The organism is Synechococcus sp. BSA11S (genome assembly GCF_014224355.1).
Lineage (GTDB): Bacteria > Cyanobacteriota > Cyanobacteriia > PCC-6307 > Cyanobiaceae > Regnicoccus_A.
The window spans coordinates 1-111,253 of the sequence record NZ_VNWP01000004.1 but is presented as its reverse complement, the minus strand read 5'-3'; the positions used below and the strand labels follow the sequence as shown (position 1 = coordinate 111,253).

Genomic DNA, 111,253 nt, shown 5'->3' with positions numbered 1-111,253 from the left:
CGGTGGTGCTGCCCCAGGCCCTGCGGGTGATCGTGCCGGGCCTGAACAGCCAGTACATCTCCCTGGCCAAGAATTCCTCCCTGGCGGTGGCGGTGGGCTATGTGGATCTGTATTCCGTTTCGGAAACCACCCTCAACCAGACCGGCCGGGCGCTTGAAGTGTTCCTGCTGCTGCTCGGCTCCTACCTGATCATTGATCTGCTGATCTCCGCCGTCATGAATGGAGTGAACCAGCTGGTACAGATCCGGGAGCGCTGAGCCGATGTCCTCCACCCAGCCTGGCGCCCCTTCCCCCATCCCACCGTTGCGCCCCGCCAGAGCGGCCCCCGGCTCAATCCAGAGGAGCTGGGCCCATGCCCTGCGCCAGGAACTGTTCGGTAGCCCGGCCGACAGCCTGATCTCGGTGCTGCTGATCAGCACGATCATCGCGGCCGCGTTCTCTCTGGTGCGCTGGGCCCTGGGCCAGGCCCAGTGGGCCGTGATCCAGGCCAACACCACCCTCTTCGCCGTCGGCCGCTATCCCGTTCAGCAGCAGTGGCGCCTCTGGCTGCTGCTGGTGCTGGTCGCGGCTCTCAGCGGCCTGAGCTGGGGTCTCCTGAGGGCCTATCCCCGGGCTGATCGCAGCGGTCAGCTCTGGCCCTTCAACGACCGGCTGGCGGTGGGGCTGCTGGGCTTCCTCGCCGCCTGGCTGCCGGCGGCCCTCGCCCTGGGCTTCCCCCTGCAATGGCGCTGGTGCGGCATCACCGCCCTGCTGGTGGCCATGCGCTGGCTGGCGGGCCACTGGGGGCGCAGCTGGCCCCCGGGGCTGGTGAAACTGATCCCGGTGATCTGGCCGCTGCTCTATCTGTTCGGCATGGTCCTGATTGCCGGTGGCCTGGGCCTCCCCCGGGTGTCGCCCTCTGAATGGGGCGGTCTGCTGCTCACCCTGCTGATGGCCAGCTTTGCGATCCTGCTCAGCTTCCCGATCGGAGTGGTGGTGGCCCTGGGGCGCCGCAGCCAACTGCCACTGCTGCGCTGGAGTTCGGTGCTCTACATCGAATTCATCCGCGGGGCTCCGCTGATCACCCTGCTCTTCCTGGGTCAGAACATCCTGGGCTACATGCTTCCAGGCGGCTGGGCGCCCGATCGGGTCTGGCGGGCCGCCTGGGTTCTCACCTTCTTCTGCGGCGCCTACCTGGCCGAGGCGGTGCGCGCCGGCCTTTCGGCCGTACCCCCCGGTCAGCTGGAGGCAGCCCGCTCCCTGGGTCTCACCATGCCCCAGGCCCTGCAACGGGTGGTGTTGCCCCAGGCCCTGCGCATCGCCCTGCCGGCCGCCGTGGGGCAGTTCATCTCCCTGCTGCAGGACACCACCCTGCTGTCGCTGATCGGCCTGCTCGACCTGCTCGGTACCGCCCGTACCGTGATGGCCAATCCCGAGTTCCTGGGCAAGAACGCCGAGGTGTACCTCACGCTGGCGGTGCTGTTCTGGTGCTGCTGCGCTGCCCTCGGGCTGGGCAGCCGCGCCCTGGAGCGTCGCCTTGATCCCACCCATTCCCCCGCCTGATCCATGACCGCCACCAGCCAGCTGATGATCGAGGCCCGCGGGGTGCAGAAGTGGTACCCCAATGGCTTTCACGCCCTGCGCGGCGTCGATCTGTGTGTGTCCAAGGGCGAGGTGGTGGTGATCATGGGGCCATCGGGCTCCGGCAAGAGCACCTTCATCCGCACCTTCAACGCTCTCGAGGAGTTCCAGGAGGGTTCGATCAGCGTGGATGGAATCGCCCTCTCCAACGACCTGCGCAACATCGACGCGATCCGCTGTGACACCGGCATGGTGTTTCAGCAGTTCAACCTCTTCCCCCACCTCACGGTGCTGGAAAACCTCACCCTGGCGCCGGTGGTGGTGCGAAAGCGCCGCAGGGGCGATGTGGAAGCCCAGGCCATGGCCCTGCTCGAGCGGGTGGGCATCGCAGAGCAGGCCCGCAAGTATCCCGGCCAGCTCTCGGGCGGCCAGCAGCAGCGGGTGGCGATCGCCCGCTCGCTCTGCATGGAGCCGCGCATCCTGCTCTTCGATGAGCCCACAAGTGCCCTTGATCCCGAAATGGTGGGGGAGGTGCTGGAGGTGATGCGTGATCTGGCCGCCGATGGCATGACCATGGTCGTGGTGACCCACGAGATGGGCTTCGCCCGCGAGGTGGCCCATCGGGTGGTGCTGATGTCAGAGGGGCAGATCGTGGAGGAGGCTCCCCCCACCGTCTTCTTCACCAATCCCCGGCACGAGCGCAGCCGCCAGTTTCTGGCCCAGATTCTTTGAGCGCCCGGAGTTTTCAAGGCACAGCAAGGCGTACAGGACGGGGATCGGGGTCCAACTCATCGAGAAAACGGCGCACCACCTGCTCGACAGGCTCGCCGTTCTGGTCCACCTCGGCATTCAACCGCTGCATTGTTTCAGCGTTCAGACCGCCTTCGAGGCCTGCGATCGCCTCACCCATCTCGGGATGGCGCCTGAGGCTGGCGCCGTTGACGATCGGCACAGCCTGGTAAGGAGGGAAATACTGCTTGTCGTCCTCCAGAGCCTGCAGCCTCAGGCTGGGAATCAATCCATTGGTGGAGTCTCCGGCGATGAGATCCACCTGACCATCGGCCAGGGCGCGATACAGCAGGCCCAGGTCCATCGAGACGGGCCGAGCGGCGAAGCGCAGGCCGTAGGTGCGTGCCAGCCCCCTGTAGCCATCGGCCCTGGTCAGAAATTCATAGCCGAAACCGGCCCGCCAGCCGAGGCTGTGGGGAGCCGCCTCCGAGATCGTGGCCAAGCCCAGGCGACGGGCGGTGTCCTGGCGCACGAGCATCGCGAAGGTGTTCTCGAAGCCCAGCGATGGGAACACCTGCAGGTCGAACCGTTCCCGGTAAAGCCGTCGAGTCCGCTCCAGCACAGTCTGAGCATCCTTCAGAGGAGGCTGCTGGAGGATGGTCATCCAGGCCGTGCCGGTGTATTCCACGTAGGCGGCGATACGGCCGCTGCGCACAGCGTCCTGGCAGATGGCCGTTCCCCCCAGGCTGAACTGGCGCTCCACCCTCAGATCACTGTGGCGCTCGATCTGCTGCGCGAGCAGCTCACCCAGCAGGATCTGCTCGGTGAAACTCTTGGAGCCGATCGTGATCCGCTCGGTTCTGGCGTCTCCGGCAACAAAGGTCCCGAGCCCAAGCCCCCGGCCCACGGCCAGCCCCAGCAGCAGAATCCCCAGTCCTGCGACCAGCAGAGCTCGGCGACGTCCTCCACTCCAAGGCCTCAAGGGCCAGCGCCTGGGGGTGCGTCCCTGCAGCCTGGCGATGGCGGCATCGGCCATCAGGGCCAACGCGGCGGCCGGGATGGCCCCCGCCAGGATCACACGGTTGTTCACCGTGGCCAGGCCGCGGAAAATGAACACTCCCAGCCCACCGCCGCCAATGGCCGCCGCGATCGTGGCTACCCCCACGCTGATCACCGTGGCCACCCGGATTCCGGCCACGATCACCGGCAGGGCCAGGGGAAGCTCCACATGGCGAAGCACCTGTCCTTCCCGCAAGCCAAGGGCCAGGCCCGCTTCGCGCAGCCCGGGAGGGACGCCGGCCAGACCGGTCACGGTGGCTCGCAGCAGGGGCAACAGGGCGTAGAGCACCAGGGCCACCACCGCCGGCACCGGACCGATGCCCCCGAGCACAGGCACCGTGATCAGCAGGCCGAAGATCGCCAGGCTGGGGATGGTCTGGATCATGCCCGCCATGGCCAGCGACGGGCGCGACCAGCGGGGATGGGAGTGAATCCAGAGCCCCACCGGCAGGCTGATCGCCAGGGCCAGGGCCATGGCCAGGCCCACCAGCATCAGGTGTTCGCCAGTGCGTTGCAGGATCTCGGCGATCAGGTCCCTGCCGGGGGCGATCATGGGCCAGGGCTCAGGAGGCTGGCAGCCACAGTTTCGCAGGAGCACCTGGGATGGCCTTCGCTTCCTCGGCTGCGGACCAGAGCGAATTCAGGCCAAACCGGTCCGAGCGGCGCATTGTGTCTCGACAGCTACAGAGCTGAGCGCCTCTGACCCGCATTCTTCGCTTGAATGCCCGCGTGGCCTGGGCAACCCTCTGGCCGCGCTTTCATCACATCCCCGTTGTTTTCTCACCGTCTCCCGTCATGAAAAAGGTTGAAGCCATCATCCGCCCGACCAAGCTCGACGATGTGAAAACCGCTCTGGTCGATGCGGGCATCATCGGCATGACCATCACGGATTGCCGGGGCTTCGGTCGTCAGAAGGGTCAGGTTGAGCGTTATCGCGGTGCCGAATTCACTGTGGAGTTCATCAACAAAGTGAAAGTCGAGGTGGTGGTCGACGACGACAAGGTGGATGCGGCGATTGAAGCCATTGCTGGTCCATCCCGCACCGGCGAGATCGGAGACGGCAAGATCTTCGTCACCGCCGTGGAGAAGGCCGTGCGCATCCGGACCTCAGAATCCGGTGTCATCGCCCTCTGAAGTCTCGCTTCATAGCAATCCAGGGATGAGCCAAGCCAGGACGGATTCCACCGTTTCTGACAGCGCCTCTGAGCGGGGATGGCACCCCCAACTCTTACCCAAGGCTGGATTCGTCCCTGCCAACCATCTTGATGTGACGCCGGCTGGAGCGATGGCTCTGACCGGTGTCATTGGCTATGGGCCGGATTCAACAAGAATGGGAGGGTGCATCGACAACTTCATTCGTCTGGTGCGGAGCAACGACTGCCTCCTTGCTGGAAGTGATCAAATCGACCCGGACCAGCCATTCCATGCTGAAGCCTTCCGAAATGCAGGGCCATGGCTGAAGCGGCTGATCGGGCTGGTCACGATCGCCGAGAGATCCCCGGGGGATGGCGACAGGCGTTCCATAGGGGCTTCGCTTCCTCGACGGCTTCCACCCTCAGAGCAGTCTTGATACGACTCGGAGCTGCCACTGAGATGGCAGTGAGACCAAGGGTTGTGCGCCGTCAGAGCATGCCTGGAGTGCAGCAGATGCAGACCCAAGATGTTGACAACTTTGAAAGGCGTGGTAATGTTGTTCTATCGGATGCGTTACGCATCGGCCAGTCACTGAGTGAGCGCTTGCCGTCGGGTTTGTCGATAACCCTGCAGGCGATTGACCTCGTGCAGATCTGAAATCCCAGAGCTCTGGCGCAGGCCCAGGATTCTCTCGATCTGGTACAGCCAGATCGCTTTGCGATTCGCGGTTCTCAGAACTTCGTTTGACGCCATACAACTGAACGCATCCGTCATTCACACACAGGAGATGAACATCATGTTGAACACAATCAATCAGCCACCCACCAGGGATGACGCTGACCAAAGCCAGGTCAACGAACAGCTCCGGAAGGCCATCCTTGACAAGAAGCAGGCCCAGGTTGAGGCCTGGTCAAAGGAAATCGAGAAGCTGCAGGCAAGCCTTCAGGATGTGGCCGATAATGTGCGCAACGAAAGCGCAAAACGATTAGCGGATCTCACCGAGGCACGTGACAAGGCCAGGGAACAGCTGGATCGTCTTCAACAGTCGACCCAGGAGACCTGGGGCTCCATCCTCCAGCAAAGCGATGAGGTATTTCATGATCTGGCAGAGCATTTCCATGCCATGGCGCAGAACCAGCGCTGATTCCTGAATCAGTCTCTCTCCGTATGAGTGTGTTCTTAATGAATGGATTCATCCGGAGATAGTCCGGAGAGAGATTATTGCCACTGAGCTCAGAAATGTTGGCGTCCTGATAACTTCAACACGGCTTCACGCAACCACTCTCAGATTTATATTGTTCATTTGAAGACAGAATTGTGATGACAAACAACAAGAAATGTCAAGCTCAGGATTCAAGCAGCATCCTGGATTTCGCTGAAGCCCTGAGCGTTGCATCGGCTCACGAATCACCTGCCGGGCTGACAGAAGCACTCCTTCCAGTCGTCACCGAATCGTTCTGGTTGCTGGTGTCCAGCAATGCACTCCTTGAAGCCACTCAGACACAGGTTCTGAGGATGATCCTCCGGCGGGCGCTTCCCAGTGGTGTCTCCATCGCCCTGGATGTGGACTGGAAGCCGGAGCGCTGGGGACTGCCACCTGACGCAGCACCGACGTCTGAGGTCCTCCGACGTTTCCGCCCCCTGGCCCAAGCCGCCCAGCTGATTCGCTGCGGAGTCGATGAGGCAGACGTCTTCTTTTCCAGCACTGATCCGGTCTTGATTCAGGAACGTCTGCCAAATCGTCCGGCGGTGCTGGTCATGGATCAAGCAGGTGGCCTGCAGTGGAGCATCGGTGGCCGCAAAGGCAGGATGGGCCCCTCGCTGGTGGAGGATCACGACACCTTTCTGGCCAGACTGCTCGACAACCTGTGCTCCCATCCACGGTTGCTCGGTAATGCCGGGCCGGGGATCGATGCGATTGCTGATCCCGATGCTCTCGCCGAACAGCTGCTCGCAGCGGCCGTACCGTCAGACCACCTCGGCTCCATTCCACCAACGCTCAAGGTTTCAGAGCAGTCCGTGTCCAGGACGTGAGCCTGAGGCCTAGTGTGAGATGAGACTGTCGTGTTGACAGTCTGAACGGATGGACAGGAACGATGGCCAAGGTGCTCGCGTGGATGCCCAACGGTCTTGTTGCTCTGGCCATTCTTCTGGTGGCGTGGCTTTTTTGGCGCCTGGTGCGCCAAGCCATGCGAATGACGGTGGAGAGAACAGAACTGGATCCGACCGCCAGTAATTTTTTACTTACGATCCTTAAATACATTATTCTCTCGGTTGGTGTGATCACCGCCTTGGGGCGCATTGGTATCAACACCACCTCGATTCTCGCCAGTCTTGGTGTGGTGGGGCTCAGCTTTGGCTTTGCTGCCAAGGATGCACTATCAAATATGATCTCTGGTCTTTTTATTTTCTGGGACCGTCCTTTTGTACTGGGAGACCTTATCGAGGTTGGTGGTCACTATGGTCGCGTCGATCAGATCACAATGCGCTCAACCCGTGTGGTAACCCCCGACGGCAGAATGCTTGCCGTACCAAACACGATGGTGGTCAACTCCATTGTCGCATCTTACACGAACTTTCCTAATCTTAGGCTAGATATTCCTTTCACTGTAGGTCTCGAAGAGAATCTGGCCAGAGTTCGCACGATCGCGCTCTCGTCGTTTCCCCGCAGTGGACTGCTAGTTGAAGATCCACCCGCAAGAGTGGTGGTCACGGCCTTGAATGACTACAACATCGGCATGGAACTGCAGGTATGGCTTGACGATGAGAAGCAGCACATCGCCGTGCGCCATCATCTACGTGAGCGCCTGTTCGAGGCCCTGCGAAAGGCGGGGGTCGACATGCCGCTACAGACGCTGGCCCTCCGCACAGTTGAGGGCCATGCCACGACTGAGCTTCCCGACCCAAACCCTCGGCCATTGCCCTCATCCATCTCCTGAAGAAATTCGGGTAGCTTTTGAAAACGTTCTAATTCTCCACCCTGCAGGCTCCGATACCATGAAAAGCATCGGGTTGGCGCTGGGAAGTGGTGGAGCCAGGGGCTGGGCTCACATTGGAGTTCTGCGCGCTCTTCAGGAGGCAGAGATCACGGTCAATTATATCTCTGGTGCCAGCATCGGGGCCCTTGTTGGAGCCATTTACTGCGCAGGTGAACTTGATGAGCTGGAAGACTTCATCAGAGATCTGAGCTGGAGAGATATGCTCGCTTACTTCGACATGGTCTTCCCGACCAGTGGCCTTCTCGATGGCAGCAAGGTGTATGAGCTTCTTTCTGAGCACATTCAAGGGATGAAGATCGAGGAATCCGAGATCCCCTTTTGTTGCGTGGCCACTGATCTCATCAAGGGTGAGGAGGTGCACCTCACGACAGGGTCCATGGTGGATGCCGTGCGGGCCAGCATTTCGGTGCCTGGAATCTTCACGCCTTTCTGCCATGGGGATCGTTACCTCGTGGATGGCGGCATCGTCAACCCCGTTCCTGTGGACGTGGTTCGAAAGATGGGAGCAGAGATCGTGATTGCAGTGAATCTCAATCGCAATGACATCACCAGTGGTCTGGGAAAGTCTTCCTCCCCGGCCGATCCAACGCATGGCCTAACGGTGTCAGGCAAGCCGGAGGAGGAGGACGCCGATGACAAGGCCATCACCCCCCCGCCCTCCAGCAGCGAAGCGTCGAAACGTCGCAAGGAATCGTTCCTGAAAAACCTCAGCAATCGCTACCTGAGCCTGCAAGAGACCCTGAGCGGTAAAGTGGATCAGTGGTTACCCGATGAGGATCAAGGTCTAAATATTTTCGATGTGATCGGCACCTCGCTCAATGTGATGGAGCAGCAGGTTACCCGGAGCAGGCTTGAGACTTATCTTCCCGATCTTCTTGTGGAGCCTCCTCTGAACGACTTTCCCATCTTTGATTTTCACAAAGCCGACAGGATTATCCGCATGGGGTATACCGCAATGAAACAACAGTTGCCAGCCGTGAAGGATTTGCTCTGATGGGGATCACTAGTCTCGATAACCTATTAACTGGCCTTGATGCCTGGTATGAGCGGAAGAAGTCGCGTCTGGACGATGACTCCGAGGTACTCCTTCCTCGCGAGCGGAGCATCGCGCTGCGGCAGCAGGTTGCCGCTCGCGATGTTCCAGCACCTCTGCTGAGCTTTGTGCGCGATGAGCTTAAAGAGGCCATAGCGACTTGGCTTTCCGATCCAGACGCCGCCAACGTGATGGTTGTGCTCAGCCGACCCGTGGAGCCTATCGCTCCGGTGATCGAGGCGACCCTTTCTGGGGGAAACGGCCTATTTGACAGCTACCACACCCTGTTGCCCTGCCAGCATCGTCCTACCGATCCGAGCGCCATTCCGCTGATGCTCACCTCGGCGCTGGACGAGGCCCTACCGCCGGTCGCTGATGATGGAGAGGTGGTGATTCAGAGCCTGCCGAATCTGGATCAATGCTTTCTGCGCTGCATCGACGGCTGGAGCGGTATCGAGCGTCTGCGGGAGGTGATGCTTGAGCATCGGAACCGCTTCTGGCTCGTGGGCTGCAACAGCTGGGCCTGGAGATTTCTCGACCATGTCAGCCAGATCAGTTCCTATTTTCCTGAAGCCAGAACTCTGCCGGCACTGAATGGTGCCGAACTCAGGGAATGGCTGGCACCAGTGGCCAACGATCTGGGCTTGAATCAGACCGACGCGTCCCCTCCCGATCACCACGAGTCCAGTGGCGAAGGAGCCAACGACACAGAACCGGACCAATGGATCCAGCTGTTCGAATTATCCTGTGGCAGTTACCGGATTGCATCTGAGCTCTGGTTGGGAGGGTTACGGTTGGACCCGGATGACGAGGGCGGCAAAGTCAGGCAGAGCAGACCCGCGCTTCCCGACCTCCCCAGCCTGAAGGATGAGGACCGCTACCTCCTGCACAGCCTGTTGATCCACGGAACCATGCGCAGGAGCCATCTCGCCTTCGGACTCGGGTTACCCAGCCACCGCCTTGAGCCGCGCATCCACAGGTTGCTCGCAGAGGGCGTACTCCAGGACTCTGCCGGGGAGCTGTCGGTGATGCCTGCCCACTACCCTTGCCTCGTCAAGGAGCTGGTAAACAGCAATCACTTCACCGGGGAGTCTTGACGCCATGGGAAGGGAACTTCTCAACGTCCATCGAGTGCTTCGCCCAGCATTAATTACGGCTGCTGTTGTCATCCTGCCGGCCGTGGGCAGGGCCGAGACCACCAGGCAGCGCATTTTGGCCGAAGTCACACTCTTGAAGACGATTAGCGCGGTCGTAGCCATTCTCCTGGCCATCGCGGGTATCTTCCTGATCGAACGGCTCACCTCTTGGTTGTCTGAGAAGGTGGCAAGGCGTCATCGACTGCTGATCAAGCAATCTTTACCGTTTCTCAAGGGACTGATCCTGATCGTGACGGTCTCCTACCTTCTCGAGCAGTTTCTCAATCTCAATCAGAACAATCTTCTGGCTCTCTCCGGCACGCTGGCTGTGGCGCTGGGCTTCGCATTCAAAGACTATGTCAGTTCAATCATTGCGGGTGTAGTTTCGCTGTTTGAAGCCTCTTATCGCGTTGGCGATCGTGTCAGAGTTGGTGAGCAGTATGGGGAGGTCGTCGGTTATGGATTGCGCAGTTTTCAACTTCTCACACCAGACGACAATACAGTGACCATTCCCCATAATGTTCTATGGACCGACCCTGTCTCCAATGCCAACAGCGGCCATCTGGAGGCCCAGGTGACCACAGATGTTTATTTCGATCATGATGTCGATGTGGATCTGGTGATGAACATTCTCTATCAGGCAGCCTATAGCAGTCAGTACACCCAGTTGAGACTGCCAGTCATTGTCGTGATGCAAGAGCATCTATGGGGAACCCAGTTCAAGTTGCGCTCCTATCCCATTGATGCCCGTGATGAGTTCGTTTATCGCACCGATCTGCTGATGCGAGCGAAACGAGCTTTCGCCCATCGCGGCCTCCCATACCCTCGCCCCCAACTTTCCTCGCTCCACCACTCCGAGCCACAGAACCGCCAGGCAGAACAAAGCGGATCGCCAAGCTCTTAGGACAGTCTCGAAGCGAAAATCATTCAATTGAAAGTTCTTCAGACCTTCAACCGGGTAGCATGACCCGGTTGATCACATGCACGACGCCGTTGTCGCAGACCACATCGGCCACATTAACACTGGCATTTTTGACTTCAAAAGGATCGGCCCGGCGAATCGGCAAAGGCGCTCCTTCCAGGGTGGTCCACTCGTCCCGCGAGAGCAGATCCTCCTGCGTGAACTGCCCTGAGAGCACGTGGTACTTGAGGATGCGTGCCAGCTGCGGTGGATTCTGCACCAGGGTCTGAACGGTGCCCGGCGGCAGAGCTGCAAAGGCATCGTCCACCGGTGCGAACACGGTGAATGGACCCGGGCTGGCGAGGGCTTCGAGCAGGCCTCCGGCTTCGACAGCAGCCAGCAAAGTCTGAAAGCAACCTGCCGCACGGGCGGTATCAAGAATGTCGGCCACGCTGATGGGGGAGGAGGGAATGGTGGAGCAGCTCAGCGGTACTCCTGGGACTGCACGTCGCGCAGGCGTGCCTCGGGTCTGAGGAAACGATCCATCTGGCTTTCAAAGAAGCGCCGGTTGGCGAGCAGGTGCTCGGGGTCAGGATCATCCAGTGGATAGAACAACGCGGCCCGAAGGGCCTGAATCACAGCTGAGGTCACGTTGTACATCGATCTCTGGAAGGTGATGCCCAACTGGATCAGCTGGTCTTCTTCACCGCGGCGATGACTCAGGTAGATCTCCCGGAGATAAGGGGGCAGAAAATGGACCATGTCCTGCATCAGCAGGGTGGGAGGGATACCGGCGGATCCCACAGGGAAGACATCAGCATAAAGAATACCGTAGTGGAAATCCGCTTGGTCAGCCGGCACCTGCCCCGCCTGAGCATTATACGACTTGGTTCCTCGGAATGGGGCAGTGCGGTAGAACACGGCTTCCACGTACGGCAGAGCCGCTTCATACAGCCAGGTGAATCCTTCAGACTTGGGAATGATCTCCAGGCACTCTCCATTGATGTAAACGTGGTGATAGATCGGCCGGCCTGCCACAGCAAAGATGCCATTCACCAGAAAATTCATGGCATCTGGCACTCCTGCAAAGCCCCCTTCGTCGTAGATGTCACTCATCTCGAAAAAGACCGGTGCCATCACCTCCCAGAACAGACCGAGGTTGGCGTAGTAACTGAGCTTGCGCACCTGCTCCAGGAACATCTCCGGAAACAGCTTGTGCAATCCAAGCATCAGGGGATTGCCCTTGAAATAGGCCTTGATGGCCCGATCGGCATTGGCCTTGTAGGTGTCGCTCTCCAGATAGTCGTAGAAGCGTCCGCCCATGCCTTGGTGCCAGAACATGGCATCCATGCAGGCCTCGGCGAACTCCATGTTGATGCGGTCGTGCCAGAGGTGATGGAGCAGCTTGGGCATCCGCCCTGACTCTCCTTTGTCCATGAACTCCAGCAGTTCGGGGTGGGCCCCGGCCTCCCCACGCCAGATGCGCAGGTCGGCGCTCTCTCCGGCATAGGAATTGGGAAGATCGAGGTACTCCTGGCTGGGGAAATACTTGAAGGCCGGCAGGGGATTGAGGAACACACGCTCGGCGATGTAGAGCAGATCACGCCAGTAGAAGTCCATCGGTACGGCGTAGGCCTTGTAGATGCCGATGATCTGCTTGAGGTTCTCCGGCGTGTCCGGAAGCATGGAACCACCCGCCTCCAGCCGCTGCACCACCTCAGCGAAGGGGTGGGTGGAGGGGGGCAGGGCCGTGGGCTTCGGGGTCAGCACCGTCATGAGTGGAGCTCCTGAAGGATTGAAGAGGCGGCGGGAAGAGACGCGATCAGGGGTTGGTGACGAGCCAGGGGTGTGGTGACGGATTCACTCCAGCCCAGGGTGAGCGGTGGCCAGAGGCCACCCACCAGCACCAGGGCCGAGAGCACCAGGGCCGGCAATCGCTCGGGCCACGTGGTGGCGGGATAGGAGGCTTTGGCGTTATCGAGCTTGCCGAAGCCCACCCGATTGAACAACCGAATCGCATACACCGCCGTCAGACCGGAAGCGAACAGGCAGCCGAGGGTGGGCAAGGGGAACACGCTCCAGCTGCCCTGGAACACCACCAGCTCTGCCACGAAACCCACCATCCCCGGCAGACCAGCGGCGGCCATCAGAGCCAGCAGGAACATGCCCAGGGTGAAGGGCAGACCGCGCAGGGGATTGAGCAGGCCGGAGAGTTCGGCGATCTCGGTGGTGCCCGTCTTGGCTTCGATCAGGCCCACCACACAGAACAGCAGCGAGGAGATCACCCCGTGGGCGAGCACCTGGGCGACGGCCCCCTGAAGGCTCAAGGGGGTGGCGGCCGCCAGAGCCAGCACCAGCAGACCCATGTGCCCCAGGGAGCTGTAGGCCACCAGCCGGCGCATGTCGGTCTGGGCGATGGCGTTGAGCGCTCCATAGACCGCACCGGCGGTGCCCGCCAAGGCGATCAGGGGCGCCCAGGCTTCCCAGGTCTCACCCATGAAGCCCACACCGAAACGCAAAAGGCCATAGGCCCCGAGCTTGGAGACGGCACCGGCCAGCAGCATCGCCACCGGTGACGACGACTCGCTGTAGGCGAGGGGCTGCCAGCCATGCAGGGGAACCGCCGGTAATTTCAGACCGAAAGCCAGCACGAGCAACCCCAGGATCCAGACCCTGGAGCCCTGAGGGAGCGCCGCAGTGGCCATGTCGTCGTAGGCGAGGCTGAAGCCGTTGGCATTGAGCAGGCCGAGGGCCAGCACCGCCGACAGCAGGGCCACCCCCGACACGGCGCCATACAGCAGATAGCGAATGGCGGCCTGACGGCTGCGCTCGTGCCCATAGATGGCGATGAGCATGGTGGTGGGGATCAGGATCAGCTCGAAGGCGATCACGAACAGCAGGCCATTGCGGGCCAGAAAGGCCCACTGAAGGCCCAGGTTGGTGGCCAGCACCAGGCCAAAGAACAGCCTCTGCCTGGGCATCTCCCTGCTGGTGGCCGCGATGGTCATCAATGTGAGCAGGGCCGTGAGGCCCACCAGCGGCAGCGAGAGGCCGTCCTGACCGAGGTGAAAATCGAGTCCGAGCTGGGGCAGCCACTCCAACCGCAGGTCGGCGGCAGGCTGAACAGCCATCCGGACCATCAGCAGCAACTGCAGGCCGGGGATAACAAGGGCCAGGCGGCGGGGCCAGGGGCCGGCTGGAGCGACGATCATCGCCAGCACGGCCGCCAGCGGAAGCAACAGGAATAGAAGCAGCATGGAAGTTGACGGCTGGGGAGACGACGGGCGTCAGAAACGAAGCAGGGACGGCTGGCGCACAAGGATCCAGGCCCCCATCAGCAGCACGCCGATCAGCACCGTGAGCGCATAGCCCTGCACCCGGCCTGAGGTGCTGTAGCTGAGCCGACGGGCCCCCTCCATGGTCAGACCGCCGCTGCGTTCGCTGAAGCCATCCACCAGGCGACGATCCACCCAGTGGCTGGCCGCTGCCAACACCACCACCAGTCCCACGACCGTACGGCGGTAGAAGGTTTCGGTGTGCAGGTCGGCCGCCAGCCAATGCTGCAGGCCATCCAGGGGATGAGGGAGCTGCTGCCAGGTGAGCGCTCCCCCCAGCAGAGTGGAGGCCACGAGGGGCAGGGTGAGGGGGCCCCAGCTGATGGCACCGAACGGCGTGGGGGCCAGCAGCACCGGCACGTGCAGCACCAGGCCCGCTCCCACCATCGTGGGCAGCACCATCAGCCAGAGCACCTCAGCCGAGCGGGCCGTGAAGACCGAGGGGGTTCCTCCCCAGATCCGCCGGAAGATACGCACCAATCCAGCGCTGATCAAGGCATTGGTGAGCAGCAGCACCGCCAGCAGAGCCGATGGAGCGGGGCCATCAAGCAAAGAACCGGCCAGTTCATTCAGGGCGCCGAAACCAGCCAGAGGAGGCACAGCCACCAGGCCGGCGGCACCCACCAGAAAGGCCATCCCCGTGAGTGGCCGCCTCGACCACAGTCCCCCCAGCTGGGTGAGGTCCTGGGTGACATTGCTGCTGATCACCGTGCCCACGGACATCAGCAGCAAAGCCATCGGCAGGGGATAGATCAACAGCATGTGCCAGGCCGCGTCCACAGATCCGCAACCCACGGCCATGAACAGCAGGCCGAACCAGCTGCTCACCAGAAACGAAAGGGCCCGCTTGATATCCACCTGGGCCAGGGCGATCAAGGCCCCCACCAGGGCCGTGGTGCCGCCCACCACCACCAGGAAGGCCTGGGCGGTGGGGCTGATGGCCAGCAGAGGATGCAGACGCAGCAGCACCCAGGCACCACCCGCCACCACCACCGAACTGCGCAGGATCGTGGAGGGCAGTGGACCTTCCATCGCTTCATCCAGCCAGAGGTGAAGGGGGATCTGGGCGCACTTGCCCATCGGGCCGGCCACCAGGGCCAGCAGGATCAAGGTGAGGGCCGGTGACGGTTGGGCCTGAGCGGCCCAGAGGGCCAGGTCGTTGAAGTTCCAGCTGCCCGCCATCGGCAGCAGGGCGATCACCCCGGCCAGCAGCACCAGGTCACCCACCCGTTTGGTGAGAAAGGCATCCCGGGCCCCTTTCACCACCAGCGACTGGTTGTACCAGGTGCCGACGATCAAGTAGGTACCCAGGGTGAGCAGCTCCAGCACCACATAGGAGAAGAAGAGCGAATCGGTGACCACCAGGGCGCAGAGACCGGCTTCGAAGAGATTCAAGGATCCGAAGAAGCGGGGCCAGCCCCAATCCATCTCCAGATAGCCGATCGCATAAACCTGGGCCAGGAGATGGACACCACAGATCATCGTGATGGCGATCAACACGCTGCGATCAATCGTGGCGTCGAAATTGATGGTGAGCCCGGCGGTGGAGAGCCAGGTCCAGGTGAAGCTGAGGCTGCGGCCGGAGCAACCGATCCAGGCCAGCAGGCCATGGCTGAACGCAAGAAAGTTCATCACCAGGTTGAGATACCCGGCTGGCCGAGGTCCACTCTGGCTGATCAGACCAGGGGACCAGAGGAAGGAGAACAAACCGCTGATTAAGGGGTAGAGCGGAATCAACCAGGCCGTCTCGAAGAAGGGGACGGTCATCGCGTTGTGCGGTTTGAGGGAGAGTCGAAAACCCTAGGGGTTTCTCCTGCTCAAGTGGTGGCCTAATGAAGTTGCGTTGCCTATGACTCCGTTAAGCGTGGTTGATCAGCTCCAGTCCCGATCACAGCCCTGACTCAGCCCGTTCCTGGTGTCGAGGACGATCCAGGCTGGGCTCAGGCACGGGGCTCCACCGGCAGCATGTCGCTGCCGGCCGGCTTGGTGGTGGGATCCAGCCGCTGTCCCGCCAGGGCCACAGGGATCATCGGCAGCATCGGCAGAGCGCAGATCAGCCACTGCTTCAGGCTCAGGGCCTGGGTTCCGAACAGCTGGTTCATCCAGCCCAGCTGGCTGAAGGCCCACTGCAGCATCAGGGCCAGGGCCAGACCCAGCAGCAGCACCGGAGCCTGGGTCAGCTGGCCCCAGCCCCGCTCAGCAGCGCGGTGAAGCCCCTTGCTCACCTGGCTGATGCTGAGCAGATACACCATCTGGGCCAGCACCAGCCCCTGCACCGCCATGGTGCGGGCGCCTGCCAGATCCAGTCCGTTGTGGCGGCCCCAGGCGAAGAGGCTGAAGATCAGGGCCCAGTTGAAGGCCGACACCAGCAGAATCCGGCGGATCAGGCCGCCCGTGAGCAGCGGTTGCTGCGGAGGCCGTGGCGGCTGGAGCATCAGGCCTTCGCACCTGGGCTCGAAGGCCAGCGGCACCGACATCGTGAGCGAGCTCACCATGTTCAGCCAGAGCACCTGCAGTGCCGTGACCGGCAATTCAAGACCGAGCAGCGCCGCCAGCAGGATCGTCATCGAGGCGGCCCCGTTCACCGGCAGCACGAAGGCCAGCGATTTGCGCAGGTTCAGGTAAACGGCACGTCCCTCCTCCACGGCGGCCTCGATCGTGGCGAAGTTGTCGTCGGTGAGCAGCATGTCGGCGGCCTCACGGGCCACTTCAGTGCCGCCTCGACCCATGGCGATGCCGATGTCAGCCTGCTTCAGGGCCGGTGCGTCATTGACCCCATCGCCGGTCATGGCCACGATTTCGCCGTTGGCCTGCAGCGCTCGTACCAGCTCGAGTTTCTGGGCCGGGGCCACGCGGGCGAAGACATCCAGCCGCTCCACGCTGCTGGCCAGCTGATCGGGGGCAAGGCGGGAAAGGGCCGGCCCATCGAGCCCTTCCAGGGGGCCGACACCGCGGCCAAGGCCGATCTGGCTGGCGATCGCCAGGGCCGTTTCGAGGTGGTCGCCGGTGATCATTTTCACCCTGATTCCAGCCGCGCGGCAGGCCGCCACCGCGGCCACCGCCTCAGGCCGGGGCGGATCGAGCATGCCCTGCAGACCCACGAACTGCAGACCACGGGCCACATGGTGTTCCTCGAGGCTGGGTTGCTCCGGCTGGGCGCAGCCCACCGCAAAGGCCAGCACCCGCTGCCCGCGGCTGGCCATGGCGGCCACGGCTTGCTGGATGGCGTCGCAATCGAGGGGCTCCTCCGCGCCGCTGGCGCCAAGCTGGCTGAGGCAACGGGGCAGCACGGCTTCCAGGGAGCCCTTCACCAGGATGCGGGCACTGCCGTGCAGGGTGGCCATGTACTGCCGTTCGGACTCGAACGGAATCGCATCACGCCGGGGGTGCTCATGCAGGCTGCGCTCATGATCCAGGCCCGCCGAGCGGGCCGCCACCAGCAGGGCCGTTTCCGTGGGGTCCCCCACCAGCCCGTCCTCCTCGCTGTGGCGGGCGTCATTGCAGAGCAACCCCGCCAGCAGGGTTTCACCCATGGCCCGGTTCTTCCCCAGGGGATCCTCCCCCCAGAGGCTCTCGAGACTGCGAAGGTCTCCTCCGGCGTAGATCTCCTGCACCAGCATCCTGTTCTGGGTGAGGGTGCCGGTCTTGTCGGAGCAGATCACGGTGGTGCTGCCAAGGGCTTCCACCGCCGGCAGCTTGCGGATGATCGCGTTGCGCAGGGCCATGCGCTTGACTCCGATCGCCAGGGTGACGGTCACGATCGCCGGCAGCTCCTCGGGGATCGCCCCCACAGCCAGGGCCACAGCGCCGTCGAACATCTCGGCGGAACCCCGTTGCCGGATCAGACCGACGGCGAAGGTGAAGGCCGCCAGCACCAGGATCACCTTCAGCAGGGTCTGGCTGAAACGCTGAAATTTGCGGGTGAGCGGAGTGCTCAGGCTCTGGCGCTGGCGCAGCACCGTGGAGATCTGTCCCACTTCGGTGGCGCCGGCGCAGGCCACCACCAGCCCCGTGGCCTGGCCGGCGGTGACGAAGCTGCCGGCATGGGCCATGCCTCGGCGATCCCCCACGGCGGCATCCACCGGAACCGCCTGGCACGATTTCGTCACCGGCAGTGATTCGCCAGTGAGCGCCGATTCGTCGAGCCGCAGTTCACGCACCTGGAGCAGGCGCAGGTCTGCGGGCACCCTGGCGCCAGGGCTCAGCCTCACCAGATCGCCGATCACCAGCTGCTCGGAGGGCAGACGCAGCTCCCTTCCGCCTCGCACCACATCCACCTCCGTACGCACCGACCGGGCCAGTGCCGCGATCGAGGACTCGGCCCGATCTTCCTGCACGAAGCCGATCACCGCATTGATCAGCGTCACGCTCCAGATCACCAGCGCTTCACCGAGGGAATCGATCCAGAGCTTGATCAGGCCCGTGATCAGGAGCGTGTAGAGCAGGGGATTGTGGAACTGATCGAGGAAGCGGAGCCAGCCCGGCCGCCCCGGCAGCTCCGTGAGCTGGTTGGGACCCAGGCGGGAGAGGCGACGGGCCGCTTCCTCGTCGCTCAGACCACGCTCGGGGTCGCTGCCAAGCCGGGTCACCAGCGCAGCGCATTCGAGGGCGTGATACGGCGGGTCCAGGGGGTTCTCGTCCCACGGTCGGGACGTCGGGCCTGACATGGAGCAGCGCGACGGGAGGTGACGCTATCGACCCCGCCACCCGGCCGACTCCAACCTGCTGGTTTTTCAGCCGGCGGCTGCCAGTTCGGTCTCGATCGCGGCGATCGCCAGCCGGGTGGCGATCAGCGCATCGGGATTGAGGCTGATCGAATCGATGCCTTCCTTCACGAGAAAGCGGGCGAATTCGGGGTAGTCGCTGGGGGCCTGGCCGCAGAGGCCGATCGGCCGGCCGCAGCGGTGGGCGGTGCCGATGGCGAGGTGAATCATCTCTTTGACGATCGGATGACGTTCATCGAACAGGTCCGCCACCAGGGAGGAGTCGCGGTCGATGCCGAGGGTGAGCTGGGTGAGGTCGTTGGAGCCGATCGAGAATCCATCGAAATACCGCGAAAAGGCTTCAGCCCCGATCACGTTGCTGGGCAGCTCGCACATCACATACACCTTGAGATCTTCCTCACCACGCACCAGTCCGTGGCGGGCCATCTCCTCGAGCACCCTTGCCCCTTCCTCAGGGGTGCGACAGAACGGCACCATCGGGATGGTGTTGCGCAGGCCCATCTGGCAGCGAACCCTGAGCAGGGCACGACATTCCAGCCCGAAGGCCGCACGGAACCCCGGAGAGGTGTAGCGGGCCGCTCCCCTCCAGCCGATCATCGGATTGGCCTCCTCGGGCTCGAAGGCCTGGCCACCGAGCAGGCGGGCGTACTCGTTGCTCTTGAAATCGGAGAAGCGCAACACCACGGGTTTGGGATGGAACGCCGCTGCGATCCGCGCCATGCCCTGGGCGAGCCGGTCCACGTAGTACTCGGCGGGGTCGTCGTAGCCGGCGGTGAGGCTGGCGATGGCCTCGCGCTCGGCGGGGTCGCTCACCCGCTCCGGCTGAAGCAGGGCCATGGGATGCACCCGGATGTGGTTGGCGATGATGAATTCCAGCCGGGCCAGACCGACGCCGTCGCAAGGGATGGCCGCGAAGCGGAAGGCCTTCTCCGGATTGCCCACGTTGATCAGGATGCGGGTGCGGGTGCTGGGCAGGTGCTCCAGCTTCTGCTCCTCCATCTCGTAGCGGAGCAGACCCCGATAGACCATGCCGTCCTCCCCCTCCGCGCAGCTGATCGTGATCGGCTCGCCGTCGTGGATGAGCTCGGTGGCATTGCCACATCCCACCACCGCGGTGATGCCCATTTCCCTGGCGATGATCGCGGCGTGGCAGGTGCGTCCGCCCTGGTTGGTGATCACCCCCCTGGCCTTCTTCAGGATCGGTTCCCAGTCGGGATCAGTGCGCTCGGTCACCAGCAGATCGCCCACTTCGAAGCGGTCGATGCCACTGGGGTTGAGGATCACCCGGGCGCGGCCCGTGCTGATCGAGGCTCCGATGGCGCGTCCGTGGGTGATCAGCTCCGCCTGATGGGGCTTGAGATGCCAGCGGCAGAGCACGGAGCCGGACCGCCTGGATTCGACAGTTTCAGGACGGGCCTGCAGGATGAACAGTTCTCCGCTCTCCCCATCCCGGGCCCACTCGATGTCCATCGGTGTGGACGTCCCCTGGCGGGCGCTGTAGTGGTCCTCGATCAGACAGGCCCAGCGTGCCAGGGTGAGGGCCTCCTCATCGCTGATGGCGTAACGACCACGCTCCGGCTCCTGCACAGGCTCGTTGCGCACCGTTCCCCCCTTGTCGTACACCATGCGTATGGCCTTGCTGCCCAGGCGTTTGCTGACGATCGCCGCATAGCCCTGACGGAGGGTGGGCTTGAACAGGAGGATCTCGTCGGGGTTGACGGAGCCCTGAACCACGTTCTCGCCCAGGCCGTAGGCCGCGTTGAGCAGCACGGCGTTGCGGAAGCCGGTTTCGGTGTCGAGCGTGAACATCACGCCGGCGGAGCCCAGGTCGGAGCGCACCATCCGCTGCACCCCGATCGAGAGAGCCACCTCCAGGTGATCGAAGCCGTTGATCTGGCGGTAGGAAATGGCCCGATCGGTGAACAGGGAGGCGTAGCAGCGCCGGCAGGCGGCCAGCAGATCCTCCTCTCCCCGCACGTTCAGGTAGGTCTCCTGCTGGCCGGCGAAACTGGCATCAGGCAGATCCTCCGCGGTGGCACTGGAGCGAACCGCCACAGGTCCTGCTCCCAGCTCGACATAGGCCGCCGCCACGGCATCGGCGAGCTCCGACGGCAGGGAGGCCCCCAGGATCAGATCCCGGGCATCCTGGCCGGCCTTCTGGAGAGCCGTGATGTCGCCGCTGTCGAGTTCGGCGAGGATGGAGCGCAGGGGATCCTCCAGGCCGTTGTACTGGAGAAACAGGCGGTAGGCGGCCGCGGTGGTGGCAAAGCCGCCTGGCACCCTCACCCCCTGGCTGGTGAGCTCGCGAATCATTTCCCCCAGGGAGGCGTTCTTGCCTCCCACCTCAGCGATCGCACCGATGCCCACCTGCTCGAAGGGGCGCAGCAGCGGTGGTCTCGACACGGTGGACACCGCCGGGAATGGATCGGAGCCCATGGCGATCGAGTTGCGCAGTGACCCAGGCTAGGTACGGCTGGCGCCTGGGTCCGCCTTCAGCGGTGTCAGTCGCAATTCCCCGGCGGGGGGGGTTCCCGGCGTGAGGTCAAGGCGGCTGGCTGCTCCCCTCAGGGCAACCGGCTTACCCGCACGACGGGCTTTGAGGGCGTCGCAGAGATCGAGCGGCTTGGCCTTTGGATCCAGCCAGTCAAGTGACCAGGAGCGGGTCTTCTCCCCCGCAAGGGAGGAGACAGCCACCAGTTGACCGGTATCAAACCCGGCGGCTTCCACCAGGCCGGGGGGGTAGCCATACCGTTGCTCGAACACCAGCTCGAAGCGATCCCAGCCCGGACCGCGGCTGAGGGAGTCCACACCCAGCTGGGCCAACGGCAGCGGCTCGCGAACTGGAAACGGCCAGACCAGGGTCAGGTTCTCCGGCAGGTCAAGGTCGGCCACGGCCTGGGCCAGGGGACTGTCCGGTGTCGTCATCACCACCAGGGAGGCGGGGGTGTACCAGCCCACGTCATCGCGCAGCTGGTCCATCAGCTCGGGCTCCGGATTGATGATCGCCTCGGGTTCGTTGGTGGGACCCACAGTCCAGCCGCCTCCACCTTCGATCGTCTCCACGAACCGATCAGCCAGGGCGGCCTGCTCAGCACCACCGTCATGGATCACCATCACCTTTCCCTTGCTGTCTTCCAGCAGGCCCCTGGCCAGCCGGTCGGCCTCAAGGCTGCGGGACGGCAGAACCGGCCAGAGCCTGTCAGCGCCCACCTGGCTGGGCAGTCGTTGCAGCGAGTAGCCCCGTTGCAGCGGCAGCAGCACGTTCACCCCCCGGCTCTGGGCCAGGCGACCGAAGGGCAACAGGTTGACGGCTGGCGGTGCGATCAACAACTCAGGCATCGGAATGCCAGCCAGGAGAGCTTCGGGATCCTGTTCCGGTGGAAGCCAGCCCAGGCCAAGACTGGGTGGCTGCACCCCGCAGGCGCGGGTCTCCTCCATCGCCAGCCCGTACCCCCGCCGCAAACCATCTCCAACGCCCGCCAGCAACCCTTCGCTGGGGAGCAGCATCAGCACCTGCTGCGGAAGGGGGGTGGTGGCCGCCAGGCTCTGCACCCCCACCAGCACAGCGGCAAGACCGAAGCCGACACTCCAGAGGGGAGTTCGAGCCCCGCGTGGTGGGGAAGGTTGGGGCCCGCTTTCCAGCCCGCCAGTGGTCATGGCCTGTACCGTCCAGCCCAGCGAGGTTACGTGCAGCTTCGTTCCTAGGTTTGAGTTCCAAAATGAGGGACGCATGAAGAGCCTCTCCGCTCCAGGGCGAACTCCACAGCCGAGGCCTTCGCGCCGGGGCCGCCTGATCGGCCTGCTGGCAAGCTGCGCTTTCGGGTGGATCACCCTCCCAGGTCTGCTGCCAATGCCGGCTCTGGCCATTCCCCAGCAGGAGGCCATGAAGAAGCTGGCGGTGATCCCTGTCTTCCTGCTCACCGATGCCAAGGGAATCCCGCTGCCCCTGGAGCGGGACAAGGCCTTGGTGCTGCCCCTGTATCTGGATCGAACCAAGGCGAATCAGGAACTGGCGGCGTTTGTGAAGGCCAACCCCACGGTCAAGGCCGGTGTGTTGCCGATGCCGATGAATGTGGCCCTGGAACTCGTCCAGAAGCTCAACAAGTCGTCGAAGGATCGCAAGCTGCTCTCTCCGGTGATCCCCACTTCATCCAACCTCAGCCAGGCCCGCAGCCTGCTGGGCAAGCAGGGCCTCGATCAGAAGTCGATCCAGGAGGGGCTCTCGGTGCCGGTGTTCTTCACCAAGCCTCTGATCACCGTCAAGATGGAGCAGGGCGAGCGGGGACTCTTTTTCTTTGATTACGCCTCGCTGCAGAAAGCGATGGCGGGGATTCCCGATCGCAGCAAACTCACGGTTCAGGCCGCTGATCTCACTGCAGTGATGGATCAGATCGTCAAGCAGAAGAACGACATCTACGCCTTCTACCCGACGCCGGAGTACTTCCGTTTGGTGCAACAGCAATCCCGTGGACAGGGGGCATCATCGGCTGCGGGCTCTCAGTGAGAGCTCGACGTTGACTCTCTGTTGTCCTGCCCGGGTGTTTCAGACGACGGTCGCTCAGGCTCGGAATCCGGCAGCAGCTGAGTGAGCAACCCACCGGCCAGCAGCACCGCACCGATGCCGAGGGCAAGGGGACGGCTGGACCCAGGGGACTCCCCCTGCCAGATGGCGGCGCTGAGAAACGCCCCCCCCAGCAACAGGCTGGGCACCAGCACGATCCCCTTGGCGGTGCGATTCAGGCTCATGGCGACTGGGGCTGGGGCTTGGGGTCAACGGATGGGCAGCCGCTGGGAAGAATCAACGCGGGCAGCGGCTCGGCCAGGCCGGCATCGATCAGTCCTGAGCCCAGATCAAGCCCCTCTCGCAGCACCTGAACGCGGGCAAGCAGCACCCCATCGGCGGAGTCCAGTGGGCGGAGATTCACACGGGTGCGGCGGGGCAGCTCCTGGCGGAGCCAGGCTTCGGCGGCGTCTGCGTGCTCCGGGGTCACGCTGATGCAGCCGAGCTGCACCGGGTAGCTGCGGTTCTGATCGCCCACCTGCAACAGCACACCACTGCGCACCTGCAACACTTCGGCTGCAGCCGCCGGTGGGCAGGCCCAAGGACTGAGCAGCAGGCCGACGGCGAGGGTGAGGCTGAGCAGGAGGGAGAGAGGGCTCAGAGCTTCGCGCCGCAGCTGGGACAGAACAGATGGGCGCTTTCGGTACTGAAGCCGCAGGAGCCGCACTGACGGGTGGTGTCGATCGCCAGCTCCGGATGGGTGGGAAGACCCACCATCTGGGCGTTACTGGCTCCGGGGGGCACCATCGGATAACAGTTCTCATCGCGGCGCACCCGCACATCGATCAGGACGGGGCCCGGATGGGCCAGGGCCTCATTCAGCTGATCGCGGAAACCGGCACGCTCGCTGATCCCCACCCCCCTGACGCCGAAGGCTTCGGCCAGCCGCGGGAAATCGGGCATGCCGCGGGTCATCTCCGAGGCGGAATAGCGCTCGCCGTAGAAACTCTCCTGCCACTGCCTCACCATCCCCTGCCAACCGTTGTTGAGGATCACCACCTTCACGGGCAGGTCGTACTGGGAGAGGGTGCCCAGTTCCTGAATGTTCATCAGGATGCTGGCATCGCCGGCCACGCAGATCACCTGGTCGTCGGGGAAGGCCACCTGCACACCCATGGCCGCCGGCATGCCGAAACCCATGGTGCCGAGGCCGCTGCTGCTGATCCAGTGCCGCGGTGGGTTGTTCAGATACTGGGCGGCCCACATCTGATGCTGACCCACGTCAGTGGTGATGAAGGCATCGGGAGCCAGATCCCGGAGGGCGAGCACCACCTCCTGGGGGGCGATGGCGCCCTCCGGGGAGGGAATCACCAAGGGGTAGTGGCGCTTCCAGCGGGCGATGCGCTCCAGCCAGGGACCGGTGCGTCCATTGCCGCTCTCGCCCTCTGAGGCGCTCAGCAGGGCCTCGAGGGCCAGGCGGACATCCGAGACGATCGGCACCTCCGGCAAGCGGTTCTTGCCCACCTCAGCCGCATCGATATCGATGTGGATCACCTGGGCGCGGGGGGCGAAGCTGTCGAGGCGTCCGGTGACCCGATCGTCGAAGCGGGCTCCGGCCGCGATCAGCAGATCACACTCGGTGACGGCGAAGTTGGCGTAGGCCGTGCCATGCATCCCCAGCATTCCCACCGCCAGGGGATGGCGTTCATCGAAGGCCCCCTTGCCCATCAAGGTGGTGGTGACCGGCAGCTGGAAGCGCTCGGCCAGGGCGATCAGGGAGGCGTGGGCTCCGGAACTGATGGCGCCTCCACCCACATAGAGAAGCGGACGTCGTGACTGACGGATCAGTTCGATCGCCCGGGCGATCGATTCAGGGGCGGGACCCTCCGGCAGCCGATATCCGGCAGGGATGGCCGTGCCCGGCTCCACGGGGGTGTAGTCGAATTCTTCGAGCCCCACGTCTTTGGGCACATCGATCAGCACCGGACCGGGACGCCCCGTGGAGGCGATCAGAAAGGCCTCGGCCACGATCCGGCCGATGTCGGCGGGGTCGCGCACCACCCAGGAATGCTTCACGATCGGCAGGGTGATGCCGAAGATGTCGGTTTCCTGGAAGGCGTCGGTGCCGATGGCGGCCCGGGGCACCTGCCCAGTGATCACAACCATCGGCACCGAATCCATCTGGGCCGTGGCGATGCCGGTGACCAGATTCGTGGCGCCGGGACCGGAGGTGCCGAAGCACACCCCCACCCGGCCGGTGGCGCGGGCGTAGGCGTCGGCAGCGTGGCTGCCACCCTGCTCATGACGCACCAGCACATGCTTCAGCCAGCCCCGGCTCTCGGCCTTGTGCAGGGCGTCGTAGATCGGCAGGATCGCCCCCCCCGGGTAACCGAAAACATCGGTGACCCCATGGCGATGGAGGGCGTCCATCAGGGCATCGGCCCCAGACAGACGTCCGGGAACCTGCTGGGCTGATGCCTCGGCCTGGATCAGGGGGCTGTCCGCACCGGTGGCCGGGCTGGCTGCTGGACTGGCTGCGGTGGATGTCACGGGGGTCACGGTGGCGGGCAACACACGCAACGGAAGACCGTCAGCGTAGGAGCTCACTTCCGGTGATGGGAGAACTGTTGCGAGGACCGTGGCTGCAGCCGTCGGCCACGCACCATGGCCCTCAGGATCAGCCCTGGATCGAGCCAGGTCCCCCGGTAGCGGATCCCCCAGTGAAGGTGGGGGCCCGTGGTGCGTCCGCTCAGGCCCACGTGGCCGATCAGCTGGCCTGCTCTCACCGCCTGACCAGGCCGCAGCAGCACCGGTCCACTGGCGTAGGCGCCAGCTCGCACCTCTCCCGCCAGGTGGCAATACACATGCTCATAGGGGCCTGAGCGGATCTCCACCCCCACCCCGCAACCGCCGTCGCGGAAGACATCGGACACCACACCGGTCCACCAGTTGCGGATCGGGGAACCCAGGGGTGCGGCGATGTCGAGGCCGGAGTGCAGTTCCGCACCACCGCCCGGGCCCGTGCGGCGGCCGAAATGGCTGGTGAAGCCGGCAAAGTGCACGATCGGGAACACACCTCGGGCCCAGCGAAGCTCCGAGCGGGCAGGAGGGAGCTGCGCCAGGCTCAGCTGCAGCCCCAGAAGTCCAGCGGCGACGCCGCATCGTCTAGAGCAGGCCGAGGGCATGGAGCGGTCCGCGTCCACTCAACAGCTCCAGGAGGAAGGCCGAGAAGCCGAGCATGGCCAACCGACCGTTCCAGACTTCGGAACTGTTGTTCCAGCCCCAGGCCCATTTGTCCTGGGGATAGAGCTTGACCTGGGTGGGCAGGGCGGCGGCCTGGTCGAGATTCACCTCGGGTCCGGCCTGGGCCTGCTGCACCAGGTCGGCCAGTCCCTTGATGAAGGTGGGGTAGGTGTCAAGCGCGGGGACGCGCACGAAGTTGCTGATTCCAGCTTCCGTGGCGATCTCCCGGTACTCGATGTCGATTTCCTCGAGGGTTTCGATGTGCTCACTCACGAAACTGATCGGCACCACGACCAACTCCTTCACACCCTCCTCCCCGAGCCGCACCAAGGCTTCGTCGGTGTAGGGCTTGAGCCATTCCACCGGGCCTACCCGGCTCTGGTACGCCAGGGTGTAGGGGTTGTCATGGCCGAGCAGGTCTTCCAACTTGCCCATCACCAGCCTGGAGCAGGCTTCGATCTCCTGCTGATAGGGATCACCGGCTTCCTCCACATAGCTCTTCGGCACCCCATGGGCGCTGAAGAAGACATGGGCGGAGCCGGGATCCTCGCAGCTGCGCACGCCAGCGGCGATCAGCTCCGCCATGGCCAGCACATAACCCGGATGGTCATACCAGCTGCGGATGCAGCGGATGGGCAACCTGCTGAAGGAAGGATCGGCCTGGCGCAGGCGTTGCAGCTCCCGGAAACTCGAACCGCTGGTGCTGATCGAGAAATGGGGATAAAGCGGCAGCACCACCACCTCATCGACGCCATCCGCCTTGATGTCACCCACGGCTGATTCCGTGAAGGGATGCCAGTAGCGCATCGCCACGTAGGTGGTGGCCTGGACCCCCCGCTGGCGCAGTTCACTCTGCAGCTCGCGAGCCTGCTGCTCGGTGATGCGGCGCAGGGGTGAGCCGCCGCCGATGGCGCGGTACGCCTCCTTGGACTTGCTGCTGCGCAGGGTGCTGATCAACCAGGCCAGAGGCTTCTGCAGCAACGGGGTCGGCAGCCGGATGATCTCCGGATCAGCGAACAGGTTGTAGAGAAAAGGCCCAACATCTTCGATGCGCTCAGGCCCGCCGAGGTTCAGCAACAAAACGCCGACCCTGGCCATACCCGAAGTGTTCCGCCGATTGGCTCAGAGCGTAACCCTGCTGCTGCCCCCTGGCGGCAGCAGGCGGCGATCGATAAGGTCGGCCGACTCTTCGCTGCGGCGGAGGCCAAGCCAACGTTGCCACCCCGCCCCAGTCCGGAACCGCTCTGACTCCCACCATCGCCGCGATCGACACCGAGCTGCGCCAGGAGAACGACCGCCTGGCGGCCAGTGGCCTCGCCCTGCGGCTGGAGCGGCGGGGTGGGCGCCTGGCCCTGCGCGGACCCCTTCCCTGCCCACGGGGCGGTCCCCAGCGGGTGCAGCGCCTGAGCCTGGGCCTTGAGGCCACCTCCAGCGGGCTTATCCAGGCCCGCCGTGAGTTGAAACGGGTGAGCCAGGCCCTGCGCCAAAAGCGTTTTGACTGGAGCGACTGGGGTCGCTCCCAAGCATCGACCTCGGGGCTGGAGCGGCTCAAGGCCTTTGAAGGGGCTTTCTTCGCCGACCCTCGCCGCCGCCGCAATCCCGCCGGCAGCCGCACCACCTGGACCGCGGCCTATCAGCCCTATGTGCGCAGGCTCCGTGTCCTGCTGGAGCAGGGGGAACCCCTGACCAGCGCTCTGCTGGTGCAGGTGCTGGAGGCCTATCCCCCCGCCAGCCGCAGCCGTCAGCAGTGCGGCACCGCTCTGGCGGCCCTGGCCAGGCAGCTGGAGCTTCCCCTGCCGGAGGATTGGTGCCAGCGAGCTTCCGGCTACGGCCTGCACCAGGCCCAGTACCGGCGCCTGCCCAGCGATGCCCAGCTGCTGGAGTGGGTGGAGCGCATTCCCAACCCACGCTGGCGCATGGTTTACGGCCTGATGGCCACCTACGGACTGCGCAATCACGAGGTGTTCTTCGCTGATCTATCAGCCCTGGCCCCGGGGGGGGATCGCGTGATCCGGGTGCTTCCCACCACGAAGACGGGGGAGCACCAGGTCTGGCCCTTTCAGCCGGAGTGGGTGGATCGCTTCGAGCTGGCCCCGCTCGGGGAGCGCAGCGAACTGCTTCCCGCCGTCTGCACCGATCTCAGGCGCACCACCCTTCAGCAGGTGGGGCGACGGGTGGCGGAACAGTTCCGTCGCTACGACCTGCCCTGCACCCCCTACGACCTGCGTCATGCCTGGGCCGTGCGCACGATCCACATCGGCCTGCCCGACACGGTGGCGGCGCGGATGATGGGCCACTCGGTGGCGATTCACACCCGCACCTACCACCACTGGATCACGCGGCGTGACCAGCAGCAAGCCGTGGATGCCGCCCTCGCCAGGCTTCGGCCGACCCCCTGAGCGGGCCAGCACGCCAGAGTGACCATCGGTTCTCGAGCTCAGCGCCCATGTCCGATCAACTCGATCAGGTGGCTGCGGAGCTCGGCCCCGGCGGTGACCTTGCTCCCGAGCGCGACGCTGAGGCCTACCGCCGACGGATGGAGCGCCGCCGGGAGGTGCAGCAGCAACGGGTGGGGGAGCGCAGCCTCGAGAAGGGCCTGGTGCTGGTGTTCACCGGTGACGGCAAGGGCAAGACCACCGCGGCCCTGGGCCTGGTGCTGCGCACGCTTGGGCACGGCGAGAGCGTGGCGGTGGTGCAGTTCATCAAGGGCGGATGGCAGCCGGGAGAAGCCCGGGCCCTGCAGCGGTTCGGCGACGACCTGGCCTGGCATGCCCTCGGCGAGGGCTTCACCTGGGAGACCCAGGACCGGGAGCGGGATCGGGCGCTGGTTCAGCAGGCCTGGCAGCGGTCGATGGGGTATCTCGCGGAGCCCGAGCGCAGGTTGGTGGTGCTCGATGAGGTGAATGTGGCCCTGAAGCTGGGCTACCTGGAGCTGGATCAGGTGCTCGAGGGCCTCGACCGTCGCCCTCCCTTCACCCATGTGGCCCTGACGGGCCGGGGGGCACCCCAGGGGCTGGTGGACCGCGCCGATCTCGTCACCGAGATGCGGCTGGTGCGCCATCCCTTTCGCGAGCAGGGTGTCAAAGCCCAGGCGGGCATCGAGTTCTGAGCCTGGCAACTGGGATTCAGTGCTCGCGGCCGAGCTTGCTACTGTTCCGGCGACTGTGGTCCGCGTGCGCTGAATTCCGATGGCTTACCAGCGCGTTCTGCTCAAACTCAGCGGTGAAGCGCTGATGGGCGAGCAGGGCTACGGCATCGATCCCGCCATCGTCCAGGCCATCGCCGCCGATGTCTCGGCAGTGGTCACCGCAGGCAAGCAACTGGCCATCGTGGTGGGCGGCGGCAACATCTTCCGGGGTCTGAAGGGTTCCTCGGCAGGCATGGACCGTGCCACCGCCGACTACGTGGGCATGCTGGCCACGGTGATGAACGCCATCACCCTGCAGGACGCCCTGGAGCGGGAGGGAGTCCCCACCCGCGTGCAGACCGCCATCGCCATGCAGGAAATCGCTGAGCCCTACATCCGTCGCCGCGCCATTCGCCATCTGGAGAAGGGACGGGTGGTGGTGTTCGGGGCCGGCTGCGGCAATCCCTTTTTCACCACCGACACCACGGCAGCCCTGCGGGCCGCCGAGATCAACGCCGACGTGGTGCTCAAGGCCACCAAGGTGGATGGTGTCTACGACAAGGACCCGGCCCACCACGCCGACGCCGTTCGTTACGACCAGCTCACCTTCCAGGATGTGCTCAGCGGTGAGCTGGCCGTCATGGACAGCACCGCCATCGCCCTCTGCAAGGACAACGCCATCCCGATCGTGGTCTTCGACCTGTTCGGGCCCGGCAACATCGGCCGCGCCATCGACGGCGAGCCGATCGGCACCCGCATTCTTCCCGCCGGCTGAAGCCGGAGTCTCTTGATAGCACCCATGGACCTCGAAGCCAGCATGCGCAAGTCGCTGGAAGCCACCCAGCGCACCTTCAACACCATCCGCACCGGTCGGGCCAACCCTTCCCTGCTCGACAAGATCACCATCGAGTACTACGGCACCGAGACCCCGCTGCGGTCGGTGGCCAGCCTCTCCACCCCCGATTCCCAGACGATCCAGATCCAGCCCTTCGACACCGCCGCCATGCCGGCGATCGAGAAGGCCATCGCCATGAGTGATCTCGGCCTGACACCCAACAACGACGGACGCCTGATCCGCATCAACATTCCCCCGCTCACCGCCGACCGTCGCAAGGAGTTCTGCAAACTGGCCGCCCGCTATGCCGAAGACGGCAAAGTGGGCTTGCGCAACATCCGCCGCGACGCGATCGACAAGGTCAAGAAGCTGGAGAAGGAGGGTGAGCTCTCCGAGGATCAGAGCCGCGACGAGCAGGACAAGGTCCAGAAACTGACCGACCGCTTCGTCGCCGAACTGGAGAAGAGTCTCGCGGAGAAGGAAGCCGACATCCTCAAGGTGTGAGCGTGGCCGCTGCGGAGTCGTCCACCGACACCGATGTGATCGTGGTGGGCGCCGGGGCGGCCGGGGCGGCTGCGGCCTATCACCTGGCGGCCAGAGGCCGGAGGGTTCGGTTGCTGGAGGCTGGCCGCCTGCCCCGGCCCAAGCCCTGTGGAGGCGGCATGGCGGCGTCCGTGCAGCGCCTCTTCCCCTTTGATCTCACCCCGGCGGTCGATCGGGTGATCACCAAGGTGCGCTTCACCTGGTGCCTGGAGGATCCGGTGATGGCGGAACTGCCGGGGGAAGCGCCCTTCTGGATCGTGCGCCGCTCACGCCTGGATGAGTTCCTGGCAGAGCAGGCTGTGGCCTGCGGGGCCGATCTGCTCGAGGCCACCGCCGTGGAGGCGATCACGCGGGAAGGCAATCACTGGCGCGTGCACACGGTCCGGGGCTCCCAGCTCAGCGCCAGAGCCGTGGTGATTGCCGATGGGGCCAGCTCAGCGTTCACCCATCCCCTGGGCCTGGGATCACCCCAGCCCCGCTTTGCCTCGGCCGTGTCGGTGGAGGTGGAGGGTGAGGTGCTCGAGCCCGACACGGCTCATTTCGAATTCGGTCTGGTCCGCCATGGCTTCAGCTGGGCCTTCCCCCGCAAGGGGGGGCTCAGCATCGGTGTGGGCAGCTTCATCGGCCGCGAGCCTCTGGAGGCCGAAGCCGTGCTGGCGCGCCTGCTGCCCAGTTTCGGGCTCCCTCCGGGCAGTGGTGAGCGACAGGTCTGCCCCTTGCGGGTCTGGGATGGCCATCACCGGCTGCACCATGAGGCCGGGGCCGTGGTGGTGGGGGATGCGGCCTCGCTGGTGGACCCTTTCCTGGCGGAGGGACTGCGCCCCGCTCTGCTCAGCGGCACCAGGGCCGCTGAGGCCCTCGACCGCTGGCTGGGCGGTGAGACCAAGGCTTTGGCGGGCTACAGCGACAGTCTGCGAACGGAATGGGGGCAGTCGATGGCCTGGGGCCGACGCATTGCCCAGGTGTTCTACAGGCTGCCCAGGGTGGGGTATCAACTGGGGGTGAAACGCCCTACGGCACCCCGACGCATCGCCCAGATCCTTTCCGGAGAAATGGGCTATGGCGACATCGCCCAGCGGGTGATCCGCCGCCTGATGTTCAGCCGTGGTCAGGGTTAACGCAGGCAATCCTTGAGCTGCCGCAGACGTTGATCGATCGAGCTGAGCAGTTCAATCGCGAACATCGGTGATTCCTGAACGGCAAAGAGGAATTTCTCCCGGTTCATCACCAGGATCCTGCAGGGTGTGATGGCCCTGGCATTGCCGTAACGGCGGTGGTCTGGGGTGACCAGGGCACCGGCACCGAAGACATCACCCTCCCTGATCTCCTCGTGGCCGGCGTCACCGTTCCAGCTCAGCTGGACGCTGCCCTGCAGCAGGCCGAACATGCAATCGCCTGATTCGCCGGCCCTGAAGATCAGATCGCCGACTTCATATTCGCGCACCTCTCCCTGGCTGGCGAGGGAACGCAGGGTGTCGAGGGCATTCACGGATTCTGGCCTCGGTTGTGCAGCCAGTCTGCAGCTCAGGCGCCGACGGCGGAGAGGGCCAGGGGCGCACCAAGGCCGCCGCGGACGTCTTCGGGGACCAGCCTGCCGTCGTGATCGGTGTCGAGGGCGTCGAAGACAGCATCGCTGCCCAGCCATTCCTCGCGGGTGATGCAGCCATCGCCATCCATGTCGTTGAGCAGGAAGATTTCCTGGGCGGCATGGGCAAAGGCGGCCTCGCCTTCCAGCTCGGCCAGCCGATGGGCCAGCTGGGCCTCGAGGGTCTCGATGGCCTTGCTGAAGCCGCGGATGCCCTCATCGAGCTTTTCGGTAGCCATGCGATCGGCGGCCATGGCGGCATTGAAGTCGCTGAACTCCAGGCTGAATTGCGCCTCGGTGGCCGCCGGGTTGCCTGGATCGAGCTTGCGCAGCAAAGGGGCTTCGGTGCGGCGCAACTGATCCAGAAGCTTGGGTGAAATCGTGAGCAGATCACAACCAGCCAGCTCGATGATCTCCTCGATGTTTCGGAAGCTCGCCCCCATCACTTCGGTGCGATATCCGTATGTTTTGTAGTAGTTGAAGATCTTGGTGACGGAGATCACGCCGGGATCTTCAGGGCCTGGGTAGTGCTCGCGGCCGGTGTCATGCTTGTACCAATCAAGGATGCGACCAACGAATGGGGAGATCAGGGTGACACCGGCCTCGGCGCAGGCCACGGCCTGGGTGAAGCTGAACAGCAGGGTGAGATTGCAGTGGATCCCCTCTTTCTCCAGCGCTTCAGCGGCCTTGATTCCCTCCCAGGTGGAAGCGATCTTGATCAGCACGCGCTCCTTGCCGATACCGACCTGCTCATAGAGACCGATGAGTTTGCGGGCCTTCTCGATGGTGGCCTCGGTGTCGAAGCTGAGCCTGGCGTCCACCTCGGTGGAGACCCGCCCAGGCACGATCTGGAGAATCTCCTTGCCGAAGGTCACGCAGATTTCATCGAGGGCTTCAAGCACCACCTCCTCTGCGGGTGCCGCTGCACCGATCACCTGCCTGGAGGCCTTGAGGGACTCATCGATCAACCTCTGATACAGCGGAATCTGGGCGGCCGCCAGGATCAGGGAAGGATTGGTGGTGGCGTCGCGGGGTGTGAACTGCTTGATCGCTTCGAGTTCACCGGTGTCGGCGACGACCACCGTCATGGCCGAGAGTTGATCGAGCAGGTTGGGCATGTCTCCATGCATCAGCATCTGGGCTGGAGGCTAGCCAGGCACAGCCGTGCCCAGCCCGTGAGTCCTCAACCCCGCACCGTTGGCTCAGCAGCTTTTGGCTTGCCGCTGCTGGGTGGCACTTTCTCGAGCACGAGCAGGGCTTCGATGATCTCCTTGGCCGCCGGAACAGCCACCGTGGAGCCATAGGCGTTGCCCCCCTGGGGTTCGTCCACCACCACCAGCAACACGTAGCGGGGATCGTCGATCGGCAGATGGGCCACGAAACTGGTGATTCGTGCGCCCGGAATGTAGACCCCATTGCGGGCCTTCTGGGCGGTGCCTGTCTTGCCGCCGATGCGGTACCCGTCGACCTGAACGCCCTTGCCGCTGCCCTTCTCCACCACGGTTTCCAGCCAGGCCATCACCTGCTTGGTGACGGCTGGTTCCATCAACGGCAGACCTCGGGCGGCAGGGGCTGGGGCCAGGCTGTCGCCGGAGCGCAGACCACGGGTGATGTGGGGGCTCACCAGCTTCCCGCCGTTGGCCAGCATGGCGTGCAGTTGCAGAAGCTTCAGGGGCGTGAGAGAGAAGCCCTGGCCGAAGGCGGCAGTGGCGGGCTCGATCGGCTGGGTGGTGAACTGCTCACGGGTCTTGAGCTCGCCGGCCACGGCTCCGGGCAGGTCGGTGTCGGGGATGGTGTCGATGCCGATGCGGCGCATCCACTCCCAGTAGGTGGAGGGCTTCAGCAGCCGCATGGCCTGCACCATGGCCACGTTGCTCGAGACCTGAAGGACGGTGGCGAAATCGAGGATGCCGTTGGCCCGCCGATCGTGGTTGAAGATCGGCCAGCCGCCGATCGTGAGCTGCCCCACGTCATTGACGGTGCCGTTGGGCTTGATGGCCTTCTCCTGCAGGGCGATCGCCAGGTTGATCGGCTTGAAGGTGGAGCCAGGCTCGTAGAGATCCTGCACCGACCATTCCCGGAACAGTCCTGGGGAGAATTTCCAGAAGTTGTTCGGGTCGTAACTGGGGCTCGAGGTGAGCGCCAGCATCTCGCCATTGCGCACATCCATCACCATGGCGGATCCCCGCTTGGCCTTCCACTGCTTCAGCTGTTTGGCCAAGGCCTGCTGGGCCACCTGCTGCAGGCGGGAGTCGAGGGTGAGCTGCAGGCGCAGATCGTCGGTGTAGAGAACTCCGGCCTGCAATCCATCGGGGAGGGGCGTGCCATCCGCCCCTCGGCGCATCTGACGAACACTTTCCTGGCGACGCAGGTCCTTGTCGCGGCTCTGCTCCAGGCCAGCCTGAGCGACCCGCTCCAGGTTGAGGAAGCCAACCACATTGGCGAACAGCTGAGCCTGGGGGTAGATCCGCTGGGGATAGGGCTCAAGGTCGAGCCCGCTGATTCCAAGCTCCCGAAGGCGGCGGGCGGTTTCTGGATCGAGATCCGTGATCAGCTTCACCCCGGATTTGCGGCCGCCGATGGTTCGCATCAGATCGGGCGCAGGCACCTGCAGCACCTCGGCCAGCTTCTCGGCGGTCTCGGAGCTGGTGCGGATCAGGTTTGGATCATCCCCGGGGAAATTGAAGTAGCGGGGATGGGCCCAGAGGGTGAACCGTTCCTCATCAAGGGCGACCAGTCGCCCGCGACGATCGACGATCGGGCGGCGCTTGCCGATCGGCTTGGTCTTCTGGGTCTGGATCGCCCTGGCGCGCTGCTGAAGGCGATCGCCTTCCTTGACCTGCAACCAGGCCATTCGGCCGGCCAGACCCACCAAGGCCAGGCAGAGGGTGAGATAGACGGTGAGAAGCCGCCCAGCAGGAACCGGCTGAAGCTGGATCACCCTGCGACGGCCGGAGCGCTGAGAGTCCAGCTGCGAGGGGATCTGTCCGTCCCCATGGAGAGGGATGGGAGAGGAGGCCTTGGCGGAGCGACGCACCACCCTCAATACCCGGCCTGGACGGTCTTGGGATCGAGACTGACGCTGCGCAGGTCAAGGCTGATTCCCCGGGGATCGAGCGACTGAATGCTGAAGGGAGGCGCGGACGGCCGAGCAGGGGTGGCCGTGGGATGGGCTCCCATGGCTCGGGCGCTGGGTGAGGGCAGGTGAATCAGGCGCTGAAGGCTGGTGGGCACAAGCAGGCCGGGGCGGCGGGCCATGGCCAGATGGTGCTGCTCCAGCACGGCTGTGGATTCCAGGAGGCGGTGCTCCAGGACCTGGGTCGACTCCAGCAGCTCGAAGCTGCGGGTCCATTGCCCCTGCCAGTGAAGCGTGAGCGCGGTGAGCCCGACCATCGACACTCCGAGCGCCACCAGCAGACCATCGGAAACCCTGTGCAGCCCCGCCAGCCAGGGGGCCTGACGCACCATGCGACGGGCAGAGAAGGAGCCCTGGATCAGCTCGAGCGAACGGCGGGTCCTGAAGAAGGGCTGGGGCGACGGAACGGCGACCACCGGAACCTGACGAATCTTCGCAAGTGAACCATGGGGCGCAAGGGGCAGCAAGCCATCGATCAGCGGGCCAGCAGGAGCAGGTTGGTGAAGGTGAGTGCGTTCCAGAGGGCATGCAGACCCACACACGCGCTCAGGCGACCACTGCTCAGGCGCAGCCAGCCCAGTCCAAGCCCCAGGGTGAACAGGGCGGGGAATTCCCCGAGGCTGAGGTGGGCGATGCCGAAAACCGTGCTGCTGATCAACACCGCCTGCAGGGGCCCCGACTCCCGCCCCACCACCGGCAGCAGCACCCCACGGAAGATTGTTTCCTCGAACAGAGGTGCCAGCACGATCGCCGTGAATCCGAAGCAGGCCAGGGTGAGGCCGCTGTCGCTGCGCAGCACAAGCTCCAGCAGAGGATTGCTGCCACCGGCATCACTCCACAGGAGCTGCTGCAGCCAGCCCACCAGGCTCACCAGGGGGAGCACGATCAGCAGGTACTTCAAGGCTTTGCGCAGGCCCGACGCCACCGGCCGCCAGCGGAACTGCAGCCAGCCCTCGGCTGGAGCCGCCCCCCGGCCCCGCAGCAGCAGAGCGAGGATCAACAACGGTGCGGTCATCAGGCCGAGGTACATCGTCAGCACCGTGATTCCATCGGCCAGGGGAGGTTTGACCGCCAGGGCCGTCAGGGCGGAGCCCAGAAGGGGCGCCAGCAGCACCGGGGTGAGCACTTCCCCGAGCAGGACGAACCCTCCGGCGATCAGCAGCACCACATCGATCACCCCCAGGTCAGGACCGAGCAACTGGGGCAGGGGCGCCTGCTTGCCGCGCCAGCGCAACCAGATCTCCCGCAACAGCAGCGCCACCCCCGCCAGCAGCGCAAGGGCGGGCAGCAGAGAGATTCCAATCAGCTGAAGAAGGGCCCGCCGCTCGGCGTCCGGCTCGGAGCAGTTGCTGCCGCCCCCCAGCACCTGACAGCCGAGCCGGCTCAGCAGAGGGTCCTCAGCCACCGACTGCACGGAACCACTGGGCGCACCTTCGGGCTGGGGCAGCCGCAACAGCTGCTCGATCAAGGCCTGATCCTCAGCTGGGGCCTGTTGTTGCAGTTTCAGCAGCAGTGGACGGGCAGCCGCCACCTGGCCCTGACGCAGATGCAGAAGCGCTCGCTCCAACTGGGTTAGCCGGGCTTCCTGCTCCCCTGCGGCCTTGGAGGCCTCGGACGCGGCCGTGCTGTCGTCACCGCTCTCGGCCTGGCGAATCAGTTCGGCCAGCAGGAGAGCTTCCGGATCCTCGCCCACCAGGATCGGCCTGAGCGACGGAGGCACCGCAGGGGCCGCCAATGCACTCAGCTCCAGTTGCCGCCGGGTCAGGTCGTTGCCCACGGAGGGACGATCCAGACTCTCCAGGAGCCCATTGAGCCAGAGCAGCAGGCTCAGCACAAGGCTGACCATCGCCAGGCCCACCTTCAGGGACCCAGCCCGCCCACGCCCTGCTGCTGCCACCCCGACTCCTCCCGATCGCCCGATTCTCCCCCGAGCCGGAGTCCCGCCATGGGACGACCAGGGTTCCCTCCCAATACGATGGCGGCGCTTCCGGCTCCAGACCCCGTGCCCCTTCGGCTTCTGCTCGTCCGTCATGGACTCAGCAGTTTCAACAGTGAACGCCGCATCCAGGGCCGGGACGATCTCTCCCACCTCACCGAGGAGGGGACCCAACAGGCACGCCTCACCGGCACGGCACTGGCGGACCTCCGGATCGATGCGGCCTACAGCTCACCGCTCAGCCGCGCCACCGCCACCGCCGCCCATCTGCTGGGGGCCCAGGGGGGCGGACTCACCGCCACGCTCGATGACGACCTGCTGGAGGTGGATCTCTCCCCCTGGTGTGGCCTTCGGGGGGTGGAGGTGGAGGAGCGCTTTCCCGACGCCTACCGCCTCTGGAGGGAGGCTCCCGAATGCCTGGAGCTGGAGCGTCCCGACGGCACCCGGTTCAGGCCGATCCCGGAGCTGATGGACCAGGCCCGCCGCTGGCTGGATCGCCTGGAACGCAAGCATCTTCAGGCCTCCGACCAGCTGACCTCAGCCACCGTGCTGGTGGTGGCCCACAGCGCCATCCTGCGCTGCCTGGTGCTGCAATTGCTGGGGCTGCCCGCCAGCCGGTTTCAGGGCCTCCGGCTCGACAACGCGTCGCTCTCGGTGTTCAACCTGCTGCCCCACCCCGATGCTGGCCTTCAGGTGCAGATCGAATCGCTCAATGTCACAGCGCACCTCGGTCATGGCCTGCCGCCGAAAGGAGCAGGCGCGCGCCTGCTGCTGGTGCGCCACGGCGAAACCGACTGGAACCGCCAGGGCCGCTTCCAGGGGCAGATCGATATCCCCCTCAACGCCCATGGCCAGGCCCAGGCCAGCTCAGCGGCCGAGTTCCTCAGGGACGTGCCGATCCAGCGGGCCTTCACCAGCTCGATGGCAAGACCACGGCAGACCGCCGAAGCGATCCTCACCGCCCACCCCGAGGTGCCCCTCAGCAGCCAGGAGGGCCTGGTGGAGATCGGCCACGGCCAGTGGGAGGGTCGCCTGGAGCAGGAGATCACCGAGCAGTGGGGGGAGCTTCTGCTGCAGTGGAAGCAGGCGCCCCACACCGTGCAGATGCCCGATGGCGAGAACCTTCAGCAGGTCTGGGATCGCGCGCTGGCCTGCTGGAGAGCCATCGTCGAGGGCCTGGAGGCTGAGGAGACCGCCCTTGTGGTGGCCCACGATGCCGTCAACAAGACGATCCTCTGCGCTCTGCTGGGCCTCTCCCCTGCCGACATCTGGATGGTCAAGCAGGGCAATGGCGGGGTCAGCGTGATCGACTGGCCGCCTCAGGCCAGCAGCGGGAGGCTGCCGGTGGTCACCTGCTTGAACCTCACCACCCACCTGGGGGGGGTGATCGACCGAACCGCCGCAGGCGCTCTCTGATGACGACACTCCTGCTGCAGGACATCCAGCTGCTGCAGGGGTCTGATCAACCGCTTGAACGCAGCGATGTGCTGCTCGAGGACGGGGTGATTTCGGCGATCGGCTCCAGCGCCCTGGAGGGGGCCAGGGCGCTGGGCCTGACGCCACGGCCCGGCGGCTCCTGTCTGCTGGCCCCTGCCTTGGTGGATCCCCACAGCGTTCTGGAGGAGCCTGAAGACGGACGCGCCGAAACCCTCGCGAGCCTGATCCGTTCAGCCGCAGCGGCTGGCTATGGCACGGTTGCACTGCTGCCGAGAGCCCGCAACTGGCGTGATCGTCCCGAGTGCCTCCGCCTGGCTGCACCGCCCCCCTTCGAGCTGCCGCTCTGGGGGGGGTTCAGCCTCTCCGGCCGAGGAGTGGATCTCTCCGCCCATGCCGATCTGCTTGCGGCCGGCGCGATCGGGCTGGCGGAGGAGGGAGATCTACCCCCCCTGGCCCTGGTGGAGCGAGGGCTGAGTATCGGCGAAAGCGGTGACCGCCCGGTTCTGCTGGCACCGCGTGACGCCAGTCTTGATCGGGGCGGCTTCGTGCGCGAGGGGGTCGAGGCTCTGCGGGCCGGCTGGCCCCTTGATCCGGCGCTGAGTGAAATCATTCCATTGCAGAGCCTGCTGACGCTGGCGGCCTCCCTGCCGCAGGTACGGCTGAGACTGGCGAACGTCTCGACCGCCGCCGGGGTGAAGCTGCTGCGGGCTGCTGATCCCGCCCCGTTGGCCACGGTCTGCTGGTGGCACCTGGTGACCGACAGCGGCAGCCTCGATCCCGTGGCCGAGGGATGGCGACTGGTGCCGTCCCTCGGCACACCGGATGATCGCCGCGCCCTGGTGGCGGCCCTCTCCGATGGAGTGATCAGCGCAGTAGCGGTGAACCATCAACCGCTGGATCCAGAGGAACAGCTTCTGCCTCTGGACCAGCGTCGTCCTGGTCTGGCTGGCCATCGCTACGTCTTACCGCTGCTGTGGCAGCAGTTGGTTCGCGATCGGGGCTGGAGCCCGGCACAGCTCTGGCGGGCCCTGTGCTGGGGACCTGCGCGGGTGCTCGACCTGGAGGCGCCCAGGCTTGATGTGGGCTCCAGGCGATGGATCCTGTTCGATCCCGATCAGGAGTGGACTCCCGGCGCGGATGGCTATGCCTCCAAAGGGGCCAATCAGCCCTGTGGGGGCCAGCGGCTCAGGGGGCGGGTGCTGGCGACGGGGTTGCTGCCCCGGCTTTGGCTGGGGCCTCGCTGAGGGGATCGGGGTCCCCCAGGGGGCCCGTGCGTCCGAGAGGCCAGAACCGGTAGAAGGCTCGACCGATGATCTCCTTCTGCGGCAGGAACGCACCACCGGGCCAGAACCGTCCGTCCCAGCTGTTGGCACGGTTGTCTCCGAGGACCAGCACGGCCCCCGGGGGCACCACGGTGTCGAGGGTGCGGCAGGGACCGATGCCCTGGCTGTCGATCGGGCAGAGGTTGCTCACGTAGGGCTCGCTGACTGCCTGGCCGTTGATGCTCACCTGGCCGCGCGGGTTGACCACCACCCGGTCGCCGGGGATCGCCACCACCCGCTTGATGTAGGCATCGCAGGCGGGCTGCTGCAGGCCGGGGATCGAGCCGATCAGGGGAAGGTTCACCAGCAGACAGCTCAGCGGACCGGAGCTCTGATTCGCCTGCAGGGCGGGATCGAAGTGAAAGGGGGAGTGGAAGACAACGATTTCCCCCCGCCTGGGGGCTCGGCTGCGGAAGCTGATCTTCTCCACCAGCAGGCGGTCCTGGATCTGCAGGCCGGGCAGCATCGATCCGGACGGGATGAAGCGGGCCTCCAACAGAAACTGGCGAATCCCCAGAGCCACCGCCAGGGTGAGCAGCACGCTGCGCCAGAACGCCCAGGAACTTTCGGTGCGCTGCCCGGCGTGGCCCTGGTCGGAATCAGGTGTCCCCGCTGGTGTCGTGGGTGAAGGGGAGTCCTCGGCGCTCAATGGTCTCCTGCTGGGGAAGCGGTCTTCAGCCTGTCGTGTGCCGGCTGGAGCCGGCCACCTTAAGGCTCCGGAGCGGGGGAGTTCTGCTGCCTACCCTGGTTCGATCGACGCTGTTCTCCATGGTTCGGCCGCGCTGGCATCTGAGGTCATCGGTGGCCAGCAACCGCCTTGGACATCGCTGGGATCAGTTCGTGGCGCTCTGGGCCACGTTCAACCTGCTCTGGGTCTGCTTCGACATCAGCTACGTGCCCCTGCGCACCTTCTGGCTGCAGCGAAATCTCTATCCGCTGCCCTCGGCCCCACTGGTGCTGCGGCTCGGCTTTCTCCCCGATATCACCCCGCTCTACGACCCGGTCAAGGGAATCGAGCCCCACCGAGAGACCCAGGCCTACCTGGATGCCTTCGATCGGATGGATCGTGCCCTGCTGGCGGGCTCCCCGGCTGGCGACCTGCGGGAGCGGCAGGTTGCGATGACAAGGGCGATGATCGATGACAACCCTTTTCTGGCCTCGGGGAACTCCGGAACCCTGGAGAAAATCAAGAACCGCCTGCGGGAGAGGGCCGACCTGGATTCAGCCAAGCAATCGGCTGAAAAGCTTCTCGGTGACGAGTGGCTGAAGCGCCAGTCCTGGAGCGAGGAGCGGCGCTTCTGGCAGCAACAGGTGTTGCCACTGGTGGCCACCAACTACTGGCGATCGATCGACGAGAACGGCCGTCCCACCGACGACTTCTGGCGCATCGATCTGTTGCTGTTCCAGAGCGTCTTCCTGGCGGACATCCTGTTGCGGGCTGCACGCCTGCGTCGCCGGCTGCCTGGCCTGAGCTGGGGTGATGCCCTTCTGCGTCGATGGACCGACCTTCCCCTGTTGATGCCGTTCTGGCGCTGGCTGCGCCTGATTCCGGTGGTGGAGCGTCTCCAGACCAGTGGCCTGGTGAACATGGAACCGCTGCGGGCGGTGGTCAGCCGCGCGGTGGTCGCCCTGCTGGCGGTGGAGCTGTTCGAGGTGCTGGCCCTGCAGCTGATGGACGGCGCCCAGGGGGTGATCCGCTCTCCCCAGTGGCCGCAGCGGATCCGTCGACTTCGCAGCCATCAGACCGTCTCGATCAACGACGAGCGTGAGCTGGTGGAACTGACACGCATCTGGGGTCCACTGCTGCTCAGCCAGGTGGCCCCCCGAATGGCACCCCAGCTGCAGGCGGTTCTGGCCCATGCGCTCCAGCAGTCCCTGCAGTCGATGGTGGTACCACCCGGGCTGCGCCAGCTCCAACTGTTGATGCAGGTGGAAAAGGAACTCACCCAGCAGCTGGCCGCCGGGCTGGTGGACAGCCTGATGGAGCTCTCGCGTGGAGCGGGGTCCCGGCTGCAGCAGCAGGACAACCGCCAGATCGATCTGTTGCGTGACTGCGTTGATCGCTTCTGGGACGAGCTGGCCGAGGCCCTGGAACATGGGCCGGTGCTGGAGCGGAGTCAGCAGCTGGTCTGTGCCCTGCTCGAGGAGCTCAAGCTGACCTACCTGGGCCAGATCAACCGCACAGGGATCGATGCCCTGATTCGTGAGCTGGATCAGCTCACGGTTCCACCTTCGACCCCAGGGGACGGGGACTCAGAGACTGCTGCCAGGTCTGAGGATCAAAGCCGATGAGCACCCTGCCATCGTCGGCCACCAGAAGTGGTCGGCGGATCAACTTACCGTCAGCGGCCAGGGCAGCGATGGCCTCCTCCGGAGACATCGCCTTGACCCGGCTGGCTCCCAGAGCCCGGTAGCTGGCTCCGCTGGTGTTGAACAGCCGGCGGGGATCAGGAAGGCTGGCCCAGATCTGCTGGAGTTGTTGCTTGGACGGCGGCGCCAGGGTGATGTCCACCAGGTCAACCTCGATGCCCTCCGCGGCAAGCCAGCTCAGGGCCCGGCGGCAGGTGGAGCATTTCGAATAGCTGTACAGCCGTGGACGATCTCCTCTGGAGTCGCCAGCCGGACTCACTTCCGCCCGACCAGGGATTTCAAGGCGCCCACCAGGCTGTTGGAACCTTTGCCGACGGCGGCATCCGGACGGGTGCGCACAGTCACATCGCCATTGACGCTGGTGCGACAGCTGAGGCGGTAACTGGCAGGGCGGTCGGCCAGATAGACCTGCTCGACATCGCTGCGGGGGGAAAGGTTCTGAGCGCCCTCGAGCACTTCAACCACGCAGGTGCCGCACTGACCCAGACCGCCACAGTTGTTGAGATTGTTCAGACCCTTGTAAGGGTTGATGCCGGCATCAAGAGCCGCCTGGCGCAGGTTGGCCCCCTCGATGCAACCAACCTTCTGGCCCTCATTGTCGAAGCGGATGGTGGGCACGGGTCGCATAGGCTACTGGCGCGAACTAACTTACCTGCCCAGAGGGCCTGGGGAATCAGCCTTGCAATGGTTGTTGGTCCAGCGGAAGCACTGCCGCTGCCTACGATCCTGCAGAGCACGGACAAGGCCATGGCTGCACCGACCGGCGGCGAACTTTCCGGGTATGACCTGGTGGTGCAGGGGTTGATCCCCGGGTACGCCAGCCTCGCCCGCCTCTCGGTGGCCCTGCTGGCGGCCTCGCCCCTGGCTGGGCCGAACGGTGCGGAGGTGCTGGTGGCCGGCTGCGGTACCGGCGCCGAGCTGGTGGAGGCCGTGGCTCAACGGCCCGACTGGCGCCTGAGCGCGATCGACCCTTCCCAGGCCATGCTCAGTGCCGCTCAGCGGCGTCTCGGCCCCCTGGCGGAGGGACTCAACTGGCTTGAGAGCACGGTCGAGGATCTCCAGGGGGAGGCCTGCTTCGATGGGGCTCTCTCGGTGCTGGTGCTGCAGTCTCTCCCCGATGACGGCAGCAAACTGGCCTTTCTCTCCGCTCTGGCTCGCTGCCTTCGACCCGGGGGGCAGCTGGTGCTGGTGGATCTGATGCGTCCGGCCCTTCCTTTGCTGGAAGACCAGATGGCTGAGGCCTGGCTCGGCTTCCAGAGGGCTTCGCAGCTGCGGGCTCCCCTTGCCTTGCTCGAGCCGCTCACCCATGGGGCGCATCCCGTGGGTCTGGCCCGGCTCACGGCTCTGGTGAATGCCGCCGGGTTCGGCGATCCGGCCCGCGTGTTCCAGGCCCTCGACTACGAGGGATTCCTGCTTCAGCGCTCTCCCTGATCGGAACGGGCTGCCTGGATGCAACGCTCCAGCAGGGCAGGCACGGCAGCGGCGTCTTCCCAGCCGATGATCTGCACCGGTCGTCCGGCCAGGTTCTTGTAGGTGCGGAAGAACTCGGCGACGTCCTCGAGCTGATTGGGCGCGATCTGGCGAATGCTGCGCAGCCCGCTCTGGCGGCCATCGGCCTCCGGCACGCAGAGCAGTTTCCCGTCATGGGCGCCGCTGTCGATCATGTCCAGATAGCCAATCGGCCTTGCGGTGATCAGGCAACCGGCGAAGGTGGGCTCCTCCATGATCACCATGGCGTCGAGGGGCGCTCCATCCTCGGCAAGGGTGTTGGGCACAAAGCCGTAATCGAAGGGGTAGCGGACCGAGGAATGAAGCACCCGATCCAGCGCCATCAGGCCGGCAGCGCTGTTGTATTCGTATTTGTTGCGGCTACCGGCGGGAATTTCCACCACCAGATTCACCAAACCCTGGGATGGGGAGGCGGCCAGGCTGCTGATGTCCACGGCTGATGGGAATGACGAAGTGGGGATCAGCTCTGAAGGCGTTGCGCTCCAGCAGGACGGCCGCCACCGGAACGATCAGGGCCAGCAGGGCAATGGTGGCTCCCAGCAGCGGCGAGCCTGGATCCAGAAAGCTCTCCGGACTGTCAGGGTCCTCACCGGTTTCGGCCGTTGGTGTGGCCACGGCTCCGGGCGAGGGTGAGCCTGGTTCCAGGGTTGAGGCGATCGAGACCAGGCCGGCGGCCATGGCGATGGGAGCAGAGGCCGACGAAGGGTGACCAGCCAAGGATGTGGCGTAAGCGTTGCTGGTGCCGGTTCGCGGAGGTTCGGAATCCATGGAGAGGGATGAGGGAGCAGCTTCGGGGAACAGATCAGGCTTGGCGGGCAGGCCGTAGCTGCAGCTGAACCGGGAAGCAGCATTGGCCTGGGATCAGAGAACGAAATTCCCCGGCCCATGCCAGTGCCTCAATCAATATGCCATTGATGGGCTCCTGCTGCAGCGAGGGCTGTCTGGATTCAGGCAGCAGGACGGGACTGGCCCAGCTGATCCCTCTTGTCGCTGAGCACTGCGGGGGGGTGATCGATGCCCTGAAGGCTGTGGCGGATGGCCTGCAGCTCCTGAAGAATCGAGCTGAGCAGCTGCTGCGTGGCCGTGGAGGGAGAGTTGAGCACCTCCACGGTCACTTCCTTGATACGCAGCACATCCCGGGCGAAACGAGCTACCTCGTTGGGGTGAAACAGCAAAGCCTCTTTCTGGTCGGTGCGGTATTCGGGGTTGAGCTTGCGGGGATTGAAGGGAGGGTTGAGGTTGCGTGGATCGGTGTTGGTGTAGCGATACACCGAGGCACGCGAACGATTCAGCGCTTTCTGGACCTCGTCGATGCCGATCAGGCCCTCAGCCGACTCGGGCGCTGGACCGGGAAGCTCGCTCGGCCAGGATCCCACGGTCGGAGGGAGCTCACCGCTGGAGCCGGCCGAGGGTGCAATCATAAGACTTATTTTGGACGGCTGGGACTGCATGCCGACGCTAGCAGAGAAAGCCTGGCTGGCCAGGCCACAGGAGCCAATGCCGCACGGTTCGGTGATTAAACCGGCCACGGCCCTGATCGGCAAGACCCAGGCCCCCGGCGAGGCTCAGTGATAAGGTCCCAGCCCTCTGAAGCGGCTGCATTCCATGCGCGTCTCCCGCCTGATGCTGGTGACGCTGCGCGACGATCCCGCGGAAGCGGAGATTCCCTCCCACAGGCTCCTCCTGCGCGGTGGCTACATGCGCCGGGTGGCCTCGGGGGTGTACGCCTACCTACCTCTGCTCTGGAGGGTTCTGAGCAAGATCTCGGCGATCGTGCGCCAGGAGATGAACGCCACCGGCGCCCTGGAAACCCTGCTGCCTGCCCTGCAGCCCGCCAGCCTCTGGGAACGCAGCGGACGTTGGCAGGGCTACACCGCCGGGGAGGGAATCATGTTTCATCTGGTGGATCGCCAGGAGCGCTCCCTGGGCCTTGGCCCCACCCATGAAGAGGTGATCACGGCTCTCGCCGCCGATCTGCTGCGCTCCTACAGGCAGCTGCCGGTGAGCCTCTACCAGATCCAGACCAAATTCCGGGATGAAATCCGGCCCCGTTTCGGACTGATGCGTGGGCGCGAATTCATCATGAAGGATGCCTATTCCTTCCATGCCGATGAGGCTGACCTCAGGCTCGCCTACCAGCGCATGGATCAGGCCTACCGCCGCATCTTCAGCCGCTGTGGACTTCGCACTGTGGCTGTGGAGGCCGACAGCGGTGCGATCGGCGGCTCCGCCAGCCAGGAGTTCATGGTCACCGCCGAAACCGGCGAGGATCTGATCCTCAGCAGTCCGGATGGGCGCTACGCCGCCAACCAGGAGCGGGCCAGGTCACTGCCGGAACCCGCCGTGCCGCTCAAGAGCACCGGCGAGGTGGTCGAGCTCCAGACACCCGGGCAGCACAGCATCGAGGACCTCTGCGCCGCCCATGGCTTCGAGCCCAGCCAGACCGTGAAGGTACTGATCCTTCTGGCCCGCAGCGCCGAAGGCCAACCGAGGCCGGTGCTGGTGAGCCTTCGCGGCGATCAGCAGCTCAACCCCACCAAGCTCGCCAACGCCGTCACGACGGCACTGGGGGAAGCCGCCGGGGCCCTGCTGGAGATCGAGCCGATCACCCCCGAGCAGATCCGCAGCGAGGGACTGCCCCCCTGGCCCCTGGGCAGCCTGGGTCCCCATCTGGGCGATGCCCTGCTGGCGGGAGCCCGCAGCTGGCAAACGAGCTTCCTGCGCCTGGCGGATCCCACGGCGGCGGAGCTTGAGATCTTCGTCTGCGGCGCCAACCGGCCCGACACGCACCTGGTGGGGGCCCGCTGGTCGGACCTGGGCGAGGGACTCCCGCCCATGGCCGATCTGCGCGCGGCCCAGCCGGGTGATCGCTGCTTCCAGGATCCCAGCCAGCGCCTCGAGGCCAGCCGCGGCATCGAGGTGGGCCACATCTTTCAGCTCGGGCGCAAGTACTCCCAGGCCCTGGAGGCCACCTTCACCAATGAGCAGGGCCAGGATGAGCCGCTGTGGATGGGCTGTTACGGCATCGGGGTGTCACGCCTGGCCCAGGCCGCCGTTGAGCAGCACCACGATGAGCTGGGAATCTGCTGGCCGGTGGCGATCGCCCCCTTCGAGGTGATCGTGGTGGTGGCCAGTGCCCAGGACTCCGTCCAGGTGGCTCTGGGAGAACAGCTCCACGACGCGCTTGAGCAGGTGGGCCTCGAGGTGCTGCTGGATGATCGCAACGAACGGGCCGGTGTGAAGTTCAAGGATGCCGATCTGATCGGGATCCCCTGGAGGGTCGTGGTGGGTCGCGGCGCCAGTTCCGGGCTGGTGGAGCTGGTGGAGCGCTCGAGTGGCAGCAAGCGGGAGTGTCCCGTCACTGAGGTGGTGGCCGTGGTGCAGCAGCACATCGAGGCCGATCGACTGGGTTTGGCAGCGACGGGGAACTCCTAGGATCCCCCAACCACGTGTGGAGATGCTGATGACTGTTGTCTGGAGGTCCTTCTCCCAAGCCATTCGCACTGCCCTGAGATCATCCCTGGGGGATCTGCTCTCCGGCAGCTGGTGGAGCCGGACTCTCACGCCTCTGGTGGCGATCGGGCTATGCCTCAGCCTCTCACTCACCGCCTGCGGCAGCGCCAGCAACAGTCTGAGTGGCTCCTACGTCGACGACACCATGACCGTCGCTGAATCGCTGCTGGGAGCCATTGCGCTCAGCCAGGATGATCCGGGCCGTGCGGAAGCCGAAGCCGAGGCCCGCGTCTTGATCAACGATTACGTGGCTCTGTACAGGCCCAAGGCCCGGGTGAACGGACTGCCGTCGTTCACCACCATGCAGACCGCCATGAACTCCCTGGCTGGGCACTACACCAACTACGCCAACCGTCCCTTGCCTGAGGCGCTCAAGACCCGCCTCGAGAAGGAACTGAAGAAAGCCGAAACAACGGTGGTGCGTGGGACCTGATCACCGATCAGGGCATGCCGGACCCTCTGGAGTGCGGGGATCCAGTTTGATCGCAGACCCCGGCCCTTTGACGAAGGGGCTCGTCATCTGAGACTCTTGTCCCTTGTGCTTAGAAGCGGCTGCGGGCCGCTGTGTCCTTGGCCAATGTTGTCGTCATCGGTGCACAGTGGGGCGACGAGGGAAAAGGCAAGATCACTGATCTGCTGAGCCGATCCGCCGATGTGGTGGTTCGTTATCAAGGCGGTGTGAATGCAGGCCACACGATCGTGGTCGACGACAAGGTGCTGAAGCTGCACCTGATTCCCTCTGGAATTCTCTACCCCGACACCATCTGCCTGATCGGCTCAGGCACGGTGGTCGATCCGCGCATCATGCTCGATGAGCTCGACATGCTCGACGACTTCGGCATCGACATTTCCGGGCTGAAACTGGCTTCCACAGCTCACGTCACGATGCCCTACCACCGCCTGCTCGACCAGGCGATGGAGCAACGCCGGGGTGAGCGCCGCATCGGCACCACCGGCCGGGGAATCGGCCCCACCTATGCCGACAAGTCGGATCGCAACGGCATCCGCGTGATCGATCTGCTTGATGCCGGTCGACTGCGCGAGCGGCTGATGGGTCCCCTGGCCGAAAAGAATCTGATCCTCGAGAGGATCTACGGCCTCGAGCCACTGGATCCCGAGGAGGTGCTCAAGGAATATCTCGCCTACGGGGAACGCCTGGCCCCCCATGTGGTCGATTGCACCCGCACGATCCACCAGGCGGCCCGCTCCCGCAAGAACATTCTCTTCGAGGGTGCCCAGGGCACCCTGCTCGATCTCGACCACGGCACCTACCCCTACGTCACCTCCTCGAATCCCGTCTCCGGGGGAGCCTGCATCGGGGCCGGGGTGGGTCCCACGCTGATCGACCGGGTCATCGGAGTGGCCAAGGCCTACACCACCCGTGTGGGCGAAGGGCCCTTCCCCACGGAGCTTCAGGGCAGCCTCAACGACCACCTCTGCGACCGGGGCGGCGAGTTCGGCACCACCACCGGCCGCCGCCGGCGCTGCGGTTGGTTCGATGGCGTCATCGGGCGCTACGCCGTGGAGGTGAACGGGCTTGATTGTCTGGCGATCACCAAGCTGGACGTGCTCGACGAGCTCGATGAAATCCAGGTCTGCGTGGCCTATGAGCTCGACGGCGAGCGGATCGACCACTTCCCCAGCAGCGCCGAGACCTTCGCCCGTTGCCGCCCGATCTTTCAGTCTCTGCCGGGCTGGCAATGCTCCACGGCGGACTGTCGCTCCCTCGAGGATCTGCCTGCCACCGCCATGGCCTACCTGCGCTTTCTGGCGGAACTGATGGAGGTGCCGATCGCGATCGTGTCCCTCGGGGCCCAGCGGGACCAGACGATCGTGGTGGAAGACCCCATCCACGGCCCGAAGCGGGCCCTGCTGAACGTTTGATGATGGGCAGCGACACACGCACGCTTGATGTCGTCGGCATCGGTAACGCCATCGTCGATGTGCTGGTCACCTCCGACGACGCCTTCCTCGAGGCCCATGGCCTGAGCAAGGGAGGCATGTCCCTGGTGAATGCGGAGCAGGCCCGGAAGCTCTACGCCGCTGCCGGCCCTGGGCTGGAAACCTCCGGCGGCTCCGCCGCCAACACTCTGGCCGGCCTGGCCCAGCTCGGCGGCCGGGCCGGATTCATCGGCCGGGTGCGCGACGACCAGCTTGGGGCGATCTTCAGCCACGACATCCGTTCCGTGGGGGCTCGCTTCGAGACCCCGGCCGCCCTTGACGGGCCCGCCACGGCCCGTTGCCTGATCCTGGTCACCCCGGATGCCCAGCGCACGATGTGCACCTATCTGGGCACTTCGGTGGACCTCGACCCCGACGATCTGGACCTGGATCTGGTGCGCCAGGCCGGCCTGCTCTACCTGGAGGGCTACCTCTGGGATGGCGAGGCAGCCAAACGGGCCTTCCTCGCCGCCGCCGAGGTGATGCGCTCCGCCGGTGGCCAGGTCGCCCTCTCCCTCTCGGACGCTTTCTGCGTCGACCGCCACCGGGACAGCTTCCTGGAGCTGGTGGATGGCCATGTGGATGTGCTCTTCGCCAATGAAGCCGAGATCACTGCGCTTTACCGCTGCAATGATTTCGAGGCCGCGATCGAGCAGGTGAAGGGCCGCTGCTCGATCGCCGTGCTCACCCGTGGAGCCCTCGGGTCGGTGGTGATCGGGGAAGGGCGTGTGCATCAAATTCCTCCTTACGTGCTTGGCCCCCTGGTTGACACCACCGGAGCTGGTGATCTCTATGCCGCCGGCTTTCTCTGGGGACTCTGCCGCGGAGAACCACTGGAGCGCTGCGGCCAGCTGGGATCTCTCTGCGCCGGTCAGGTGATCACCCAGCTGGGGCCCCGCCCGCGGGTCTCGCTGCCGGGTCTGGTGACCAAGCACCTGGGCTGAACCCGCCGACCTGATCCAGCAACTCCTCCAGCGACCACAGCCGCGCCCCGGAGAGTGGCTCCTCAGGGCGCTTCAGCAACAGCAGGGAGAGACCAAGCTCAGCGCAGAGCTCCTGCCAGAGCCGCTCGGTCGCTCCCCCCGACTGGCGGCAGAGCACCGCCGTGATGCGCCACTGCTCCAGCAGGGCACGCTCGATCGAGCAGCCCTCTGCCCGTGGAGGCCCCGAGCCCGGCCGATGACAGGCCAGGGCCTCTGCCGGCAGGCCAGCGCCCAGGGCCAGTCGCAGGCTGGAGGGGGTAGGCAGGATGCGGGCGAAACTGGCCCGAGCGCCGGCCAGGGCCACGGCCTTGGCCAGATGGCGGGCCCCGATCGCCAGCAGCAGGCGTTCAGCCCCCAGATCCAGGTCGGCCAGGTCCTGCAGCTGGTCAAGCAGCGTCAGCCTCGATCCAGGCGGCTGCGGCACCGCCGGACGCCAGAGTCGCAGCAGGGGCTGCCCGATGCGGGCACAGACCGCCGCCAGATCGGTGCTGATGGCCGTGGCGAAGGGGTGACTGGCATCGATCACCCAGCGGAAGGGGGCCAGGGTGCCCCCCAGGAGTTCCGACTCGATCGCCTCGGGGCCGGCCAGAGCTCCCACACGCCCCAGCAGATGGGGGTGGGGTGCATAGGCCCGCAGGGCATCCTCGTTCACCAGCGAAATTTGCACGCTCCAACCGGAGGCCAGCAGCCTGCTGGCCAGCAGGGGGCCCTCACCGGTGCCGCTCAGCAGCCAGATCGACGGCCGTCGTCCCGCCCTGCTGGCGGCCATGGGTTGGGTCGGTGCATCAGGATGGGGCCCGCTGTCGCCGAGGGGGTCGTGAATCACTGTTTGCTTGAGGTGGTGGTGCTGGAGGCACCCCAGGTGCGCTACACCCAGGACAACCAGACCCCGGTGGCGGAAATGGCCGTCCAGCTTGACGGTTTGCGTCCTGACGATCCCCCAGGGCAATTGAAGGTGGTCGGCTGGGGCAATCTCGCCCAGGATCTGCAGAACCGGGTTCAGGTGGGCCAGCGGCTGATGATCGAAGGGCGGCTGCGCATGAGCACCATGACCCGCGCCGATGGCCTCAAGGAAAAACGGGCCGAGTTCACCCTCTCCCGTCTGCACCCTCTGATGGCCCAGGGCTCCAGCCCGGCCCCGTCGATGGCCCCGTCGGCTCCATCACCCACGCCCAAGCCCGCTGGCGCCTCAGCGAGAGAGGTGTCTCGCCCCGCCGCGCCGGCCCCCAGGCCTGCTGCAGGGCCGCCCCCCACCTGGAACACCGCCCCGCTGGTTCCGGACCTGGCCGAGGACGACGATGAGATCCCCTTCTGAGGCAGCAGGCCACCTTCAGCCTGGCTCGAGCCGCTGGCGTGCCTGGTCGATCAGCTGTCCGATCTCCCGCTCCAGCGCAGCGAGATCCAGCCTCAGCTCGGGCCAGCGCCCCGCATCGATCTGCTGCAGCAACCAGAGTCGGTCCTGGGTGAGCTGATCCAGAAGGGTGAGGGTGCTCGGGTCAGACAGGGAAGGGTCCTGGGCTGATTGATTCGCACCGGGATCAGAAGCGGGGCTGGGGTGATCCATGGCCTCAGGCATCGGGTTGGCATCAGTGGCCATCCTGGACCGCGTTGCAGGAAGATGGCCACATGGAAGCACTCACATCACCCGGCAGTCTGCTGACGATCCTTGGCGCGGCACTGACGGTGATCGGTTCGATCGCCTATGCCACCGACAGCCCCAACATCAGCCTCGCGGGCGTGTTCTATGGCGTTCCGGTCTTGCTGGGGGGCCTGGCCCTGAAGTCGTCGGAGCTGCCTCCGGCGACCCGGCTCACACCTGCATCGGAGCTGCGCGAGCTGCGCGAGCGCCCCGAGAGCGAACCGCTGCGCAAGCTGCTCAAGGACGTCACCCGCTGGCGATATGGCCAGAAAGCGCATCTGGAAAGCTCCCTCGAAGCGCTCAAGCTCTGGAACGACGACCAGCCCCCCGAACTGGTGAGCGTGGCTGAGCAGGATTGCGACGGCGGGTACGGCCTGGTGCTCCACTTCCGCTGCCATGGGGTCCCACCGGAGCGCTGGCAGGCGAAGCAGGAACGGCTGGGTCGCTTCTTCGGCCCGGGTTTGCGCGCCGAGCTGCGCGCGATCTCCGAATCGGACCTGGAGCTGAGCCTGCTTCCCGCCACAGATGTGGCCGAGCCCACCCCAACCCCCACCGTCTCTTGAGCCAGGACCCCGTCATCAGCGCAGAGGACACTCTGCGGGTCTCGGTTCTCAGCGAGGCACTTCCTTACATCCAGCGCTTCGCCGGCCGCCGGGTGGTCGTCAAGTACGGCGGTGCGGCAATGGTGCGGGAAGATCTGCGGGATGCGGTCTTTCGCGATCTGGCCCTGCTGGCCTGTGTGGGAGTTCAGCCCGTGGTGGTCCACGGAGGGGGGCCGGAGATCAACCAGTGGCTCCAGAAGCTGAAGATCCCTGCCGAATTCCGTGATGGGTTGCGGGTGACCGATCCCGACACCATGGATGTGGTGGAGATGGTGCTGGTGGGCCGGGTGAACAAACAGATCGTCAACGGCCTGAACCGGGTCGGCGGCCGGGCCGTCGGGCTTTCCGGCTGTGATGGCTCACTCGTGGAAGCGCGCACCTGGGGAGAGGGCTCCCATGGCCTGGTGGGGGAGGTGGCTGCGGTCAACCCCGATGTGCTCGCCCCCCTCTTGCAGAGCGGTTATATCCCGGTGATCTCCAGCGTGGCAGCCAACCCCAGTGGCCAGGCCCACAACATCAATGCCGACACGGTGGCCGGGGAACTGGCGGCAGCCCTGCAGGCCGAGAAGCTGATCCTGCTCACCGACACCCCTGGGATCCTGCAGAACCGGGAGGATCCCTCCAGCCTGTTGCGCCAGATCACCCTGCCTGAAGCCCGGGAGTTGATTCGCACAGGCATTGTCAATGCCGGCATGACGCCCAAGACCGAGTGCTGCATCAGGGCTCTGGCCCAGGGGGTCGGAGCGGCCCACATCCTTGATGGCCGGGTGCCCCATGCCCTTCTGCTGGAAGTGTTCAGCGATGCCGGTGTCGGCACGATGGTGTTGGGCAGCAGCCGTACAGCTGCGCGTAAGGGTCCGCCCAGGCGTGGCTGAGGACCTCCTGGCGCCGGCACAGGCTGCCCTGGAACGCGGGGAGTATGGCCGTTGCCTTCGTTTGCTGGAGCCGATCGTGGCCGCCCATGCCATCACGGCCCCCATGGGCGGGCGGGCGCGGATGCTGATGGCCACAGCCCTGATCGGGCAGGGAGAGACCGAGCGGGCCGCCAGCTGCATGCGCGGTCTCAAGGCCTGCGCCGATCCCGACCTGCGCCGCCAGGCCCGCGACCTGAGCCTGATTCTTGAAGCCCCCAGCCTGAAGCGACCGGACAACTGGTCGCTCACCCTGCCGGCGATCGGAGGGGTGGAATCCCTGCAGCAACGGGCCCTGCCCGGGGCTCCGGCCCGCCCGGACAGACGCCGGCCTGAGCCGCCACCGCCACCACCTGTCGGTCCCACCCGGGCACCGTTCGGTTTCGCCGTGGTTGTGCTGGCCACACTGCTGCTGCTCGCAGGCCTGCTGGGGGGTTGCCTGAGGATCGAGACCGACCTGGGCTTCGCCGGGCCGGGCCGGCTCGAGCTGACCCAGACCCTCACCAGCGCCAGTGGGCGCTGGCTGCCCTGGCAGCGACAGTTCGCAGGCACCCTCGCCGCCGATCCCGACCTGACCCGGATCAGGCTGTCCCAGGATCCGGATCAGGGACGCCTCAGCCTCAGCAGCGGGGTGGTGTCCTCGGCCCAGGCGGCTGCCCTGATGCAGCGTCTCGCCAAAGACGCGGGAGATCTCACGGGCACCAGGCTTCCAGCTCCGGAGTTAACGCTGAAGGAGCACAACTGGTTGCTGGGGGTTCGTCAGCAGCTCGGCTTCGAGCTGGATCTTCGCGGTGTGCAGCCCTTGCCGGGCCTGAGCATGACCTTGAGGCTCAGCTCCGTTGGGGAACAGGCGGTGCGCAGGGCCCGGCCACGGTCGGTGGTGCCGGAGCGTGATGGGCTGTGTTGGCCCCTTGAGCTGGGGGCCCTCAACCGGCTGGAGCTGCGGAGCTGGCGCTGGAGCTCCCTTGGAGTGGGCAGTCTGCTGATTGCGAGCCTGCTGGGTCTCAGCCTGCTGCTGCAGCGCCTGCGCCGGCAGGCGGGATTCGGCTGGCCCGAGCTGCCCTCTCCCTAGGGTGTGGCCTAGAGCTCGATCGGATCGGGATCGATCGCGAGACTGACGCTGCGGTCCAGGCCGGCACGCAGGTCGGCCTCAGGCGGCAGTGGCAGGTCGCTGGCTGGTGGACCATGCAGAAGCAGGTGCCAGCGGTACCGGCCAGCCACCCGTGCCACCGGTGCCGGTGCCGGTCCGATCAGCTGCCAGCGGGCCCGGTCCACCCGTGGCCTCAGCCTTTCGGCCAGCGAGGCGGCTGCGGTGGCCGTGGCCGCAGCGGAGGCCCCTGCAAGCCGCAACAGGCAGGCTCGGCTGAAGGGCACCAGTCCCGCCTGGCGGCGGATCTCCAGTTCCTCCTCGAGAAAGGCGTCATAGCGGCCATCAATCAGGTGCCGGATCACTGGGTGATCCGGCAGGTAGGTCTGAACGATCACCTCCCCGGGACGCTCTCCTCGCCCGGCTCGCCCGGCCAGTTGCAGCAAAAGCTGCAGGCAGTGCTCCGAAGCACGCAGATCCGGTCGGTGCAGGAGGCCATCCGCCGCCAGCACCACTGCCAGGGTCACCCGGGGCAGGTCCATGCCTTTGGCCAGCATCTGGGTCCCCACCAGCACATCCGCCTCACCGGCCGCGAACCGCGCCAGCAGGCGTCGGTGCCCATCCCTGCCTCGGGTGCTGTCCCGGTCGAAGCGCAACAGGCGCAGACCGGCCAGCTCCTGCTCCAGCTGCTCCATCACCCGCTGGGTACCGGCGCCGAAGGGCTTGAAGGCCGCCGAACCGCAGCCGCCGCATCGGGCTTCCAGGGGCTGGCGGTGACCGCACCAATGGCAGCGAAGTGTCTGGCTGCCATCCCGCAGGCGATGGACCGTGAGGGCCACGTCGCAGTGGGGGCACTCGACCACCTCGCCGCAGCTGCGGCAACTGAGAAAGCTGCTGTAGCCGCGTCTGGGCACGAGCACCACCGCCTGCTCCCCCCGCTCCTGCAGGTGCTCCATGCGCGCCATCAGGGCTCTGCTGATCAGCCGTCGATGGCCCTCGGCCAGTTCCTGGCGCAGGTCCACCACGCGCACAGGCGCTGCGGCCTGACCGCTGATGCGCTGGCTCAGACGCAGCAGGGTGGTGGTCTGGCCAGGGCGCCGACAGGCCAGCCAGGATTCCAGCGCAGGTGTGGCGCTCCCCAGCACCAACCGCGCGCCACTCTGGCGGCAGCGCAGGCGGGCCACCTCCCTGGCGTGGTAGCAGGGCATTGGACTCTCCTGCTTGTAGGAGGTGTCGTGCTCCTCGTCGAGGATGACCAGGCCCAGGGGCGCCAGGGGCAGAAACACCGCTGAGCGGGTGCCCACGGCCATCAGGGGCTCCCGGCCACCGGCCTGCAGACAGCGGCGCCAGGCAGCGATCCGCTCCCCTTGAGACAGACCGCTGTGGAACTCCAGGATGCTCCCGGCAAAACGGGCCCGGCAGCGGTCGAGCAACTGGGGGATCAGTCCGATCTCGGGAGTGAGCAGCAGGGCACTGCGGCCCGAGGCCAGGCAGGCGGCCGCTGCCTGCAGGTACACCTCTGTCTTGCCGGCCCCGGTCACTCCCCAGAGGAGGAACTCCTGGCCGCTGGAGCCCGCGAGGATCTGCTCAAGAGCCTGTTGCTGCTCAGGGTTCAGCTGGCGGGGCTCCTCTGGATTCCCTTGGTGGGGCCAGGGTCCGGGCGCCGCCGTGCCGTCAGGCAGTGGCCTCTTGCTGCTGGACAACCAACCTTTGTCCTGAAGGTTCTGCACCAGGGAGCGGCTGAAGCCCCACTGCGTGATCGTGGTCATTGGGGCCGCCGCGCCTGGTCGTCCCCGCAGCCGCTCGGTGAGTTCCCTCTGCCGGCAGGTGAGCGGCATGGGGACCTCCACCAGTTCAAGCCAGAGCTGGGTGCGACCCGGTGCCGGTGCCCGGCCCGTCTGCTGACCCAGCCAACCGGGGGGCAAGGCCGTCTTCAGCGTTCTGAACAGACTGGTGTGGCACTGATGGGCCACGTCCTGGAGCAGGGCCTGCCACTGGGTGTCCACGGCGGCGGCCTGGTGAAGCCCCTCCACCGGCTGGATCACGGCGGGATCGAGATCGTCCGGGGGCGCTGCCAGGACCTCCACCACCAGGCCGATCTGGCGACGTCCCCTCAGGCGAAGCCGGACCAGATCCCCGGCCGCAAGCCTGGGTTCCGGCGGAGCGGCGTAGGTGAAGATACGACCCTCACGACCGGCCTCCACCCAGACCTGGACCCAGAGGGGGGTGGTGGACGTGTCCAGCGGCGTCAGGATTCGCCTTGCAAACCCCATAGGGGCTTCTTAAGATAGGACCGTTGAGCAGCTCAACTGGCTGCTGTCGGAACCAGGCAGAGTTCCGTCCAGTGGGAAGACCTGAAGAGCAGGCCGATCGGAGCAACCCTCCACCGAGCCTCCCGGTCTGCGAACACCCCTGACAGCACTGCCTGGCCTCCGGGCCGTTCCATGTCGTTAGGTCATTGTTGCCCCTGCTGCTTCGAAAAGGCACCTGATGGCGCCTGATCTCGGGTCAGGTTCTCCCCAAGGAGAACCGGTGCTCTGAAGCAACATTTTGTGTCGTGATGGTGTCATCGCGCACGTCTGTCTGGCCGCGTGGCCAGAACTGATCCTTTCGACCCAACTTTTTCACCAGTCGATCATTCCGTTTTCCGCCGCAGCCCCGCTATGACCCCAGTGTCCGCCGCCAGCCCCAAGCCAGGCGCTCCAGAAATCCTGACCGTCGCCGCTCAGACGGGAGCCGAGGTGGCGGTCAAGGGCAAACCGAAAGCCGCCGCCAAGAAATCCAAGGCCAGCGCGAACGACGGGCAGACGCCGGACTCCCCTGCTGTCAGTCCCGATGCGGCGGCCGTGACGGCGGCCAACAAGGTCACGCGCACCCGCAAGGCGGCCACCAAGGCCACCAGCAAAAGCCCAGCCGGCAAAACCAGCGGCACCAAGGCCGCAGCCAAGACAACGGCCAGCAAAGCGGCCCCCAAGTCCAGAGCCAAGGCCAAGCCCAAGGCTGAGGCGGGCAAGGCGGCTGCCGTGGCCGCGAGCAGCCAGGATCTGAGCGCCGCAGCCGACCAGTTGCTGGGTGCCGCCGATGGCGCCAAGGACAAGAAAATAACCGCCAAGGAAAAGGCGCTGGCCAGCATCAAGGTTGGACCCAAGGGCGTTTACACCGAAGATTCGATCCGGGTCTACCTGCAGGAAATCGGCCGAATCCGTCTGCTCCGTCCCGATGAGGAAATCGAGCTGGCGCGCAAGATCGCTGATCTGCTGCTGCTTGAGGAGCTGGCCGCCCAGTTCGAGCAGGACAACGGTCATCATCCCGACAACAAGGAATGGGCGGTACTGGTGGACATGCCACCGGTCAAATTCCGTCGGCGTCTGATGCTGGGGCGCCGGGCCAAGGAAAAAATGGTTCAGTCGAACCTTCGCCTTGTGGTTTCGATTGCCAAGAAGTACATGAACCGCGGCCTTTCCTTCCAGGATCTGATCCAGGAAGGCAGCCTCGGCCTGATCCGCGCCGCCGAGAAGTTCGACCACGAGAAGGGTTACAAGTTCTCGACCTATGCCACCTGGTGGATCCGTCAGGCGATCACCCGTGCCATCGCCGACCAGAGCCGCACCATTCGCTTGCCCGTTCACCTCTACGAAACCATCTCACGCATCAAGAAGACCACCAAGGTGCTGTCGCAGGAGTTTGGCCGCAAACCCACTGAGGAGGAGATTGCTGAAAGCATGGAGATGACGATCGAGAAGCTCCGCTTCATCGCCAAGTCTGCCCAACTCCCCATTTCCCTGGAGACACCGATCGGCAAGGAAGAAGATTCACGCCTGGGCGACTTCATCGAGGCCGACATCGAGAATCCTGAGCAGGATGTGGCCAAGAATCTTCTAAGGGAAGATCTTGAAGGGGTGCTGGCAACCCTCAGTCCGAGAGAGCGGGATGTTCTGCGCCTTCGCTATGGCCTCGACGACGGTCGCATGAAAACCCTTGAGGAGATTGGCCAGATCTTTGACGTGACCCGCGAGCGAATTCGCCAGATCGAAGCCAAGGCCCTGCGCAAGCTACGCCACCCCAACCGCAATGGTGTGCTCAAGGAGTACATCAAGTAACTTCGGCAGCCCGAACGGGCACTGAACGAATCTGCCCCTGGTCGTGCCCCGTGGCCACCAGCGCGGTGGGCGGGACCATCCACCCTCGCGGAAGCCAGGATGGTCACCTGTCCCTTGCCAGACTTCGTGTTGATCACTCAGGGTTGGATGACCTGGCTGGAGCGAGATCAGCGCCGGCTGTGGATGGTGAGCGGCTTCGCCTATCTGCTGCTCTGCTGGCTGGCGTTCTTTCAGAACCTCGGCTCCCTCAGCCTGATGGACAAGACCGAGGCCCTGTTCGTGGAGGTGGGGCGTCAGATGGTTGAGCGGGGTGACTGGATCACCCCCATGTGGAATGGCGAGCTTTTCTTTGATTACCCCGTCTGGGGGTACTGGATGGTGGCCCTCAGCTTTCGCCTGTTCGGCGTGAGCGAGTGGGCCGCGCGCCTGCCGGTGGCCCTTGCGGCCAGTGCCGTGGTGCTGGCGGGCTTCGGGTTGCTCTGGTTCAGCGCCTCGGGCGAGGAAGAGCTGCGCTCGCGCTGGCGGAGGGCAGCCTTCGGCGCGGCCCTGCTGGCGCTGAATCCGGGATGGATCGGCTGGGGCCGCAGTTCTGTCACCGACATGTTTCTGGCCAGTGCCATCGCCCTGAGCCTGTTCGGTTTCTTTCTCAGCTACAGCCAGCCGCCCGGCAGCGGAGCCCGCCGTCTGGGCTTCGTGGCCATGCCCCTGTTCAGCGCCATCGCCGTGCTGGCCAAGGGGCCGGTGGGCCTGGTGTTGCCTGGACTGGTGGTACTGGTGTTTCTGATCATCCAGGGCCAGCTGCTGGCCTTCCTCCGGCGCTTGCCTCTGCTGCCGGTCGCGCTGATCTTCCTGGTGGTGGTGCTGCCCTGGTACGTCCTGGCCGCCCACGCCCATGGCATGGCATTCCTCGGAGGCTTCTTCGGCTTCAGCAACATCCAGCGCTTCACATCGGTGCTCTACCGCCACGCCGGTCCCTGGCACTTCTATCTCCCCTGGGTGTTGCTGCTGCTGTTGCCCTGGTCGTTCCATCTGCCGCTGGCGCTGGTGCGACTGCGTTTCTGGAAGCTGAAGGCCTGGCGCCGGCAGCCCCCCCAGGCCCAGCTGGCCCAGTTCTGCCTGGTCTGGTTTCTGGCTGTCCTGCTGTTCTTCTCGGCCGCCGCCACCAAGTTGGCGGGCTACATCCTGCCGTTGGTCCCTGCCGCAGCCCTGCTGCTGGCCCTCTACTGGTTCCCTCTGGCCAACGTCGCCCCTGCGCCAGGCTCAGACAGCGAGATCACCTCCGGGGACTGGCCGGACCGGCCCCAGCGCTGGAGCGCCTGGATCAATGCCCTGGTCTTCGCGGCCCTGGCCCCTGCTGCCGCTCTGGCGCCGCGCTGGGCCGCCACGGATCCGGCCTATCCCCGCTTCGCCGAGGCCCTCTCCCGTTCCGGGCTGCCGCTTGTGCTGGCCTTGATCCTGGCAGGCAGTGCGATCGCCCTGGTCGTCCTGCTGCTGCGAGCGGGCCGTCCGAGGGCTCTCTGGCTGCCGGATCTGGCCGCCATGCTTCTGCTGCTCACCCTGGTGGTGCCAACGCTGGCGCCTCTGATGGAAACCCAGCGTCAGCGACCGGTCAGGGAGCTGGCGGAGAGAGCGGGACAGCTGGCCGGCGCCGGCGAACCACTCTGGGTGGTGGGCTACAAGCGATACAGCGTCGTCTTCTACAGCCGCCGGCAGGCCCGCTTCCTGGACAGCCCGGAAGGGGCGCGGGACGCTCTGAACGAGCCCATGGGTCCGGAGTCGGCCACCAGCAGCGTGCTGATCTTCGGGGAGGAGCACAGGCTCAGGGATCTGTCCCGGCTGCTGCCGGGGGCCACGCTGCTGGAAGGCCGCAGCGGTCATCAACTCTGGCGGGTTCCGAGGAGCACAACGCCCAACGATCGGGCACGATGAGTGACCCGGAACACCCACGATCTGATCGCCTGATCACTTGATCCCCTCCCAATCCCCGATCCTCTCCGCGCCGACCGTTGCAGCCATCCGCCGCTGGCTTCGCTTGTTCGGTCCGGCCCGCCTGCTGGCCTGCGGCCTGGCTGCAGCGTTGGTGATCCTGATCGAGCAGGTTGTGCTCAGCCAGCAGGATCCCGGCTTCGATGAGGCCGTACTGGTCTGGATTGGGGAGCGGATCCCAGAGGGACTGGGCCGTGTTCTGGTGATGGTCTATCAACTGAGCGGCACCCGATTCACCGCGGTCCTGGTGTTGGCGGCCCTGATCTTTCTGCTGATCAAGCGGTCATGGAACCAGCTCATCTGGCTGGCCATCGCCACCAGCGGAATCCTGTTGATCGTGGATCGCTGGTTGAAACCGCAATTTGATCGTTCCAGGCCCCTGGGTCGACTGGTGGAGGTGATCGGCCGCAGTTTTCCCAGCGGGCATGCCGCCGGTGCCGTGGTCTTCTACTTCCTGATGTGCACGATCCTGGCGGAGCGCTACCCGCATCTGCGCCGCCCCCTGGTGCTGGGCTCCGCCCTCTGGGTGGGTCTGATCTGGGTGAGCACGCTCTACTGCCGGGTGCACTGGCTCACCGACATCGTCGCCGGAGCAGCCGTGGGCTTCATCTGGCTGAGCATCTGCCTGACGAGCATGCGCTTCTGCTCCAGCCGTCAGAGTGGCTGAGCCAGAGCAGATCGTCATGAACGCCAGCAGCACCCCAGCGTCCAGCCCCGCCACCCCCGGCGATCCGCAACTCCAGTCCGATCAGCGGGCGGCCCTGGATCTGGACAGCCTGAGGGGCCTGCGCACGGCTCCTCCGCTCGACACCGTTCAGCGCCAGGCCCTGCGCGGGGAGCTGGACGCTCGTCTGGCGGCCTGCGACTGGTTGACGGTCGGAGTGATGGCTCCTTCGGCGCAGACCGCCCTGGCGGCCCTGCGTGCCTGCGAAGCGGCCCAGGGGTGGGACCCTCTGCAACCCGAGAGTGAAGGGGAGGTGGAAGGCCCTGTATTCCTGAAAGGGAACCAGCGCACAGGGCGCTTTCTGCTGCGCACCGAGTCAGGACTTGGCGAAGGGCTGCTGATCGGTGGCCAGAGCGATGGCCATCCGGAGGCCACCGGCACCTGGGGTCCCTTGCCTCTCGACTTTTTCGGCTGATCACGGAGCAGGACACGGAGGCTGGGACGGGCCGCCCGGTCCTTAGGCTTGACCGCTGTTCGACGGCCACGCGGCCGGGCTGAGGAATCGATTGATGGCTGGCACCACTCTGCGCATCGCCTCCCGCCGCAGCCAGCTGGCCATGGTCCAGACCCACTGGGTGCGCGATGCATTGGCCCAGGCCCACCCGAGCCTGGAGATCAGCATCGAGGCGATGGCCACCCAGGGCGACAAGATCCTGGATGTGGCGCTCGCCAAGATCGGAGACAAGGGCCTTTTCACCAAGGAGCTGGAAGCTCAGATGCTGGTGGACCGGGCTGACATCGCTGTCCACAGCCTCAAGGATCTGCCCACCAACCTTCCCGAGGGTCTGATGCTGGGTTGTGTCACCGAGCGTGAAGACCCCGCTGATGCCCTCGTGCTCCATGAGCGCCACCGGGGATGCAGCCTTGAAACCCTTCCCGAGGGCAGTGTGGTGGGCACCAGCTCGCTGCGGCGCCTGGCCCAGCTGCGCCACCACTTCCCCCACTTTCAATTCAAGGATGTGCGCGGCAATGTGATCACCCGCCTCGAGAAGCTCGATTCCGGCGACTATGACTGCCTGATCCTGGCGGCGGCCGGCCTGGGACGTCTGGGCCTGGGCCATCGCATCGATGCTCTGATCGATCCCTCGATTTCGCTGCATGCGGTGGGCCAGGGTGCCCTCGGCATCGAATGCCGGCAGGGCGACAGCGTCGTGCTGGAGCAGATCAAGGTGCTGGAGCACACCCCCACAGCCCGCCGCTGTCTGGCGGAGCGGGCCTTCCTGCGCCAGCTCGAAGGTGGCTGCCAGGTGCCCATTGGCGTGAACAGCCGCTTCGAGGGGGAGGATCTGGTGCTCACGGGCATGGTGGCCAGCCTTGATGGCCTGCGCCTGATCCGGGACGAAGCCCGCGGACCGCAACAGGATCCCGAAGCGATCGGCAACAGCCTTGCCCTGTTGTTGCGCAGCCAGGGGGCCGGGGAGATTCTGGAGGAGATCTTTGCAGCGGTCAGGCCTGAAGCCTGAAGCAGGCTTCGGCGCACCTCTGGAGGGCGACACCCGCGGGCTGCCGTTCCAGTGGAGCCTGCTGGCCTGGGCTGCGCTGGTGGGGATCCTCACAGGCATGGCGGTGGTGGGCTTCCATTACCTGCTGGGCTTCATCAACAACTTCATGTTCGGCACCCTGGTGGAGTGGGTGCTCGACCTGGTGAGTCCTCACGAGCTGGATCCGACCACGGTGGAGGTGTTCAGCGCCCCGGATCCAGATTCCGGCACACCCCTGAAGGTCCTTGTGCAGATCGGCCTGGGGGGCATCGTCTTTCTGCCTCCACCGCCGGCGCCCCTGCCTGAGCCCACATCCCTGCCCCCGATCGGGCCCACCGGCTGGCTGGCCTCCTGGCCTGTGGTGATGGCCCCCTTGCTGGGGGGAGTGGCCGTGGGGCTGCTGAGACAGCTGGGCCGCGACCTGGGGCCCGGGCTGCCCAGCCTGATGGCGATGGCGGACGGGGCCGTGAAAGCGTTGCCACGCCTGCCCGTGCTGCGGCTGGTGGCGGCATCCCTGAGCCTGGGCAGTGGCGCTTCGCTGGGACCTGAAGGCCCGAGCGTGGAGAGCGGCGGCAACCTGGGTCTCTGGGTGGGGCTGCGCGGAGGGCTGCCGCCCGAATCCCAGAAAGCGCTGGTGGCCGCAGGCGTGGCGGCTGGTCTGGCGGCTGGTTTCAAAGCTCCGATCGCCGGTGTGTTCTTCGCCTTTGAAGGGGCCTACAGCGCCATTCCTGGGAGGCCCAGCCTGCGGGCGGTGCTGGTGGCGGCGGTGGCGTCCTCCCTGGTCACGCAGCTCTGCCTGGGGGATGAGCCGATCTTTCGCCTGCCGGCCTATGAGGTGCGCTCACCCCTGGAGCTTCCCCTTTACCTGGGTCTGGGCCTGGTGGCCAGCCTGATGTCGTGGGCACTGGTGAGCCTCTTGGCCGCCGGCCGCAGTGGGCCCGTGCAGCGCCAGTGCGCCCGTCTACCCCTCTGGCTGCTGAACGGACTCGGTGGCCTGGCTGTGGGGGTCCTGGCGCTGGGGTTCCCCCAGGTGCTGGGCGTGGGCTACGACACAATCGAGGCGCTGCTGGGCAGCGAAGGTGGCGTGGCGCTCACCACCCTGGCGGCCCTGCTGGCAGTGAAGCTGCTGGCCACGGCGGTCAGCAACGCCACCGGCTTTGTGGGTGGTGGCTTCGCACCGGCCCTGGTCCTGGGGGCGGTGCTGGGAAACGGCTATGGACAGCTGCTGGGGGACAGTGGCTTGGGGCTGCCTGTGGCCGAGCCACCGGCCTACGCCATGGTGGGGATGGCGGCAGTGCTCGCAGGCAGCGCCAGGGCGCCGCTCACGGCACTGCTGCTGCTGTTCGAGCTCACCCACGACATCCGCATCGTGCTGCCTTTGATGGCGGCCGCCGGCCTCAGCGCCGTGCTGGTGGAGCGCTGGCATGGACTGGCGGATCCCGGACTGCTGGGCCCGGATCCAGCCGAGGAGCGGCGGCGCCAGGGACTGGCATCCCTGATGGTGAATGAAGCCCTTGAGGGCGAGGCGCCACTGGTGCTCGCAGCGACGACCCCTGCCAGCGAGGCCCTGGGCCTGCTGATTGAAGCCCATGGCCACTGCCTGGTGGTGGAACGTGAAGGTTGGGTGATCGGTGTGGTGACCCTGGTCGACCTGCAGCGGGCGATCAGCGCCAGCCACGGCAGTGACGGGCTGCCGTTGCCGCTTGAGCAATGCCGACGCTCCGACCTGCTCTGGCTGCATGAGGGGGCCAACCTGGCACAGCTGGAAGATCAGCTGGTACCCAATGGACTTCGTCAGGTGCCCGTTTTCGCCTTGGAAAGCCCCAGTTCAGACCTACTCCCGGCTGGATTGCCGAACACCGGGCTGCCGGTCAGGAGCTTGGTGGGTCTGGCCAGCCGGGATGGGATGGCCAGGGCCCTGGCCCGCCAGCTGCAGGTCTGAGATCAGCGCACCACCACCACCGGGGTTCCCACCTCCACCATTTCGAACAGCTTGCGCACGTGCTGGTGGAACATGCGCACACAGCCGTTGGTGACTGCGGAGCGGGAGCTCACGGTCCAGGACCAGGCACTGGGAGTGCCGTGGATGCCGAACTGGTTGGGACCTTTGGTGCTGAAGCCGATCCAGCGATCACCCAGGGGACCATTCGGGCCAATGGAGCCCTTTTTCTTGCCTGACTTGGTGCTGACGTACTGAGGGTTGACCACTTTGTTGATCACCTTGAACGTGCCCAGAGGCGTTGGGGTGGCTGGATCACCGATCGCCACCGGCCAGGGGCCATACACGTTGCCATCACGCTCAAGGCGAATCTCCCGCTTGCCGAGGGCCAGCAGGATTCTGGAGTTGCTCACCGGGGCTGCCTGGGGCACTTCCTGCTTGATGGCTGCTGCAGGCGGCGCCTCTGGTGCAGGTGCGGCGTTGGTGGGGTCGGTGGAAGGTGCCGTGAGCTTCGCGGCTGGGCTGCTTGCGCCCGCTGGCTCGGCACTGGGAGGTTGGCCGGCCCCGGTCGGGGAAGCCTCCGGCACGATCGCCGGCGGGCTGGGGATCGGAGCCGTGGGGGTGATGATCCCACCGGAACTGGCCAGAGCCGAAGGGGAACCGGCGACCCAGAGGGAGGAAAGACCAGCGAGCAGACCGACGGCCAGAGAGGAGGGAGCCAGCACTGGACGAATGGGATTGGAGCGCATGCGAGGAACTGAAGCTGTGGAGAGGTGGACGACGACCGCGCCCTGGGCGGATCAGTTCACCAGTTTGGCGTCAATCTGCTCGAAATAGCGGGTCTCGCACTCCTTGATGATCCGAACCGCCTCCTGGGTGTTGAGGAACCCATTCACCTTGCAGGTGCCGGGCTTCTTCAGATCCTTGTAGTGCTCCCAGTAGTACTGGGTTTCCTTGAGCCAGTGCTCGCCCAGCTGCTCGTAACTGGTGATGTGATCCATGCGCTTGTCATCGGCCAGCACAGCGATCACCTTGTCGTCCACTTCGCCGCCGTCGTCGAAGGTCATGATGCCGATGATTCGAGCCTCCACGAGGCTGCCGGCCACCAGGGGTTCGGTGACGCCCACGATCTCGATGTCCAGGGGATCTCCGTCCTCGTCCCAGGTGCGGGGGATGCAGCCGTAGGCAAAGGGATAGGACAGCGAGGAGTAGCCCACTCGATCGAGCTTGAGATGACCGGTTTCGGTGATCAGCTCGTACTTGTTGATCGTCATCGAGTTGACCTCGACAATCGCATTCAGCCGCAGTTCCGCTTCATCGGCGAACGCCGGCAGCACATGCAGCAGGTTGAGCATGGTGCGGCTTGGGGCGTGGTCGATGTTCGCCATGGGGCGTCGCGAAGCGGCTGCGGCGGCATCTTACGGACGCCAGGCCTGCCGACACCGGCAGTCGGCTCAGGCGCCCTCGAGCAGCCGATCCACCTTGTCGCTGAGGTAGGTGAGAAATGGAGTGGCGCTCAGGGGCGCCCCCGTGACCTGGCTCACCAGCTCTTCGCCGTTGACGGAGCGCCCCAGGGGCCAGACGGTCTGAGCCAGCCACTGCTGGAGACGCAGCTCCTCGGCTGAACCCACCAGGGTCTCGATCGGCCCGAGCTGGCGCTCCATGGTCTCGGCCAGCTGGGCACTGATCAGGTGCCCGAGTGCGTAGGAGGGGAAATACCCGAACAGGCCCTCGGCCCAGTGGATGTCCTGCAGACAGCCCTCGGCATCCCGCTGGGGCCTGATGCCGAGCAGCTCGCCCATGCGGCGGTTCCACAGCTCGGGCAGCTCCGCCACCGGCAGCCCCTGCTCCACCAGGGCCAGCTCCAGCTCGAAGCGAAGCACGATGTGCAGGCCATAGGTGAGCTCGTCGGCTTCCACGCGGATCAGGCCGGGCCGCATCGGGTTGAGCCCCCGCCAGAAGTGGTGGCTGCCGCCCCAGGGATCGCCGCCCAGGGCCCTGGTGAAGCGGGGATGCCAGCGAGAGGCGAAGGCCTGGCTGCGCGCCACCCGGCATTCCCAGAACAACGACTGCGATTCATGCACCCCCATCGAGGTGGCTTCTCCCAGGGGCCAGGGGAAGTAATGGTCGTCGCCGCGGGGGAGCCCCTGTTCGTAGAGGGAATGGCCCCACTCATGGGCGGTGGCCAGAAAGGCAGAGAAGGGTTGACCGGGAACCACCCGGGTGGTGATGCGGAAGTCGGCCGGACCCAGGGTGCTGGAGAAGGGGTGGGCCGAGCGCGAGCGCTGGCAGCGGGAGGGGTCATATCCCCAGCTATCAAGCAGTTCCGCGCACAGGGTCTCCTGCAGCGGCTCGGGGATGGCCGTGGCCTCGGCGACCCCGGAAGCTTCCGGAGCGAAACCTTCCCCAGGGGAGAGTGAGCAGACGCGCTCCAGCAGCGGCGGGATTCCCTCGGCCAGGGGGACGAAGAGTTCTTCGAGGCGGGCCTTGCTGACATCGGGCTCGAACGGCTGCGCCAGGATCTCCCAGGGGCTGCGCCCCGCGGGTTCGGTATCCGCCAGCTGGGCGGCCTGCTCACGGCGGAGCTGCAGCAGCTCCTCGAGGGCGGGTGCAAAGACCTCGAAGGAATTGCTGCGTCTGGCCTCCTGCCAGACGGCATTGCCGCGGGACTGGGCCCTGGCGATCCGCTCCACCAACTTCGGGTCCAGGCAGCGCTGCCGCTCCAGCTCCTGGCGCAGCAGGCGGAGGTTGCGCACCGTGGAGGCCGGGGCTTGGCCGTTGATCTCCTCTTCGGCCGCCGCCACCAGATCGGCATAGACCTGACTGCTCTGACGCTCGTGCAGCTGGGTGGCCAGCAGGGCCAGCTGCTGGCCACGCCAGTCGGCACCTGCCGCCGGCATCACGGTGTTCTGGTCGTAATAGAGCGCGCTGTTGATCGATCCGAGCAACCGGGTCTGGTGCAGGTGCTCACGGAGACGCAGGAGGGCCTGACCCGGCTGGTGCATGGAAAGGAGGGTGAGTGGCCACAAGCATGGCGCTGCGGCTCAGCCACCGCTGAACAGATCTGGGTCTTGCCGGCGCAGTGAATCAGCCAGCTGCTGCCCTGAGCGTCTCCCAGTGCAGCTCCATCGCCACGGCAGCCTCGAGGCTTCGCTTCACAGGACAGCCTTCAGCGGCCCTGCGCAGCAGCCGCTGCTGTCCGTCGTCGAGGCCATCGGGCAGCGCCACCCAGACCGTGAGCCTCTCGATCTTCCTGATCCCGCCGCTGGTCATTCGTTTCTCCACCCGCGCGGTGCAACCCTCGAGCGGGATGGCGTGGCGTTCAGCCACGATCCCCATGACCGTCAGGATGCATGTGGCCAGGGCCGTGGCCACCAGGTCGGTGGGCGAGAAACGCTCCCCGAGTCCCTGATTATCGCTGGGGGCATCGGTGACCAGCTCGGAGCCGGAAGGGCCGTGGCTGGCGCTGCAGCGCAGGGACCCCGCGTAGTGGCAAAGAATCGTGGTCATCGTCACAGGGAAGGACGAACCGGCCTTCAACGTCCAGTGATCCTGACGGAGCCTCGGCTCTGCCGGGATGAACTGTCCCAGTCTCGGTAAGTTGAAGGGACAGGCCCTTGAACTGGCCTGCTGGTCGAGCTCCATGTTGCTGGCCGAGATCTTCACCAGCCGCGCTCTCAGTGAGCAATCCGCCGTGGCGGGGCTCTCCAGGGCGATCCAGCTCTCTGTGGCGCCTGTGTTCCTGCTCACGGGCATCACCGGTCTGCTGGGGATGTTCACCACCCGTCTGGCGCGGATCATCGATCGCACCCGTTTCATCCAGGAAGCGATGGAGCGCAGCGATCTGGCCCAGGCCAAGCGCCTGCGGGGCACCCTGGAAGTTCAGCGCCGCCGCACCTTCCTGATCAACCGCGCCATCCTCTGCACCACGTCCACCGCTCTGCTGGTGGCCGGGGTGATCGCCGTGATGTTCATCAGCGCCGTGGCGGCGTTGGATCTGACGGCGATCGTGGTGCCGGTGTTCGTGCTGGCGATGGCCTCGCTGATCATCGGACTGGTGCTCTTCCTGCTGGAAGTGCAGCTGGCGATCCGCCAGAACCCCCTCCGTTACTACTGAACTCCGGGGGCAGGTTGAACTCTGAGGGATTCCTGGAACAGGCGGCCCAATCACGCCAGGAGGTGATGTCTTTGCTGGCGAGCAGGAGCCTGATGGTGGCCAGTGGCCGCCGGCTGGTGATCTCCCTGCTCACGGGTGTGATCGGCGATCGCTGCCAGTGGTTCGGCTCCGCCACCGGGGAAAGCGAGGCGCTGCAGCTCCTGAGTGAGCGACAGCCGCAGTTGCTGTTCGTGACCCACCCCCTGCGCCCCGGCAGCGGCCTGGAGCTGGTGCGCCGCGCCAAGGCTCTCCATCCGGAGCTGCCCTGTCTGATCCTGCTCGAGGAGGAATCACCGCCCCTGGTCCGTGCTGCCCTGGAAGCCCGCTGTGACGGCATCTGTGCCGATCGCGGCGTGGGTTTCGGCCATCTCGTGGCAGCCACCCGCGCCGTGCTCGGCGGAGGGTTCTACATGGAGCCCCAGCTGAGGGATCTGCTGGCCCTGTCCTGCCGCACCAGCCGGGATCCGGCAGGGCCAGGCCTGAGTGAGCGGGAACAGGAGGTGCTGGAACTGGTGGTGCGGGGATACCAGAATCCACAGATCGCGTCACGCCTGCACCTGTCGGTGGAGACGGTGCGCAGCCACCTCAGATCAGCCTTTCAGAAACTGGGGGCGAGCGGGCGAACGCAGGCTGCCGTGATGGCGGTCTGCCAGGGCCTGGTGAGCTGGCATCTCGAGGAGCTGAGCTGAGCACCGAGAGGGGTCATTGGCGCCGGCAGTAGCCACCTCCCACGTTCATCCAGCCGGAGGGGCAGGCATCCCCTTTGGTGGGAGTGACGGTGTAGGTGGTTGCACCAAGAGTGCTGCATTTCCCGTTGAACAGATCCACGTAACCCAGTGGACACATGCTCTTGAGTTTGGGCACCACCTTCTGAGCCTGGGCAGCCGCCACGAAGCCCCCGATGGCCAGGGGGATGGCCAGGCTCAGCAACCACAGCCACCAGCGGCTGGTCCCACCGCTCCGCCCCGCGATCCGTACGCGAGGAGCGTGGGGGGTAGGCGCAGCAGAAGGCATTGCTGGGGGTTGCAGGACGTGTCATGAGCCTAAGTTTGGGAAGCATGCCCATGAGCCCAGCAGGCGTGCGGCTCTGCAACAAGACGCGACTCGGGCGCAAGCGATGGGTGACGGCCAAGCTTTGGTCGACAACCGGAAGCTGCGCCTGTCCCGTTTCCCGCCGTTTCCAACCCATCCTCCCCCGATGTTGCGCCAGCACCTGGACCGGCTTGAGCTCACCACCACCGGCGAGGAATTTCACGATCTGACGGGGCAGCTGGAGGCAAGCCTTGCTGCCACTGGACTGCGGCTGGGCGTGCTCCACCTGACAGTCCTCCACACCAGCTGCAGCCTGACCATCAACGAAAATGCCGACCCCCGGGTGCTGCAGGATCTGGCGGCCTACCTCCGCGCTCTGGTGCCCCAGGAGGGAGTCCGTCCGATCAGTGGGGAGGGTCCTCTGCGGGCCTGGGCCCACGACGACGAAGGTCCGGATGACATGCCGGCCCATGTCCGCACCGCCCTGACGGCCACGAACCTCAGCCTCAGCTTCGAAGAGGGCAGGTTGCTGCTGGGACGCTGGCAGGCGGTTTACCTGTGGGAACATCGCAGCCGCCCCCACCGCCGCCAGTTGAGCGTCCACTGGATCGGCAGCTGATCGGACTGTGCGCCCTCAGTGACGGCCGCGATTGGTCAGGGCTGCGCTGATCTGCGCTCCCACCACCACCGAAGCAGGTTCTCCGTAGATGCCAACGGGGCGTTCTGGGGAGGTGTCATCGACGGCTGACAGGCCGGAGACGATTCCAGCATCAATGGAGATGCGACCGGGGCCGTTGAGCAGAATCGCCAGGCTTCCCCCGAGATAGAGCACCACAAGCTCGAGCAGATAGATGTTGAATCCGCTGGTCAGGATGTGGTGATAGCCAGCCACAGCCATCGTTCCAACCAGGGCCAGCGCGCCGATCGGAGTGAGAAATCCAAGGATCACAAACCAGGAACCGAAGATTTCGCAAAGACCGGCCAGATGAGCCATCACGAGCGGAAATGGCAGATGCAACGGCACCAGATAGGCGGAAGCGAAGCTTTCAGGATTGGCCAGCTTCTCCTGGCCGTGGTGAATCATCATCGTGCCAATCGCCAGGCGCAGGATGAGAAGGCCGGCGCTGGTAAAGACGTCGTGTTTGAGAAAGTAACGGCTCAGGAAGCTGGACATCGGATCTGGAACGGAGACAGGGAGTGGGGGAGAGATCAGAACGGCGGTGATGGCTGCGGCCGGACCGCCCGAGGCTCTTAGTTCTGCGGGTTGGTAGGCCTGGAGAGGCTGTAGGTCCAGAGCGCCACGCATGCGCACAGGAAGCCCAGAAACACTTCGAGCAAGTTGAGAGTGGTCATGGCTTGGAGAGCGGATCCACCCCAGCATGGCTCGCCGGATTAAGAAATGTGAGGAGCCCCTCTCGTGACGCCGCAGGGGGTCTGTCCACGGAGCGGACGCTGACGAGCCATGATGGTTACATTCCGCAATGTTTCCATGACGGTCGGAGAGCTGTTCATCGAGTCCCTCTCCAGCGGCGTGATCACCCCCCTCGAGCTCGACTGGGTGGTGGCGCAGCAGCCCTGTTTTTCTCGGGTCGAGGAGGCCACAGCCCTGCGACTCGGCCGTCTGATCGATCAGGGAAAAATCCAGCTCGGCTGCCGTTTGCCCCTGGCCAAACTGCACAATGACGTCATCCGTGAACACTGGATCGAACCGCTCGGCCGCCATCGCCACAACAGGAGAAGCGAAAGCCAGCCCGGCAGATCTTTGTGAGCCTTGCCAGGGTTGTCAGAAGACAGTGTCTGCAGCAGCCTTGAAGACCTTGGGTACGGCGAGTACCCCATAGCGTGATCGGCCATGGCGTGGGATCTGGTACTGGCCATCGGCATCCCGATCGCGCTGCTGCTGGTCGCCACCGGGGTGCTGGAGCGCTGGGGAGAACTTCTGCCGCCCAGGCTCCAGCACCTGTCCAATCGATCGTCCTTGATCTGGAACACCGGAGTCGGCCTGATCATTGCGCTGTCGCTGCTGCGCTGGCTGCTACAACGTTGACGACGGCGCTCATCACGACGACATCAAGCAACCGTCAGGCCAAGGCCGTCCCGCTCTGCAGGGCAGGGAAATGAAGGATGAACGACTAATAATCAATCTTGATGAGTTGGTCGAAGCGGAACGGCTCCTGCGTCCTGGGTCTTGAATCCAGGTCCTGGTTCAATTTGATGCTTTCGACCTCGATGTCAAACCCAGTGGTCTGAGGATCGCAACCCTGGGAGCGAAGCTGCTGGCGTTGCCTCTCAGCCATGGCATCGATGGATCGGGCAGCACTGGCGCCAAGTTGCTTCAGAAGCTGCGCTGAACGCTGAATGCAGTCCTGAGTCTGAGCGGTGGCAGGTACTGCCATTGATGTGAAACAACAGCTGATGAGGACTAAAAGGCTTTTCAAGAATCCATGACCAGGCGTGGATCCATTAAAGCGCCCACCTCAAACGTCGATCAGGTCGCGGGACCTATCAGGGAAGTTGTCCGCTCGGGGTGCTGAGCTGAGCACCGAAATTGAGTGTCCTGCGGGTTGAGGTTCAGTGTCCCCGCGGCCGAGGTGTCGTTGTCATCCATGGCTATCTTTGGTCGGGGTTGGGACGTCCGGCCCCTGATCGCGGCTGTTGCCGTTCGCTTGACAGAGGGGCGCCCTCGGACAGCCACGGGGGCCTGGATTGTTGAGGGTCAAGCCGCGACAGGTTGCTGGGGACGGGGATGGTTGATGCTCACAACCCGTGGCAGGCTCCAGTCACGGATGTGACGACTCCAGCGCTGCGAATGCTTCTGCCGAGCCTCTTCGTAGGTCTGCTGACGGATCGCGCAGATCGCATCCGCCTGGCCGTAGTGCCGCTGATTGGGCGTCACATACTTGATGCCGCTGTGCCGGTGCTCAGCGTTGTACCAGTCGACAAAGCCTTCCACCCAGGCTTTCACCGAGAGCAGATCCCGGAATCGCCTGAGCGGATCACTCTGGTGGTATTAACCGCTCGGCGAGACTGCGTCTACATCGTGCGGAACCACGATTCGGCATAGGCGTTGTCGTTGCTCACGCGCGGCCTCGAGAACGAGAGTGACACACCCAGCTCCGCCATCTTGGCAGCCAATGTGAATGATCGCATGGGGGCGCCATTGTCCGAGTGAACGACCGCAGCAGTCTCCTTGCTGATTCCTTCATCGCGGCAGACGCGATCAAAGAATGCGCTGGCCAGCTCGCTGCATTCCCGCTCGTGCACTTCCACTCCAAGGATGCGGCGGCTCCACACATCCAGCACCATGTAAAGGTAGAAGAACTGACCTTTCGCCGGGCCAGGCAACAGAGTGATATCCCATGCCAGCACTTGATGGATGCCTGTTGCCTCCAGCACCGGGACTGGCCTTGGCTCGCGGGGAGATCGGGCCCTGCCACGATGATTCAGAAGGCCTTCCTGCCGCATGATGCGATAGATCGTCGACTCTGAACCCACATCCACTCTCTCCTCAGCAAGAATGGCTACGATCTTACGCCGTGAATCTGTGAGCCACTTCACATGGGGCACCCTTGCGGCGATCCACCCTGAATCCCTGGTCGCTGATATCAAGCCCCCAGCGCCGCAGAGTGCGTGAACAGGTGCCGATCAGATCTACAACAGCCTTGATGGAAGCTCCTGCATGGAGGCCTTCATAGAGAAAGTCCATGGCTTTATTTCTCTGCTCTGGCGGAATCAGGACTCCTCTTCTCGCAGCCAAAGCTGATCGATTTTTTTTGAGAGCAACCGCTTCGCGGAAGCGTTCCGCTACAGCAATGTTGCCGCCTCCGAAAGAGCTTTTTCTTTCTGCGGCCAGCTTGTCCGATGCGCCCCACTGCTCAGGCGGCAGCTGGTGGCCGGCACCAGCTGCCCCTCGTTCTGCCACTGCCTGCGCCAGTTGTAGAGGGTCTGGGTGGTGATCCCGGTGGAGCGGGCAATCTCCGCCACGCTCCCCCGGTTGGGCGGGCTCATGCGATCGCGGATCTCGGCCCGCATGGCCTGGTCATAGATCGGTTTCATGGTCCTCGGTTTGGCCCCCTGGTGGATGGGTCAGACCGAGCGGCCTTCTTTCCTGACGCAGGGGGGGAGGGTGTTCTGTCCTCTGCGGTGATCTGGCACCTGTTTGGATAGGACCATTGAGCAGGGGCCTCAAGGGGAGTGACCATGAACGACCCCGGAGGTTCGATCAAAGCCCAGGCCCTGGAGCTGCTGGCGGAGCTCACCACGGCCGAGAAGCTGGCGCTGCTCGACGGTGACACCCCGTTCTGGTCCGGCATGGCGGATATCGCCCTCGATCAGGCCTCCCACCGCCATCCCTGGCCGGCGGGGCAGGTGCCACGTCTGGGCCTGTCGGGACTTCAGTTCGTCGACGGCCCACGTGGCGTGGTGCTTGAAGGTGGAGCCACCACCTTCCCGGTGCCGATGGCCCGGGGTGCCTGCTGGGATCCCGATCTGGAGGAACGCATCGGGGAGGCCATCGCTCGCGAGGCCAGATCCTTCGGCGCCAACTGGGTGGCCGGCGTGTGCATCAACCTCCTCCGCCACCCCGGCTGGGGCAGGGCTCAGGAGACCTACGGGGAGGACCCGGTGCATGTGGGCGCCATGGGCGCCGCCATGACCCGGGGGCTGGAGCGCCATGCCGTGGCCTGCGTCAAGCACCTCGCTCTCAATTCAATCGACAGCTCCCGGTTCCTGGTCGACGTGCAGGTCAGCGAGCGGGTGCTGCACGAGCTCTATCTCCCCCATTTCCGCAACTGCGTGGAGGCCGGCGCCGGCTCGATGATGAGCGCCTACAACCAGGTCAACGGCCTCTGGTGCGGCCAGCACCCGCAGCTGCTGCGGCGGATCCTCAAGGAGCGCTGGGGATTCACAGGCTTCGTGGTCAGCGATTTCATCTTCGGGGTGCGAGATGGCGTCGCCGCCCTGCTGGCCGGCCAGGACCTGGAAATGCCCTTCCGAATGGTCTTCGCAGGCTGCCTGCCCGAGGCCGTGGCCGACGGCCGGGTACCGATGCGCTGCGTCGACGAGGCCGTGCTGAGGCTGCTGCAGGTGCAGCTGGGCGTGCCCCCAGGGGCCTACCCCGCCTCGCGGCGCTCCTGCGAGCAGCACCTGGCCCTGGCCCGCGAGGCGGCCACCAGCTCGATCGTGCTGCTGCGCAACGAGGGGCAGCTGCTGCCCTTCACCGGCCTGACCTCGCTGGCCGTGATCGGCCGACTGGCTTCGGTCGCGAATCTGGGGGATCGGGGATCCTCAGACACCAGGCCACTGCCCGGAACAGTGGTGACGCCGTTGGATGGCTTGCGGGCAGCGGCTCCTGAGCTGCGAATCGAGCAGGCCAGCGGCAGCAACCCCCCAGAAGCAGCGGAGCTGGCGGCGCGGTGCGACGCCGCTGTGGTGGTGGCCGGTCTGGACTGGCGCCTGGAGGGGGAGCACATCCACCCGGGGGACATCGCCCCGATCCTGCGCCTGGTTCCTCCGCCCGCCTGGATGCTGCGCCTGCTGGGGCGGCGCCGGCTGATGCCGCTGTGGCGTCCGGTGGCCGACCTGCTCGCCTGGATCACCAGCTTCGGCTCAGCCCGCCAGGGTGGCGACTTTGCCGCCGGTGATCGCACCGACCTGAGCCTGCCCGCGGATCAGGTGGCCCTGATTCGCCAGGTCGCCACCGCCAATCCACGCACCGTGGTGGTGCTGATGGGCGGTGGCGCCATGCTCATGGAGGAATGGCGGCAGCTGGTTCCTGGCCTGCTGCTGCTCTGGTACCCGGGCGAGCAAGGGGGGGCGGCCCTGGCCGATGTGCTGTTCGGGAAGGTGTCGCCCTCCGGCCGGCTCCCCTTCTCCGTGCCCACCCAGGCCACCCACCTGCCGCCCTTCGAACCCCGGGCGAGGCGGGTCGTCTACGACCTCTGGCATGGCTACAGGCGCCTGCAGCGTGACGGCCATCCGGCGGCGTTTCCGTTCGGCTTCGGGCTCTCCTACAGCCGCTTCACGGCCTCCGACCTGACAGCCGAGCTCCAGCGCGCGGATAGGCAGATGGATCAGCTGCGAGCGAGCGTCACCGTCACCAACACAGGCCAGGTGGAGGCGGCCGAGGTGGTGCAGCTGTACCTGGAACCACCCGCTCGGGAGGTCGAGCGTCCGGCTCGAAACCTTGTGGCCTTTCAGCGCCTGCTCCTGGGAGCCGGAGAAGCACGGCGCATCACCCTGGCCGTCCCCCTGCGGGTCTGCGCCAGGTTCGATCCGGCCCAGGATGGCTTTGTGACCGAAGCTGGCCTGCACCGGCTGGTGCTGGCCAGGCATGTGGAAGACGAGGGCCTGGCGGTGGCGCTGGAGCTGGAGGCCGGGCTCGTCTGCCCCTGAGGGATGCCGCTGTCGTGCCTTTCTCATCGCTGCCGGCTGGAGAGGGGCTTGCTCGAGAGCCTCCTCAGAGTCCTGCCCAGGCGCAGGCGGTTGTAGCGCTGCAGCAGCAGGCACGGGAGGTTGAACAGGGTCGCGAAGACCAGATTGATCAGCACCCCAGACGGTGGCAGCCACAGAACCGTGACCATCCAGGCGGGCCAGAGCGCCCAGTGCACCAGCTCCGCCCGACGGGTCTCCAGGCTCAGCCGTTGCAGGGCCAACGGGTCCCTGCGGGCCAGGCTCGCCTTGCTGACGCCCCCCGGCAGGGCATCGCCGGCATCAGGAATCCAGGGCTTCCAGATCCGGATCCCCAGCCAGCGTTCGTAGATCCGCAGAGGGACCGCACTCTGGTGGTCAGGCTGACAGGGATCACGCCAGCCAAGCAGCCGATCCGGCAGCTGATTGGCGAGCGACCCGATCACGATTGACCACAGCAGCCACAGGCTGACCGAGGCAGCCACCGCACCCCACCCTCTGAGTGTTCCCATCAGCGTGTGCTGAATGTGCGACCCTTCCAGCGCACCTCGCCCCGCTCGAGGTTGACGATCGCCTGCAGAAACACCCCGAGGAAAAACAGGACAGGGACTGGAAAGAGCAGATTGATCCAGGAGAAGCGTCCGATCAGTCGGGTGATCACCAGCAGCTGGAGCACATAGGCCCCGTAGACCAGAGCGTTGCTGAGCACGGCCTGATCACCCACCAGTGGCCAGCCCAGCAGGGAGGCAGGCAGGCACCAGGCGGCCCAGAACAGCCCGGAGAGCCAGAGCACCACCGCCAGCATCCAGCTCCAGCGCACTTCACCGGCGGCCGTGGCGAAATTCTTGTTGAACCCCACCACCATGTCGCCAAGACCACCCGGATACATGCGGTAGGCGATCTGGCCATGGCCGAGGAACGCACTCACCGGCAGATCCACCTGTTCATAGGCATGGGCCAGAAACCAGTCTTCGACCACCTTGCCGGCGACGGCCGCGTGACCGCCGCTGCGCTCGTAATCGACGCGGCTGGTGGCCATCGCAGGCCCGAAGGCCACCCCACAGCCCGCTCCCAGGGGAACGGCCATCAGCCCCACCAGGTTGAACAGCAGCGAGAGCTGCTCATAGGGCTTCTCGGTGCGGTGGTAAGGCTGGACCGTCACCAGTCCACCGAGCTGCTGATGAACCGCCACCAGACGCTCGAGGAACTCAGGTCCGGGTTCGGTGTCGGCGTCGAGAAACACCAGCAGCTCACCACGACTGGCCAGGACACCGTTGTGCAGCGCCCAGGTCTTGCCGCACCAGCCCTGCGGTAACGATGGCGAAGCGCGCACGCTCACGGGGAGGCCGCTGCGGGGCTTGATGGCGATGGCGTTGGTGCGATCCGTGGAGTGGTCATCCACCACGATCACCTCCAGGGGCCTGAGGCTCTGTCGGGCGAGACCATCCAGCAGATGCGGAAGGGTGGACTCCTCGTTGCGGGCGGGGATCATCACCGACACGGTGGGCGGGTCCACCGGGGAGCCGGCGGGGAGCACGGGAAAGCGCAGGCCCAGGACCCAGCCCAGCAGCCAGCGCACCACGATTGAAACGCCAACCCAGCCCATCGACAACCGAACCGCCGGACTCATCAACCCTATGGGCAGAGGGACTCTGCCCACCTGCATCACACCCGGAGCAATTCCTGGGCCAGGGGTCTGATGGCGGCCTGATCACGCAGCAGCTGGGGGTGTGTGGCCACCGGCAGCTGCGTGCGAGCGCCGATCGGCAGGACGGCGCGCCATCCCGGCAGCACGGCCAGATCTATGGCGGAGTAAAAGCTGTGGCACTCGATCCTGTGGAGGGTGTCGAGGTTGCCGTTCAGATGCGACAGCAGGCCGCTGCCCCACTTCAGACCGGCGATGCCCTTGAAGACACGCCCGGACCATGGCTGGGCCGTGAGCGTTCCCTGCTGGGGGCTGCCAACACTGATGAAGCGCCGGGTGCGCTGGTGTCCCCCCAGCAGCTGGATCCAGGTGCGGGCGATGACGCCCCCGATCGAAAAACCCAGCAGGTCGATCGGCTGCTCCATCCCCAGGGTTGCCTGAATGTGGCCACCGAGCAGTTCAGCCGCCTGCTCGATCGGAGTGAGACCGAAGCGCAACGGCAGGGCAGGAATCAGTAGATGCGGTCGTCGCTCCCCCAGCGCCTGCCGAAGCCTGCTGAACACCGCTGGGCTGTCCAGCAGCCCGTGAACCAGAACCAGGGGTCGACGAGAAATCGGAATGCATCCAGTAGCCACAACCCCATTCAAGACCGCGGCACCCTGAAGCCTGCTGGCCTCGAAGGGTGGATCTCCCCCCTCAGCCTCCTGAACAGCCTCCTCAGTGGAGCTGGCCTCCTCCTCGAGTAAACACAGGGCCTGGAAACGCAGGGCCATCAGTTCCTCATACAGAGGGTTGAGGCCATGGATCCAACGACTCCTCAGGAAGCAGACGGGCCAGCTGGTCATCGAGGATGACCTGTTGCTCGACGCCGAAGACCTCATCACTGAGCGCCATCTGCCTGAGGGCTCCATCAGCGTGGCAGGTCAACGCGTTACTCGGGCTGGGAGGGTGGATCGAGATGGCGCTCCGGTTGCTGGTTGCCATTCGCCGTTCTCCATGGCCTGCCGACGATGCCACAAAAGGACAGGTCAGGCTTCAGACCCTGAGGGACTGGGAATTAAAAGCCTGGGAAGCAATAGCCCTGAGCGAGCCTTGTAGGATTCGAAGCCAGGATAGCGCTGCAGAGACTTGTCTTTCCTGAGCATATTTGGAATGAAGACTCCAGCAATGAACCCTCCCAGAACAGCAAAGGGAATCCAGCTTGATGCCAGCATCGCAAAGGCAAAATAAATCAGAATCTCCCCTAAGTAATTTGTATTCCGACAGCGCGCAAAGAAGCCCTCTTCAATCAGACCAGACCTGTATTTCAGCGTATAATACTTTTGAGCATCACTGCTGTAGTGCAAGAATATTCCCAAGATGCAGATCGCCACTGCCGCCGCGATCAACGGCAGAGATGGCTCAATACGGCTGCTGATGAGAATGAATGGGGCGATCCAATACAAGCTGATCACTCCGAAGCCGAGAACACCTGTCAGCGATGAAACCTCCTGCTCCCATTGCCTGTCAGGGTAGATTCTGTCTTTTAGCAGCCACAGGATTCCATAAGTCCCGTGGAGAGAAAGATACACCCAAGGACCAACTGTAAAATTCTGATAGGCAATCATCAACCCAAGGACAAACACAGGCGTAGCCCCCTTGTGCAGATTGATAAAATGCTTGATCTTCATGGCTTCGGTACTGAGGGCTTCTGACTTAACTCTAGCAAGAATGATTGCTCAGGCCCCGGTTGTCACCTGCAGATGCCTGGAGATGGATGGATTGCATTCAACCGCCCTTGCCATCGATCATCACGCCGAAGTGCGCGGCGATCCAGGGAACCTCTCTATCCACCTGCGATCCTTCAACGACACCTTCGATTCAGTGAAGCTACCGGAAACCAATAACATCATCAGCAACTTGATCCGAACAAGTACCGGCCACCATTCGGCTCCTCGCGTAGAACTCGTCGTGTTCCGGAACGGACCGGGGACGGGATTCGAAAGGGTTACCGCCCCAATCCGTGACATCGACATCTCCGTGACTGTCACTCCGTGATGGAGGGCGAGACTGATGCTGGTGCGCAGACTCGTAAGGCAGGAACGGTTCCGCTCTGACGCATGGCCGTTGCGGAGGCCCTGGATGCGCACGGTGATGGTCGGGATGCTGCCAGGCCAGAGCTCCCCCTCCAACTACGGCGCCGTCATCGCCCTCCGATCCATCCAGGCTGAGGCTCTCCCGCCTGGGGCCTGGCCGACGCCGGTTTCTTACAACCGGCTCAGCAGCTCCTTCTTCTTCTCGGTGAATTCCGCCTCGCTCAGCACCCCCTTGGCCTTGAGCTCACCCAGACGTTCCAGGGCGCTGATCACATCCCCGCTGGAGGTGGGGGTTGCAACTGGCGCTTCCACCACCGATTCGGCCGGAGCCGGGGCCGATGCACTGGAGGGGATTTTCGGGGAGAACGGTGGCAGGCTCGAGAGACTCACCGTGCCCTCCGGCGTGGAGAACATCACCTCGGTGCTGCCGCTGGCCTGGGCGATCCCGTTGATCGGATGCTTGCGGGCATCCAGCAGGCTGAGGGTTCCGTCATGCTCCACGGCCAGGCAGCCCGAATCGGCGAACCAGGCGTAACGCAGGTTGTTCTGAGCGCCGGTGGCGCTGGGGCTGCCCAGATCCGCAGGCCACCAGCTCTCGAATCCAGCCATGGGCTGCATCGCCATTGGTTGCATCGGTTGCATCGCCATCGGGGTCATGGCGGTGCCGGCGGAGGACTGTTGCTGCCCGCCGCCGTAGCTGCTCTGCTGCTGGCTGCCCCCATGGCTCGATTGCTGCTGGCTGCCGCCGCCCATCGAGGTGAGGCTGGAGAGACTCACCGTGCCGCCCGGGGTTGCGAAAACCACGGAGCCGCCGGCGCCCTGCTGCTGGGACAGGCCGGCGATCTGATGATGGCCTGTGTCGTACACCGACACCTGGCCGTTCGACTGAATGGCCAGCCGGCCGGCGCTGGGAAAGAAGGCGTAGCTCATGTCGTTCTGGCTGCCCACCGCTGCAGGGGCGCCCAGCTCGGCAGGCCACCAGGTGTCTCGGGGATCAGGCACGAACAGGGGCGAACCACCGCCTGTTGAGGCCATGGGGGCCATCGCCGGCATCGCCGACGCGGTGGCCCAGCCGCCGCTGCTCTGGGCCTGGAAGTTTCCCGTGCTGGCCGGTTGGGGCTGGTGGCCGCCAAGCTGTGCTGAGATCGCCTGGCAGAGACCATCCACCCGCACCTTGAGGGAGTGGTTGAACATGTCGCTGACCATCAGCATCCCCCCCCGCATCCACTGGCCGGAGCCGGCGAACTCCGGATGGTCGAACTGGGCCATGGCGCCTTTGCCGCGCAGCATCGCCAGCATCATGTGGGTGACGGCGTCCTGACTGAACCCGTACTGACGGGCCAGGTCGCTGGCGACTTTCCGGCCTGCATCGGTGATCTGTTCCATGGCGTGGGCGGGTCTGTTGGCCGTGTCTGAAGGAATTCCGGAAATGCTGAGTTCATCCCCGACCCTGCCCTGCGATGGGGCTGTGTCGTTCCCGAAAGACCGATCCAGCCTGATCAATGGGCATGAGGCGAACCGGCCGGTTCGAAGCGGACCTGGCGGGGTTGGGGGTTCGGTTGCTTGTGCGGGAGGTGGTGGCTGACGCTGCTCCCGTACCGAATCGATCGGCTCTGCCGATACGACGAATCAATCCATTCCTGAACCTTCAAATTACCATTCGGTTGCTGCCATGGTCCTGATTCGAGCTGGGGCCGATGCGGGCGCAGCAGGCCCAGGGCTTCCCCAACAGCGGCTCGCTCAACTGCAGGCAGGATTCAGCTGAGCAGGGCCAGCTCCTCCGGGAACGGCGTGGTCCTGAGCAGCGCGCTGAGCCCGAGCCGTTCCCTCCACGTGGCGATGGGCTCCTCCCATCCCTCCTCCCAGCGCATGGCCAGCAGGGAGGCGCCGACCTGTTCAGCGAGCTCCAGGCCGAAACGGATCCCTCTCCAGATCAGGGCGCTCTGATCGGGGTTCTCCATCGCATGGAACATCCAGGCGGAAAGGATCGCCCCAGGGCCGAACTCATTGAGGGCGGCGGCGTAATAGACGGCGCCGGCAGCTTCTCCCGCCACGGTCACCGGTGTGGCGAACACGGTGTGATGAACGTCATGGGTGGTGAGCCGCCTCTGCTGCAGGTAAGCGCCATCGTCGGCTTCTCTGGGGCAGGCGAGGGGCGGGAGACCATGCAGGCCGAGCCGGTCGAACCGCTCCTGATACAAACGCCCGAGGCTTCCTGGCGGCATGGCGCGCAGGCGCTCGGGTTCCGGCCACTCCCCCTGGTAGCGCTCAGCCGCGAGCGCCACCAGGGAAGGATCCTGCAGAAGCCGACTGCGCGTGATCTCCCCGAGCGGTGAGTCGTTGAGGATCTCCATCACCGGCAGACCTTTCACCACCACCGTGGCCGGATCTCGGGCCGTTTCCAGCAGGGCCACGGCAGATCTGAGGGCGCGACGGCGCAGGTTGGAGTCAATTCTCATCCTTGGACGCTCAGCCGGGATCCACGTTTCATCATGACGGGCTCCACCTGTGCACGCAGCTTGGGAGGCCTGCCGGACCGCTTCGATCTGGACCATCCGATGCGCCGCTATGACCTGCGGCAGACACTCACCCCGCGATGGTCCTCACCCTGATCCTGGGCGATCAGCTGCACCGCGACTGGTTCACCTCCTCGGCGCTGCAACTCGCGGCCGGCAGCCGGGTGCTGATGATCGAAGACCTCGCGGTGGCCTCCACCTACCGGTACCACCAGCTGCGATTGCTCCACACCTTCGTGGCGATGCGCAGCTTCCGCGACGCGTTGATCGAGCGGGGCCTGGTGGTGCGCTACTTCGAGCTGCCCGCCTCGGCGAGTGTTTCGTTCTGGGAGCGGCTGGCGACCGAGCTGGACGATGGCCGGGAGCTGCAGGTGGCGGAGGTCGCCGACCGCAGCTTCGAGGCCAGGCTGCAGCAGTTCTGCCGGGAACAGGGGCTGCGGCTCACCGTTCTGCCCTCGCCCGCTTTCCTCGAATCCGTTGCCGACAGCCGCACCTGGTTCGAAGGGCGCCGACGCCCCTTCATGAAGACCTTCTACGAGCGCCAGCGCCGACGCCTGGGGCTGCTGCTCGAACCCGACGGCAGCCCCACGGGGGGGCGCTGGAGCTTCGATGCCGAGAACCGCCGCCGGCTGCCGAAGGGCTACGAGGAACCGCCGTTACCGGCCGTGGTGGCCAGCCCCCATGAGTCAGCCGTGCGGGCGCTGGTCACCACCCACTTCGCCGCCCACCCCGGGCAGCTGGGCCCGCTGTGGATTCCCTTTGATCACGCCGGGGCCCAGGCCTGGCTGCAGCGGTTTCTTCAGGAACGACTCGATGGATTCGGGCCTTATGAAGACGCCCTCAGCCAGAGCCGCGACACCCTGCACCATTCCCTGCTCTCTCCCCTGATCAACATCGGCCTGCTCAATCCGGCCGAGGTGATCGCGGCCACCCTGGCCCATGTGCAGCAGCGGCAGGAAAGCCAGCAGCCGGTGCCGATCGCCTCGCTGGAGGGATTCCTGCGCCAGGTCATCGGCTGGCGCGAGTTCGTGCGGGGCATCGATCGCATGCACGGCGAACGCCAGGCCGAGGCCAATTTCTGGAACCACCAGCGGCGGCTGGCGCCCTGCTGGCACGACGGCAGCACCGGTCTGCCGCCCCTGGATGCGGCCATCGGGCGGGTCAACCGCCTGGCCTACAACCACCACATCGAGCGGCTGATGGTGATCAGCAACCTGATGCTGCTCTGTGAGATCCATCCACTGGAGGTGCACCGCTGGTTCATGGAGCGCTACCTGGATTCCTACGAATGGGTGATGGGGCCGAACGTCTACGGCATGGGTCAGATGAGTGACGGCGGGATCTTTGCGACCAAGCCCTACATCTGCGGCTCCAACTACATCCTCAAGATGGGCGATTTCAAGCGGGGCCCGTGGTGTGAGATCTGGGACGGGCTCTACTGGCGTTTCATCGACCGCCACCGGGCCTTCTTCCAGTCCAACCCGCGCCTCTCGATGATGGTGCGCCTGCTGGACCGGATGGACCCGCAGCGGCGGGATGGATTGAGCGCCAGCGCCGAGGCGTTTCTGGAGCGCGCCACGATGGTCGTGCCGTGACCGTCGCGTTGCTTGTGACCAGCTCCGATCCAGCCAGCAGCGAGGCACGTCTGCCTGCACCCGCTCCCCTGCTCAAGCGGCTGGCGGGAGTGAACGGGATGGGGGCTGGCAAGCGCCGCCTCGTGCTGCTGCTCAGCCAGCTGGGGGATTTCGACAGCCTCGAATACGCCCAGGCTCTGGTGCCGGTCCTGCCGCAGCTGGAGTCTGCCGGCATCACCGTGCTGGCGATCGGCATCGGCGACGAGGCGGGCCGCCAGCGCTTCTGCGCCTTCACGGGGTTTCCACTCGAATGCCTCGAGGTGGACGCCGAACCCGAGCTGCATCGGGCCCTGGGGCTCTACGAGGGCCTGCGACAGATCGGCGGGCCGTGGCCGAACCTGCTGCTGATGTGTGCCGGCATCGGTTCCCCCGGCACCCTGGCCGAGGTACTGCGCGGCTACACGGGCGATCGCAGCGCTCCCGAGCGGATCGGCGATGAGGAGACCATCCAGGCTGGGCCCTTGCCGCCGCTCAAGGGGTCGTTCTTCGCCAGAGCAGGCGGGACCGGGTTCCAGCGACCCTTCGAGCTGGCCACGGTGCGCCTGCGCAACATGAGCGAGGTGCTGGGCCATTGGCGCACCTACGTGCCGCGCGACGACTTCCTCACCCAGCGGGGCGGCACCTTTCTGCTCGAGGCCGACGACACGCTGCTCTACAGCCACCGGGACCGCGGCATCCTCGGCTTCTCCGCAACCATGGCAAGGCCGCTCAGTTTCCTGGATCCTTTCCTCGGCTGATCAGGCCAGATCCAGATCCAGCGGCAGCTGGATCTGCTGATCGCCGGAGCCTGCTGGCATGGATCGGCGACGACGCCTGCCACCGCTGGCCGCCAGGCCGGAGCGGCGGGATCCGTGCCTGTGCTGGATCGCATCGGCCAGCTCCGTGAAGCCCAGTTCCTGCCGCCGGGCCCAGATCCTCTCCCGGGCGGCCCGGGCGGCGGAGGCGGGTTCCACGATCGGAAGGGGGTAGTGCTCACCCAGCACACAGCCCAGGCGCTGCTGGGTGGGCACCGCCATCGTCCACGGCTCATGGAGGTGCACGGCCGGCACGGCGGCCAGTTCCGGCAGCCATTGGCGGATGAAGGTGCCAGCCGGGTCTTGATCCTGACCCTGCTTGATCGGGTTGTAGATCCGGATCGTGTTGATGCCCGTGGTGCCCGACTGCATCTGGCACTGGCTCCAGTGGATGCCGGGCTCGTAGTCGACGAACAGGCGCGCCAGATGCAGCCCGCTCTCGCGCCAGGGCAGCCACAGGTGGTAACTGGCCACTGACATCAGCATGGCCCGCATGCGGAAATTGATCCAGCCCGTGGCGATCAGGGCCCGCATGCAGGCATCCACGAACGGCAGCCCGGTGCGCCCCTCGGCCCAGGCCGCCAGCCGCTCGGGGTCACTGCTGCGCAGCCCGGCGGTGAGGGGATGGAGCTCGCGGAACTCCAGATCCGGCTGGCTTTCGAGCTTCTGGATGAAGTGGCAGTGCCAGTGCAGCCGCGCCTCGAAGCCCACCGGCACGACGCGACGCCGGCGGCTGAGCTGCACCACCTCACGCATCGACAGGGTGCCCCAGGCGAGGTGGGGCGACAGGCGCGAGCAACTGGCGAAGGCCGTGCACGGGCTGGACAGCTCACGGTGGTAGCGAGCCCCCCGCCCGTTCAGAAAACTCTCGAGAAGCGCCAACCCCTCCTGCCTCCCCCCGATCTGCCGGCCCGGGCAGGGGTCAGCCGCCAGCCCAAGCTCGTTGGCCGAAGGAATCAGGCCAGGATCGAGGCTATCCAGCGGCTGCAGGGCCTCCGGCGGCGGAGCCATCGGCTCGGCCATGCGCGCCTCCCAGCGGCGCGCCCAGCCGTTGCGGCCACCCAACCGGCGGATCACGCCGAAGCTGGGGATCTCGATCCAGGGGATGCTGTGGCTCCTGGCCCAGTGGGCCACGCGCCGGTCGCGGGCATAGTTCCAGCCGTTGCCGGTTTCCTGATGGCTCCAGAGGCCCGCAACTCCGAACCGGTGGCGGGCCCGCTCCAGCACCTCCTCAACCTGGCCGGTCCGCACCACCAGCGGCTGGCCCAGCCCGGCCAGGGCCCGGCGCAGATCCTCCAGGCTCTCGGCGGCGAAGGCCCACTGGCGGGCAGAGGCATCGCTCTGCCGCCAGAGCTCCGGCTCCACCACCACCAGAGGTAACACCGGGCCAAGCAGGCTGGCCTGCAGCAGCGGCTGGTGATCGACCACCCGCAGATCCCGCTTGAACCAGACGACCTGTACCGGGCCCATGGCCGCGACCGTAGCCATCCCCTGACGTCAACCGGGGTCCTGGAGAATGCGCCTCATCGCGCCTGATTCAGCCATGCATCGTTCCCGTGCTCTGCTCGCACTTGGCCTGTTTGCGGCTCTGCTGATCGACCTGATCAGTCATCCACAGCTGACTGCTTTCAGCGCTGAGCCCGAGACGGTCGCGGCATCACCTGTGCGGGGGTCCGTGGCGATGATCAAGGGAGAGGGCGGAAATATCGGGGTGCTCACCGGCTCGGAAGGCACTCTGCTGGTGGACTCCAAATTTGCGCGGTTGGCCGTGCCCGTGCGGGCGGCCGTCAGATCTTTGGGCGGTACAGATCCGTCCTGGCTGGTCAACACCCACTTCCATCACGACCACACCGACGGCAACGCAGGCTTTGCCCGCAGCGGCGCCACGATCGTGGCCCAGACGAATGTGCGCAAGCGTCTGGCCGAGGGCTCCAGGATCCCGGCATTCGAGAGGGTGACCCCACCAGCTACGCCCGAGGCCCTGCCGGTGCTGACCTTCGAGAACACACTGCGGCTGCACATCGATGACGAGACCATCGACCTGTTGCACCTGCCTGGCGCTCACACGGACGGCGATGCCATCGTGCACTTCAACACAGCCGACGTGATTCATACCGGTGATGTGTGGTTCAACGGCATGTATCCATTCATCGACACCACCAATGGCGGCAGCCTCTCTGGGGCGATCGCCGGAGTGGACCGTGTTCTTGTCCTCGCGGGGCCGCAAACCCGCATCATCCCCGGGCATGGAGCCGTGGGGGGCAAAACTGAGCTGCAGAGCTATCGCACCATGCTCGCCACCGCCAGCAAGCGTCTTTCGGCTCTGAAACAGCAAGGATTGAGCGCCGAGCAGGCTGTAGCTGCCAAACCCCTGCAGGATCTGGAGGAAAACTGGGGTAAGGGCTTGTTCACAGGCGACCGCTGGATCGCCGTGATCTGGGAGGGGGTGTGAGGTGATGCCTCAGCCGTGGCCAGCGGCGCTGAGGGACTTGGTGCTCAGCAGAATCTGCTGATCGAGACAGGGGCAATCTTTGATGCTTCTTCTGAGTGTGCTGTGGCTGGCCTTTTCCTCTGACATGTATATGGCATAGGGTGGAGAAGAGAGAGAAGCAGCGATATCAGCAGGCAATTCCTAAAATCATTCAATCAACTCGAATCAAATAAAATGGAACTATACACCGCCCAGATCCTTGAGACACTTGCCGTCTTGCTTGCCTCCGCTGTGGCAAGACGAATCATCGTTGCAGCCATCAAAGCCGCTCAGCGAAAATACTCATACGGAAAACCCAGGGCCACAGTGATCACAAAGATTATAGACTTTTTGCTATTCTTTGTGATTGTCGGTGGCTTTCTCTCAATCTGGGGCGTTGAACGATCTGAGCTGATCTTCTTCGTATCATCAATGCTGACAATCCTTGGAATCGCATTCTTTGCGCAATGGTCAATTTTATCAAATATCACATCAACGATAATCATCTTTTTTGGCCATCCCGCAGGCATTGGCGATAAGGTGAAAATTCTTGATGTTGAATTCGCCGTAGAAGGCACGATCCTCGATATTGGGCTATTCTTTGTCGTTTTACAGGGTGGCGACGGATCTGTGCTCTCCATTCCAAACAACTTGTTCATGCAAAAAGCAGTTGTCAGACAAAGGAGATCGAAGCCCAGTTCCAAGACAAAAGAAACTTGAGGCAACAATTGCCTCTGTATCAGTCGTTGATGCGACGGGATTCCTCCAGGATAAGAACAGCAACGCACTCTCTATGAAAAGCACCTGGTGGCTGTCTGCCAGCTTCCCCTCACAAGAGGATCAACTCAAAGTGAACAACCTGTCCTTACACCTTGCCAGTCGGGAGGTCCGTTCCTAGAGCAAGGGTATCTGCTGCGGGTGTCCATGCAACTCCGAACCAAAAACCTTTCCCAACGCCTCGTTCTCGGTGGTGTTTCGGCCCTGCTGTGCGCGACCCTGCCACTCCAGGCCCAGGACCGCGTGCCGGTCGAAGCGGTGCGCGCCATCAACATGGCCCGCACCCGTGCTGTGAAGATCAACGGAGGGCTCCAGGCCTACCGCCCGGCCAGCTGCATGTTCGCCACCGCTGATCCCGACAATCCCTGCCTGATCAGCAACGACAGCGATGGTTTCATCTTCCGCTTCATGGGTGGCCCCCCCGCCTGGCAGGAGAGGGACCTGCCGCCCACCCTGGAAACGGAGATCCAGATCTCCCCGGACGGCCGCGTGGTGGAGGAGTTGATCTACAACGGGCCACCCCGTTGATCGGGCCGCCCCGCTGTAGCACCCTGGGCCGCGTTACTTGCGTGCTTCGAGAATCAGGTTGAACGGCGTTTCAGCGGCGCGGCGCACACTTCTGAAGCCAGCCTCCCGCAACACTTCAGACAATCGAGGTTCGCCGGCCTGGGCGCCAAGGGCCAGGCCGACATCCTGATCTCCTGATCGCGCTACTTTGACCAACTCCAGGGATGGTTCAGCAGACATGTCGCCCCAGACTGGGTGCCCCATGTGCGGGCCATGAACGACCTGCTGCGCCGCGGAGATGCCGTGAACCAGATGATTCAGGTGACCGGCGAGGAAGGGGTCACCATCGAGAATTTCATTCTCTATCAGAAGTCTCTCTTCATCGACATGGTCTATCTCCAGCAGGACGCTTACGATGAGGTGGGCTCCAGCTGTCCGATCGAGCGACAGAAAACTTCGTTTGATCTGGTCTGCAGGCTGATCGACCGCACCTATCCATTCGACGACAAGGCAACTGTGCGAGACTTATTCACCCGTTTAACCGGGCTGTACAAGAACCTCAACTACGCCCCCGATGGATCGCCCACCTACACCAGCTATTTGGAACAGATTCACGATCTCGCCGATGCCCATTCACAGCCGAGCGCCGAAGCTGACCCTGCCTCACGATCTGCCCCTTAGAGAGTAGACTTCAGGAGAGTTCGGATCAAGCAGGTTTTCCAAGCAGCGCTTCTCGTTGACTGAGAGCAACCTCCAATGTCACGATTGGAAACCGAGAGCGACACAATCGCTCCAGAGAATCCCGCAGTTGATCCACCTCTGAAGAGACCATGGCGCGATGGGGATCGAGGTAGAGGATGCCCTGCAAGGCCCTGCCCGAAGGGAACAGAGCTAAATCCACAAGGGTGATATCCAGAGCAGTGAGCTCAGGCGAAACATGGTTGATCACCTGGCGTTGAATGCTGGGATGGGCTGACTCTCCTCCCAACTCAGCGACAGAAGCCATCAGGCTGCGCAGAGGTGATCTCACCAACAAGCCGCAAAGCACCAACACAACGATGGCATCACTGATCGGGATGACCCACTCCAGTGGCGTGGCCGAGAGCAGAGGCGTTAAGGCGAACGCAACACCAACACCAGCGCTGATCCCGGCATCAAGCAAAGCCCCCCGCCCTTCAATCGCTAGCAACCGACTCTGCCGGCCTCCTCGCAGCCAGTTGCGATGGTGGGTGGCGGCCATCACAAGACAAAGAGCCACCATCAGCACGGAGCACGGAGTAAGGGACAATCAGGTCAAAACGTGGTGGAACGGCACCATCCGCATTGATCATGTAACTGAGAATCCTTTCGATCGATGAGATCGCAGCGAATGCAATAATGCCCAGAAGCATCAGTGAGCGCCCACCCAGGTAGATGGTCTCTAGGGACCAGTACCCGAATGGATAGCGACGATCCTGCGGTCGGCCAAGGCTTCCGCTCAACCTCGCAGCCACAATGATGGCCATTGCATTAAGCCCGGATACCAGCCCGTCAAGGGCCAGAGCCTGGGCCTGGGTCCACCAGGAGGCCAGAATCCCGGCCACACCCATCAGAAGATTCAAGCCGGTGGCGGTCCGCATCGACCGCCGCTCGCTAGTGACTTCATGCATGGCGGTATCAGGATCGACGGCTCAGGATCAGGAACTGCCACTCCTGTGGCATCAGAGAGGTTGGGTGCACAACATGGAGTTGTTCCAAATGATTGGCCAGCCAGGGTTCCTCGCGCAAGGATAGATCCAAGAGGATCGCTTTGAATGACGACACCGACCTTGCCGCCCCCGAGCAGGCGAAAAAGGAAACAGTGAAAATTCAATGATGACCACAAAAGGATTCACTCACGCCGTCTGGCTCAGACGCTCCTTGATGGGCCTTCGCGTCTGATCTGACCTGGTCGTGGCCGAGATGGGCAAGGCCACGGGTGGGCGAACCAGGGCCTTGCAAGGGGGATGGGCCTCAACACCAGCGCAGATGCCTAAACATGACAGCCGATCCAAGCCTGACCTTGGCTTGCCTGCAACCGGGGGGGGAAACTATATCCTTCAGGTGGATTTGCTTGATGGCCAAGACCGATGGCAACCCATGGAACCAGACCCAATGGTTTCGCAACAGCCTGCTGCTGCCTCTCTGGTTCCTGAATGCCTGGGTCCTGCTGCAGATTCTCGGCTATCTCCATCCCTTCCTGACGCTTTTCACCCTGGCGCTGGTGCTGGCCATCATCCTTGACCTCCCCAGAGGCCGCCTGGCGAGGTGGGGGCTGAGCAAAGGACAAAGCCTTCTGGTGATCTTGCTTGTTGCCGTGGTACTGGGCGGTGGAGTCATTGCCCTGCTGTTGCCCTTGCTGGCCAGCCAGTTGAAGAAACTGATCAATGACATGCCGACCTGGATCGATTCAACCCAGGGTTTGCTGTCCCGCCTCCTGGAGCTGGACTGGATTCAGGATACATCGATCAATCCAGACAATCTGATGACACTGGTCAGCCAACACTTGACGGCAGCCACTGAAACTCTGATCGGGTCACTACCCAGTCTTCTCGATGCTGGGATGAGTGCTGGACTTGGGCTGTTCATCACCATCATTCTGACGGTGTTCCTGCTGTTGGGCGGGCCTGCTGCCTGGAATGGGGTCACAGAGTGGTTGCCAGTCTGGTGGCGATTCCGGATTCGCAGTGGTCCACCCAAACGCCTTCAACAATTCATCCATGGCCAACTGATTCTGGCGGTGGGATTCAGTGTTACCCTTGCTGTGGTGTTTGGTCTGATTGGAGTTCCGTTTGCACTGTTGTTTGGCTTCTTGATCGGACTGTTCAGCCTGCTCCCCTTCATGGGTGCCATTGCCCAGCTGAGCGTGAGCCTGTTCCTGATGCTGCACGACTTTTCCATGGGGATCACCGTCTTCGTAGTCGCGTTTGTTCTTGGTCAGATCCTCGACAACATCATTGTTCCCAGGGTCATGGGCAGCCTGGTGGGTTTGAATCCACTCTGGCTTTTTTGACCCTCTTTCTGGGGGCAAAAATCGCCGGCCTGCCTGGAATTCTGGTGGAGATTCCGGTGGCAAGCATGGTTCAAGCCCTCGGCGACGACTGGCGGTCTTCCAACCCCTCATCCGATACACCGAGATCGGCTGAATCACAAGCCTGAGATCGAACACCACCCTCCTGACGGTGTGGACCTGGATCGCTCCGATCCCGGCTGTGTGCTGCATGCACTGTTGCCGGACATTCATCCCTGCATGGAGCACCAGTCTTGAACTACCCCATGGGGACGGCAGTGGCAGGATGAACAGTCCTCTGGACTTGATGCCTGACCATGACCAAGACCATGAACGATGAGACAACGACTGAGCTGCTTCAACCGTTTTCAGGTCATTCGCTCCCAGGCCGTCGGCTCGCTGGCCTTGGACTGACCGTCGCCAGCGGCCTGGTGCTGGCCCTGCCTGGGGCTGGCCTTGCCCAGGCCGCGCCCCGCTGCACCTTCCTCAATCCCATCGGCGGCAACGGCACGACCCCGATCGTGGCCAAGTCGGTGAGTCGGGGCAAATTGATCGGCAAGACGAACTGGAACACCGATTTCATCGTCGACAAGCCTTACACCAGCTACAAGTTCTTTTTCACCGCCAATTCATCCGACCCCGGCGCCAAGTATCCGGTGGAGGGCTTCATGAAATTCAGCGATGGCAGCTCACTGCAGGTGGTGAATGAAACCATGAATCCGCCCATGGGCACCGGCCGCATGTTCGGCCCGTTTCCCGCCGTTGCCGGCAAGCAGGCCAGCCAGATGAACTTCAAGGTGGGGGCCAGCAACGACCCGGGCGCGCTGGGGTTCAGCTACCGCATCTCCGTCCAGGGCTGCCTCTGATTCAGGCCCGGGGCGCATAGCCTCAGGCCATAAAGCTCACCCCTCCATGTTGCCGATCTTCAAACGCTCCCGCCGAATCAGGCGAGCCGCCAGTGCCCTGCTGGCGGTGGTGATCAGTGGCCTGGGGGCCGAGGCCCTCGCGGGTCAATTCAGCCTGAGCAGCTCCGACCTGGAGGCCAACGGCAGCATTGGCCTGAAGCATGTGTACAACGGCTTCGGCTGCGAGGGGGAGAACATCTCCCCGGCCCTGAGCTGGAGCCAGCCGCCTCCCCAGACCCAGAGCTTCGCCCTGCTGGTGCACGATCCCGATGCCCCCACCGGGGGCAGTGGCTGGTGGCACTGGCTGATGGTGGACATCCCCGTCAGCAGCTCACGGCTGACAACCGGCGCGGGGCGCAGCGATGGCTCCGGCCTGCCGCCGGGTGCCCGCCAGATCCGCAGCGACTACGGAACCCCTGGCTGGGGCGGACCCTGCCCGCCGGTGGGCAACGCCCCCCACCGCTACACCTTCACCCTGCACGCGCTCAAAGTGAAGACCCTGGAGCTGCCCCCCGAACCCTCAGCCGCCCTGGTGGGCTTCATGGTGAACAGCCAGAGCCTGGGCAAGGCCTCCTTCACCTCCTTCTACGGCCGTTAGCCGAGGTACCAGGCCAGCACGGCCTGCAGCTGACCGACGATGCCCTTGCCGGTGAGCCCCTCAGCCACAATGGCCGCGCTGAAGCCCAGCATCGCGACGCGCCCGTTCAGCAGCTCCACGCCGGCCAGGGCAGTGGTGTTCCAGGGGCGGCTGGTGGTGAGACCCTCGCCGAATTTCTCCACCGGCTCGTAGCGGAATTCGTTGCTGCTCATCGGATCCTTCGCATCGGTTGGTGCCCACAGGTGGAGGGCGAGCCAGGGTTCTGGCCCGGAGCAGCCTATTGGGGTTCAGCGCACGGGACGCTGGTCTCAGCAGACCAGCAGCAGCAGCCGGTTTCCCTCTGGATCGTGCAGCCAGGCTTCGGCACCGAACGATTCCAGCCGGGGGGCCTCCGGGGCCATGGCCCCCAGAGCCATGGCCTGCTCCACCCAGGCCTGCAGCTGCTGGAGACGATCCGCGGCTGAGCAGGAGCGTTGCAGGCAGAGGGCCAGGCGGCCGGAGCTGCGGGGCTGGGGTCGGCTGGAAGAAGGGGCATAGATCTCCAGCCGGCCACCACCGGGCCAGGCCAACCGCCAGTGCTGCGCCTGGAGCCCCTGCTCGGCGCGGGTGTCGAGCAGGGCGGCATAGAACCCAGCGAGACGATCGGGCTGATCGGCCGCCAGCACCAGGGTGGTGTGAATCTGGGGCGTGGTCATGCCGGCTGTGCCGAATGAAGAAGCCACTCTGGACCGGTCGCGGCAGCATGGGCCGATAGCGGCAGCGACGCGCCCATGGCCCCAACCCTGACCCGACGCCAGATCCTCGGCCTGGGTGGCCTGGCCCTGGGGGCTGCCGCCTTCGGCACCTGGCGGGAGCTGCAGGCAGCCCCGGCTGCAGCTCCCGCCACCGGCTTGAAGCTCCCCCCCCGTGGCGATCGGCGCCTGGTGCTGATCAGTGATCTCAATTCCAGTTACGGCTCCACCACCTACATCCCGGAGGTGGGACGAGGGATCGCCCTGATCCCCTCGATGCGCGCCGATCTGGTGGTCTGCGCCGGCGACATGGTGGCCGGGCAGAAGGCGAGCCTGAGCACCTCCCGGCTCCAGGCCATGTGGGCGGGCTTCGATCGCCAGGTGCTCAGGCCCCTGCGGAGGGCAGGGCTGCCCTTCCTGCCGGCGATGGGCAACCACGACGCCTCCAGCAGCCGGGTGGGCGGCCGCTATTCCTTCGAACGCGAGCGGCAGGAGGCCAGCCGCTTCTGGCGTGGCCAGCAGAGGAATCTGGGGCTGACCTTCCTGGACGCTTCCGGCTTTCCCTTCTTCTATTCAGTGCTCCAGGACGACTTGTTCCTGCTGGTGCTCGATGCCTCCTCAGCGCAGATTCCCGCGGAACAGCTGCGCTGGGCGGAGCGGAGCCTGGCCAGCGCTGCGGCCCGTGGGGCACAGCGGCGGCTGGTGATGGGACACCTTCCCCTGCTGGGGGTGGCCCAGGGACGCGACACCGCCGGCAATGTGGTGGCCAGGGACCGGGAGCTGCGTCAGATCCTGGAGCGCGCCCAGGTGGAGGCCTACATCAGTGGCCATCAGCACGCCTATTACCCCGGGCGGGCCGGGCAGCTCGATCTGATCCAGCTGGGGGCCCTCGGCAGCGGTCCGCGCCGGCTGCTTGGCCAACGCACCGCTCCGTTCCAGACCCTGACCGTGCTCGATTACGACTGGAGCAGCGGCCGCCGCCGGGACAGCACCGTCAACATGCGCACGCTCCAGGCGGTGGATCCGCAGCGACTGCCGCCGCGCCTGAGCGACAGGCGCGGGCGCGCTCAGACCCGGAGGTCCTCCGCTACAGGAGGTTGATTCGGTAGAGCACATCCTCGAGGGCATCCGCGGCCAGCACCCCGGCCAGGCGCTGGGGATTGTCCGGGGTGCAGCAGCTGGCCAGGGGCGCCAGCAGGGTGGAGGGCCGGGCATGGCAGAACTGCACCACGCTCAGCCTCTCCTCAGCGGAATCGGGGGGCGCCACCACCCGGTGCAGGCCGGCGGGGATCAGGCCGTTGCTGAGCCGCTCCAGCATCAGCCCGCTGTTGATGATCACCCGCCCCTCGGGCGGCAGCGCCGGCACCCAGCCGCCGGCCACCTCCACCTCCAGGCCGGCCCCCGTGGCCCGGGGCAGGGCGGTGATCAGGTTGATGTCGCCGTGGGCGGCGGCCCAGAGGTGCCCGGGGCCGGGGGCAGCCGCCATGGGCGGGTAGCGGATGGCGCGGCTGAGGGTGGGGGCTTCGCTGACCATCTCCTCGAAGAAGCTCTCGGCGGCGCCGAGGCCGAGGGCGACCACCCGCAGGAAGCGCCGCTGCAGATCGGCGAGCGCCCGATGAAAGCGCTGCAGCACCTCACTGATGCCCGGCACCACCGCCTCCGGCAGCAGCGGGTCGGGATAGAGCAGGGGATAACGGCGGCGCAGGGGATGGGCGGCCGGGATCGGCGCCGCCCAATTGAGCATCTCCTTCCAGTCGGCTCGCTCGCTGCCGGCGGCGGTTTCCACCAGCAACCCCGTGTAGCCGGTCTGCCCGGAGGCACCGACAGCCCTGAAGCGTCCCTTGGTGTCTCCATCGAGGGCGAAGAAGCGCTCCAGCATCCCGTAGGCGGTGTCAAGCAGATCGGTAGAGAGATCGCTGCTGGTGTACACGAAGCCAGTGGCCAGGCTGCGCCGCACCCCATCGAGCACCGCCCGCCGGCTGCGAGCGTCACCCTGCTCGAAGGCCAGCAGGTCGACATCGAGGATGGTGGACTCCATCAGGGCAAGTTACGTGCCCTTCCCGGGATCCTGCAGGAACAAGTCCGCGCCGGAGGCCAGCGCCGAGGCGGCCTCGCCCCGGCTGAAGGCCAGCCAGCGGAAGTCGCCGAGGGCAACGGGATCCACCAGGCGCAGCAGGGCCTCACGCCGGGCCAGCAGCTCCGCCAGATCCTGGGGACCAACGCTCCGGTCGCCCTCGGCGGCGCCGCCCGCCGGCTGCTGCTGCAGCCCATGCAGCCGCTGGGCCAGACCGAGGGCGAGCAGGGCCTCCCCCTGGCGCGTCTGGCCGAGGACCTGCCAGCCGGCGGCGGCGGCGGCCTCCAGCACGCTCTCGAGGCAGAGGTGGGCAGTGAGATCCCACTCACCTGGCTGCAGCAGGGGATCGGAGCTGGCCTGCTGGGCGCGATAGGCCATCAGGGTGCCGTTGCTTCGCTGGGGGGCGTAGTAGCGCCAGGCCTCGAGGGCGTAATCGATCACCAGCAGCCGGCCCTGGGCCAGGGCAGCGCCACAGCCCGCCATCCAGGGGGCCAGCCCGGGATGGAGCTCGCTGCACCAGCCCTCAGGGCGCCGTTGATCGAGGGGCAGAAGTCCCAGGGGCTCCAGTCGCGCCCCATCCTCCGGCTCCAGGGGCTCCCCGGGCTCCAACCGCAGGGTCCCCTTCCGGAGCGTCACCTGCTGTCGGCACCAGTGGGTCCCGCTGCGCTCGATCCGCTCCACCGCCAGGGCATCGAGCACCTCGTGGGCCAGCACCACTCCCGTGAGCGGAGCTGCAGCCATCTCTGCAAAGCCGCTCCAGCGCACCGGCAGGGGGCAGCCCTCCAGGCGCTGCCGCTGGCGTGCGGCCATGCCGGCGTTGGGCTCCACCAGCACCAGCTCCAGCCGCTCGGCCAGCTGGGGCCAGCCGACCATCAGCTCCTCCGCCAGCTGGGCCGCCAGGCTGCCTTCGCCGGGGCCGGCCTCCACCAGGCTCAGGGGTCCGCTGGGAAGCTCCTGCAACCAGCGGGCGATCTGGGGGGCGAGCAGGGCGGCGAAATCAGGGCCGAGGGACGGGGCCGTGGCGAAATCACCCCGGGGGCCGATGCTGAGGCGGCCGGCGCCGTAGGCCCCATGCTCGGGGTCGTGCAGCACCCACTCCATGTAGGTGCGGAAGGGCGTGCTGCCGCCGGCCTGGAGCAGGCGCTGTTCCAGCCAGGCGGGCAGCGGCACGGGGGGGAGGCGGCTCAGAGAGAATGAAGGGCCACTGAAGCAGCCCCATGGCACCTGGCGCCAGCTCTTTCCTTCGCAGCCTGCTTGGCGTTCTGGCCGCAGCGGTGCTGCTGCTGGTGCCGCTGGGGGGGGCTGCGGGAGGGATGGCCCAGGCCGCCGACAATCCCTCTCTCCTGCCTGATCACCCCACCCCTGTGATCGATCTGGCCCGGGCGCTCACCGATGGCCAGCGCTCGAGCCTCGAGCAGCAGCTCGACGAATTCGAAGCCAGCAGCGGCTGGAAACTGCGGGTTCTGACCCAGTACGAGCGGACCCCCGGTCTGGCGGTGAAGGAGTTCTGGGGGCTCGATGAGCGCAGTCTGCTGCTGGTGGCCGATCCCCGCGGCGGCAACCTGCTCAACTTCAACGTGGGCGATGCGCTCTTCGCCCTGATGCCACGCACCTTCTGGGTGGAGCTGCAGACCCGCTTCGGCAACCAGTACTACGTGCGTGACCACGGCGAGGACGGCGCGATCGTGGATGCGCTCACGGCAGTGGAAACATGCCTGGACAGGGGTGGCTGCCAGGTGGTGCCCGGTCTGCCCCAGGAGCAGTGGTTGCTCACCTTCTGCACCTCGGCGCTGGGGGGCCTGATCGTCGGCTTTGCCGGCTACCCCCGCAAACAGGGCGAGGTGGTGGCCTGGAGCTGGGTGCTGCTGCTCTCACCGCTGTGGGTGATGCTCTTCGTGATCTTCGGTCTGGGGCCGGTGGTGACCCGCACCTCGGATTGGCTGCCGGTGCTGCGTAACGGACTGGGGTTTCTGGGCAGCGCCGTGGCCGCTTACCTCATCGCCCAGAAAACCGTGGGTCAAGCTGCCGCCGGAGAAAGTTCCGGCGGTGGTGAGTGAGAGCCAGCCCCCAGGCCTTCAGCGCTCATCGCCGATCTTCTGGAGGGCACAGCTGAGACTGTCGTCGTTGCAGGCGGGCCTCACCGGGGGAGCAGCCTGGGCCAGATCGGTGCGGACATTGTCGATCGCCCGCAGGCTGGCCAGGTTGGCCTCGTAGAAGGCCCTGAGCTGGGTGTAGCGCTTGACGGGCTGGCCGTAGAAGCTGCGGCCGGCAAGGGTGGGGAAGGAAGCCCATTCCGGCGCCAGCTTGGCCGCCAGCTGGGGGGTGAAAACGCCGCGATCAGCCAGCGCCAATGCTCCCCGGCGCTGGATCAGGAAGATCGCCGCCTGGTCCTGAACATGGGGGCCGAAGCCTCTGATGCCCAGAGCCCGGGTGGCCATCGACCAGGTGAAGGGCATGAACTGGTAGGCACCGGCGGCGGCACTGGCATAGCGGGCGGTGCGGTTGACCCGATCCGGATGGCGATCCAGGGAGGCCATCAGGCTGCCGCCGAACATGATCCGGTAGCCCAGATCTTCGCCATTGGCCCAGGTGCCCTCCGCGAAGCGGATGGTGTTGAGCAGCGCTCTGCGCTCCGGAGTGATCGCGAAGATGGTGCGCAACCCCGGCTGATCTCCGGGCCTGGCGATCGCCATGGAACGGGGCTGGCTGGCCGGCGCAGCTCCCGGCAGTCGGATCTCCTCCCAGGCCGTGGCATGGGCGGGGGCGGTCAAGGCCAGAGCCAGCGCCGGCAGGCACAGTCGACGGATGCAGGAAGCGGGAGAGATCAAGACTGGCAAGGGGTGAGAGGACGAAACATGGTCACCGTCAGACCTGGGTTGATCCCGTGTGGAATCGGCCTGGGACATCGCTGCCCTGCTGGAGGAGCGAAATGGGAGAAAGTTCAGGAAGGCTCTGTACTGCTGAGCGAAGCAAGAACTGTCTGAATGAAAAAATGACTTGTGATGTGGATCAGCAACCCTGATGGGTGCACTCAGGTTTAGTGATCACTGGGCAACTCAGAAGAAACCGTCGAAGCGATGGAAGAGTACATCTCGGCGGGCTTGGGTTGGACAGCAATTTGTCGAACGAGCCTTACTCCAGGGATCGCATCAGTGACGGTCGAACAACCGTCCACCAGCTATCAGAATTGCCTGCAAGGTTCACATCACTGTTGAGCACAGGGTTTGTTGATGCAAAATCATTCGACATCCTGACGATCAGTTCTGCTGATTGCGCCATCGGCGGCAGTAGCGACCGACACCAGATCGCCTGCGCTGCAATGCTCCCCAGCAATTTCAGCTGTTGACCAGAGCCTGTTGCTCCAGCCAGCAGGCGGCCGTCTCAGCGCCATCCCGCGCCAGGGGACCAGCGGACGCCGGGTGCAACGGTTGATCCAGTTGCCAGTCGCCCTCGCGCAACTGTTGCTGGCTGAGCAGGCGGTGGCGGCCATGGCGGCGCAGGCCTTCCTCCAGCACCGGGGCTTCGGCAAAGCCCTCTCGGTGCACCAGGTGGATGCCCACGTCGTGGGCCAGGGCTTCACAGAAGCTGCTGTAGCCGGGCTTGGTGATCAACCGCTCCACCAGGGGCATGAACTCCAGCAGACGCAGACCCTTCGGGAGCAGCCGCACGTTGGCCGCCCCTGCGGCCGAGGGATCCGTGCTCACGAAGACATGATCCGGCCAGCGGTGGAAGGGTTCCTCCCCCAGCTGGAATCCCAGGCCACCGAAGCTCACCAGCACACAGCGTGCCCGCTCCGGAAGGTCAAGCCGTTGACGCAGAGTCTCCGCCCGCACGCGGAGCGGCGCCACGGTGAGGCCGATGCGCAGCTCAGGCAGCCCCCAGGGCATCGCCATGGAAAAGGGAGCATGGACCAGTCCCTGGCCCCGGCGGTAGAGCTGGAGGCAACGCTCGGCCCAGGCGGGAAAGGGACCACCCATCGGTGCATAGATGGCATCCCAGCCGAAATTGCCGACCCAGATCAGGGGCCACCCCCCGGCCTCGGCCAGCCGCGCAGCAGCGGGAGGCACATCACCCAGCAGCAGCACCGGTCCGCCCTGGGCCTTCAGCCAGCGGGCCTCTGCGGCGATCTGCCCGGGCAGGCGCCGCTCGAGGTCGTCGAGGGCCAACAGGGTGGCGGCGGGGTCAGCCCCGAGCGCATCGGCCTGCACCACCCCCACATCCCAGGTGCAGGGGCGCCGCTCGAAGGGAACCCCACCAAAAACGGTGAGCAGAAAAGACTCGGGCAATGACGTGGAGAGCACCAGCCGCCAGGAGGGCTGCAGTTGCGCCAGGGCCAGCAGGATCGCGCCGCTGCGGGAGCCGTGGCCGTAGCCGTGGCCGCTGATGGCGGCATAGATCAGCACCGCAGCGCCTCAGAGTGATCAGCAACAGGCTGTTGCCCCGCCACGGGCAGGTCGTGCAGCCGTTGTTCGTAGAGCAACCGACCCTCGGTGTCGTACCAGCGGTGGCTGACATGGCGGAGCTGGCCGGCCTCCAGCTCCACCCAGGCCAGATGACGCAGCTGCCGCCCCGTGCCGTCCACCGCATGGCGGGGCACGTAGGCGGCATTGAGGTAGGCGGTGCCGCGACGATCGATCAGAAAGCTGCGTCGCTCCCCCCGCCCGCGCTTGAGGGCATGGTGCATGTGGCCGAACACCACCAGGGGCAGCGGCCGGTGCGGGCGGATCTGCTCGATCGCCATCGCCAGGTCCTGATCGCCCCAGTCGCAGGCGGGCGACTTCCAGTCGCGGCCACAGGGGTCGCTGGCCAGGCTGCCGAGGCCGCTGGGCCCGCAATGGGCCAGCAACACCAGGGGCAGATCCGGATCTGCCGCCAGAGCTGCCGCGGCGATCCGCCCGGCCGACTCGGCCAACTCCACCGGCCCCCAAAGGGCCTGGATCGGCTTGGAGAGGTGATAACCGCCGCCGGCACTGCCCGGGCGGGCCCCCACCACAGCCAGGCCGGGTGGCGCCAGGTGGCGCACGGCCCAGGCGCAGTGGCGCTCGCCGAGCAGGTCGATCTGGCGCTGCAGCCTGCGCCCGCTGTGGTCCTTGCCGGTGTCATGGTTGCCGAGGATGCAGGCCACCGGAAGTTCGAGGTTGGCCAGGCTGGCGGCGATGCGCTCCTGACCGTCGCTGAGGTCGCCCACCACCAGCAGCGCATCAGGGGAGAGGCGAGCCAACAGGGCCACATCACGCCGGTCCCATTGCCCGTGCAGATCCCCGGCAATGGCTAGACGCATGTGGGCCGTGGCGACTCCCTAGGCTGGGGTCATCCTGCCCCAGTTGAGGTCGAGGTTGGTTTTTGCGGCCCTCACAGCCCCAGCCGTCCCCCACGACCTGCCGGCCGCGATCGACAAGCTGCGCCAGGCCCGCAAGGCCGTGATCCTGGCGCACTACTACCAAAGTCCCGAGATCCAGGACGTGGCCGATTTCATCGGCGACTCGCTGGAGCTCTCCCGCCAGGCCGCCGGCACAGACGCCGAGGTGATCGTCTTCTGCGGGGTCCACTTCATGGCGGAGACCGCCAAGATCCTCAGCCCTGACAAAACGGTGCTGCTGCCTGATCTGGAGGCGGGCTGCTCCCTGGCCGATGCCTGCCCCGCCGACGCCTTTGCCGCCTTTCGCGCCGAGCACCCCGACCACCTGGTGGTGAGTTACATCAACTGTTCGGCGGCGGTGAAGGCCCAGAGCGACCTGATCTGCACCAGCAGCAACGCGGTGCGCCTGGTGCAGCAGCTGCCGGCCGATCGGCCGGTGCTGTTCGCGCCGGATCAGAACCTGGGCCGCTGGGTGGCCCGCGAGAGCGGCCGCGAGCTCACCCTCTGGCCGGGGGGCTGCATCGTGCATGAAACCTTCAGTGAGCAGGCTCTGCTGCGGCTGAAGCTGGAGCACCCGCGGGCGGAAGTGATCGCCCACCCGGAGTGCCTGCCCAATCTGCTGGATCTGGCCGACTTCATCGGCTCCACCAGCCAGCTGCTCCGCCGCGCCGGCACCAGCGAAGCGAGCACGTTCCTGGTGCTCACCGAGCCGGGCATCCTGCACCAGATGCGTCAGCGGCTTCCGCAGAAAACGTTCCTGGAGGTGCCGGGTCAGGACGGCTGCAGCTGCAATGCCTGCCCCTACATGCGCCTGAACACCCTGGAGAAGCTCTGGCAGTGTCTGGAGCGGATGGAGCCGGCCATCGAGCTCGATGAAGCGATCCGCCTGAAGGCCCTGGCACCGATCCAGCGGATGCTGGAGCTGAGCGCCTGAGGCTTGCCGGCTCAGTAGCTGTAGTTGGCCACGAACAGCGATGCCGCATCGTCGGAAGGCTGGGATCCGGCCACGTACAGCCCCCGGGCCGCATCGCCATTGGCCGTGGCCCTCGCCAGCAGGGCCGCCTGACCGGCCGCCGTGTCGCTGCCGCCCCAGTGGCTGAGGCAGGAATGCTGAAGGGCGCGACCGTAGGAGAAGCCGAGGTGCCAGGGCGAGCCCGGCACATGGTTGATGGCGTTGAGGTACACGCTGGCGTCCTCCTCGCCCAGACCACCGGAGAGAAAGAGGATCGCCGGCACGGCAGCCGGCACCGAGCGCCGCAGGGTGCGAACCGTGAACTCGGCCACCTGCTCGGGGCTGGGCCTCTGGGGACAACTGGCGCCGGGCAGGGTCATCGAGGGCTTGAGCAGGCTGCCCTCCAGGAACACCCCATTGAGGCCGAGGACCTCATACACCGTGCGCAGCACCCATTCCTGCACCGCAGCGGTGGTGAGGATGTCGTGGTTGCCGTCCATCAGGATCTCGGGCTCCACGATCGGCACCAGCCCCTCCTCCTGCACGGTGCGGGCGTAGCGGGCCAGTCCCCAGGCGTTCTCACGCACACAGAGCTCCGACGGGGAGCCATCGGCGCTGATGCGCAAGACCGCCCGCCACTTGGCGAAACGGGCGCCGCGCGCGTAATAGCGGGCTGCCCGCTCCCGCAGTCCCTTGAGGCCGGTGCACCAGCTCTCGCCGGGCAAGCCCCCAGGGAGGGGCTCCACCCCCTGATCCACCTTGATGCCCACCACCAGGCCCTGGTCCCGGAAGCGCTCGAGAATCGATCCAGCCGCCAGACCACCCACTGCAGCGGCTTCCTGAAAGAGGGTTTCCTCGTAGAGGATCACCCCACTGATCGACGCTCCCAGCCCCGGGGCGGTGGCCAGCAGAGTGCGGTAGGCGCGACGGTGTTCCTCACTGTTCTCCAGGCCGATCGCCGCGAAGCGCTTGCCGATCGTGCCGGTGGATTCATCCGCGGCCAGCAGGCCACTGCCGGGGCGGGCAAGGGCGGCGGCGGTGGCCTCCAGCTCCTCGCGATGGGTCTCGAGCGCCATGGAATCCTGCAGGGCCTGCTCCATGGCTAGGGGAGCGATCTGCCGCCGTCAACGGGCAGCGGCCGCCAGGATGCGTCGATTCCCCATCCCGGCGGCAGCGCGGCCACCGGAGTGCGCCATGGCGTTGCCTGCCGGCGGCCTGATTCAGCTCACCCCCCAGGGGCTCTACTGCCCGGCGGTCGGCGCCTGGATCGATCCCTGGCGGCCGGTGGCCAAGGCCCTGATCACCCACGCCCACGCCGACCATGCCCGATCGGGCTGCGGCGCCTACTGGGCGGTGGACAGCGGCGAGGCGGTGCTGCGCCAGAGGCTGGGCGCCGGCATCACGCTCACGGCAGTGGACTACGGCACGGAGCTGAGGATCGGCGAGGCCGTGGTGTCGTTCCACTCCGCCGGACATGTGCTGGGTTCTGCCCAGGTGCGGATCACCGCGGGCGGGGAAACCTGGCTGATCAGCGGCGACTACAAACGGGAAGCCGACCCCAGTTGTGCCCCGTTCGAGCCGGTGGGGGCCGATGTGCTGATCACCGAGGCCACATTCGGGCTGCCGGTGTACCGCTGGAGGCCGGGTCGTGAGGTGGCGGCCGACATCCTGCAGTGGTGGCGGAGTGCACCGGAGCGACCGTCGTTGCTGTTCGCCTATGCCTTCGGCAAGGCCCAGCGGCTGCTGGCGGAACTGGCGGCCCTCGGGGTGGAGGAGGAGGTGCTCCTGCATGGGGCCGTGCAGACCCTGATGCCCGCCTACAGGCAGCAGGGGATCGCCATGGTGCCCACCCGCCCGGTGAGTGAGCTGCCACGCAGCGAAGCGTTGGCGGGCCGCCTGGTGATCGCCCCCCCCTCGGCCCACCGCTCGGTGTGGATGAAGCGCTTCAAGAATCCGCAGACCGCCTTCGTGAGCGGCTGGATGGCCGTGCGCGGCGCCCGGAGGCGACGCGGCTTCGACCGTGGCTTCACCCTCAGCGATCACGCCGACTGGGACGGCCTGCTGCACACGGTCAGGCAATCCGCTGCCCGCCAGGTGTACGTGACCCACGGCAACAGCGATGGGCTGGCGCGTTACCTGCGCGAGGTGGAAGGCCTCAGCGCCGCACCCCTGGGTCGGGCGTTCGAGGGGGAGCGCAATGATGAAGGGGAGACCCAGGACCCCATGCCGCCTTGAGCAGGCGGGGCCGACCAGCTGATGGATCGCTAAGGATGCCTGGCGTGCCATTGAGATGGCCACAATCAACCATCTGCACGCTGAACACGTTGCAGACGAACAGGCAACTGACTTATGGAAACCTGGCTTATGGACAACTGACTGCTCTTCGGCACGCAGAAACCAGAGGCAACACCAGGCAGGTGACGCTGCTGGGCAACAGCCAGGTCACGTGATGACCATTGTCTCAATCCGATAACAGCCTGGGCAGTCCTGCCCGTGACTGTCTATCTCTGGAACTGGTGCTCTTTTCGTGATGGTTGCTCAATCCGTCGATGCAGTCCCCTCGAAAATCTGCCGGCGGGGGCTGGCTGCATCCGCCTGGCTCTCCTCCGTCTTGGCCACGGCCCTGCTGATGATTTCAGCTGCAAAGGCCAGCGAGCCTTGGAGCCAGAGCAGCCGCAACGTGTCAGCCAACTTGATCAGCCAGGCGGTGCAGGCTGTTGGATCGCCTTACAACACGGCCATGCGGCTTGGTTTTGCAGCCTCGAAGCGCGGCGACTACACGGCAGCCACCAGCCACTTCCGCGAAGCCCTGCTCTACGTGCCAGACGATCGAGAGGCCACAATCGCTTACTGGAACGCACGACGTGCCTTGCATGCCAAGCTTTCCCCGAACGATCGCACGCCCCCTGAAAGTGCCTACGACAAGGACATGCGTCTGGGTTATGACGAAACCCATGCCCGGGATTACCAGTCGGCCCTGATCAACTTCAAAAGGGCCCTGCAGCAACGGCCAGGGGACTACTTCGCCACCCAGGCCGTGCGCAACGTAAGCGCCTATATCGGCGGCGAGAAGGGAGTGGCCCTTCCTCAGATCGAGCAGGCCTCTTTGAGTGGGGCAGCCGTGGGCTATGCCGGGGAATCCTCCTATGACCGCTACATGCGCCTGGGCTATGCAGCAGCCAAGGAGAAGGAACCCAGCCTGGCGATCGACTATTTCCGGAGCGCCCTCTACGAGCGACCCAACGACCGCATGGCGACGATCGCCTTCTGGAACCAGAAACATGCCCTGATTCAGACCACATCCGGCCGGCCTGCGGCCATCAACGCGATCAGCTATGATCGCATGATGCGCCTGGGCTATGACGCCAACGAGCGCCATCACTTCGCCGAGGCCCTGAACTACTTCCAGGCGGCCCTTCAGGCCAGGCCTGGAGATCCTTACGCCACCCAGGCGGTGCGTAACGTCCGCACCTACATGAATAGCCAGGGCTCCTGAAAGGGCGGGCTGGGGCTGTTCTGCGCCCTACAGAGTTCAAAGGACAACCCTCACTCGAAATTCCCGATCCGGATGGCGCCCAGGCAGCTGATGAACGCCTGATCAGCGGGCAGGACGTCATCTTTGCTGCCTGCGATGGCTAGAAGCTGCGAGCATTAGTCCAAGTGAACTACCAAATGGACTAGCGATGCAAGGGTCGAGGCAGACCACAACAACTTGAACCCAATCATAGCCATATCACAAAAAACTCAAGAGATCACCGGGGAAACTCGTGCCTACCAGACCCGATTTAGCAGCAACCATCGCATACTACAAGACGCTGATGATGATCTTACTTCAATGGATCGCTGTTTGACAGCAAGCCGGCGAACCCAAAAGGGCGTTTAGAAACCATTCACCCAATCAACACCAGCGCCCCGGAAAGCCAGTCCCGTGCAACAAGCAGGACCTTCAGCCGTCGACCCTGGGAATGGGCACCTCATAAGGGATGTGAAGCCATGATTGGCATTGCAAACAATTTTAGCCAACAAGAAAATAGGCCTAGGTTGCCTGTCATCCATGGAGACGCCCGACATGCGTATCCAAGTCAATACAGACAAGAACATCAGCGGTGCCGAAGCACTGGCTCAAAGCGTGGAGGAAACCCTCAAACACGTTCTGGCACGCTTCTCCGATCACATCACCAGGCTGGAAGTACACCTCAGTGACGAAAACAGCACGTCGAAGTCAGGTGTCATGGACAAGCGATGCTTGCTTGAGGCGAGGCTGGCGGGACGCGAATCGACTTCGGTCAGCGACCTGGCCCTTACAGTGGACCAAGCCGTCAGTGGTGCTGCTCATACAATGGTGAGCCTGCTGGACAGCGGACTTGGAAAACTCAGCACGCGCTGACATGAACGAAAGGATCCGCAGGCCTGGCGGGGATCCCCTCAGATCGGACAGGTTCCATTCGGCCGCCGTGGGTACTCCAGGCCTGTGATCTTCTGGCAAGGCATGGCCAAGCCAGCCACGAAGGCAGGCTCACAACCACAACTGTTGAAGTTGCGGATGGCCACATGGCCTGGAGTCAGAGCCCAAACCACACCCTGATCCGGGCGGCAGCGATCATGACAGCAGGAGAGGAGAAAGGAGGGATACTTGCAGTAACTTCCCGCCTGCTCAGGTGCCAGACAGGACTCAATCATCCTCCAGAGCGCATCAGAAAAAGACCTTCCCTGCGGAGCAGCAATCACCGAGGGAGGCCAAGCCGAAAGAAGAGCCAAGGCTGCCCCCAGAACAACCGGCAACAGTGCGCCAAACCGCCTGCATGGGCAGACCATGAAACCGATCTTCAACGGCTGAATGTTCGGCTTTCTTCTGTGAGGGGCTCTCGGGTCGACCAAAGGACTCAGGTCTTCAGGCTTGATGCTCCGATCAGCTCACAGAAAAGGCAGGCTGAAGACTTGAAGCCGTGCGTCACAAAAAAATGACTAAAACTCGGTGAAAGCGGCGGTGGCAGGGAAACCCCCAACCCCCGGCCGAAGACTGTGAGCAGCGGCGCATGGCACCCGTGGCACCCTGAGGCCGCTGGTGGGGCGGCTGGCCGCCTGCCTGCCTGTGTTCTGATCCCGCTCTGCAGACGACGTGTCCGAAGGCTCCCGTTCTCCCCTGTCCCTGGCTCCGGTCGCGCTCGAGGCCGGGCCCACCGCCGAGCTGCTGGCCTGGGCCGCGGCGATCGAAACCAGCGACGCCACCACCCTGGAGAAGGCCCGCCAGTTCGCCACCCGCCTCGGCGCCCACTGGCAGCCTGACGGGCTCACCACGATCGGCTTCTGGACTCCGGAGCTCGCCGGGGACGTGATTCAGCCGCGCAACATCCTGCTGGAGGTGTTCACGCCGCTGGAGTCGATCGATCCCAGGAGCCCTGAGCAGATGGTGCGCTTCCATCGCCAGGCGGTGCAGCTCGAGAAGCAGGGCGACTACCGCTGGGGAGTGGTGAGCGGCCTGCAGGCTGGCGACGCCGACACAATTGGCTCGCTCTACTGGCTGCGCTACCTCTCCCCCGACACCAACGCCGTGCGCGTGGTGGGTGATCCCCTGGCGGCGTCCTATCCGTTCGGGATCTACGCGCCTGCCGAGGTCTACGACCTCGAGGGGCTGCAGCAGCGCCGAGCCGACCGGTCCTACTACGAGGCGATGGCCACCGAGCTGGCAGCCCAGCCGCTCGAGGACCATGGCGGCGCCCCATCGGTGTACGGGATCCCTGCGCCGGGCAACATCCTCCAGCTTCATGTGCGCACCGCCTCCCCGAACGGCTACATCTCCGGACTCACCGCCCTGTTCCGGGAGCTGGCCCGCAAAGTTCGTGCCGGCATGCCGCTGACTCCGGCGGAGACCAATCTGGTGGGGTACGACGCTGTGCAGCTGCTGCCCATCGAGCCCGGCGTGGAACCTCGAGCCGGGACAGGTGGCGACGACGAAGCCTTCAGCCTGAGGGCCGACGACGAGAGCAGCCTGGATCCCGAAACCGAGGTGATTCTGAGCACGCCGGGGAGGGTACGGGCGAGGCTGCGCCGCCCCGAACTGCAGAACTGGGGCTACGACGTGGTGATCTTCGGCAGTGCCGCCACCAATCCAGCACTGCTGGAAACCCTGCGACCCGATGAACTGGTGGAGTTCATCACCGAGTTGCACACCTTCCCCACCGGGCCGATCCGCCTGATCTACGACCTTGTCTACGGCCATGCCGACAATCAGGCGATTGAGCTTCTCAACGGCCGCTACCTCAAGGGTCCGAACATGTATGGCCAGGATGTGAACCACCAGAACCCGGTGGTGCGTGCAATCCTGCTGGAGATGCAGCGCCGCAAGGTGAACACCGGCGCGGATGGCATCCGCATCGATGGTGGCCAGGACTTCAAGTACTTCAATCCGCTCAGCGAGCGGGTGGAGTACGACGATCCCTATCTGATGGCCATGGGTGATCTGGTGCAGGAGATCGGCCCTGCCCGCTGGCGCCCCTTTGTGATCTATGAGGACGGCCGCCCCTGGCCGTCGGAGGGCTGGGAGGAGATCTCCACGTACCGCGATCTGGTGGAGCTGCGCAGCGAGGCCTATCAGTGGGGACCGCTGATCTTCGCCCACAACACTCCGGCCTTGCAGGGGTTCTGGGCGCGCAAGTGGCGACGGGTGTGCGAAAAGATGCAGTTCGGCTCCCGCTGGGTCACCGGCTGCGGCAACCACGACACTCTTCGGCGCGGCACCCAGGTGGTGACGACTGAGGGGATCAACCCCCGCCTGGGCAGCACCCTCCCGGAGGTGTTGGCCAATGCTTACGACAACCCGGCAATCGGTGCCCTCACCTACGGCTTCTCGCCGGGGTTGCCGATGGACTTCATCCACTGCCTGATGCGAGCACCCTGGGGGTTCTTCCGCAACACCGATGACCGCTATGGCGTGAAGGTGGTGGCGGAGGAGGCTCCGGGATTTCTGGACTGGCAGTTCAGTCCTGAGCAGTACCGCGATCCAGGTCTGTTTCAGGCGATCAAGCAGCTGGGGTTCAAGGAGTTCGAGACGCTGCGCCGGTTCCTCGCTGCCCTTGGTGAAGCGATCGAGGCCACCGATTACGACCTTGAACGCATGGTGGCGGCCTGCCAGAGCGTTGTGCCCATCGAGGCCGGCGGCGATACCCCCGTGGTGGACGTGGCCTGGCTGAAGGCCTTTGCCCGCCGCTTCATGGAGGACATGCACGAAGCCTGCAACATCTGGCGGCACGTCGATCGGGTGGAACCCGAGCAGGCCGACTACAACCTCGCCCTGCGTCAGTTCCGCCGAGCCCGGCCCTGGCTGAGCGAGAACCTGGCAGGTGGCGACGACCGGCTGGATCTGCTCACCACCCCCACCACCACGATCTTCTATGGATGGCGGCGGGCTGGCGGCGGAGGTGCGGCGGTGGCACTGGTCTCCCACATGGGCGGGGAGCCGATGGCCATCCGCCTACCGGAGTTGTTTCCGGATCAGACAGCAGGCTGGTCGCTGCGGCTGGGCTCCCCGGGGCTGAAGATTTCAGACGCCCAGCTGGCCGGCGCGTCGATCACCCTGGAAGACAGCCAGGCCCTGCTCCTGGAGCCCCTGGAAGCCACACGCGTGCCGTGAAAACAACCTGCAGGGCTATGGATCTGAGCCCATCCGCACCAATCTCCACCAGCCTCAGGGACCAACGCCAGGATGCTCTTGATGGGCGATGGACCTGCCACGCAAGCCTCTGACTCCATCAACGCATCCGTGATCCAGAAGCCCATGAAACGAGTTGTCCTGACCCAAGGAATCAGCTGTCAGGCCAGCTGACACAACGTTCGGCATTCGCATGAAGCCTCACCTGCTGGGGCACAGTGACGTGACGACCACAATGAACTAAACCCATGTCCTGAATCGAGGCCCCCTTTCGTGTGATAAGCCCAGCTTACCTTCAGTAACGCAGCGAACATCTACTTCTCGGACCCGCCTAAGTTCTCTTCAACGAAAGCAAAGGCTAGAAAGGGCCTTATGCTGGCAGGGGTTTCAGCCAATGGCATCCAGACATCAGAGATCTTAAACGGCACTGGGAGCGAGAGAGAGGTGGATACCGGGCCCGCCTAAATGCTGTTGGAAAGATGGAGACAAGCGTTTTGGAGATGGCGAGACGCTATATCGGCGTCTATCCTTGGATGTAGCTGATGATCCCATTCCGCCCATGGCAGCAGGGCTATGCTGTCAATGACGTATGGGAGCATGCTTGTCACCAACTGTCTTCCGTGATGGCGAATTCCGGTTTTTCTTCTTCTCGCGCGAAGAAAGCCGTATTCATGTCCATGTTAGTCATCCAGACGGTGAAGCGAAATTCTGGCTAAGTCCGTCCATTGAGCTTGCCCGCAACATTGGGCTAAGGAGACTCTGGAAAACCCCACCACCCTGCGCGAGAATGGCCTTGTGATCCCAACCGTTTACAGGCTTCATGGGCGTCAAGCAGTTCGGTTTTGGTGATTACGAGCAGTCCACAGCCAAAAAGCGGACCCGGC

At 65.1% G+C, this 111,253-nt stretch carries 112 protein-coding genes and 1 pseudogene (1 of these 113 cut by a window edge); 59 read left to right on the top strand and 54 right to left on the bottom strand.

Annotation, left to right across the window (positions count from 1 at the left end; translation table 11 throughout):
• The 3 genes in view from FPZ61_RS05125 to FPZ61_RS05115 are tightly spaced (at most 4 nt apart) and all read left to right on the top strand, a layout consistent with a single transcriptional unit that may run on beyond the window.
• Nucleotides 1-257: the 3' end of an ABC transporter permease subunit gene (locus FPZ61_RS05125; RefSeq protein ID WP_185465259.1), read on the top strand. Its footprint begins 733 nt before the window's first position; the window shows 257 of its 990 coding nt (coding positions 734-990); its start codon lies off the left edge, out of view; it ends in the stop codon at nt 255-257.
• Nucleotides 258-261: 4 nt separating this feature from the next.
• Nucleotides 262-1,542 (top strand): amino acid ABC transporter permease, encoded by a 1,281-nt coding sequence (locus tag FPZ61_RS05120; RefSeq protein ID WP_185465258.1) that lies wholly within the window; start codon nt 262-264, stop codon nt 1,540-1,542.
• Between the two features lie 3 nt (nt 1,543-1,545).
• Nucleotides 1,546-2,292 carry an amino acid ABC transporter ATP-binding protein gene (locus FPZ61_RS05115; protein ID WP_304623088.1) on the top strand — a complete coding sequence of 249 codons (747 nt, stop codon included), beginning with the start codon at nt 1,546-1,548 and terminating at the stop codon, nt 2,290-2,292.
• A gap of 13 nt (nt 2,293-2,305) precedes the next feature.
• On the opposite strand, the gene FPZ61_RS05110 is transcribed toward FPZ61_RS05115, so the two are convergent.
• Entirely contained in the window at nt 2,306-3,901 is a 1,596-nt protein-coding gene (locus tag FPZ61_RS05110; RefSeq protein WP_185465257.1) for a glycine betaine ABC transporter substrate-binding protein, read from the bottom strand.
• Nucleotides 3,902-4,143: 242 nt separating this feature from the next.
• Here FPZ61_RS05110 and FPZ61_RS05105 point away from each other — a divergent pair, with 242 nt between their 5' ends.
• From FPZ61_RS05105 to FPZ61_RS05070, 8 genes are all read left to right on the top strand, one after another.
• Nucleotides 4,144-4,482: a P-II family nitrogen regulator gene (locus tag FPZ61_RS05105; RefSeq protein WP_185465379.1), complete on the top strand. Its 339-nt coding sequence runs from the start codon at nt 4,144-4,146 to the stop codon at nt 4,480-4,482.
• Between the two features lie 513 nt (nt 4,483-4,995).
• Nucleotides 4,996-5,139: a hypothetical protein gene (locus FPZ61_RS05100; protein ID WP_185474760.1), complete on the top strand. Its 144-nt coding sequence runs from the start codon at nt 4,996-4,998 to the stop codon at nt 5,137-5,139.
• A gap of 130 nt (nt 5,140-5,269) precedes the next feature.
• A complete protein-coding gene (locus FPZ61_RS05095) occupies nt 5,270-5,626 on the top strand; it encodes a hypothetical protein (protein WP_255441380.1) in 357 nt (118 codons plus the stop codon).
• A 371-nt stretch (nt 5,627-5,997) separates the two neighbouring features.
• A complete protein-coding gene (locus tag FPZ61_RS05090; RefSeq protein ID WP_185465256.1) occupies nt 5,998-6,516 on the top strand; it encodes a hypothetical protein in 519 nt (172 codons plus the stop codon).
• Nucleotides 6,517-6,578: 62 nt separating this feature from the next.
• The gene (locus FPZ61_RS05085) at nt 6,579-7,421 is read left to right on the top strand and encodes a mechanosensitive ion channel family protein (RefSeq protein ID WP_185465255.1); all 843 of its coding nucleotides are present in this window, start codon (nt 6,579-6,581) and stop codon (nt 7,419-7,421) included.
• Between the two features lie 58 nt (nt 7,422-7,479).
• Nucleotides 7,480-8,475 carry a patatin family protein gene (locus FPZ61_RS05080; protein WP_185465377.1) on the top strand — a complete coding sequence of 332 codons (996 nt, stop codon included), beginning with the start codon at nt 7,480-7,482 and terminating at the stop codon, nt 8,473-8,475.
• On the top strand, nt 8,475-9,611 hold the full coding sequence (locus FPZ61_RS05075) for a hypothetical protein (RefSeq protein WP_185465254.1): 1,137 nt from the start codon (nt 8,475-8,477) through the stop codon (nt 9,609-9,611). Before FPZ61_RS05080 ends, FPZ61_RS05075 begins: the two co-directional genes overlap by 1 nt.
• Nucleotides 9,612-9,615: 4 nt before the next feature.
• On the top strand, nt 9,616-10,554 hold the full coding sequence (locus FPZ61_RS05070; RefSeq protein ID WP_185465253.1) for a mechanosensitive ion channel family protein: 939 nt from the start codon (nt 9,616-9,618) through the stop codon (nt 10,552-10,554).
• A 46-nt stretch (nt 10,555-10,600) separates the two neighbouring features.
• On the opposite strand, the gene FPZ61_RS05065 is transcribed toward FPZ61_RS05070, so the two are convergent.
• From FPZ61_RS05065 to FPZ61_RS05035, 7 genes are all read right to left on the bottom strand, one after another.
• Entirely contained in the window at nt 10,601-11,002 is a 402-nt protein-coding gene (locus tag FPZ61_RS05065; protein ID WP_185465252.1) for a fasciclin domain-containing protein, read from the bottom strand.
• A 32-nt stretch (nt 11,003-11,034) separates the two neighbouring features.
• The gene (locus FPZ61_RS05060) at nt 11,035-12,327 is read right to left on the bottom strand and encodes a CO2 hydration protein (protein WP_185465251.1); all 1,293 of its coding nucleotides are present in this window, start codon (nt 12,325-12,327) and stop codon (nt 11,035-11,037) included.
• The gene (locus FPZ61_RS05055; protein WP_185465250.1) at nt 12,324-13,808 is read right to left on the bottom strand and encodes an NADH-quinone oxidoreductase subunit M; all 1,485 of its coding nucleotides are present in this window, start codon (nt 13,806-13,808) and stop codon (nt 12,324-12,326) included. The genes FPZ61_RS05060 and FPZ61_RS05055 overlap by 4 nt, the downstream gene beginning before the upstream one ends.
• A 30-nt stretch (nt 13,809-13,838) precedes the next feature.
• Complete coding sequence (locus FPZ61_RS05050) at nt 13,839-15,653, bottom strand: NAD(P)H-quinone oxidoreductase subunit F (protein ID WP_185465249.1); 1,815 nt, start codon at nt 15,651-15,653, stop codon at nt 13,839-13,841.
• A gap of 173 nt (nt 15,654-15,826) precedes the next feature.
• Entirely contained in the window at nt 15,827-18,553 is a 2,727-nt protein-coding gene (locus FPZ61_RS05045) for an HAD-IC family P-type ATPase (protein WP_185465248.1), read from the bottom strand.
• 66 nt (nt 18,554-18,619) lie between these two features.
• Entirely contained in the window at nt 18,620-21,046 is a 2,427-nt protein-coding gene (gene ppsA, locus FPZ61_RS05040; protein WP_221629795.1) for a phosphoenolpyruvate synthase, read from the bottom strand.
• Between the two features lie 27 nt (nt 21,047-21,073).
• Nucleotides 21,074-22,267, bottom strand: a complete 1,194-nt coding sequence (locus tag FPZ61_RS05035) for a histidine kinase (RefSeq protein WP_185465247.1) — start codon at nt 22,265-22,267, stop codon at nt 21,074-21,076.
• Between the two features lie 193 nt (nt 22,268-22,460).
• Between FPZ61_RS05035 and FPZ61_RS05030 the strand changes: the two genes are divergently transcribed.
• Complete coding sequence (locus tag FPZ61_RS05030; RefSeq protein ID WP_255441378.1) at nt 22,461-23,114, top strand: Tic22 family protein; 654 nt, start codon at nt 22,461-22,463, stop codon at nt 23,112-23,114.
• On the opposite strand, the gene FPZ61_RS05025 is transcribed toward FPZ61_RS05030, so the two are convergent.
• From FPZ61_RS05025 to hemH, 5 genes are all read right to left on the bottom strand, one after another.
• Nucleotides 23,108-23,356 carry a GIVxVP protein gene (locus tag FPZ61_RS05025; RefSeq protein ID WP_185465245.1) on the bottom strand — a complete coding sequence of 83 codons (249 nt, stop codon included), beginning with the start codon at nt 23,354-23,356 and terminating at the stop codon, nt 23,108-23,110. The genes FPZ61_RS05030 and FPZ61_RS05025 overlap by 7 nt on opposite strands.
• A complete protein-coding gene (locus tag FPZ61_RS05020; RefSeq protein WP_370594266.1) occupies nt 23,353-23,682 on the bottom strand; it encodes a hypothetical protein in 330 nt (109 codons plus the stop codon). Before FPZ61_RS05020 ends, FPZ61_RS05025 begins: the two co-directional genes overlap by 4 nt.
• A gap of 86 nt (nt 23,683-23,768) precedes the next feature.
• Complete coding sequence (ilvB, locus tag FPZ61_RS05015) at nt 23,769-25,541, bottom strand: biosynthetic-type acetolactate synthase large subunit (protein WP_370593390.1); 1,773 nt, start codon at nt 25,539-25,541, stop codon at nt 23,769-23,771.
• Between the two features lie 173 nt (nt 25,542-25,714).
• On the bottom strand, nt 25,715-26,296 hold the full coding sequence (locus FPZ61_RS05010; RefSeq protein WP_185465244.1) for a M23 family metallopeptidase: 582 nt from the start codon (nt 26,294-26,296) through the stop codon (nt 25,715-25,717).
• Complete coding sequence (gene hemH / locus FPZ61_RS05005) at nt 26,277-27,452, bottom strand: ferrochelatase (protein WP_185465243.1); 1,176 nt, start codon at nt 27,450-27,452, stop codon at nt 26,277-26,279. The genes FPZ61_RS05010 and hemH overlap by 20 nt, the downstream gene beginning before the upstream one ends.
• 158 nt (nt 27,453-27,610) lie before the next feature.
• Here hemH and FPZ61_RS05000 point away from each other — a divergent pair, with 158 nt between their 5' ends.
• The 5 genes from FPZ61_RS05000 (at nt 27,611) to FPZ61_RS04980 (ending at nt 31,977) form a co-directional block, all read left to right on the top strand.
• Nucleotides 27,611-28,753: a site-specific integrase gene (locus FPZ61_RS05000; RefSeq protein ID WP_370593389.1), complete on the top strand. Its 1,143-nt coding sequence runs from the start codon at nt 27,611-27,613 to the stop codon at nt 28,751-28,753.
• 47 nt (nt 28,754-28,800) lie between these two features.
• Nucleotides 28,801-29,463: a cob(I)yrinic acid a,c-diamide adenosyltransferase gene (gene cobO / locus FPZ61_RS04995; protein ID WP_185465242.1), complete on the top strand. Its 663-nt coding sequence runs from the start codon at nt 28,801-28,803 to the stop codon at nt 29,461-29,463.
• A 79-nt stretch (nt 29,464-29,542) separates the two neighbouring features.
• On the top strand, nt 29,543-30,256 hold the full coding sequence (gene pyrH, locus FPZ61_RS04990; protein ID WP_185465241.1) for a UMP kinase: 714 nt from the start codon (nt 29,543-29,545) through the stop codon (nt 30,254-30,256).
• Nucleotides 30,257-30,280: 24 nt separating this feature from the next.
• Nucleotides 30,281-30,820 carry a ribosome recycling factor gene (gene frr / locus FPZ61_RS04985; protein ID WP_185465240.1) on the top strand — a complete coding sequence of 180 codons (540 nt, stop codon included), beginning with the start codon at nt 30,281-30,283 and terminating at the stop codon, nt 30,818-30,820.
• Nucleotides 30,817-31,977: a geranylgeranyl reductase family protein gene (locus FPZ61_RS04980; protein WP_185465239.1), complete on the top strand. Its 1,161-nt coding sequence runs from the start codon at nt 30,817-30,819 to the stop codon at nt 31,975-31,977. The genes frr and FPZ61_RS04980 overlap by 4 nt, the downstream gene beginning before the upstream one ends.
• On the opposite strand, the gene FPZ61_RS04975 is transcribed toward FPZ61_RS04980, so the two are convergent.
• The 5 genes from FPZ61_RS04975 to FPZ61_RS04955 all read right to left on the bottom strand — a co-directional run bounded on the left by FPZ61_RS04975 (nt 31,974) and on the right by FPZ61_RS04955 (nt 37,477).
• Nucleotides 31,974-32,348, bottom strand: coding sequence for a Crp/Fnr family transcriptional regulator (locus tag FPZ61_RS04975; RefSeq protein WP_185465238.1), 375 nt, complete (start codon nt 32,346-32,348; stop codon nt 31,974-31,976). The two genes, FPZ61_RS04980 and FPZ61_RS04975, sit on opposite strands and share 4 nt — an antisense overlap.
• A 35-nt stretch (nt 32,349-32,383) precedes the next feature.
• Entirely contained in the window at nt 32,384-33,562 is a 1,179-nt protein-coding gene (locus FPZ61_RS04970) for a transaldolase (protein WP_185465237.1), read from the bottom strand.
• A 65-nt stretch (nt 33,563-33,627) separates the two neighbouring features.
• On the bottom strand, nt 33,628-35,484 hold the full coding sequence (locus FPZ61_RS04965; protein WP_370593376.1) for a peptidoglycan D,D-transpeptidase FtsI family protein: 1,857 nt from the start codon (nt 35,482-35,484) through the stop codon (nt 33,628-33,630).
• Between the two features lie 2 nt (nt 35,485-35,486).
• Entirely contained in the window at nt 35,487-35,996 is a 510-nt protein-coding gene (locus tag FPZ61_RS04960; RefSeq protein ID WP_185465236.1) for a hypothetical protein, read from the bottom strand.
• A gap of 59 nt (nt 35,997-36,055) precedes the next feature.
• Entirely contained in the window at nt 36,056-37,477 is a 1,422-nt protein-coding gene (locus FPZ61_RS04955) for a lysostaphin resistance A-like protein (protein WP_370593375.1), read from the bottom strand.
• A gap of 105 nt (nt 37,478-37,582) precedes the next feature.
• Between FPZ61_RS04955 and FPZ61_RS04950 the strand changes: the two genes are divergently transcribed.
• Both FPZ61_RS04950 and FPZ61_RS04945 read left to right on the top strand, forming a co-directional pair.
• A complete protein-coding gene (locus tag FPZ61_RS04950) occupies nt 37,583-38,932 on the top strand; it encodes a histidine phosphatase family protein (RefSeq protein WP_185465235.1) in 1,350 nt (449 codons plus the stop codon).
• Nucleotides 38,932-40,197: a dihydroorotase gene (locus tag FPZ61_RS04945; RefSeq protein WP_185465234.1), complete on the top strand. Its 1,266-nt coding sequence runs from the start codon at nt 38,932-38,934 to the stop codon at nt 40,195-40,197. Before FPZ61_RS04950 ends, FPZ61_RS04945 begins: the two co-directional genes overlap by 1 nt.
• Here the strand turns inward: FPZ61_RS04945 and lepB are convergent.
• Nucleotides 40,139-40,924 (bottom strand): signal peptidase I, encoded by a 786-nt coding sequence (gene lepB / locus FPZ61_RS04940; RefSeq protein ID WP_255441376.1) that lies wholly within the window; start codon nt 40,922-40,924, stop codon nt 40,139-40,141. The two genes, FPZ61_RS04945 and lepB, sit on opposite strands and share 59 nt — an antisense overlap.
• 119 nt (nt 40,925-41,043) lie before the next feature.
• Between lepB and FPZ61_RS04935 the strand changes: the two genes are divergently transcribed.
• On the top strand, nt 41,044-42,567 hold the full coding sequence (locus tag FPZ61_RS04935; protein ID WP_185465233.1) for a hypothetical protein: 1,524 nt from the start codon (nt 41,044-41,046) through the stop codon (nt 42,565-42,567).
• Here the strand turns inward: FPZ61_RS04935 and FPZ61_RS04930 are convergent.
• Nucleotides 42,494-42,904, bottom strand: a complete 411-nt coding sequence (locus FPZ61_RS04930; protein ID WP_185465232.1) for a Spx/MgsR family RNA polymerase-binding regulatory protein — start codon at nt 42,902-42,904, stop codon at nt 42,494-42,496. The two genes, FPZ61_RS04935 and FPZ61_RS04930, sit on opposite strands and share 74 nt — an antisense overlap.
• Nucleotides 42,901-43,263, bottom strand: coding sequence for a 2Fe-2S iron-sulfur cluster-binding protein (locus FPZ61_RS04925; RefSeq protein ID WP_185465369.1), 363 nt, complete (start codon nt 43,261-43,263; stop codon nt 42,901-42,903). Before FPZ61_RS04925 ends, FPZ61_RS04930 begins: the two co-directional genes overlap by 4 nt.
• A 129-nt stretch (nt 43,264-43,392) precedes the next feature.
• Between FPZ61_RS04925 and FPZ61_RS04920 the strand changes: the two genes are divergently transcribed.
• The gene (locus tag FPZ61_RS04920) at nt 43,393-44,076 is read left to right on the top strand and encodes a class I SAM-dependent methyltransferase (protein WP_185465231.1); all 684 of its coding nucleotides are present in this window, start codon (nt 43,393-43,395) and stop codon (nt 44,074-44,076) included.
• Here the strand turns inward: FPZ61_RS04920 and FPZ61_RS04915 are convergent.
• The 3 genes from FPZ61_RS04915 to FPZ61_RS04905 form a co-directional block, all read right to left on the bottom strand.
• Complete coding sequence (locus FPZ61_RS04915; RefSeq protein WP_185465230.1) at nt 44,061-44,588, bottom strand: inorganic diphosphatase; 528 nt, start codon at nt 44,586-44,588, stop codon at nt 44,061-44,063. The genes FPZ61_RS04920 and FPZ61_RS04915 overlap by 16 nt on opposite strands.
• On the bottom strand, nt 44,515-44,922 hold the full coding sequence (locus FPZ61_RS04910) for a hypothetical protein (protein ID WP_185465229.1): 408 nt from the start codon (nt 44,920-44,922) through the stop codon (nt 44,515-44,517). The genes FPZ61_RS04915 and FPZ61_RS04910 overlap by 74 nt, the downstream gene beginning before the upstream one ends.
• Nucleotides 44,923-45,101: 179 nt before the next feature.
• The gene (locus FPZ61_RS04905) at nt 45,102-45,575 is read right to left on the bottom strand and encodes a hypothetical protein (RefSeq protein ID WP_185465228.1); all 474 of its coding nucleotides are present in this window, start codon (nt 45,573-45,575) and stop codon (nt 45,102-45,104) included.
• Between the two features lie 184 nt (nt 45,576-45,759).
• Here FPZ61_RS04905 and FPZ61_RS04900 point away from each other — a divergent pair, with 184 nt between their 5' ends.
• The 4 genes from FPZ61_RS04900 (at nt 45,760) to FPZ61_RS04885 (ending at nt 50,552) form a co-directional block, all read left to right on the top strand.
• Nucleotides 45,760-47,589 carry a proline--tRNA ligase gene (locus FPZ61_RS04900; RefSeq protein WP_185465227.1) on the top strand — a complete coding sequence of 610 codons (1,830 nt, stop codon included), beginning with the start codon at nt 45,760-45,762 and terminating at the stop codon, nt 47,587-47,589.
• Nucleotides 47,590-47,617: 28 nt separating this feature from the next.
• Nucleotides 47,618-48,100 carry a photosystem II protein Psb27 gene (gene psb27, locus FPZ61_RS04895; protein WP_185465226.1) on the top strand — a complete coding sequence of 161 codons (483 nt, stop codon included), beginning with the start codon at nt 47,618-47,620 and terminating at the stop codon, nt 48,098-48,100.
• Nucleotides 48,101-48,231: 131 nt separating this feature from the next.
• On the top strand, nt 48,232-49,551 hold the full coding sequence (locus FPZ61_RS04890) for an adenylosuccinate synthase (RefSeq protein WP_185465225.1): 1,320 nt from the start codon (nt 48,232-48,234) through the stop codon (nt 49,549-49,551).
• Between the two features lie 2 nt (nt 49,552-49,553).
• Nucleotides 49,554-50,552: an adenosine kinase gene (locus FPZ61_RS04885; protein WP_185465224.1), complete on the top strand. Its 999-nt coding sequence runs from the start codon at nt 49,554-49,556 to the stop codon at nt 50,550-50,552.
• Here FPZ61_RS04885 and FPZ61_RS04880 read toward each other — a convergent pair.
• Nucleotides 50,488-51,360 (bottom strand): precorrin-6A/cobalt-precorrin-6A reductase, encoded by an 873-nt coding sequence (locus FPZ61_RS04880; protein ID WP_185465223.1) that lies wholly within the window; start codon nt 51,358-51,360, stop codon nt 50,488-50,490. The genes FPZ61_RS04885 and FPZ61_RS04880 overlap by 65 nt on opposite strands.
• Nucleotides 51,361-51,408: 48 nt before the next feature.
• On the opposite strand from FPZ61_RS04880, the gene FPZ61_RS04875 reads away from it, so the two are divergent.
• Nucleotides 51,409-51,906: a single-stranded DNA-binding protein gene (locus tag FPZ61_RS04875; protein WP_185465368.1), complete on the top strand. Its 498-nt coding sequence runs from the start codon at nt 51,409-51,411 to the stop codon at nt 51,904-51,906.
• A gap of 15 nt (nt 51,907-51,921) precedes the next feature.
• Here the strand turns inward: FPZ61_RS04875 and FPZ61_RS04870 are convergent, their stop codons facing one another.
• On the bottom strand, nt 51,922-52,188 hold the full coding sequence (locus tag FPZ61_RS04870; protein ID WP_185465398.1) for a hypothetical protein: 267 nt from the start codon (nt 52,186-52,188) through the stop codon (nt 51,922-51,924).
• Between the two features lie 29 nt (nt 52,189-52,217).
• On the opposite strand from FPZ61_RS04870, the gene FPZ61_RS04865 reads away from it, so the two are divergent.
• Genes FPZ61_RS04865 through FPZ61_RS04855 form a run of 3 tightly spaced genes read left to right on the top strand, consistent with a single transcriptional unit; the run spans nt 52,218 to nt 54,815 of the window.
• Complete coding sequence (locus tag FPZ61_RS04865) at nt 52,218-52,793, top strand: DUF2854 domain-containing protein (RefSeq protein ID WP_185465222.1); 576 nt, start codon at nt 52,218-52,220, stop codon at nt 52,791-52,793.
• Nucleotides 52,790-53,707, top strand: coding sequence for an acetylglutamate kinase (gene argB, locus FPZ61_RS04860; protein ID WP_185465221.1), 918 nt, complete (start codon nt 52,790-52,792; stop codon nt 53,705-53,707). The genes FPZ61_RS04865 and argB overlap by 4 nt, the downstream gene beginning before the upstream one ends.
• On the top strand, nt 53,700-54,815 hold the full coding sequence (locus FPZ61_RS04855) for a DUF3153 domain-containing protein (protein ID WP_370593373.1): 1,116 nt from the start codon (nt 53,700-53,702) through the stop codon (nt 54,813-54,815). Before argB ends, FPZ61_RS04855 begins: the two co-directional genes overlap by 8 nt.
• A gap of 8 nt (nt 54,816-54,823) precedes the next feature.
• On the opposite strand, the gene priA is transcribed toward FPZ61_RS04855, so the two are convergent.
• Nucleotides 54,824-57,103: a primosomal protein N' gene (gene priA, locus FPZ61_RS04850; protein WP_185465219.1), complete on the bottom strand. Its 2,280-nt coding sequence runs from the start codon at nt 57,101-57,103 to the stop codon at nt 54,824-54,826.
• Between the two features lie 390 nt (nt 57,104-57,493).
• Between priA and rpoD the strand changes: the two genes are divergently transcribed.
• From rpoD to FPZ61_RS04820, 6 genes are all read left to right on the top strand, one after another.
• Nucleotides 57,494-58,930, top strand: coding sequence for an RNA polymerase sigma factor RpoD (rpoD, locus tag FPZ61_RS04845; protein ID WP_185465218.1), 1,437 nt, complete (start codon nt 57,494-57,496; stop codon nt 58,928-58,930).
• A 126-nt stretch (nt 58,931-59,056) separates the two neighbouring features.
• Nucleotides 59,057-60,859 carry an ArnT family glycosyltransferase gene (locus FPZ61_RS04840; protein WP_370593372.1) on the top strand — a complete coding sequence of 601 codons (1,803 nt, stop codon included), beginning with the start codon at nt 59,057-59,059 and terminating at the stop codon, nt 60,857-60,859.
• Nucleotides 60,860-60,896: 37 nt separating this feature from the next.
• Nucleotides 60,897-61,583, top strand: a complete 687-nt coding sequence (locus FPZ61_RS04835; protein WP_185465216.1) for a phosphatase PAP2 family protein — start codon at nt 60,897-60,899, stop codon at nt 61,581-61,583.
• Between the two features lie 16 nt (nt 61,584-61,599).
• Nucleotides 61,600-62,055: a DUF1824 family protein gene (locus FPZ61_RS04830; RefSeq protein ID WP_185465215.1), complete on the top strand. Its 456-nt coding sequence runs from the start codon at nt 61,600-61,602 to the stop codon at nt 62,053-62,055.
• Nucleotides 62,056-62,149: 94 nt separating this feature from the next.
• Nucleotides 62,150-63,103, top strand: a complete 954-nt coding sequence (gene hemC / locus FPZ61_RS04825) for a hydroxymethylbilane synthase (protein ID WP_185465214.1) — start codon at nt 62,150-62,152, stop codon at nt 63,101-63,103.
• On the top strand, nt 63,078-65,063 hold the full coding sequence (locus tag FPZ61_RS04820) for a chloride channel protein (protein WP_185465213.1): 1,986 nt from the start codon (nt 63,078-63,080) through the stop codon (nt 65,061-65,063). Before hemC ends, FPZ61_RS04820 begins: the two co-directional genes overlap by 26 nt.
• A gap of 2 nt (nt 65,064-65,065) precedes the next feature.
• On the opposite strand, the gene FPZ61_RS04815 is transcribed toward FPZ61_RS04820, so the two are convergent.
• From FPZ61_RS04815 to FPZ61_RS04800, 4 genes are all read right to left on the bottom strand, one after another.
• A complete protein-coding gene (locus FPZ61_RS04815; RefSeq protein WP_255441375.1) occupies nt 65,066-65,809 on the bottom strand; it encodes a L,D-transpeptidase family protein in 744 nt (247 codons plus the stop codon).
• Nucleotides 65,810-65,860: 51 nt separating this feature from the next.
• A complete protein-coding gene (locus FPZ61_RS04810; RefSeq protein WP_185465212.1) occupies nt 65,861-66,448 on the bottom strand; it encodes an inorganic diphosphatase in 588 nt (195 codons plus the stop codon).
• Between the two features lie 66 nt (nt 66,449-66,514).
• Nucleotides 66,515-68,065, bottom strand: a complete 1,551-nt coding sequence (locus FPZ61_RS04805; protein WP_185465211.1) for a carboxypeptidase M32 — start codon at nt 68,063-68,065, stop codon at nt 66,515-66,517.
• 82 nt (nt 68,066-68,147) lie between these two features.
• The gene (locus FPZ61_RS04800) at nt 68,148-68,570 is read right to left on the bottom strand and encodes an OsmC family protein (protein ID WP_185465210.1); all 423 of its coding nucleotides are present in this window, start codon (nt 68,568-68,570) and stop codon (nt 68,148-68,150) included.
• Between the two features lie 133 nt (nt 68,571-68,703).
• On the opposite strand from FPZ61_RS04800, the gene FPZ61_RS04795 reads away from it, so the two are divergent.
• Both FPZ61_RS04795 and FPZ61_RS04790 read left to right on the top strand, forming a co-directional pair.
• Nucleotides 68,704-69,177, top strand: a complete 474-nt coding sequence (locus tag FPZ61_RS04795; RefSeq protein ID WP_185465366.1) for a DUF2721 domain-containing protein — start codon at nt 68,704-68,706, stop codon at nt 69,175-69,177.
• Between the two features lie 65 nt (nt 69,178-69,242).
• Complete coding sequence (locus tag FPZ61_RS04790; protein ID WP_185474759.1) at nt 69,243-69,905, top strand: response regulator transcription factor; 663 nt, start codon at nt 69,243-69,245, stop codon at nt 69,903-69,905.
• 13 nt (nt 69,906-69,918) lie between these two features.
• On the opposite strand, the gene FPZ61_RS04785 is transcribed toward FPZ61_RS04790, so the two are convergent.
• The gene (locus FPZ61_RS04785) at nt 69,919-70,152 is read right to left on the bottom strand and encodes a hypothetical protein (RefSeq protein WP_185465365.1); all 234 of its coding nucleotides are present in this window, start codon (nt 70,150-70,152) and stop codon (nt 69,919-69,921) included.
• A 262-nt stretch (nt 70,153-70,414) separates the two neighbouring features.
• Here FPZ61_RS04785 and FPZ61_RS04780 point away from each other — a divergent pair, with 262 nt between their 5' ends.
• On the top strand, nt 70,415-70,867 hold the full coding sequence (locus FPZ61_RS04780; protein WP_185465208.1) for a secondary thiamine-phosphate synthase enzyme YjbQ: 453 nt from the start codon (nt 70,415-70,417) through the stop codon (nt 70,865-70,867).
• A 15-nt stretch (nt 70,868-70,882) separates the two neighbouring features.
• Here FPZ61_RS04780 and FPZ61_RS04775 read toward each other — a convergent pair whose 3' ends face one another.
• Nucleotides 70,883-71,422 (bottom strand): DoxX family protein, encoded by a 540-nt coding sequence (locus FPZ61_RS04775; protein WP_185465207.1) that lies wholly within the window; start codon nt 71,420-71,422, stop codon nt 70,883-70,885.
• 315 nt (nt 71,423-71,737) lie between these two features.
• On the opposite strand from FPZ61_RS04775, the gene FPZ61_RS04770 reads away from it, so the two are divergent.
• Nucleotides 71,738-72,016 carry a hypothetical protein gene (locus FPZ61_RS04770; protein ID WP_185465206.1) on the top strand — a complete coding sequence of 93 codons (279 nt, stop codon included), beginning with the start codon at nt 71,738-71,740 and terminating at the stop codon, nt 72,014-72,016.
• Nucleotides 72,017-72,100: 84 nt separating this feature from the next.
• Nucleotides 72,101-72,295, top strand: coding sequence for a hypothetical protein (locus FPZ61_RS04765; protein WP_185465205.1), 195 nt, complete (start codon nt 72,101-72,103; stop codon nt 72,293-72,295).
• 669 nt (nt 72,296-72,964) lie between these two features.
• On the opposite strand, the pseudogene FPZ61_RS04760 reads toward FPZ61_RS04765, so the two are convergent.
• From FPZ61_RS04760 to FPZ61_RS04750, 3 genes and pseudogenes are all read right to left on the bottom strand, one after another.
• Nucleotides 72,965-73,225 (bottom strand): annotated as a pseudogene (locus FPZ61_RS04760) (IS3 family transposase); the annotation flags it as partial.
• A gap of 56 nt (nt 73,226-73,281) precedes the next feature.
• Complete coding sequence (locus tag FPZ61_RS04755; RefSeq protein WP_185474758.1) at nt 73,282-73,806, bottom strand: DDE-type integrase/transposase/recombinase; 525 nt, start codon at nt 73,804-73,806, stop codon at nt 73,282-73,284.
• Between the two features lie 246 nt (nt 73,807-74,052).
• On the bottom strand, nt 74,053-74,304 hold the full coding sequence (locus tag FPZ61_RS04750; RefSeq protein ID WP_185465202.1) for a transposase: 252 nt from the start codon (nt 74,302-74,304) through the stop codon (nt 74,053-74,055).
• Between the two features lie 144 nt (nt 74,305-74,448).
• Between FPZ61_RS04750 and FPZ61_RS04745 the strand changes: the two genes are divergently transcribed.
• A complete protein-coding gene (locus tag FPZ61_RS04745; RefSeq protein ID WP_185465201.1) occupies nt 74,449-76,641 on the top strand; it encodes a beta-glucosidase in 2,193 nt (730 codons plus the stop codon).
• A 23-nt stretch (nt 76,642-76,664) separates the two neighbouring features.
• Here FPZ61_RS04745 and FPZ61_RS04740 read toward each other — a convergent pair whose 3' ends face one another.
• The 4 genes from FPZ61_RS04740 to FPZ61_RS04725 form a co-directional block, all read right to left on the bottom strand.
• Nucleotides 76,665-77,141 carry a hypothetical protein gene (locus tag FPZ61_RS04740; protein ID WP_370593369.1) on the bottom strand — a complete coding sequence of 159 codons (477 nt, stop codon included), beginning with the start codon at nt 77,139-77,141 and terminating at the stop codon, nt 76,665-76,667.
• A gap of 26 nt (nt 77,142-77,167) precedes the next feature.
• Complete coding sequence (locus FPZ61_RS04735; RefSeq protein WP_255441374.1) at nt 77,168-78,286, bottom strand: glycosyltransferase family 2 protein; 1,119 nt, start codon at nt 78,284-78,286, stop codon at nt 77,168-77,170.
• Nucleotides 78,287-78,321: 35 nt separating this feature from the next.
• Nucleotides 78,322-79,146 (bottom strand): Mo-dependent nitrogenase C-terminal domain-containing protein, encoded by an 825-nt coding sequence (locus FPZ61_RS04730; RefSeq protein ID WP_185465199.1) that lies wholly within the window; start codon nt 79,144-79,146, stop codon nt 78,322-78,324.
• 183 nt (nt 79,147-79,329) lie between these two features.
• On the bottom strand, nt 79,330-79,971 hold the full coding sequence (locus tag FPZ61_RS04725) for an isoprenylcysteine carboxylmethyltransferase family protein (protein ID WP_185465198.1): 642 nt from the start codon (nt 79,969-79,971) through the stop codon (nt 79,330-79,332).
• Nucleotides 79,972-80,053: 82 nt separating this feature from the next.
• On the opposite strand from FPZ61_RS04725, the gene FPZ61_RS04720 reads away from it, so the two are divergent.
• Nucleotides 80,054-80,338, top strand: coding sequence for a hypothetical protein (locus FPZ61_RS04720; RefSeq protein ID WP_185474757.1), 285 nt, complete (start codon nt 80,054-80,056; stop codon nt 80,336-80,338).
• Between the two features lie 209 nt (nt 80,339-80,547).
• Here the strand turns inward: FPZ61_RS04720 and FPZ61_RS04715 are convergent, their stop codons facing one another.
• Together FPZ61_RS04715 and FPZ61_RS04710 are read right to left on the bottom strand one after the other, a co-directional pair.
• Nucleotides 80,548-81,762, bottom strand: coding sequence for an SHOCT domain-containing protein (locus FPZ61_RS04715; protein WP_185465196.1), 1,215 nt, complete (start codon nt 81,760-81,762; stop codon nt 80,548-80,550).
• A gap of 371 nt (nt 81,763-82,133) precedes the next feature.
• Nucleotides 82,134-82,835, bottom strand: a complete 702-nt coding sequence (locus FPZ61_RS04710; protein WP_185465195.1) for a Coq4 family protein — start codon at nt 82,833-82,835, stop codon at nt 82,134-82,136.
• A 137-nt stretch (nt 82,836-82,972) separates the two neighbouring features.
• Here FPZ61_RS04710 and FPZ61_RS04705 point away from each other — a divergent pair, with 137 nt between their 5' ends.
• Nucleotides 82,973-84,487 carry a cryptochrome/photolyase family protein gene (locus FPZ61_RS04705; protein ID WP_185465194.1) on the top strand — a complete coding sequence of 505 codons (1,515 nt, stop codon included), beginning with the start codon at nt 82,973-82,975 and terminating at the stop codon, nt 84,485-84,487.
• A 98-nt stretch (nt 84,488-84,585) separates the two neighbouring features.
• Complete coding sequence (locus tag FPZ61_RS04700; RefSeq protein WP_185465362.1) at nt 84,586-85,263, top strand: peroxiredoxin-like family protein; 678 nt, start codon at nt 84,586-84,588, stop codon at nt 85,261-85,263.
• On the opposite strand, the gene FPZ61_RS04695 is transcribed toward FPZ61_RS04700, so the two are convergent.
• Entirely contained in the window at nt 85,264-86,790 is a 1,527-nt protein-coding gene (locus FPZ61_RS04695; RefSeq protein WP_185465363.1) for an FAD-binding domain-containing protein, read from the bottom strand.
• Nucleotides 86,791-86,863: 73 nt separating this feature from the next.
• On the opposite strand from FPZ61_RS04695, the gene FPZ61_RS04690 reads away from it, so the two are divergent.
• The 3 genes from FPZ61_RS04690 to FPZ61_RS04680 all read left to right on the top strand — a co-directional run bounded on the left by FPZ61_RS04690 (nt 86,864) and on the right by FPZ61_RS04680 (nt 89,095).
• Nucleotides 86,864-87,772: an MBL fold metallo-hydrolase gene (locus tag FPZ61_RS04690; protein WP_255441372.1), complete on the top strand. Its 909-nt coding sequence runs from the start codon at nt 86,864-86,866 to the stop codon at nt 87,770-87,772.
• Nucleotides 87,773-87,985: 213 nt separating this feature from the next.
• On the top strand, nt 87,986-88,510 hold the full coding sequence (locus tag FPZ61_RS04685) for a mechanosensitive ion channel domain-containing protein (RefSeq protein WP_185465192.1): 525 nt from the start codon (nt 87,986-87,988) through the stop codon (nt 88,508-88,510).
• Between the two features lie 204 nt (nt 88,511-88,714).
• Nucleotides 88,715-89,095: a hypothetical protein gene (locus tag FPZ61_RS04680; protein ID WP_185465191.1), complete on the top strand. Its 381-nt coding sequence runs from the start codon at nt 88,715-88,717 to the stop codon at nt 89,093-89,095.
• 33 nt (nt 89,096-89,128) lie between these two features.
• Here FPZ61_RS04680 and FPZ61_RS04675 read toward each other — a convergent pair whose 3' ends face one another.
• Nucleotides 89,129-89,314 (bottom strand): hypothetical protein, encoded by a 186-nt coding sequence (locus FPZ61_RS04675; protein ID WP_221629790.1) that lies wholly within the window; start codon nt 89,312-89,314, stop codon nt 89,129-89,131.
• Between the two features lie 33 nt (nt 89,315-89,347).
• Between FPZ61_RS04675 and FPZ61_RS04670 the strand changes: the two genes are divergently transcribed.
• A complete protein-coding gene (locus tag FPZ61_RS04670; RefSeq protein ID WP_185465190.1) occupies nt 89,348-89,755 on the top strand; it encodes a hypothetical protein in 408 nt (135 codons plus the stop codon).
• A 25-nt stretch (nt 89,756-89,780) separates the two neighbouring features.
• On the opposite strand, the gene FPZ61_RS04665 is transcribed toward FPZ61_RS04670, so the two are convergent.
• Together FPZ61_RS04665 and FPZ61_RS04660 are read right to left on the bottom strand one after the other, a co-directional pair.
• Nucleotides 89,781-90,314: a hypothetical protein gene (locus FPZ61_RS04665; protein ID WP_185465189.1), complete on the bottom strand. Its 534-nt coding sequence runs from the start codon at nt 90,312-90,314 to the stop codon at nt 89,781-89,783.
• On the bottom strand, nt 90,250-90,693 hold the full coding sequence (locus FPZ61_RS04660; protein WP_185465188.1) for a cation transporter: 444 nt from the start codon (nt 90,691-90,693) through the stop codon (nt 90,250-90,252). The genes FPZ61_RS04665 and FPZ61_RS04660 overlap by 65 nt, the downstream gene beginning before the upstream one ends.
• 476 nt (nt 90,694-91,169) lie before the next feature.
• Here FPZ61_RS04660 and FPZ61_RS04655 point away from each other — a divergent pair, with 476 nt between their 5' ends.
• The 3 genes from FPZ61_RS04655 to FPZ61_RS04645 all read left to right on the top strand — a co-directional run bounded on the left by FPZ61_RS04655 (nt 91,170) and on the right by FPZ61_RS04645 (nt 93,605).
• Nucleotides 91,170-92,105, top strand: a complete 936-nt coding sequence (locus tag FPZ61_RS04655) for an AI-2E family transporter (RefSeq protein WP_185465187.1) — start codon at nt 91,170-91,172, stop codon at nt 92,103-92,105.
• A gap of 314 nt (nt 92,106-92,419) precedes the next feature.
• Nucleotides 92,420-92,968, top strand: a complete 549-nt coding sequence (locus FPZ61_RS04650) for a hypothetical protein (RefSeq protein ID WP_255441371.1) — start codon at nt 92,420-92,422, stop codon at nt 92,966-92,968.
• 46 nt (nt 92,969-93,014) lie between these two features.
• Nucleotides 93,015-93,605, top strand: a complete 591-nt coding sequence (locus tag FPZ61_RS04645; RefSeq protein ID WP_185465186.1) for a YbhB/YbcL family Raf kinase inhibitor-like protein — start codon at nt 93,015-93,017, stop codon at nt 93,603-93,605.
• Here the strand turns inward: FPZ61_RS04645 and FPZ61_RS04640 are convergent.
• Nucleotides 93,602-93,817 (bottom strand): chlorophyll a/b-binding protein, encoded by a 216-nt coding sequence (locus tag FPZ61_RS04640; protein WP_185465185.1) that lies wholly within the window; start codon nt 93,815-93,817, stop codon nt 93,602-93,604. The two genes, FPZ61_RS04645 and FPZ61_RS04640, sit on opposite strands and share 4 nt — an antisense overlap.
• 96 nt (nt 93,818-93,913) lie before the next feature.
• The gene (locus FPZ61_RS04635) at nt 93,914-94,300 is read right to left on the bottom strand and encodes a VOC family protein (protein WP_185465184.1); all 387 of its coding nucleotides are present in this window, start codon (nt 94,298-94,300) and stop codon (nt 93,914-93,916) included.
• A 75-nt stretch (nt 94,301-94,375) separates the two neighbouring features.
• On the opposite strand from FPZ61_RS04635, the gene FPZ61_RS04630 reads away from it, so the two are divergent.
• A complete protein-coding gene (locus FPZ61_RS04630; RefSeq protein ID WP_185465183.1) occupies nt 94,376-95,437 on the top strand; it encodes a metallophosphoesterase in 1,062 nt (353 codons plus the stop codon).
• Here the strand turns inward: FPZ61_RS04630 and FPZ61_RS04625 are convergent.
• Complete coding sequence (locus FPZ61_RS04625) at nt 95,424-96,374, bottom strand: isopenicillin N synthase family oxygenase (RefSeq protein ID WP_185465182.1); 951 nt, start codon at nt 96,372-96,374, stop codon at nt 95,424-95,426. The two genes, FPZ61_RS04630 and FPZ61_RS04625, sit on opposite strands and share 14 nt — an antisense overlap.
• Before the next feature lie 9 nt (nt 96,375-96,383).
• Nucleotides 96,384-97,580: an SAM-dependent methyltransferase gene (locus tag FPZ61_RS04620; RefSeq protein ID WP_185465181.1), complete on the bottom strand. Its 1,197-nt coding sequence runs from the start codon at nt 97,578-97,580 to the stop codon at nt 96,384-96,386.
• A gap of 47 nt (nt 97,581-97,627) precedes the next feature.
• Here FPZ61_RS04620 and FPZ61_RS04615 point away from each other — a divergent pair, with 47 nt between their 5' ends.
• Nucleotides 97,628-98,467 carry a TPM domain-containing protein gene (locus FPZ61_RS04615; RefSeq protein ID WP_185465180.1) on the top strand — a complete coding sequence of 280 codons (840 nt, stop codon included), beginning with the start codon at nt 97,628-97,630 and terminating at the stop codon, nt 98,465-98,467.
• An 18-nt stretch (nt 98,468-98,485) separates the two neighbouring features.
• Here the strand turns inward: FPZ61_RS04615 and FPZ61_RS04610 are convergent, their stop codons facing one another.
• The 3 genes from FPZ61_RS04610 to FPZ61_RS04600 all read right to left on the bottom strand — a co-directional run bounded on the left by FPZ61_RS04610 (nt 98,486) and on the right by FPZ61_RS04600 (nt 101,691).
• Nucleotides 98,486-99,187 (bottom strand): glycoside hydrolase family 104 protein, encoded by a 702-nt coding sequence (locus FPZ61_RS04610; RefSeq protein WP_255441397.1) that lies wholly within the window; start codon nt 99,185-99,187, stop codon nt 98,486-98,488.
• A 558-nt stretch (nt 99,188-99,745) separates the two neighbouring features.
• The gene (locus tag FPZ61_RS04605) at nt 99,746-100,813 is read right to left on the bottom strand and encodes a hypothetical protein (protein ID WP_185465178.1); all 1,068 of its coding nucleotides are present in this window, start codon (nt 100,811-100,813) and stop codon (nt 99,746-99,748) included.
• Nucleotides 100,807-101,691, bottom strand: a complete 885-nt coding sequence (locus tag FPZ61_RS04600; RefSeq protein ID WP_185465177.1) for a TIGR04168 family protein — start codon at nt 101,689-101,691, stop codon at nt 100,807-100,809. The genes FPZ61_RS04605 and FPZ61_RS04600 overlap by 7 nt, the downstream gene beginning before the upstream one ends.
• A 55-nt stretch (nt 101,692-101,746) precedes the next feature.
• Between FPZ61_RS04600 and nadA the strand changes: the two genes are divergently transcribed.
• Nucleotides 101,747-102,703 carry a quinolinate synthase NadA gene (nadA, locus tag FPZ61_RS04595; protein ID WP_185465176.1) on the top strand — a complete coding sequence of 319 codons (957 nt, stop codon included), beginning with the start codon at nt 101,747-101,749 and terminating at the stop codon, nt 102,701-102,703.
• A gap of 11 nt (nt 102,704-102,714) precedes the next feature.
• On the opposite strand, the gene FPZ61_RS04590 is transcribed toward nadA, so the two are convergent.
• Complete coding sequence (locus FPZ61_RS04590; protein WP_185465360.1) at nt 102,715-103,797, bottom strand: class I fructose-bisphosphate aldolase; 1,083 nt, start codon at nt 103,795-103,797, stop codon at nt 102,715-102,717.
• Nucleotides 103,798-103,915: 118 nt separating this feature from the next.
• Between FPZ61_RS04590 and FPZ61_RS04585 the strand changes: the two genes are divergently transcribed.
• The 5 genes from FPZ61_RS04585 (at nt 103,916) to FPZ61_RS04565 (ending at nt 111,168) form a co-directional block, all read left to right on the top strand.
• Nucleotides 103,916-104,956 carry a ligase-associated DNA damage response exonuclease gene (locus FPZ61_RS04585; RefSeq protein WP_185465359.1) on the top strand — a complete coding sequence of 347 codons (1,041 nt, stop codon included), beginning with the start codon at nt 103,916-103,918 and terminating at the stop codon, nt 104,954-104,956.
• Nucleotides 104,957-105,251: 295 nt separating this feature from the next.
• Nucleotides 105,252-106,217, top strand: a complete 966-nt coding sequence (locus FPZ61_RS04580) for a hypothetical protein (RefSeq protein WP_185465175.1) — start codon at nt 105,252-105,254, stop codon at nt 106,215-106,217.
• Nucleotides 106,218-106,775: 558 nt separating this feature from the next.
• Nucleotides 106,776-107,108 carry an HPF/RaiA family ribosome-associated protein gene (locus FPZ61_RS04575; RefSeq protein WP_221629789.1) on the top strand — a complete coding sequence of 111 codons (333 nt, stop codon included), beginning with the start codon at nt 106,776-106,778 and terminating at the stop codon, nt 107,106-107,108.
• Between the two features lie 732 nt (nt 107,109-107,840).
• Nucleotides 107,841-110,351: a glucosylglycerol hydrolase gene (gene gghA, locus FPZ61_RS04570; protein WP_185465174.1), complete on the top strand. Its 2,511-nt coding sequence runs from the start codon at nt 107,841-107,843 to the stop codon at nt 110,349-110,351.
• A gap of 607 nt (nt 110,352-110,958) precedes the next feature.
• Nucleotides 110,959-111,168 carry a DUF4160 domain-containing protein gene (locus FPZ61_RS04565; RefSeq protein WP_255441370.1) on the top strand — a complete coding sequence of 70 codons (210 nt, stop codon included), beginning with the start codon at nt 110,959-110,961 and terminating at the stop codon, nt 111,166-111,168.
• Nucleotides 111,169-111,253 lie beyond the last annotated feature (85 nt).

Bases quoted from the DNA above. Each gene is read 5' to 3' on its own strand.
- FPZ61_RS05120 (WP_185465258.1), top strand. From the start codon at position 262: ATGTCCTCCACCCAGCCTGGCGCCCCTTCCCCCATCCCACCGTTGCGC.
- FPZ61_RS05115 (WP_304623088.1), top strand. From the start codon at position 1,546: ATGACCGCCACCAGCCAGCTGATGATCGAGGCCCGCGGGGTGCAGAAG.
- FPZ61_RS05110 (WP_185465257.1), bottom strand. From the start codon at position 3,901: ATGATCGCCCCCGGCAGGGACCTGATCGCCGAGATCCTGCAACGCACT.
- FPZ61_RS05105 (WP_185465379.1), top strand. From the start codon at position 4,144: ATGAAAAAGGTTGAAGCCATCATCCGCCCGACCAAGCTCGACGATGTG.
- FPZ61_RS05100 (WP_185474760.1), top strand. From the start codon at position 4,996: ATGCAGACCCAAGATGTTGACAACTTTGAAAGGCGTGGTAATGTTGTT.
- FPZ61_RS05095 (WP_255441380.1), top strand. From the start codon at position 5,270: ATGAACATCATGTTGAACACAATCAATCAGCCACCCACCAGGGATGAC.
- FPZ61_RS05090 (WP_185465256.1), top strand. From the start codon at position 5,998: ATGATCCTCCGGCGGGCGCTTCCCAGTGGTGTCTCCATCGCCCTGGAT.
- FPZ61_RS05085 (WP_185465255.1), top strand. From the start codon at position 6,579: ATGGCCAAGGTGCTCGCGTGGATGCCCAACGGTCTTGTTGCTCTGGCC.
- FPZ61_RS05080 (WP_185465377.1), top strand. From the start codon at position 7,480: ATGAAAAGCATCGGGTTGGCGCTGGGAAGTGGTGGAGCCAGGGGCTGG.
- FPZ61_RS05075 (WP_185465254.1), top strand. From the start codon at position 8,475: ATGGGGATCACTAGTCTCGATAACCTATTAACTGGCCTTGATGCCTGG.
- FPZ61_RS05070 (WP_185465253.1), top strand. From the start codon at position 9,616: ATGGGAAGGGAACTTCTCAACGTCCATCGAGTGCTTCGCCCAGCATTA.
- FPZ61_RS05060 (WP_185465251.1), bottom strand. From the start codon at position 12,327: ATGACGGTGCTGACCCCGAAGCCCACGGCCCTGCCCCCCTCCACCCAC.
- FPZ61_RS05055 (WP_185465250.1), bottom strand. From the start codon at position 13,808: ATGCTGCTTCTATTCCTGTTGCTTCCGCTGGCGGCCGTGCTGGCGATG.
- FPZ61_RS05050 (WP_185465249.1), bottom strand. From the start codon at position 15,653: ATGACCGTCCCCTTCTTCGAGACGGCCTGGTTGATTCCGCTCTACCCC.
- FPZ61_RS05045 (WP_185465248.1), bottom strand. From the start codon at position 18,553: ATGTCAGGCCCGACGTCCCGACCGTGGGACGAGAACCCCCTGGACCCG.
- ppsA (WP_221629795.1), bottom strand. From the start codon at position 21,046: ATGGGCTCCGATCCATTCCCGGCGGTGTCCACCGTGTCGAGACCACCG.
- FPZ61_RS05035 (WP_185465247.1), bottom strand. From the start codon at position 22,267: ATGACCACTGGCGGGCTGGAAAGCGGGCCCCAACCTTCCCCACCACGC.
- FPZ61_RS05030 (WP_255441378.1), top strand. From the start codon at position 22,461: ATGCCGGCTCTGGCCATTCCCCAGCAGGAGGCCATGAAGAAGCTGGCG.
- FPZ61_RS05025 (WP_185465245.1), bottom strand. From the start codon at position 23,356: ATGAGCCTGAATCGCACCGCCAAGGGGATCGTGCTGGTGCCCAGCCTG.
- ilvB (WP_370593390.1), bottom strand. From the start codon at position 25,541: ATGGACGCCCTCCATCGCCATGGGGTCACCGATGTTTTCGGTTACCCG.
- FPZ61_RS05010 (WP_185465244.1), bottom strand. From the start codon at position 26,296: ATGCCCTCGGCCTGCTCTAGACGATGCGGCGTCGCCGCTGGACTTCTG.
- hemH (WP_185465243.1), bottom strand. From the start codon at position 27,452: ATGGCCAGGGTCGGCGTTTTGTTGCTGAACCTCGGCGGGCCTGAGCGC.
- cobO (WP_185465242.1), top strand. From the start codon at position 28,801: ATGTCCGATCAACTCGATCAGGTGGCTGCGGAGCTCGGCCCCGGCGGT.
- pyrH (WP_185465241.1), top strand. From the start codon at position 29,543: ATGGCTTACCAGCGCGTTCTGCTCAAACTCAGCGGTGAAGCGCTGATG.
- frr (WP_185465240.1), top strand. From the start codon at position 30,281: ATGGACCTCGAAGCCAGCATGCGCAAGTCGCTGGAAGCCACCCAGCGC.
- FPZ61_RS04970 (WP_185465237.1), bottom strand. From the start codon at position 33,562: ATGCCCAACCTGCTCGATCAACTCTCGGCCATGACGGTGGTCGTCGCC.
- FPZ61_RS04945 (WP_185465234.1), top strand. From the start codon at position 38,932: ATGACGACACTCCTGCTGCAGGACATCCAGCTGCTGCAGGGGTCTGAT.
- FPZ61_RS04935 (WP_185465233.1), top strand. From the start codon at position 41,044: ATGGTTCGGCCGCGCTGGCATCTGAGGTCATCGGTGGCCAGCAACCGC.
- FPZ61_RS04920 (WP_185465231.1), top strand. From the start codon at position 43,393: ATGGCTGCACCGACCGGCGGCGAACTTTCCGGGTATGACCTGGTGGTG.
- FPZ61_RS04910 (WP_185465229.1), bottom strand. From the start codon at position 44,922: ATGGATTCCGAACCTCCGCGAACCGGCACCAGCAACGCTTACGCCACA.
- FPZ61_RS04905 (WP_185465228.1), bottom strand. From the start codon at position 45,575: ATGATTGCACCCTCGGCCGGCTCCAGCGGTGAGCTCCCTCCGACCGTG.
- FPZ61_RS04900 (WP_185465227.1), top strand. From the start codon at position 45,760: ATGCGCGTCTCCCGCCTGATGCTGGTGACGCTGCGCGACGATCCCGCG.
- psb27 (WP_185465226.1), top strand. From the start codon at position 47,618: ATGACTGTTGTCTGGAGGTCCTTCTCCCAAGCCATTCGCACTGCCCTG.
- FPZ61_RS04885 (WP_185465224.1), top strand. From the start codon at position 49,554: ATGGGCAGCGACACACGCACGCTTGATGTCGTCGGCATCGGTAACGCC.
- FPZ61_RS04880 (WP_185465223.1), bottom strand. From the start codon at position 51,360: ATGGCCGCCAGCAGGGCGGGACGACGGCCGTCGATCTGGCTGCTGAGC.
- FPZ61_RS04870 (WP_185465398.1), bottom strand. From the start codon at position 52,188: ATGGCCACTGATGCCAACCCGATGCCTGAGGCCATGGATCACCCCAGC.
- FPZ61_RS04865 (WP_185465222.1), top strand. From the start codon at position 52,218: ATGGAAGCACTCACATCACCCGGCAGTCTGCTGACGATCCTTGGCGCG.
- priA (WP_185465219.1), bottom strand. From the start codon at position 57,103: ATGGGGTTTGCAAGGCGAATCCTGACGCCGCTGGACACGTCCACCACC.
- rpoD (WP_185465218.1), top strand. From the start codon at position 57,494: ATGACCCCAGTGTCCGCCGCCAGCCCCAAGCCAGGCGCTCCAGAAATC.
- FPZ61_RS04830 (WP_185465215.1), top strand. From the start codon at position 61,600: ATGAACGCCAGCAGCACCCCAGCGTCCAGCCCCGCCACCCCCGGCGAT.
- hemC (WP_185465214.1), top strand. From the start codon at position 62,150: ATGGCTGGCACCACTCTGCGCATCGCCTCCCGCCGCAGCCAGCTGGCC.
- FPZ61_RS04815 (WP_255441375.1), bottom strand. From the start codon at position 65,809: ATGCGCTCCAATCCCATTCGTCCAGTGCTGGCTCCCTCCTCTCTGGCC.
- FPZ61_RS04810 (WP_185465212.1), bottom strand. From the start codon at position 66,448: ATGGCGAACATCGACCACGCCCCAAGCCGCACCATGCTCAACCTGCTG.
- FPZ61_RS04805 (WP_185465211.1), bottom strand. From the start codon at position 68,065: ATGCACCAGCCGGGTCAGGCCCTCCTGCGTCTCCGTGAGCACCTGCAC.
- FPZ61_RS04800 (WP_185465210.1), bottom strand. From the start codon at position 68,570: ATGACCACGATTCTTTGCCACTACGCGGGGTCCCTGCGCTGCAGCGCC.
- FPZ61_RS04795 (WP_185465366.1), top strand. From the start codon at position 68,704: ATGTTGCTGGCCGAGATCTTCACCAGCCGCGCTCTCAGTGAGCAATCC.
- FPZ61_RS04790 (WP_185474759.1), top strand. From the start codon at position 69,243: ATGTCTTTGCTGGCGAGCAGGAGCCTGATGGTGGCCAGTGGCCGCCGG.
- FPZ61_RS04780 (WP_185465208.1), top strand. From the start codon at position 70,415: ATGTTGCGCCAGCACCTGGACCGGCTTGAGCTCACCACCACCGGCGAG.
- FPZ61_RS04775 (WP_185465207.1), bottom strand. From the start codon at position 71,422: ATGTCCAGCTTCCTGAGCCGTTACTTTCTCAAACACGACGTCTTTACC.
- FPZ61_RS04770 (WP_185465206.1), top strand. From the start codon at position 71,738: ATGACGGTCGGAGAGCTGTTCATCGAGTCCCTCTCCAGCGGCGTGATC.
- FPZ61_RS04765 (WP_185465205.1), top strand. From the start codon at position 72,101: ATGGCGTGGGATCTGGTACTGGCCATCGGCATCCCGATCGCGCTGCTG.
- FPZ61_RS04750 (WP_185465202.1), bottom strand. From the start codon at position 74,304: ATGAAACCGATCTATGACCAGGCCATGCGGGCCGAGATCCGCGATCGC.
- FPZ61_RS04745 (WP_185465201.1), top strand. From the start codon at position 74,449: ATGAACGACCCCGGAGGTTCGATCAAAGCCCAGGCCCTGGAGCTGCTG.
- FPZ61_RS04735 (WP_255441374.1), bottom strand. From the start codon at position 78,286: ATGAGTCCGGCGGTTCGGTTGTCGATGGGCTGGGTTGGCGTTTCAATC.
- FPZ61_RS04730 (WP_185465199.1), bottom strand. From the start codon at position 79,146: ATGACCAGCTGGCCCGTCTGCTTCCTGAGGAGTCGTTGGATCCATGGC.
- FPZ61_RS04725 (WP_185465198.1), bottom strand. From the start codon at position 79,971: ATGAAGATCAAGCATTTTATCAATCTGCACAAGGGGGCTACGCCTGTG.
- FPZ61_RS04720 (WP_185474757.1), top strand. From the start codon at position 80,054: ATGGATGGATTGCATTCAACCGCCCTTGCCATCGATCATCACGCCGAA.
- FPZ61_RS04715 (WP_185465196.1), bottom strand. From the start codon at position 81,762: ATGGAACAGATCACCGATGCAGGCCGGAAAGTCGCCAGCGACCTGGCC.
- FPZ61_RS04710 (WP_185465195.1), bottom strand. From the start codon at position 82,835: ATGAGAATTGACTCCAACCTGCGCCGTCGCGCCCTCAGATCTGCCGTG.
- FPZ61_RS04705 (WP_185465194.1), top strand. From the start codon at position 82,973: ATGGTCCTCACCCTGATCCTGGGCGATCAGCTGCACCGCGACTGGTTC.
- FPZ61_RS04700 (WP_185465362.1), top strand. From the start codon at position 84,586: ATGGGGGCTGGCAAGCGCCGCCTCGTGCTGCTGCTCAGCCAGCTGGGG.
- FPZ61_RS04695 (WP_185465363.1), bottom strand. From the start codon at position 86,790: ATGGGCCCGGTACAGGTCGTCTGGTTCAAGCGGGATCTGCGGGTGGTC.
- FPZ61_RS04690 (WP_255441372.1), top strand. From the start codon at position 86,864: ATGCATCGTTCCCGTGCTCTGCTCGCACTTGGCCTGTTTGCGGCTCTG.
- FPZ61_RS04685 (WP_185465192.1), top strand. From the start codon at position 87,986: ATGGAACTATACACCGCCCAGATCCTTGAGACACTTGCCGTCTTGCTT.
- FPZ61_RS04680 (WP_185465191.1), top strand. From the start codon at position 88,715: ATGCAACTCCGAACCAAAAACCTTTCCCAACGCCTCGTTCTCGGTGGT.
- FPZ61_RS04675 (WP_221629790.1), bottom strand. From the start codon at position 89,314: ATGTCTGCTGAACCATCCCTGGAGTTGGTCAAAGTAGCGCGATCAGGA.
- FPZ61_RS04670 (WP_185465190.1), top strand. From the start codon at position 89,348: ATGAACGACCTGCTGCGCCGCGGAGATGCCGTGAACCAGATGATTCAG.
- FPZ61_RS04665 (WP_185465189.1), bottom strand. From the start codon at position 90,314: ATGGCCGCCACCCACCATCGCAACTGGCTGCGAGGAGGCCGGCAGAGT.
- FPZ61_RS04660 (WP_185465188.1), bottom strand. From the start codon at position 90,693: ATGCGGACCGCCACCGGCTTGAATCTTCTGATGGGTGTGGCCGGGATT.
- FPZ61_RS04655 (WP_185465187.1), top strand. From the start codon at position 91,170: ATGGCCAAGACCGATGGCAACCCATGGAACCAGACCCAATGGTTTCGC.
- FPZ61_RS04650 (WP_255441371.1), top strand. From the start codon at position 92,420: ATGACCAAGACCATGAACGATGAGACAACGACTGAGCTGCTTCAACCG.
- FPZ61_RS04645 (WP_185465186.1), top strand. From the start codon at position 93,015: ATGTTGCCGATCTTCAAACGCTCCCGCCGAATCAGGCGAGCCGCCAGT.
- FPZ61_RS04640 (WP_185465185.1), bottom strand. From the start codon at position 93,817: ATGAGCAGCAACGAATTCCGCTACGAGCCGGTGGAGAAATTCGGCGAG.
- FPZ61_RS04635 (WP_185465184.1), bottom strand. From the start codon at position 94,300: ATGACCACGCCCCAGATTCACACCACCCTGGTGCTGGCGGCCGATCAG.
- FPZ61_RS04630 (WP_185465183.1), top strand. From the start codon at position 94,376: ATGGCCCCAACCCTGACCCGACGCCAGATCCTCGGCCTGGGTGGCCTG.
- FPZ61_RS04625 (WP_185465182.1), bottom strand. From the start codon at position 96,374: ATGGAGTCCACCATCCTCGATGTCGACCTGCTGGCCTTCGAGCAGGGT.
- FPZ61_RS04615 (WP_185465180.1), top strand. From the start codon at position 97,628: ATGGCACCTGGCGCCAGCTCTTTCCTTCGCAGCCTGCTTGGCGTTCTG.
- FPZ61_RS04600 (WP_185465177.1), bottom strand. From the start codon at position 101,691: ATGCGTCTAGCCATTGCCGGGGATCTGCACGGGCAATGGGACCGGCGT.
- FPZ61_RS04590 (WP_185465360.1), bottom strand. From the start codon at position 103,797: ATGGCGCTCGAGACCCATCGCGAGGAGCTGGAGGCCACCGCCGCCGCC.
- FPZ61_RS04585 (WP_185465359.1), top strand. From the start codon at position 103,916: ATGGCGTTGCCTGCCGGCGGCCTGATTCAGCTCACCCCCCAGGGGCTC.
- FPZ61_RS04580 (WP_185465175.1), top strand. From the start codon at position 105,252: ATGGTTGCTCAATCCGTCGATGCAGTCCCCTCGAAAATCTGCCGGCGG.
- FPZ61_RS04575 (WP_221629789.1), top strand. From the start codon at position 106,776: ATGGAGACGCCCGACATGCGTATCCAAGTCAATACAGACAAGAACATC.
- FPZ61_RS04565 (WP_255441370.1), top strand. From the start codon at position 110,959: ATGGGAGCATGCTTGTCACCAACTGTCTTCCGTGATGGCGAATTCCGG.